Source organism: Paenibacillus aquistagni, from assembly GCF_900177815.1.
In the GTDB taxonomy this organism is placed as follows: domain Bacteria; phylum Bacillota; class Bacilli; order Paenibacillales; family Paenibacillaceae; genus Paenibacillus_B; species Paenibacillus_B aquistagni.
In genome coordinates, this window is sequence record NZ_FXAZ01000006.1 from 57,136 (window position 1) to 172,478 (window position 115,343).

General features: G+C 47.7%; 104 protein-coding genes, 1 CRISPR repeat array and 1 riboswitch (2 of these 106 only partly in view). Of the genes, 72 read left to right on the forward strand and 32 right to left on the reverse strand.

Annotated features, from left to right (window positions below; translation table 11 throughout):
• A protein-coding gene (locus tag B9Y93_RS18760) for a hypothetical protein (protein WP_085496971.1) crosses the window boundary here: on the forward strand, positions 1–382 show its end. The gene continues 905 nt to the left of window position 1, outside the view; only the last 382 of its 1,287 coding nucleotides appear in the window; its start codon lies beyond the left edge, outside the window; its stop codon occupies positions 380–382.
• A gap of 223 nt (positions 383–605) precedes the next feature.
• On the opposite strand, the gene B9Y93_RS18765 is transcribed toward B9Y93_RS18760, so the two are convergent.
• On the reverse strand, positions 606–1,946 hold the full coding sequence (locus B9Y93_RS18765) for a DNA cytosine methyltransferase (RefSeq protein WP_085496972.1): 1,341 nt from the start codon (positions 1,944–1,946) through the stop codon (positions 606–608).
• A 215-nt stretch (positions 1,947–2,161) separates the two neighbouring features.
• On the opposite strand from B9Y93_RS18765, the gene B9Y93_RS18770 reads away from it, so the two are divergent.
• The 5 genes from B9Y93_RS18770 to B9Y93_RS18790 all read left to right on the forward strand — a co-directional run bounded on the left by B9Y93_RS18770 (position 2,162) and on the right by B9Y93_RS18790 (position 8,542).
• Positions 2,162–3,352 (forward strand): MvaI/BcnI family restriction endonuclease, encoded by a 1,191-nt coding sequence (locus B9Y93_RS18770; RefSeq protein WP_085496974.1) that lies wholly within the window; start codon positions 2,162–2,164, stop codon positions 3,350–3,352.
• Positions 3,353–4,025: 673 nt separating this feature from the next.
• Complete coding sequence (locus B9Y93_RS18775) at positions 4,026–4,802, forward strand: hypothetical protein (protein WP_085496976.1); 777 nt, start codon at positions 4,026–4,028, stop codon at positions 4,800–4,802.
• 501 nt (positions 4,803–5,303) lie between these two features.
• Positions 5,304–6,257: a nucleoside hydrolase gene (locus tag B9Y93_RS18780; protein WP_085496978.1), complete on the forward strand. Its 954-nt coding sequence runs from the start codon at positions 5,304–5,306 to the stop codon at positions 6,255–6,257.
• The gene (locus B9Y93_RS18785) at positions 6,257–7,213 is read left to right on the forward strand and encodes a nucleoside hydrolase (protein ID WP_085496980.1); all 957 of its coding nucleotides are present in this window, start codon (positions 6,257–6,259) and stop codon (positions 7,211–7,213) included. The genes B9Y93_RS18780 and B9Y93_RS18785 overlap by 1 nt, the downstream gene beginning before the upstream one ends.
• Before the next feature lie 114 nt (positions 7,214–7,327).
• Positions 7,328–8,542 carry a NupC/NupG family nucleoside CNT transporter gene (locus tag B9Y93_RS18790; protein ID WP_085496982.1) on the forward strand — a complete coding sequence of 405 codons (1,215 nt, stop codon included), beginning with the start codon at positions 7,328–7,330 and terminating at the stop codon, positions 8,540–8,542.
• Between the two features lie 221 nt (positions 8,543–8,763).
• Here the strand turns inward: B9Y93_RS18790 and B9Y93_RS18795 are convergent, their stop codons facing one another.
• From B9Y93_RS18795 to B9Y93_RS18810, 4 genes are all read right to left on the reverse strand, one after another.
• Complete coding sequence (locus B9Y93_RS18795; RefSeq protein ID WP_085496984.1) at positions 8,764–9,342, reverse strand: hypothetical protein; 579 nt, start codon at positions 9,340–9,342, stop codon at positions 8,764–8,766.
• 265 nt (positions 9,343–9,607) lie between these two features.
• Positions 9,608–10,165: a delta-aminolevulinic acid dehydratase gene (locus tag B9Y93_RS18800; protein ID WP_085496986.1), complete on the reverse strand. Its 558-nt coding sequence runs from the start codon at positions 10,163–10,165 to the stop codon at positions 9,608–9,610.
• A gap of 409 nt (positions 10,166–10,574) precedes the next feature.
• Positions 10,575–11,363 (reverse strand): response regulator transcription factor, encoded by a 789-nt coding sequence (locus B9Y93_RS18805; RefSeq protein WP_085496988.1) that lies wholly within the window; start codon positions 11,361–11,363, stop codon positions 10,575–10,577.
• Between the two features lie 5 nt (positions 11,364–11,368).
• The gene (locus B9Y93_RS18810; RefSeq protein ID WP_085496990.1) at positions 11,369–13,063 is read right to left on the reverse strand and encodes a sensor histidine kinase; all 1,695 of its coding nucleotides are present in this window, start codon (positions 13,061–13,063) and stop codon (positions 11,369–11,371) included.
• A gap of 110 nt (positions 13,064–13,173) precedes the next feature.
• Between B9Y93_RS18810 and B9Y93_RS24670 the strand changes: the two genes are divergently transcribed.
• Complete coding sequence (locus B9Y93_RS24670) at positions 13,174–13,344, forward strand: hypothetical protein (protein ID WP_176228978.1); 171 nt, start codon at positions 13,174–13,176, stop codon at positions 13,342–13,344.
• On the opposite strand, the gene B9Y93_RS18815 is transcribed toward B9Y93_RS24670, so the two are convergent.
• A complete protein-coding gene (locus tag B9Y93_RS18815; protein ID WP_085496993.1) occupies positions 13,339–14,994 on the reverse strand; it encodes an ABC transporter permease in 1,656 nt (551 codons plus the stop codon). The two genes, B9Y93_RS24670 and B9Y93_RS18815, sit on opposite strands and share 6 nt — an antisense overlap.
• Positions 14,991–16,097 carry an ABC transporter ATP-binding protein gene (locus tag B9Y93_RS18820; RefSeq protein ID WP_085496996.1) on the reverse strand — a complete coding sequence of 369 codons (1,107 nt, stop codon included), beginning with the start codon at positions 16,095–16,097 and terminating at the stop codon, positions 14,991–14,993. The genes B9Y93_RS18815 and B9Y93_RS18820 overlap by 4 nt, the downstream gene beginning before the upstream one ends.
• A gap of 112 nt (positions 16,098–16,209) precedes the next feature.
• On the opposite strand from B9Y93_RS18820, the gene B9Y93_RS24675 reads away from it, so the two are divergent.
• Positions 16,210–16,386, forward strand: coding sequence for a hypothetical protein (locus tag B9Y93_RS24675; protein ID WP_176228979.1), 177 nt, complete (start codon positions 16,210–16,212; stop codon positions 16,384–16,386).
• Between the two features lie 10 nt (positions 16,387–16,396).
• On the opposite strand, the gene B9Y93_RS18825 is transcribed toward B9Y93_RS24675, so the two are convergent.
• Positions 16,397–17,413, reverse strand: coding sequence for an ABC transporter substrate-binding protein (locus tag B9Y93_RS18825; RefSeq protein ID WP_085496997.1), 1,017 nt, complete (start codon positions 17,411–17,413; stop codon positions 16,397–16,399).
• A gap of 618 nt (positions 17,414–18,031) precedes the next feature.
• Here B9Y93_RS18825 and B9Y93_RS18830 point away from each other — a divergent pair.
• Positions 18,032–19,258 carry an RtcB family protein gene (locus B9Y93_RS18830; RefSeq protein WP_085497000.1) on the forward strand — a complete coding sequence of 409 codons (1,227 nt, stop codon included), beginning with the start codon at positions 18,032–18,034 and terminating at the stop codon, positions 19,256–19,258.
• 166 nt (positions 19,259–19,424) lie between these two features.
• Here B9Y93_RS18830 and B9Y93_RS18835 read toward each other — a convergent pair whose 3' ends face one another.
• The 6 genes from B9Y93_RS18835 to B9Y93_RS18860 form a co-directional block, all read right to left on the reverse strand.
• Entirely contained in the window at positions 19,425–21,725 is a 2,301-nt protein-coding gene (locus B9Y93_RS18835; protein WP_085497002.1) for an alpha/beta hydrolase, read from the reverse strand.
• Between the two features lie 337 nt (positions 21,726–22,062).
• The gene (locus tag B9Y93_RS18840; RefSeq protein ID WP_085497005.1) at positions 22,063–22,647 is read right to left on the reverse strand and encodes a GNAT family N-acetyltransferase; all 585 of its coding nucleotides are present in this window, start codon (positions 22,645–22,647) and stop codon (positions 22,063–22,065) included.
• A 125-nt stretch (positions 22,648–22,772) separates the two neighbouring features.
• A complete protein-coding gene (locus tag B9Y93_RS18845) occupies positions 22,773–23,546 on the reverse strand; it encodes a class I SAM-dependent methyltransferase (protein WP_085497008.1) in 774 nt (257 codons plus the stop codon).
• 91 nt (positions 23,547–23,637) lie between these two features.
• Positions 23,638–24,549: an NAD(P)/FAD-dependent oxidoreductase gene (locus tag B9Y93_RS18850; protein WP_244903480.1), complete on the reverse strand. Its 912-nt coding sequence runs from the start codon at positions 24,547–24,549 to the stop codon at positions 23,638–23,640.
• Positions 24,550–24,651: 102 nt separating this feature from the next.
• On the reverse strand, positions 24,652–25,035 hold the full coding sequence (locus B9Y93_RS18855) for an Rrf2 family transcriptional regulator (RefSeq protein WP_085497013.1): 384 nt from the start codon (positions 25,033–25,035) through the stop codon (positions 24,652–24,654).
• Positions 25,036–25,398: 363 nt separating this feature from the next.
• Positions 25,399–26,928 carry a flavocytochrome c gene (locus tag B9Y93_RS18860; protein WP_085497015.1) on the reverse strand — a complete coding sequence of 510 codons (1,530 nt, stop codon included), beginning with the start codon at positions 26,926–26,928 and terminating at the stop codon, positions 25,399–25,401.
• Between the two features lie 525 nt (positions 26,929–27,453).
• Between B9Y93_RS18860 and B9Y93_RS18865 the strand changes: the two genes are divergently transcribed.
• Positions 27,454–27,927, forward strand: a complete 474-nt coding sequence (locus B9Y93_RS18865) for a hypothetical protein (protein WP_085497017.1) — start codon at positions 27,454–27,456, stop codon at positions 27,925–27,927.
• A 349-nt stretch (positions 27,928–28,276) separates the two neighbouring features.
• Here B9Y93_RS18865 and B9Y93_RS24380 read toward each other — a convergent pair whose 3' ends face one another.
• Entirely contained in the window at positions 28,277–28,834 is a 558-nt protein-coding gene (locus tag B9Y93_RS24380) for a hypothetical protein (protein ID WP_139829191.1), read from the reverse strand.
• A gap of 316 nt (positions 28,835–29,150) precedes the next feature.
• Here B9Y93_RS24380 and B9Y93_RS18870 point away from each other — a divergent pair, with 316 nt between their 5' ends.
• The 7 genes from B9Y93_RS18870 (at position 29,151) to B9Y93_RS18900 (ending at position 36,594) form a co-directional block, all read left to right on the forward strand.
• Positions 29,151–29,732, forward strand: coding sequence for a TetR/AcrR family transcriptional regulator (locus B9Y93_RS18870; protein ID WP_085497019.1), 582 nt, complete (start codon positions 29,151–29,153; stop codon positions 29,730–29,732).
• A gap of 38 nt (positions 29,733–29,770) precedes the next feature.
• Positions 29,771–31,081, forward strand: coding sequence for a cytosine permease (locus B9Y93_RS18875; RefSeq protein WP_085497021.1), 1,311 nt, complete (start codon positions 29,771–29,773; stop codon positions 31,079–31,081).
• A gap of 4 nt (positions 31,082–31,085) precedes the next feature.
• Positions 31,086–32,198, forward strand: coding sequence for an S-methyl thiohydantoin desulfurase family protein (locus B9Y93_RS18880; protein WP_085497023.1), 1,113 nt, complete (start codon positions 31,086–31,088; stop codon positions 32,196–32,198).
• Positions 32,198–33,784: an ROK family protein gene (locus B9Y93_RS18885; protein ID WP_244903481.1), complete on the forward strand. Its 1,587-nt coding sequence runs from the start codon at positions 32,198–32,200 to the stop codon at positions 33,782–33,784. The genes B9Y93_RS18880 and B9Y93_RS18885 overlap by 1 nt, the downstream gene beginning before the upstream one ends.
• Before the next feature lie 288 nt (positions 33,785–34,072).
• Positions 34,073–34,660, forward strand: coding sequence for a hypothetical protein (locus tag B9Y93_RS18890; RefSeq protein WP_139829192.1), 588 nt, complete (start codon positions 34,073–34,075; stop codon positions 34,658–34,660).
• A gap of 96 nt (positions 34,661–34,756) precedes the next feature.
• Positions 34,757–35,860: a DNA alkylation repair protein gene (locus B9Y93_RS18895; protein WP_085497027.1), complete on the forward strand. Its 1,104-nt coding sequence runs from the start codon at positions 34,757–34,759 to the stop codon at positions 35,858–35,860.
• A gap of 341 nt (positions 35,861–36,201) precedes the next feature.
• Positions 36,202–36,594 (forward strand): iron chaperone, encoded by a 393-nt coding sequence (locus B9Y93_RS18900; protein ID WP_085497029.1) that lies wholly within the window; start codon positions 36,202–36,204, stop codon positions 36,592–36,594.
• Positions 36,595–36,718: 124 nt separating this feature from the next.
• On the opposite strand, the gene B9Y93_RS18905 is transcribed toward B9Y93_RS18900, so the two are convergent.
• Positions 36,719–36,946, reverse strand: a complete 228-nt coding sequence (locus B9Y93_RS18905; RefSeq protein WP_085497031.1) for a hypothetical protein — start codon at positions 36,944–36,946, stop codon at positions 36,719–36,721.
• 393 nt (positions 36,947–37,339) lie between these two features.
• On the opposite strand from B9Y93_RS18905, the gene B9Y93_RS18910 reads away from it, so the two are divergent.
• The 12 genes from B9Y93_RS18910 to B9Y93_RS18965 all read left to right on the forward strand — a co-directional run bounded on the left by B9Y93_RS18910 (position 37,340) and on the right by B9Y93_RS18965 (position 51,327).
• The gene (locus B9Y93_RS18910) at positions 37,340–37,852 is read left to right on the forward strand and encodes a ferritin (protein WP_085497034.1); all 513 of its coding nucleotides are present in this window, start codon (positions 37,340–37,342) and stop codon (positions 37,850–37,852) included.
• A 194-nt stretch (positions 37,853–38,046) separates the two neighbouring features.
• On the forward strand, positions 38,047–38,577 hold the full coding sequence (locus B9Y93_RS18915) for a MauE/DoxX family redox-associated membrane protein (protein ID WP_085497036.1): 531 nt from the start codon (positions 38,047–38,049) through the stop codon (positions 38,575–38,577).
• A complete protein-coding gene (locus B9Y93_RS18920; RefSeq protein ID WP_085497038.1) occupies positions 38,577–39,149 on the forward strand; it encodes a thioredoxin domain-containing protein in 573 nt (190 codons plus the stop codon). The genes B9Y93_RS18915 and B9Y93_RS18920 overlap by 1 nt, the downstream gene beginning before the upstream one ends.
• Before the next feature lie 23 nt (positions 39,150–39,172).
• Positions 39,173–40,951 (forward strand): ABC transporter ATP-binding protein, encoded by a 1,779-nt coding sequence (locus B9Y93_RS18925; RefSeq protein WP_085497040.1) that lies wholly within the window; start codon positions 39,173–39,175, stop codon positions 40,949–40,951.
• A 367-nt stretch (positions 40,952–41,318) separates the two neighbouring features.
• Entirely contained in the window at positions 41,319–41,996 is a 678-nt protein-coding gene (locus B9Y93_RS18930) for a chitinase N-terminal domain-containing protein (RefSeq protein WP_085497042.1), read from the forward strand.
• Between the two features lie 375 nt (positions 41,997–42,371).
• Positions 42,372–43,733 carry an MATE family efflux transporter gene (locus tag B9Y93_RS18935; protein ID WP_244903482.1) on the forward strand — a complete coding sequence of 454 codons (1,362 nt, stop codon included), beginning with the start codon at positions 42,372–42,374 and terminating at the stop codon, positions 43,731–43,733.
• 279 nt (positions 43,734–44,012) lie between these two features.
• Positions 44,013–44,444: a hypothetical protein gene (locus tag B9Y93_RS18940; protein WP_139829193.1), complete on the forward strand. Its 432-nt coding sequence runs from the start codon at positions 44,013–44,015 to the stop codon at positions 44,442–44,444.
• 204 nt (positions 44,445–44,648) lie between these two features.
• A complete protein-coding gene (locus B9Y93_RS24280) occupies positions 44,649–46,742 on the forward strand; it encodes a hypothetical protein (RefSeq protein WP_097676286.1) in 2,094 nt (697 codons plus the stop codon).
• Positions 46,743–46,754: 12 nt separating this feature from the next.
• A complete protein-coding gene (locus B9Y93_RS18950; RefSeq protein ID WP_085497048.1) occupies positions 46,755–47,006 on the forward strand; it encodes a hypothetical protein in 252 nt (83 codons plus the stop codon).
• A gap of 227 nt (positions 47,007–47,233) precedes the next feature.
• A complete protein-coding gene (locus B9Y93_RS18955) occupies positions 47,234–48,511 on the forward strand; it encodes a hypothetical protein (protein ID WP_139829194.1) in 1,278 nt (425 codons plus the stop codon).
• 22 nt (positions 48,512–48,533) lie between these two features.
• The gene (locus tag B9Y93_RS18960; protein WP_085497052.1) at positions 48,534–49,121 is read left to right on the forward strand and encodes a pentapeptide repeat-containing protein; all 588 of its coding nucleotides are present in this window, start codon (positions 48,534–48,536) and stop codon (positions 49,119–49,121) included.
• Positions 49,122–49,425: 304 nt separating this feature from the next.
• Positions 49,426–51,327, forward strand: coding sequence for a 3'-5' exonuclease (locus tag B9Y93_RS18965; RefSeq protein WP_085497054.1), 1,902 nt, complete (start codon positions 49,426–49,428; stop codon positions 51,325–51,327).
• A 153-nt stretch (positions 51,328–51,480) separates the two neighbouring features.
• On the opposite strand, the gene B9Y93_RS18970 is transcribed toward B9Y93_RS18965, so the two are convergent.
• The 9 genes from B9Y93_RS18970 to B9Y93_RS19010 are packed head-to-tail and all read right to left on the reverse strand — an operon-like array spanning position 51,481 to position 59,890.
• On the reverse strand, positions 51,481–52,281 hold the full coding sequence (locus B9Y93_RS18970) for an ABC transporter permease (RefSeq protein ID WP_085497057.1): 801 nt from the start codon (positions 52,279–52,281) through the stop codon (positions 51,481–51,483).
• A gap of 5 nt (positions 52,282–52,286) precedes the next feature.
• Positions 52,287–53,084 (reverse strand): ABC transporter permease, encoded by a 798-nt coding sequence (locus B9Y93_RS18975; RefSeq protein ID WP_085497059.1) that lies wholly within the window; start codon positions 53,082–53,084, stop codon positions 52,287–52,289.
• The gene (locus B9Y93_RS18980; RefSeq protein ID WP_085497061.1) at positions 53,081–54,103 is read right to left on the reverse strand and encodes an ABC transporter ATP-binding protein; all 1,023 of its coding nucleotides are present in this window, start codon (positions 54,101–54,103) and stop codon (positions 53,081–53,083) included. Before B9Y93_RS18980 ends, B9Y93_RS18975 begins: the two co-directional genes overlap by 4 nt.
• The gene (locus B9Y93_RS18985) at positions 54,094–55,101 is read right to left on the reverse strand and encodes a hypothetical protein (protein WP_085497063.1); all 1,008 of its coding nucleotides are present in this window, start codon (positions 55,099–55,101) and stop codon (positions 54,094–54,096) included. Before B9Y93_RS18985 ends, B9Y93_RS18980 begins: the two co-directional genes overlap by 10 nt.
• An 8-nt stretch (positions 55,102–55,109) precedes the next feature.
• Positions 55,110–56,012 carry a glycosyltransferase gene (locus B9Y93_RS18990; protein WP_176228981.1) on the reverse strand — a complete coding sequence of 301 codons (903 nt, stop codon included), beginning with the start codon at positions 56,010–56,012 and terminating at the stop codon, positions 55,110–55,112.
• A gap of 13 nt (positions 56,013–56,025) precedes the next feature.
• On the reverse strand, positions 56,026–57,093 hold the full coding sequence (locus B9Y93_RS18995; RefSeq protein WP_085497066.1) for a glycosyltransferase family A protein: 1,068 nt from the start codon (positions 57,091–57,093) through the stop codon (positions 56,026–56,028).
• On the reverse strand, positions 57,090–57,278 hold the full coding sequence (locus B9Y93_RS19000; protein ID WP_085497069.1) for a hypothetical protein: 189 nt from the start codon (positions 57,276–57,278) through the stop codon (positions 57,090–57,092). The genes B9Y93_RS18995 and B9Y93_RS19000 overlap by 4 nt, the downstream gene beginning before the upstream one ends.
• 45 nt (positions 57,279–57,323) lie before the next feature.
• Complete coding sequence (locus B9Y93_RS19005; RefSeq protein WP_085497072.1) at positions 57,324–58,526, reverse strand: SPL family radical SAM protein; 1,203 nt, start codon at positions 58,524–58,526, stop codon at positions 57,324–57,326.
• 38 nt (positions 58,527–58,564) lie between these two features.
• Complete coding sequence (locus B9Y93_RS19010; RefSeq protein ID WP_085497074.1) at positions 58,565–59,890, reverse strand: radical SAM protein; 1,326 nt, start codon at positions 59,888–59,890, stop codon at positions 58,565–58,567.
• Between the two features lie 1,268 nt (positions 59,891–61,158).
• Between B9Y93_RS19010 and cmr1 the strand changes: the two genes are divergently transcribed.
• The 8 genes from cmr1 to B9Y93_RS19050 all read left to right on the forward strand — a co-directional run bounded on the left by cmr1 (position 61,159) and on the right by B9Y93_RS19050 (position 70,233).
• Positions 61,159–62,646, forward strand: a complete 1,488-nt coding sequence (cmr1, locus tag B9Y93_RS19015) for a type III-B CRISPR module RAMP protein Cmr1 (protein WP_085497076.1) — start codon at positions 61,159–61,161, stop codon at positions 62,644–62,646.
• Complete coding sequence (cas10, locus tag B9Y93_RS19020) at positions 62,634–64,496, forward strand: type III-B CRISPR-associated protein Cas10/Cmr2 (protein ID WP_085497078.1); 1,863 nt, start codon at positions 62,634–62,636, stop codon at positions 64,494–64,496. Before cmr1 ends, cas10 begins: the two co-directional genes overlap by 13 nt.
• Positions 64,493–65,788, forward strand: coding sequence for a type III-B CRISPR module-associated protein Cmr3 (gene cmr3, locus B9Y93_RS19025; protein ID WP_085497080.1), 1,296 nt, complete (start codon positions 64,493–64,495; stop codon positions 65,786–65,788). The genes cas10 and cmr3 overlap by 4 nt, the downstream gene beginning before the upstream one ends.
• A gap of 2 nt (positions 65,789–65,790) precedes the next feature.
• Positions 65,791–66,699, forward strand: coding sequence for a type III-B CRISPR module RAMP protein Cmr4 (gene cmr4 / locus B9Y93_RS19030; RefSeq protein ID WP_085497082.1), 909 nt, complete (start codon positions 65,791–65,793; stop codon positions 66,697–66,699).
• A complete protein-coding gene (gene cmr5 / locus B9Y93_RS19035; protein ID WP_085497084.1) occupies positions 66,699–67,076 on the forward strand; it encodes a type III-B CRISPR module-associated protein Cmr5 in 378 nt (125 codons plus the stop codon). The genes cmr4 and cmr5 overlap by 1 nt, the downstream gene beginning before the upstream one ends.
• Positions 67,077–67,080: 4 nt before the next feature.
• Positions 67,081–67,872 carry a type III-B CRISPR module RAMP protein Cmr6 gene (gene cmr6 / locus B9Y93_RS19040; RefSeq protein WP_244903500.1) on the forward strand — a complete coding sequence of 264 codons (792 nt, stop codon included), beginning with the start codon at positions 67,081–67,083 and terminating at the stop codon, positions 67,870–67,872.
• Between the two features lie 36 nt (positions 67,873–67,908).
• On the forward strand, positions 67,909–68,856 hold the full coding sequence (locus B9Y93_RS19045) for a DUF6602 domain-containing protein (protein ID WP_085497088.1): 948 nt from the start codon (positions 67,909–67,911) through the stop codon (positions 68,854–68,856).
• Between the two features lie 180 nt (positions 68,857–69,036).
• Positions 69,037–69,341: direct repeats of the CRISPR family, unit length 32 nt; unit sequence GTCGCACCTCATGTAGGTGCGTGGATTGAAAT.
• 154 nt (positions 69,342–69,495) lie between these two features.
• Positions 69,496–70,233 carry a Fic family protein gene (locus tag B9Y93_RS19050; protein ID WP_085497090.1) on the forward strand — a complete coding sequence of 246 codons (738 nt, stop codon included), beginning with the start codon at positions 69,496–69,498 and terminating at the stop codon, positions 70,231–70,233.
• A gap of 166 nt (positions 70,234–70,399) precedes the next feature.
• Here B9Y93_RS19050 and B9Y93_RS19055 read toward each other — a convergent pair whose 3' ends face one another.
• Together B9Y93_RS19055 and B9Y93_RS19060 are read right to left on the reverse strand one after the other, a co-directional pair.
• Complete coding sequence (locus B9Y93_RS19055; protein WP_085497092.1) at positions 70,400–71,218, reverse strand: WYL domain-containing protein; 819 nt, start codon at positions 71,216–71,218, stop codon at positions 70,400–70,402.
• Positions 71,205–72,515 carry a helix-turn-helix transcriptional regulator gene (locus tag B9Y93_RS19060; RefSeq protein WP_085497094.1) on the reverse strand — a complete coding sequence of 437 codons (1,311 nt, stop codon included), beginning with the start codon at positions 72,513–72,515 and terminating at the stop codon, positions 71,205–71,207. The genes B9Y93_RS19055 and B9Y93_RS19060 overlap by 14 nt, the downstream gene beginning before the upstream one ends.
• A gap of 251 nt (positions 72,516–72,766) precedes the next feature.
• Between B9Y93_RS19060 and B9Y93_RS19065 the strand changes: the two genes are divergently transcribed.
• The 3 genes from B9Y93_RS19065 to B9Y93_RS19075 all read left to right on the forward strand — a co-directional run bounded on the left by B9Y93_RS19065 (position 72,767) and on the right by B9Y93_RS19075 (position 76,108).
• Positions 72,767–73,549, forward strand: coding sequence for a nucleotidyltransferase domain-containing protein (locus tag B9Y93_RS19065; protein ID WP_085497097.1), 783 nt, complete (start codon positions 72,767–72,769; stop codon positions 73,547–73,549).
• Positions 73,550–73,707: 158 nt separating this feature from the next.
• Positions 73,708–74,505, forward strand: a complete 798-nt coding sequence (locus B9Y93_RS19070; protein WP_085497099.1) for a hypothetical protein — start codon at positions 73,708–73,710, stop codon at positions 74,503–74,505.
• Between the two features lie 94 nt (positions 74,506–74,599).
• Entirely contained in the window at positions 74,600–76,108 is a 1,509-nt protein-coding gene (locus B9Y93_RS19075; RefSeq protein ID WP_085497101.1) for a stalk domain-containing protein, read from the forward strand.
• Positions 76,109–76,126: 18 nt separating this feature from the next.
• Here B9Y93_RS19075 and B9Y93_RS19080 read toward each other — a convergent pair whose 3' ends face one another.
• On the reverse strand, positions 76,127–77,152 hold the full coding sequence (locus tag B9Y93_RS19080) for a PocR ligand-binding domain-containing protein (protein WP_085497104.1): 1,026 nt from the start codon (positions 77,150–77,152) through the stop codon (positions 76,127–76,129).
• 271 nt (positions 77,153–77,423) lie between these two features.
• On the opposite strand from B9Y93_RS19080, the gene B9Y93_RS19085 reads away from it, so the two are divergent.
• The 6 genes from B9Y93_RS19085 (at position 77,424) to B9Y93_RS19110 (ending at position 84,024) form a co-directional block, all read left to right on the forward strand.
• Complete coding sequence (locus tag B9Y93_RS19085; protein WP_085497107.1) at positions 77,424–78,560, forward strand: glycerol dehydrogenase; 1,137 nt, start codon at positions 77,424–77,426, stop codon at positions 78,558–78,560.
• Positions 78,561–78,617: 57 nt separating this feature from the next.
• Complete coding sequence (dhaK, locus tag B9Y93_RS19090) at positions 78,618–80,378, forward strand: dihydroxyacetone kinase subunit DhaK (RefSeq protein WP_085497417.1); 1,761 nt, start codon at positions 78,618–78,620, stop codon at positions 80,376–80,378.
• 160 nt (positions 80,379–80,538) lie between these two features.
• Positions 80,539–81,198: a type A chloramphenicol O-acetyltransferase gene (gene catA / locus B9Y93_RS19095; protein WP_085497110.1), complete on the forward strand. Its 660-nt coding sequence runs from the start codon at positions 80,539–80,541 to the stop codon at positions 81,196–81,198.
• 247 nt (positions 81,199–81,445) lie between these two features.
• On the forward strand, positions 81,446–82,252 hold the full coding sequence (gene pxpB, locus B9Y93_RS19100) for a 5-oxoprolinase subunit PxpB (protein WP_342351866.1): 807 nt from the start codon (positions 81,446–81,448) through the stop codon (positions 82,250–82,252).
• Positions 82,249–83,265, forward strand: a complete 1,017-nt coding sequence (locus B9Y93_RS19105; protein WP_085497112.1) for a 5-oxoprolinase subunit C family protein — start codon at positions 82,249–82,251, stop codon at positions 83,263–83,265. Before pxpB ends, B9Y93_RS19105 begins: the two co-directional genes overlap by 4 nt.
• Before the next feature lie 3 nt (positions 83,266–83,268).
• The gene (locus B9Y93_RS19110) at positions 83,269–84,024 is read left to right on the forward strand and encodes a LamB/YcsF family protein (RefSeq protein ID WP_085497114.1); all 756 of its coding nucleotides are present in this window, start codon (positions 83,269–83,271) and stop codon (positions 84,022–84,024) included.
• A gap of 414 nt (positions 84,025–84,438) precedes the next feature.
• Here B9Y93_RS19110 and B9Y93_RS19115 read toward each other — a convergent pair whose 3' ends face one another.
• Together B9Y93_RS19115 and B9Y93_RS19120 are read right to left on the reverse strand one after the other, a co-directional pair.
• Positions 84,439–85,344 carry a polysaccharide deacetylase family protein gene (locus B9Y93_RS19115; RefSeq protein ID WP_085497116.1) on the reverse strand — a complete coding sequence of 302 codons (906 nt, stop codon included), beginning with the start codon at positions 85,342–85,344 and terminating at the stop codon, positions 84,439–84,441.
• Positions 85,341–86,639: an MFS transporter gene (locus tag B9Y93_RS19120; protein ID WP_085497117.1), complete on the reverse strand. Its 1,299-nt coding sequence runs from the start codon at positions 86,637–86,639 to the stop codon at positions 85,341–85,343. Before B9Y93_RS19120 ends, B9Y93_RS19115 begins: the two co-directional genes overlap by 4 nt.
• A gap of 213 nt (positions 86,640–86,852) precedes the next feature.
• On the opposite strand from B9Y93_RS19120, the gene B9Y93_RS19125 reads away from it, so the two are divergent.
• From B9Y93_RS19125 to B9Y93_RS19145, 5 genes are all read left to right on the forward strand, one after another.
• Positions 86,853–87,314, forward strand: a complete 462-nt coding sequence (locus B9Y93_RS19125) for a hypothetical protein (protein ID WP_085497119.1) — start codon at positions 86,853–86,855, stop codon at positions 87,312–87,314.
• A gap of 117 nt (positions 87,315–87,431) precedes the next feature.
• Positions 87,432–87,755: a hypothetical protein gene (locus tag B9Y93_RS19130; protein ID WP_085497121.1), complete on the forward strand. Its 324-nt coding sequence runs from the start codon at positions 87,432–87,434 to the stop codon at positions 87,753–87,755.
• 456 nt (positions 87,756–88,211) lie between these two features.
• On the forward strand, positions 88,212–89,384 hold the full coding sequence (locus B9Y93_RS19135) for an exonuclease SbcCD subunit D (RefSeq protein WP_085497123.1): 1,173 nt from the start codon (positions 88,212–88,214) through the stop codon (positions 89,382–89,384).
• Positions 89,365–92,457 carry an AAA family ATPase gene (locus tag B9Y93_RS19140; protein WP_085497125.1) on the forward strand — a complete coding sequence of 1,031 codons (3,093 nt, stop codon included), beginning with the start codon at positions 89,365–89,367 and terminating at the stop codon, positions 92,455–92,457. Before B9Y93_RS19135 ends, B9Y93_RS19140 begins: the two co-directional genes overlap by 20 nt.
• A gap of 127 nt (positions 92,458–92,584) precedes the next feature.
• Positions 92,585–93,523, forward strand: coding sequence for an alpha/beta hydrolase (locus B9Y93_RS19145; RefSeq protein WP_085497127.1), 939 nt, complete (start codon positions 92,585–92,587; stop codon positions 93,521–93,523).
• Between the two features lie 193 nt (positions 93,524–93,716).
• Positions 93,717–93,868: riboswitch (adenosylcobalamin (AdoCbl) riboswitch) on the forward strand.
• A 28-nt stretch (positions 93,869–93,896) separates the two neighbouring features.
• On the opposite strand, the gene B9Y93_RS24385 is transcribed toward B9Y93_RS19145, so the two are convergent.
• On the reverse strand, positions 93,897–94,127 hold the full coding sequence (locus B9Y93_RS24385) for a hypothetical protein (protein WP_139829195.1): 231 nt from the start codon (positions 94,125–94,127) through the stop codon (positions 93,897–93,899).
• Positions 94,128–94,517: 390 nt separating this feature from the next.
• Between B9Y93_RS24385 and B9Y93_RS19150 the strand changes: the two genes are divergently transcribed.
• The 20 genes from B9Y93_RS19150 (at position 94,518) to B9Y93_RS19245 (ending at position 113,162) form a co-directional block, all read left to right on the forward strand.
• Entirely contained in the window at positions 94,518–95,660 is a 1,143-nt protein-coding gene (locus B9Y93_RS19150; protein WP_085497128.1) for a 1-propanol dehydrogenase PduQ, read from the forward strand.
• A gap of 193 nt (positions 95,661–95,853) precedes the next feature.
• On the forward strand, positions 95,854–96,210 hold the full coding sequence (locus B9Y93_RS19155) for a BMC domain-containing protein (protein ID WP_085497130.1): 357 nt from the start codon (positions 95,854–95,856) through the stop codon (positions 96,208–96,210).
• A 12-nt stretch (positions 96,211–96,222) separates the two neighbouring features.
• Positions 96,223–96,654 carry a EutP/PduV family microcompartment system protein gene (locus B9Y93_RS19160; RefSeq protein ID WP_085497131.1) on the forward strand — a complete coding sequence of 144 codons (432 nt, stop codon included), beginning with the start codon at positions 96,223–96,225 and terminating at the stop codon, positions 96,652–96,654.
• 89 nt (positions 96,655–96,743) lie between these two features.
• Positions 96,744–97,316 (forward strand): ANTAR domain-containing response regulator, encoded by a 573-nt coding sequence (locus B9Y93_RS19165; RefSeq protein ID WP_085497133.1) that lies wholly within the window; start codon positions 96,744–96,746, stop codon positions 97,314–97,316.
• Positions 97,309–98,727: a sensor histidine kinase gene (locus B9Y93_RS19170; RefSeq protein ID WP_085497135.1), complete on the forward strand. Its 1,419-nt coding sequence runs from the start codon at positions 97,309–97,311 to the stop codon at positions 98,725–98,727. Before B9Y93_RS19165 ends, B9Y93_RS19170 begins: the two co-directional genes overlap by 8 nt.
• Positions 98,728–98,867: 140 nt before the next feature.
• Entirely contained in the window at positions 98,868–100,298 is a 1,431-nt protein-coding gene (gene eutA / locus B9Y93_RS19175) for an ethanolamine ammonia-lyase reactivating factor EutA (protein ID WP_085497137.1), read from the forward strand.
• Positions 100,299–100,345: 47 nt separating this feature from the next.
• Positions 100,346–101,710: an ethanolamine ammonia-lyase subunit EutB gene (locus B9Y93_RS19180; protein WP_085497139.1), complete on the forward strand. Its 1,365-nt coding sequence runs from the start codon at positions 100,346–100,348 to the stop codon at positions 101,708–101,710.
• An 18-nt stretch (positions 101,711–101,728) separates the two neighbouring features.
• Positions 101,729–102,712, forward strand: a complete 984-nt coding sequence (gene eutC / locus B9Y93_RS19185; protein ID WP_085497141.1) for an ethanolamine ammonia-lyase subunit EutC — start codon at positions 101,729–101,731, stop codon at positions 102,710–102,712.
• Positions 102,713–102,731: 19 nt separating this feature from the next.
• A complete protein-coding gene (gene eutL, locus B9Y93_RS19190) occupies positions 102,732–103,385 on the forward strand; it encodes an ethanolamine utilization microcompartment protein EutL (protein ID WP_085497143.1) in 654 nt (217 codons plus the stop codon).
• A gap of 11 nt (positions 103,386–103,396) precedes the next feature.
• On the forward strand, positions 103,397–104,173 hold the full coding sequence (locus B9Y93_RS25090) for a BMC domain-containing protein (protein WP_085497146.1): 777 nt from the start codon (positions 103,397–103,399) through the stop codon (positions 104,171–104,173).
• Between the two features lie 49 nt (positions 104,174–104,222).
• Positions 104,223–105,692, forward strand: coding sequence for an acetaldehyde dehydrogenase (acetylating) (locus B9Y93_RS19200; protein WP_085497147.1), 1,470 nt, complete (start codon positions 104,223–104,225; stop codon positions 105,690–105,692).
• A 149-nt stretch (positions 105,693–105,841) separates the two neighbouring features.
• Positions 105,842–106,132 carry a propanediol utilization microcompartment protein PduA gene (gene pduA / locus B9Y93_RS19205; RefSeq protein ID WP_028596399.1) on the forward strand — a complete coding sequence of 97 codons (291 nt, stop codon included), beginning with the start codon at positions 105,842–105,844 and terminating at the stop codon, positions 106,130–106,132.
• 133 nt (positions 106,133–106,265) lie between these two features.
• The gene (locus B9Y93_RS19210; protein WP_085497149.1) at positions 106,266–107,084 is read left to right on the forward strand and encodes a cobalamin adenosyltransferase; all 819 of its coding nucleotides are present in this window, start codon (positions 106,266–106,268) and stop codon (positions 107,082–107,084) included.
• Between the two features lie 10 nt (positions 107,085–107,094).
• Positions 107,095–107,730 (forward strand): ethanolamine utilization phosphate acetyltransferase EutD, encoded by a 636-nt coding sequence (gene eutD / locus B9Y93_RS19215; RefSeq protein ID WP_085497421.1) that lies wholly within the window; start codon positions 107,095–107,097, stop codon positions 107,728–107,730.
• A gap of 18 nt (positions 107,731–107,748) precedes the next feature.
• Positions 107,749–108,552 (forward strand): hypothetical protein, encoded by an 804-nt coding sequence (locus B9Y93_RS19220; protein ID WP_085497151.1) that lies wholly within the window; start codon positions 107,749–107,751, stop codon positions 108,550–108,552.
• Positions 108,553–108,567: 15 nt separating this feature from the next.
• On the forward strand, positions 108,568–108,849 hold the full coding sequence (locus B9Y93_RS19225; RefSeq protein WP_085497153.1) for a EutN/CcmL family microcompartment protein: 282 nt from the start codon (positions 108,568–108,570) through the stop codon (positions 108,847–108,849).
• Positions 108,842–109,387, forward strand: coding sequence for a BMC domain-containing protein (locus B9Y93_RS19230; protein ID WP_085497156.1), 546 nt, complete (start codon positions 108,842–108,844; stop codon positions 109,385–109,387). The genes B9Y93_RS19225 and B9Y93_RS19230 overlap by 8 nt, the downstream gene beginning before the upstream one ends.
• A gap of 56 nt (positions 109,388–109,443) precedes the next feature.
• A complete protein-coding gene (eutH, locus tag B9Y93_RS19235) occupies positions 109,444–110,553 on the forward strand; it encodes an ethanolamine utilization protein EutH (RefSeq protein ID WP_085497159.1) in 1,110 nt (369 codons plus the stop codon).
• Positions 110,554–110,834: 281 nt separating this feature from the next.
• Positions 110,835–111,659: a PIG-L deacetylase family protein gene (locus B9Y93_RS19240; RefSeq protein WP_244903483.1), complete on the forward strand. Its 825-nt coding sequence runs from the start codon at positions 110,835–110,837 to the stop codon at positions 111,657–111,659.
• A gap of 135 nt (positions 111,660–111,794) precedes the next feature.
• Positions 111,795–113,162, forward strand: coding sequence for an ABC transporter substrate-binding protein (locus B9Y93_RS19245; RefSeq protein WP_176228983.1), 1,368 nt, complete (start codon positions 111,795–111,797; stop codon positions 113,160–113,162).
• A 56-nt stretch (positions 113,163–113,218) separates the two neighbouring features.
• Here the strand turns inward: B9Y93_RS19245 and B9Y93_RS19250 are convergent, their stop codons facing one another.
• Entirely contained in the window at positions 113,219–114,658 is a 1,440-nt protein-coding gene (locus tag B9Y93_RS19250) for a serine hydrolase (protein ID WP_085497164.1), read from the reverse strand.
• Between the two features lie 140 nt (positions 114,659–114,798).
• Between B9Y93_RS19250 and B9Y93_RS19255 the strand changes: the two genes are divergently transcribed.
• On the forward strand, positions 114,799–115,343 hold the 5' portion of the coding sequence (locus B9Y93_RS19255; protein WP_085497167.1) for an SMI1/KNR4 family protein. It continues 421 nt past the right edge of the window; 545 of the gene's 966 nt are visible here — the first part of the coding sequence; the start codon lies at positions 114,799–114,801; its stop codon lies off the right edge, out of view.

The window sequence follows — 115,343 nt, forward strand, 5'->3', positions numbered from 1 at the left end:
CGACTATTTCACGTTTAAGACACTCCTACCTGTAATCAACAATTTGTCCAGAGGTGGTATTAACAAAGATTCGTTAAGATTCTCTGATAAAATGGATAACCTAATAAAAAATAACTCAATTAATAATGTTGTTATTTTTGGCATGAATATTGAGAATGATCAGCACGTTTTAAGAAATTTAATGTTAGGTTTCTATAATGCTCGTCAACAAGCCCCTCATATTATCTATTGTTATTTCACTAATGAAGAGAAGGAGAGTTTCAAACAACAATTCGATGCTGTGATTACTTTTAGTAAGGAAGTAAGTGAATATGCTTGCAATATTGACGTTAGTTTTATCAAAACACAAGATTTATTAAAAGAGTATTTTTATAAGAGTTAAGGCTATTTGGGTCTGAAGGTAGCTCAGTTAAATTGCTTGATGGATAGTATGGATAGAGGTCTGAAATGTACACTTCTTTGCTTATTTCAGACAAAGAAATTGCAGGATATTTGTACATTATATTAAACCTCTATAATGGGCACTTGCAGGATAGTTATCTAGAATATAACAGCAAGTAAAAATAAAAAGCACCCGAGTTCAGGTGCTTTTTATTTTTACTTGCCTACGAATGGTTTAATTGTATAGCTTTCATTATTTCAAGAGCAATTGCTTTAGCTAATAGTGGTGGGACAGCATTTCCAACTTGGGTATATTGAGGAACCTCAACTTTCCTTCTTGGACCACCAGTGGTTCGTTTCCCTAGAAAGATAAAGCTATCATCAAATGACTGAATTCTAGCCATCTCCCTGACAGTTGGAATTCGATCTTCAAAAGGAGATAAAAAGTCATCTGGTAAAGTGACCATTGTTGGTGCAACACTATATCTATTAAGTCTGAATCGGTTACTCTTTTTTGTTAATAATGTCTCTAATAATTCGTTATTAATATTTCCAGCTTCAAATATTGCTATAATCTCATCAACTGAATAATTAGGAAACTTATTAGCGCATTGTTTCAATAAGGTTGGGTACTGTATAAGATCTAAACCTTCATTTTTTATTCTTCTTATTAATGCTGCTGATGACTCCCCTTCACGATAAAGAGAAAATCTTTCTGTTATTAAAGAATTATGCCGAGCTAGGTCGTGATTATAAATTTCACCATCGTAATCAACTTGGTAGCCATTGAATGTCCGTGTACGTCCTGTTCGAGACTCTATTTGATATGTTGAAGATGACTCCAATGTATGACTATTTTTTTTAGTAACAATTAGATCACCGATAGCATCCAAAACAGTAATTTTATCTGCTTCATTGGGTGTAATAGGTGTGGGGTAGTCTGGTGGTGTTACTGTTCTTAGATAACCAATGAAAATCACTCTGCGTCTTCTCTGTGGCACCCCAAAATCTGATGCATCTAATACTTGAGGAATGAGAGTATCGTAACCGATTTCTGCTAACTCATTTTGTAGGATAAAAGGTACTAAACTATTATCAGGATATTTTCTGCCTGTTAATCCAATAAATCCATCAAGATGTGTATCATTAAAACCTTCAACATTTTCCATCACGACGTAATTAGGTCTTAAGTCATTTATAATCCTCAGGTATTCTTTAAAGAGTGTATTTCGTGGATCATCCTTTTTTCTCAAACCGGCGCGACTAAAGCCTTGGCAGGGTGGACCACCAAAAATAACATCTATTCTTGGAAATGGCCTATCTTTAAAGATTTCAAGATTCTGAATTGATTGAATAATTTCGTGTGAAGAAAGTTCGCGAATATCCGCTCTTTTAAAATAAGTATTCACACCTTGGATAAGACCAAGTTGATCATGTCTATTTCTGTATGTCTTTTCAACATCTTCATTAATATCACTCGAAAATAGAATATGAAATCCAGCTTGTAATATCCCCTCACTCATACCTCCAGCACCACAAAATAGATCAATAGCAAATGGTTTCATATAACACACCTCTTCGTTTAAATCCAATTTATCTTTATTATGCATGAAAGTAATAGGAAAGTCCAGGTTTTTACGAATGTATGTTCTATTATAAAGCAAAAATGTATTATTTACCAGAGATTAAGCAGTAAACAAAGGCAACTAAACAATATCGTAAATAGAAAGTATAGATGTTAAAATAGGAATTATACAACAGGGAAAATCAGGTGATAACAATGAATCCATACTTTCTACCTAAACATAATGAACAGATGATGATTCAATTGATTCAAAAGTACTGTAGGAATGAATTTGCCTTAATTAGAATGACAGAGACGATGCTTAAAAAGAGCACAATTGATGCTTCAGGTCCATTAAGAAATATATTAAGGGAAAGTCAAATTGTTGACTATAATAATGTTCTTCAAGGACCTGACAATAAAATTTTGAAGAATTCTCACGTTTTATTAAATTCAGACATTCTTACTATGAAGACTAGTTATTACAGACCAATGACTAAGAAGGGTGACCCTAGAATTTGGTTGTATGACTTTAAACGATACATAGATCCAGATACGCTTATATATTTTACTGTAGTTGAAGATACTCTAGTTGTTATTCCTCTTATTGCTACAGATTTACTTGATAATTTGTTATCACAATATTTTGTGAAGAATAATGATATTTTTATTTTAGAAGAATTAAAACAGAGGCTTTCAATTATATCTAACCAATGGATAAAAAGTGTTTCTCCATATAAACGTAGTCCTAAAGATGTTGGGGAAACTCTAGAAAGATGTCTCGGTATAAGTCCTAATAGTATTGCTGAAGCTGATTTTAAAGGAGCAATTGAGTTAAAATGTAAAAGGGCCGGTTTGCGGAATTTAGACACTCTATTTAGTATGGTTCCAAACTGGGAAATCAGTGTTTATAAAAGTTCTACAGATATTATGTTGAAATATGGATATCCTAGTAAAAAACACAGTGGCTTTTTTGATTTATATGTTACAGTTGGCAATGTACCAAATAACCAAGGACTTTTTCTGAGAGCAGATGATGATGATCAAATAATTTATCAGAAAAGTGAAATTGATGGAAGACTAGAAGAAGTCTGTTCGTGGGAATACTCTGCAGTTAAAGAAAAACTTCAAAAAAAGCATCCAAAAACAGCTTGGTTAGTTGCTGAAGAAAAAATAATAGGTGGGGAGATCCATTTCAATTATAATCAAATCCAACTAACTCAACGTCCAATATTTTCCCAGTTTACAACGCTAATAAACCAAGGGATTGTTACTTATGATTGGCGAGGAAGGGTTCGTAAAGACAGGACAGGTTATAAAGATAAAGGACATTGTTACAGAATTGCACCAAGAAATAGGAGTTTATTGTTTGGTGAAACTAGTGATCTATTGTTTGAGAATAACTAGAATAATTTGTAAGAATTCGAGCGCTACAATGTAGTGAATTATTTACAAGAAGAATTGATGAATAACTTTATTATTTTCTGTTTATTGAATTTTTAATGTGATACATATCTAGTAGCGTGATTTCAACTTTAAATCAAGAAACAACTTGCTTGAACCGAGGGGCTTAGGATTTCTTAAACGATATGTCCCCAGAACAAATTTTTCTAATATAACAAAGGCACTCAACCTGCAATTTTTCTCTTCGCTAGTCATTAAAAATTGATTTTAATCCGAACAGTTCAGGGGGGGGCATTTCAATATTTTATTCATCGACATTCTAGAGAATGAGCTTTCTGTTCGGGTAGAGGCGGATATGAAGCGTCTGTCATCGATTATGAAGTAGGCACAGAAGCGATTTGACGTGCTAAGTGAATTAGCTCTAAGTCAGATTGTGAAGTTGCACTTACGAGGATGTGAATGAACAGTTTCTACCCGAGCATGCATTCGATCAAGACAGCTTCTTCCGATTAGGCTACGACGATGGTTCTACTCCGGCTGGCCAGCTACGTATTTTCGTCATCGTTAACGAACAGCTTGAAAGGACTCCTAAGTTTATGTAACGAATGTATAGATGGAGCTAGTGAAGTGACGTAAACACTAACTGGGTTCATTATATAAAAAGGAGGATAATGACATGTCAATTCCGTCTGCTTCTAAACCCATTCTATGGTGGTGTGTCGTGGGGACTGTCATTCTCCTCTTTTGTTTGTTCATGTATCGCACAGGGGCTGCTATGTATCACAATCAACAACTCCGACAAGAGTTCCCAGCTGCCACCAATGCTAGTCCTTATCAGCAGGCTGTTCCGATGGATCAGATGGACTTCGCGGCCTACACGTCCTATTTCCCCGACATCTTTGCGTTGCCTGACTATGAATGGACGAATCGTATAGAGACGCCTATCTCGTTAAAATATTACGCTGAAATTCCAAGCAGCGGGGAAGCGGCTGCGCTGGAGATCGCCAAGGGAACGACGATCATCGCTATTCCTGAATGGACAACAGGCTCTCCCTTCTACGAGGTGGGGTACGGCTATACGAGCTATCCTAGCTATGAGCAGGGCTGGCGCTATGTTCGCCCGTTTATGCTGGCAGAGGATTCTGATCTGGCAAGCAATCAGAAGTATTATTATGTGGATATAAATAGCTTGGAGGCTGTATTGGACAAAGTTATCAAGGTCAATCCGCCTGTTCGTGCAGAGATACGACAGCAAGGGTGGAGCTTGAGCAAAGGAAAGTACTTCATCGCGAGATCGGTTGATCATGCGTTATATCGGCATGGAGCCTATCTTTCACCCGACCTATATGATAGAGTTATGGATCGCTGGAATGCCATATTGCTTGGTGCAATCGGGATTATGATTGCGGCTGTCCTGCTAAGCAGAGGGGTTTGGCTGCGAAGACATCGGTGATAGAACCATATAGCGATGAGGGACAGCTAACTCATGCTATCTGAACAGTAGCAGGATGAACGTTGTGTTCATCTCCCCGTCACGAAGACAAATAAATAGCATGAATTGAAGCGGCGATCGCCTCTCTGGACTTAACAGGGGAGCGGTCGCTTATTTTTTTCTCGAATCTTCCAAGGCTGTCGTAAGAATGACTCGAAACAGGCGTCTCCACGAGCTGTGAACGAGCAAATTCATAAAGAGGTGAATGAGCAGACATAGTAAAGGTAAAGCTCAGGATGACAGGTTTTTTCAGGAATTAGTAATAAATTCTAAATATTTAATAGCCTAAATATTTTTTCGATAAACTATATATTTTTTAACAAAAATTTAGTATGATTTTTAATGGATTCCGAATGATGGTGTTTTCTGAAACATTTTCGTTCGGTTTTACAACACTTTATATACAGATGCACAGCTTACATTTACAACAAATGAAGTGTTGATGTATGGAATGGAGACAAGATGAAGAAAAACATTTATTTTAACCACGATGGCGGCGTTGATGATCTGATTTCTTTGTTTTTGTTGCTGCAGATGGACAACGTCCAATTAACCGGTGTATCCGTCATTCCAGCGGATTGCTACTTGGAGCCGGCCGTGTTCGCGAGCCGCAAGATCATTGATCGCTTTGGCAAGGGTGGCCTTGATGTCGCAGAGTCCAACTCTCGCGGGAAGAATCCATTCCCGAAGGACTGGCGCATGCATGCCTTCTACGTGGATGCCCTGCCGGTGCTGAATGAGTCCGGAACGATTGTTACACCCGTTGCAGACAAGCCTGCACACCTTCATATTATTGATACGCTGCGTGCAACGGAAGGCAAGACGACGCTCCTGTTCACAGGTCCATTGACTGACCTTGCTCGCGCCTTGGATATCGATCCTGCGATCGAAGAGAAAGTAGAACGTCTTGTCTGGATGGGCGGCACCTTCCGCGAAGCGGGCAATGTGCATGAGCCTGAGCATGACGGCACGGCAGAATGGAACGTGTTCTGGGACCCAGACGCTGCTGCGCGTGTATGGGAGAGCGGCATTGAGATTGATCTCGTTGCGCTTGAGAGTACGAACCAAGTGCCGCTGACGCTGGATGTACGTGAACGCTGGGCGAAGGAGCGCAAGCATATCGGTGTTGATTTCCTCGGCCAATGCTATGCGATGGTGCCGCCGCTCGTTCATTTTTCAACGAACTCCACCTATTATCTATGGGATGTATTAACGACCGCGTTCGTTGGCAATAGTGAGCTTGTAAAGGTGCAAACGATCAACAGTGTCGTGATAACAGAAGGGGCGAGCCAAGGCCGTACGGTAGAGACGGAAGCGGGCCGTCCGGTGCATGTTGTCTATGATGTGAATCGCGATGCCTTCTTCGATTACATGACGGAATTGGCGAAGCGAGCGTCAGAGAAGAGGGAAGCCTAATGTCAGAGAAGAAACGCGTAATTATAGATACCGATACCGCCGGCGATGATACGATTGCCATTCTGACGGCGCTTCATTACTTCCAGGTCGAGGGAATTATGATGACGGGCGGCAATGTGCAGTTCAATCAGCAGGTGGAGAACGCGCTCTATACCGTTCAAGTCGCAGGCCATGGTGGCAAGGTTCCCGTGTACAAGGGATGCGAGGGGCCGATTATGGGACTTGGGCAGAAGGAGCACCGCACGGTTGAGGATGTTCACGGCAAGGATGGCATGGGGGATTCCTTTTTTGAAAAAGCGATTCAGTCTCCCGAAGCGGGCCATGCGGTCGACTTCCTGATCGAGAGGGTTCATCAGAATCCGGGTGAGATTCATCTGTTAGCGATAGCACCTTTGACGAATATTGCGATGGCTCTTAAAAAGGATCCGACGATTGCGTCGAAGATTCCGCATCTATATATTATGGGCGGCACGAACAATGCCTTGGGCAATATTACGCCGAGTGCGGAGTATAACTTCTACGTCGATCCAGAGGCGGCGAAGATCGTGCTTCATTCCGGCATTCCCATCACGATGGTAGGCTGGGAGATGTGCACGCAGTACTCGATCATGGATGATCAGGATCATGCTGAGATCGAAGCGCTTGGAACGAAGGGTGCGCAATTCTTCAAGGACGTGAACAAAGTCGTTATGCGCTTCAACAAGACGGTGCACCGCCTGAACGGCACCACGCATCCCGATACGCTGCTTGCTGCTGTAGCGGCAGATGAGAGCATCATGACGAAGTCGAACCTGTATCATGTGGACGTGGAGACAGTTGGTGAGCTGACGAGAGGCTACAGCCTCGTTGATATCAATAACCGCTTGGAGCGTACGCGCAATGTTCGCGTCTGCGAGGCGATCGATCGTGATGCCTTCAAAGAAATGCTGCTTGACGTCTTGCAAACGATTAACTAGAGATAGCAATAGCCGTATTCGCAAGAGGCTGTTCTGTTGCAGGCTTGGGCTCTACCCGCGGCCCTTTCGCTGCTTACATTCTTGGTCATGACACGATGAGGAAAGGATCTGTTTATGCAATACATTTGGGGAGTTCTAGGGATATTAGGGATTGTGCTGATTGCGTTTGCTTGTTCGACTAATCGGAAGGCCATCAATCCGAGAACGGTCATTGGCGCGTTTGCGATTCAATTCATTTTTGCACTAATCGTGTTGAAATGGGACTTCGGCAAGAAGATGCTGAATTACTTGGCAGCAGGGGTTCAAAGCGTTATCAACTCCACGAATGCAGGGGTTCAGTTCTTGTTCGGCGGTATACTTGGCGCGGAGAAGGCGGGCTTCACGTTCGCCCTGCAGGTATTGCCGATTATCATCTTCTTCTGTTCCTTGATTGCGGTACTGTACTATCTTGGCATTATGCAGTGGGCAACGAAGATTATCGGCGGCTTCTTGTCCAAGGTGCTGAAGACAAGCGAGACGGAATCGATGTCTGCGGCTGCAAATATCTTCTTGGGTCCGACGGAGGCACCGCTGGTCGTTAAGCCATATATTGAGAAGATGACTCGATCCGAGCTGTTCGCGGTGATGGTAGGCGGACTGGCGTGCGTCTCGGGTTCTGTGCTTGGCGGATACGCGATGCTTGGTGTTCCAATCGAGTATTTGCTGGCGGCAGCCTTCATGGGGGCGCCTGGCGGATTGCTCATGGCGAAGATGATCATGCCAGAGACCGATCATAAGCTTCGAGTGGAGCATGTGACGGTGGTCAAGGATACCGAGTCCAAGAATGTTATTGATGCTGCCGCTCGCGGTGCATCAGACGGTCTGAAGATTGCGGCTGGCGTAGGCGCGATGCTGCTTGCGTTCATCTCGCTCATTTTCCTCGTGAATATGATCATTGGCTGGATCGGCGGCTGGTTTGGCCTTGAGGCGTTGACGATGGAGCAAATTCTTGGCTACCTGTTCGCACCGATTGCTTTCTTGATCGGGGTGCCGTGGGAAGAAGCGCTGCAGGCGGGCTCCTTTATTGGTCAAAAATTCGTGCTCAACGAGTTCGTGGCCTACAGCTCGTTTGCGCCTGAGATTGCGAGCTTGTCGCCGAAGAGTGTGGTCGTGATCAGCTTCGCGCTGTGCGGCTTCGCCAATCTGGCAGCGATTGCGCTTCTGATCGGGGGATTGGGGGGCATTGCCCCGTCCAGAAGACAGGATCTTGCAGAGCTTGGCTTCCGAGCGATCGTTGCAGCGACGCTCGCGAACCTGCTGAGCGCGGCTATTGCAGGGATGCTGATCTAGATAACATATAGAGAGGCACGGCACTGCGTTTGCAGCGCGCTGCCTCTCTTCGAGCAAATAAATAAGCGAGAGTGGAAGGAGCTGCATGGCAGCTTGGCAGTGTTCCGCTCTCGCTTCTTTTTTAAGAAATATGAAATATGGCCTCGGAAGTTGTACGATGAATACATCATCGTTGGATGAAAAGCGCAAGGTAAGGGAACTTAAGGGAACTCCTTGCCGTATTATAATTCCTGTGAGAAATCCGCTTTAAGTTCTGTCATAATCCTTGACTTGCTTGAACTTCCTTTTGCGTCATCTGCATCCGTACCATCAAGATTGAACTTGCCCGCTTGCATGTTAATAACGCTGTACTGACCAGAAGTGTTTTTCTTCAAAAAGATCACATACTTGCTTCCTTTTTTCATTTCGGTATAACCTTCACTCGTCATTTTCTCTTTCCCTGAGTATGTCTGACGAATTCCAATCGGTTCAATAACTGCAAGATCAATCGCATCTTCTTTTGGGCCTTTCAATACTTCTTCAACTTGAAGCTCTGTAGAAGTGACAATATACATAAGCCCACCCAAAGAATCTTTTCCTATAAGAACCTCGCGGTCCTCAAAGTCCTGAATAGGGCTTCCGATCACAACGAGTTCGGCACCAGAGAATAGTGCTCGGGCCGATGAATACCCTTTATACGTTGCTGGAAAAGAAAATTCACGTACAGAATTATAAACAGCAAAATAATAGTAACTTGACGCAATCGCAAGGATAACCGTTAAAGCAAGAGTAATAACCACACTCTTCTTTTTTAGCAACATTCCATTCTCCTCCTATTGTTCTAATTTCCCCACTTGTATCTCAGTTCACCTTTATCATAGTCAGAACGGGACATTGCAGCTAACGGGGCAGGCTGTCGCTATTCGTACTTAAAAGGAAGTCCATCTCATTCATCCACTCTCATCATCCAGCCATTGCTCTATCTTAAGCATCCTGGCAGCATAACGTTTTGCGCATTAAAATTCCAGAAAATCATACCGCAAAGAAACCACCCGTTGACTACGCAGGTGGTTTCATTTGAAGTCATTATTTATGTGGCTCATACAGTTGGAACATAGACATTTCGTCATTCATCGATCTGGCGATCTGATAAGCTTCACGTATATCTTTCTCATTTTGAATCATTTCATAAAATACGCGCATAACAAACATCAATGCGTCATTGCCGTCAGGGTAATCATTCGGCGCGATGTACATTTGGCACCCTCCATCCAAAAACGCTTGTGTCAAGGCGGGCAGCCCTAATGAGCATCCGTTGCCGAAGACGATTTTCCCATTCAGCTTCGCAAATTGCTTGATTTCTTCCGGGCCAAAATATCCGCGCGGTTCATTATCCTCGTACACATCCTCATCCAGTTCGGGCATGATGAATCTTCCTTCATCTCCGTGAAAATTAAGGATAATCATATCCGTATCGGCGTAGAGATCTTCGCCTGAAAGAACGGAAATGAAGTCGCTTGGCCTCCCGACCCAATAGGTAAACACCCGCACTCCAAAATACTCAAGCGTCATGCGCAGGGCTTGCGACTCCATATCGGTATCCGGACCAACGACTAATGCAACATTCATAACAGGTTTACTCATATTCCTTGTCCCTCCCAATAGTGGTTAGTTAGATTCATAGCTGCAGGCCACTTATTAAGGAGGCGCTCGGGCACGAGCAGTAATAGCAACAATACGTTAACGGTTATGCGTCATCTTCATTATGTATATATCCTCCTGGAAACTATAATTTAAAAGAATATTAAAATATTGGAAATCAAAAGTCAAATGTCCCTGTTAAATGCTTTTTCGAATAGATGATTAGAGGTATGATCGGCGGATGTACAGTAGATAGCCGTGGCATGACATGCAGATGCTACAGCTAGTCAGAGCGCATACATTCCAGTCGCATAATAAAAAAGCCTCATTAAATGAGGCTTTCAGATTGTAGAGAAACCCACGTTTTTTTTAGCAAGAAATATAAGTTGTTCGATGGACAGAAGCATGTAAGCTAGAGGTTCTTATTGCCGAAATGCTCCTGATACTGGCTCGGGGTAATCTGAGCGTACTTTTTGAAGATGCTGATAAAATACTTGTAGTCGCTAAACCCCATATCCTGCGCGATGGCATATACCTTATTGTCGCCGGTCTTCAGCAGCTCGATTGACTTCTGAATGCGATAGCGATTCAGGAACTCATTGAACGTGTAGCTCGTCTCGGCCTTGAACTTCTGATTCAAGTAGTAGGCGCTCAGGTCCAGCTGCTCCACGAGGTCGTGGATGCTGATCTTTTTCGCATAGTTCTCCTGCACATAAGCAATCATCTGTGAGACGTACCGCGAGGTCTTCGTCTCCTTCTGCATGAACTTGCTGCTTAATATCTCCTCTGTCTCCTGCGGATGGTTGGATATGACCTCATATTTGCGCTGCAGATCGACCTTGGTCTTGGCCGATTCCAGGGCGGCGATCAGCTGATCGTCCTCAAGCGGCTTGACTAAGAATTCGGTGACACCAAGCTGCAGGGCCTGCTTCGCGAGATGGAACTCATTGTAGCCAGAGATAATAATGCTGCTGAACGTATGCTTCTGCAAGCCCTCGCGAATCATGGAGATGCCGTCTTTAATCGGCATATTGATATCCGTAATGATGATATCGGGCTTCAGCTCGCATATTTTCTCATAGCCGTCTTGCCCATTCAAGGCCTCTTCAATGACAATGCAGTCGTATTGCAGCCAATCGATGCTGTAGCGGATGCCTCTGCGAATCATTTCCTCGTCTTCAACCAACAGAACCTTGAACATCTTGCTCACTCCGTTTCGTAAGGTATGGTCAGTGTCACACAAGTGCCTTGGCCTTGCGTGCTGTTGATATGAATGCCGGCTTCCTCTCCATAGAGAAGCACCAAGCGGCGATGAACATTATAGAGCCCGATATGCGGCGTCGTATTGTGCGGGCTGTCCAACATGCGCCTTAGCTCCTGCAGCGACTGCTCATCCATGCCGGGGCCGTTGTCGCATACCTCAAGCAGCAGCTTGCCGTCCGCAAGCTGAATGCGAATATCGATCAGCATATGGCTTTGATGCTGATAGCCATACTTGATAGCGTTTTCAATGATTGGCTGCAGGACAAGCTTCGGAACGTATATCGGATAGGTTTCCTCCGCAATCGTCACGCGATACTCCAGCCGCTCGTTGAAGCGAATCTGCTGCAGCTTCAAATAATCCCTTACATAACTCATATCGTCCTTCAATTGCACGCTGCGATCATTGCCGATGCTGTAGCGCAGCAGTCTAGACAGCAGCATGACGATCTCCTGAGCCTGATTGGCGTCGATCTTAATAGCATAACGCAGCGTCTCTAACACGTTAAAAATAAAGTGCGGGTGAAACTGCGACTGCAGCTGCTTTACTTCTATGATGGTGCGAAGCTCGGACAGCTCTTTGTTTTTGTCCATTAATTCCTTCAAGCGATCCAGCATCACATTGTACTCATCGCCAAGAATCTCGAACTCATCATTGGTCTGAATGTCGACATAGCCGTTGAAGTTTCCTTCGCGCAGCTGAGCCAGCGCAAGAATTAATTTGTCTATCGATTCGGAATTGCGAGCTGACATCTTGTTGGATAAAAAATGAATGATAAGCCACAGCAGCAGGCTGACGGCAAGAATGAAGACCGACACCGTGTAATAGGTGTACTTCTCTGACTTATAGGAATTGAGCGTGATGACTTCGATCGGCGTGCCGGGTATGCGGCTTGCATACATGTAATACGCGCCGCCATTCAATAAGGCCTGTCCTTGGGCATTGAGCTCCGGGCTGAACTTGTTCAGCGAGCCCTTGGTCACATTGCTCGTGGTGGCGATGATCGAATGATGCTCATCCGTGATCATGGCAATCTCATTATTTTGCTTGAACAGCAGCTTCTGCATGTCGGACTCATAGAGCTGATAGACGAGATAGCCAATCGTTCGCTTATCCTTGATAATGGCCTTGCCAAAGGTATAGCTCGTATCGCGATCATGCGAGTAGCGGAAGCTGTTCATCTCGGCTAAGGTCTCATCTGGCCGCTGGCTGATCCGGTTGATGAGATTGCCGAAGGCAAAGCTGTTGTACAGCGCATCCGCCGACTCTGAGCTCGCGCGAAAGATGCCGTTCGTATCGACAAGGTGAAAGATGCTCTTCACCTGCTGGCGATTGTTGAAATCATAGAATTCGGAGTAGACTTTGTCGCTGCCAAGATGCGTGGTCAAGTAATTGAGCACAACAGGCGAGCGGGCCATGCGATTAATCTCCTCATCGTATTGGCGATAAACCTCTGACATCGAGGTGCTGATCGAATTGGCAGCCTCCATCGTCTTCTGCGTCAAGCTGATTCTTCCATTAATAATAGTGAAGATGAAGAACAGCACGATCACAATGGAAAAGGGAATGACGGCATAGAGTTGGAATAATCGGCGAGTGGACTCCTTGAAATTGCGAATATGCTTTTGTTTTTGTTCCATAGCTCCCCCCACATCTAGTAAGCCCTTTCAAAGCTTATTATAAAGCGTTGCCGGCATGTGCAGGGCATCCAAATGCAACCAAGCCGGCCCTCCAGAGCGGAGGAGCCGACTTGATCGAGATGAAGCCGTCCCGAATGCAGGATGAACAGGACGCTCAGGGTGCAGCGGGCGGTGTACGGGGTGCGAATTGGAATGCCAGTGCACAGGATACGCATGGTGCACGGGTGTCTTTTTTACTAAGCCCTATGCTCAACAGCTCAACAAGCATTGCTTGCTTATAGCGATACTTCCTTCTGTCCTGACAGCTTCAAGAAGGCAAGCAGGGAGACGACGGTGATCACGGTTAGAATCGTAGAGAGCGCAGCTGCCACGCCGTAGTTGCCGCGAATAACCTCGGTGTAGATGGCCACCGTTACTGTCTTCGTCTTGCCTGTATACAAGATGATGGAGGTGCTCAACTCGGTGATGATCGTAATCCAGCTTAGAATTGCGCCTGATACGACGCCAGCGAGCATCATGGGCAGCGTGATCTTGAAGAAGGTCTTCATCTGCGAAGCGCCCAGACTGATTGCGGCCTCTTCAATCCCGTCGTTAATCTGATGCAGAATGGCGGCACTGGAGCGAATTGTATACGGCAGACGTCGGATGACGAATGAGATAATCATGATCAAGGCGGTCCCGCTTAGAATGAGCGGCTTGTCGTTGAACGTAATCAATAACGCAATACCGAGGATCGAGCCTGGCACAATATAAGGGAACATCGTAAAAATATCCAGTGTGTTCGTCAGCGCATTCTTCCTGCGCACGGTGACATAGGCGATCAGAATGGCAAGGAAGATAATGATGACGAGAGACACGATAGCTAGAATGAACGTGTTCGTAATGACGCCGCCGATGCTCTCAAAAGCGCTCTGATAGCTTTGCAGCGAGAAGCCCTTGACGAAGATTCGGCCGTTGGACTTCAGGAATGACGTATAGATAACATACAGCTGCGGCAGCAGTGCAATAAAGGTATACAGATAGATGATGACATGCGCCGCAATGCTTCCCATGCCTTTTTTCTTCTTGGCTTCGATCGGGTGCAGGGCACTCATCGTGAAGGACTTGCGATTCGCGATAAACTTCTGCAGAAGGAAGACGGAAGTGGCAAACAGCACGACGATCACACTGATGGCAGCCGCAAAGCCATCATCTCCGCCAACCTCACTAATAAATTCATTGAAGATCAATACGGGTACAGTCTTGAACCCTTCGCCAATCAGCATCGGCGTACCGAAGTCGGCGAGGGCACGCATGAATACGAGCAGTCCCCCTGCAAGCAGGGTAGGCGTAATGAGCGGAAGCAGCACCTTGCGCATCTTGCCAAAGCCCTTATAACCCATGCTCTCTGCCGCTTCCATCAGGGATTGGTCCACATTCTTCAATGCCCCGGATACATACATGAAGATGAGCGGCACCATTTGCAGCGTTAAGACGACGAGTATACCGGTAAACCCATATATATCAGGCATTTGGAAACCAAATGTGTTGCTGACGAATTGAGTAATGACCCCATTTCTTCCTAACAGCAAAATCCAAGAATAAGCGCCGATGAATGGGGCAGACATGGATGAGATCAGGATCAGGATCCGGATCGTGGCATTTCCTCTAATCTTCACGGTAGCCATAATATAGGCCAGCGGTGTTGCAATAATCGTTGCCAGCGCCGTTACACAGACGGTCACCTTCATACTGTTGAATAACGCATTGGTATAATAGGGTTTGCTGAAAAATTTCACGAAATAAGCGAAGGAGAAATCTCCTGTCGTGCCGTTGTACACACTCTTGAACAGCATGGTGAATAGCGGCAAGGCTAGAAACAGCATGTAGAAAGCGAAAATAAGGAACGAAATGTTGGTCCAGACATCAAAGCGCTTGCGTGTCCTCATCATAGCTGAACGCCCCTTGTATAGTTCAATTCGCCTGCGGCATCATAGACGTTGATCTTGTCCGTCTTCACCTTCAGGTGCACGACTTGACCAGGCTCTAGAATATGGGTGGTCTTGGATTCCTGTGTAATCTCGATGCGCTGACCTGACTCCAAATCGACGAAGTAATGAGTGTTCTGTCCCAAAAAGACGCTGTGCACGATTGTTGCCTTCATGCCTGTGTGGTCATCGGTCATGATGAATTCTTCAGGCCGAACGGATACCTTGACGCTGAGCTTCTTGGCATCGGTTGAGCCGGGAAGCTGAATATTGGTCATCGCTTCCGAATAACCTGAGCCAAAATCCACGCTGTATCCGTCCTTGCCGCCAGTTAAGGCAGCTTCGATAATATTCGTGCGTCCAATAAAGGTGGCGACGAATACATTGGCTGGGCGCTGATAGATCTCCTGCGGCGTCCCCAGATGCTGAATGACGCCTGACTTCATGACGGCGATCCGATCGGAGACAGCCATGGCTTCCTCCTGATCATGCGTGACGTACACCGTTGTAATGCCGACTTCGCGCTGAATGTCCTTGATGGCGTTGCGCATATCGACTCTGAGCTTCGCATCCAGATTGGACAGAGGTTCGTCCATCAGGAGCACATCCGGACGAATGACGATGGCGCGGGCAAGCGCGACACGCTGCTGCTGGCCGCCGGACAGGTTCTTCGGCATGCGGTCCTTGTACTGCTCAATCTGCACGACTTTTAAAATGTCTTCTACTTTAGCGTTGATGTCGGCCTTTGAGAGCTTGCGATTCTCAAGTCCAAATGCGATATTGCCCTTAACGGTAAGATGAGGGAAGATGGCATAGCTCTGGAACACCATCCCGATGTTCCGCTTGCCGGGCTCCACTTGATTAATGACGCGTTCGTTGAAGCTGATCGTACCGCCTTCGATGCTGTTGAAGCCTGCAATCATGCGCAGCAGTGTCGTCTTGCCGCAGCCGGAAGGGCCAAGAAGGGTAAAAAATTCGCCCTGCTTGATCTCTAATGACAATTCGGGAATGACGGTAGTGTCACCGTATTTTTTCACTAGGTCTTGGATGTTGATTGTTACGCTCATGGTTGTCACCTAACCTTTATCATGGCTTTAATCGAAAAGAAAAGCTGTCTGGGAAGCCGCGCGGCAATCCCTTGCTTGTGTGCATGTGTAAACAAGCGGATATCCGTGAAGGATGCGGGTTCATGCTCTTGAATCCCATCAGGGCGCTTGCGAGCCGATTGTTCGTTCTATGAACCTAATCATCGATCATGCGCTGCTTGCGCAAAGCTGGCTGAGAGGGCATGGCTATGTGGAATTTGTGCTCAAACTTGCCTTAGCCTTCTGCCAGCTTCGCGAAGCTGCTGGTTAAGCGTGGTACGTTACTTGATGTTGGTGAAGATCGAGATATAGTGCTCGATGATCTCGGATTTGTGCTCGCTGACGTAATCTGTATCTTCATCGATCATGTTGATCTTCTCGTAAGGCGTCATGTAGTCGCCGAGCTTGGTATCTTGGCGGAGCGGGCGATTCGTCAGCTGTGTGCCGAACGCATCTTGTGCTTCCTTAGACAGAATGAAGTCGATGAACTTCTTCGCATTGTCCATGCGCGGCGCATCCTTCACGATGGCAGAGGCTGCATCCAGGAATACTGCGCCTTCCTTCGGATACACGATTTCGACAGGAGCGCCGTTGCGCACATACGTGTTGGCGGGATCTTCATAGGTCAAGCCCACGATATATTCACCGTCTGCGACGCTCTTGTGCACCGCGCCGGAACCGCTTGCAATTTTGCCGTCAAGGTTCTCGATCAGCTTGCCGACATAATCCCAGCCCTTCGGATTCTCGTAGTCGCCGCCCATAGCCTTCAGCATATTGGTCAGCTGCGCGAAGGCGGAGCTTGAGCTTGCAGGATCAGCGGAAGCAATCTTGCCTTTTAGCTCCGGATTCAGAAGATCCGCATAGCCTTCGATCTTGATATCCCCGATCAGGTTCTTGTTCACGAGCAGCACGCTGCCGTCTGAGATGTAAGGCGTGGCGAAGCCGGTCGTGTTGCGGTGGCCTTCAATCAGATTCGCATCCTCAGGCGATACATATGGCTCGAACAGGACGGCATTCTCGCGATAGCCTGCCATGGAGCCGCCGAACATGACGTCAGCGTAAGGGTTCTGCTTCTCTGATTGCAGGCGTTTAATAATCTCGCCTGTACCGGCTGTAACGAGCTCTACCGTGATTCCCGTTTTCTTTTCGAACATTGGAATGATGGCCTTGATGATCTCTTCACTGTTTGGGCTGTAGACGACCAGTTTATTGGCTGAGCCTGATTCATTGCTGCCGCAACCGCTCAACAGGCCTGTAACGAGCATGCAAGCGATCAGAAGGATGGAGATCTTTTTCATATCATGGTTCCCCCTTGGAATATGATTGTTTATGATTCTTGGTGTTGCAAGCTTATTGTAGCAAGTATGATACCGCTTACAAATCCTATAATCCGCAAACATTGTCTAATATACGCAAGTGATTTTTGGAGGCCAGCGGGTATGGAAGTAGCGGATAGACAGGACGCTGATGCTGTAAGCTTAACAAATCGGGCATGGGCTGATTAAGGTCTGGGATGAGTGATAGGGTGATAGGGTCTGGGATCAGGGGCGATGAGATGCAGTGACTGAGATGGAGTGGGGGAGTTGGAGTAATGGAATAGAAATGCTGAGATCGGAGTGATGGGATAAGATGACGGGAAAGGGTGAGCGATGCTAGCCGTTCTCGTTCGCCATACTTCTGCCCTGTTCTTATGGCGGCCAATGCGTCATGATAGAAGCATGGCATCCATGAATAGTTGAATGAAGCAAAGAGAACGGCTGCTATGCACGCCTCAAGTGCAGGCGGAATGTGCGGGGGCAGCGTGGCTTAGGTGCTTATTCGGTTAAGAATCTAACGATAGAACGGTACCGCAGTCTGTATCGAGGATTGCATTCATTCAAGAGCATGGGATTGAGGATAAAAGGAGTGGAATATTCATGGCTTATCAGCTTATAAATGGCGTGCGTGTATGGGGAACACCTGACGAGGGAGCCTTGGCTCAAGCGAACACGTGCGCGGAAACAGGCCGTGTGGTTCAGGCTTTATTGATGGCGGACCACCACAAAGGCTACAGTCAGCCGATTGGCGGCGTGGTGGCGTATGAAGGGCAAATCTCGCCTTCTGGCGTGGGTTATGATATTGCATGCGGCAACAAGGCGGTGCGCACGCCGCTGATGGCTGAGGAGATCAAGCCGCGGCTGTCGAAGATAATGGATGAGATCGCGCGCCGAATCTCCTTTGGAATAGGGCGTGTCAACCAAGAACGAGTGGATCACGCGCTCTTCGATGATCCCGATTGGGCGGTCTATCAGGCAGTAGGCCTGCAGGAGCATGACAAGCTGAAGGCCTTGGCCCGTGATCAGCTGGGGACGGTAGGGAGCGGCAATCACTTTGTCGACCTGTTCGAGGAAGTGGGAACAGGCCGCCTGTGGATCGCGAACCACTTTGGCAGCAGAGGCTTTGGCCATAAGACGGCGAGCGGCTTCTTGAACCTCGCTGCAGGCAGACCGTTTCTAGGCAATGCGCCAGGCGAGCATATGGATCAGCCGCCCGTGCTGCTCGATCTCAGCAGCGAGGTCGGCGATATGTATTACCGCGCCATGCAGCTGGCAGGGCGATACGCCTATGCAGGTCGGGATTATGTGATCGATCAGGTCTTGGCGCTTCTCGGGACACAGGCGGAGCTTGAGGTGCACAACCACCATAACTATGCGTGGAAGGAACAGCACGAAGGCAAGGAAGTCATGGTGGTTCGCAAAGGAGCGACGCCGTCTGCGCCGGGGCAGACAGGCTTTATCGGCGGCAGCATGGGCGATATTTCTGTGATCGTAAGAGGCAAGGACTCGGCAGAGAACAAGGAGGCCTTCTACAGCACGGTTCACGGCGCTGGCCGCATCATGAGCCGTACCCAAGCAGCCGGCAAGATGAATTGGAAGACCAAGACGCGAAGAGGCGGACAAATTACGCCGGAGCAAATGATGGCGGCGGTGCGCTCCTATGGCGTGGAGCTGCGCGGAGCGGGAACGGACGAAAGTCCGTTTGTATACCGGAAGCTGCAGGAGGTGCTGGATGCGCATGCGGACACGATAGACGTGCTTCATGTGCTGAAGCCAATCGGCGTATGCATGGCTGGCGCAGACGAGTTCGATCCGTATAAGGATTGATGGTTGATCGCCATTCACAGCAGAAGCGTAATAGAACAACTGCAAACAGTATGATGATATTGAAGAGCAGCTTAATCATGGCATAAGCACAAAACGCATCCCCTTCTCACTCTAGGAGAACCATCTCCAGCTTGAAGTGAGGCGGGATGCGCTTTTTGTGTTTCTTTTACCTATTCGTATCGTTCATGTCATGACGAATGCCGATGTCTCGCAGCAGGACCGTTCCTTGCGCTGTCTTGTCGAAGACAAAGCGAATCTGCCGCAGCTCGCTAGGGCTGAAGCGTGGGTTGGCTCTGGTCAGCTTGTTCATGGGAATCGTGAAGTTTTGGAAAATCGGCTCTTTCGTCGGCACGATGGACGACAGCGGCCATTTGACGATATGGCCCTCCAGCATTGGCAATAGTGCAGCCTGGCTGCTTAGCGGCAGGGAAGCGATATTGCCCTTGTTATCGACAGCTTGAATTGTCAGATCGATCAAGGCATCCATATCTAGTGAGCTCTCTTTATTGTCGTCTCGATCAGCCATGGCAAATACAAGTGCGCTGTGATCTGCAATATTCAGCTCATGCTTATCGGGCAGCACAATGGTATAAGCAGGAGGGGAGGAGGCTGCTTTGCGATTCCAGCCCAGCCGGACAGCGCTATACAGGTTAGTCGCATATTTCATTTTGACCTTCTCTTCCTTCCATACTTGCAACTGCTCTCCGATCAGCTTGCCGCCTTCCAGTGTGGTCGTGCCTAGATCAATATCCTCATCGAAGCTGCTGATGCCCATTGTGTGTGCATCCCAATAATTGCTGATATACATCGTGTCAGGCAGCCACTCTCGTGCATGCCCAAGGCTTTGGAATACGCTGCGATATTCGTCGCGGCCTTTAAGGGTGGATTCCAAGAAGGAGGAGATGATGACCTTCGTGGCTTGCAGCTGCTCCTCCTGCGATAACAGCTGGGCGGTATTGTACAGCTTGTTGCCGAAGCCGACACTGTCTACGCTGCCCCATTCTGTATTGAATTGGCCGTGGTTAGCCCCGTATATATAGACCGAGGCCTTATAATCATCGCTTGGCTCTGTAAAGCCAATTCGGCTGTACTGGCTCGCACCATCGAATGAGCTTACATCCATATCATGCGCCCCATGGATCGCTAGATAGCTAATGTCATTCAGCGGCGTTGATTGGCCAGCCGGCTTATATTGTCCATCGGTGCCGGCAATGGAGATGATCGCCTGAATGCCGAAGTTGTAATCAAAGGCAATATTGCCGTTATCCGGTGAGGCTGTAAGCTCGTTGTAGGCGGCTGCGATGGCGACGGCTTCGCCTCCGCGTGAATGGCCGATCAACGCAATGTTATTCATATCGACCTTGCCGTAGAACGGATTGTCTTTTGCTGTCGCCCACTCCTGCCAGGCCTTCAAATGCTCCAGCATGAGCCAGCCGCGGGCCGAGTTGTCATTTTGCAGCACGCTCAGGATAAAGAGGTCGTCATATGGCGAGGTATTCAGGAAGTTCTCATCAATGGACACGAAGATGTATCCTCTGCTCGCCAGCAGCTCGCCCAAATAAGCATAGCCGGGATCGGAATAATCCGTAGCGAGATGATTGCCATGGACGGTAACCACCAATGGGAATGGACCATCGCCCTCTGGGTACCAGACCGTTCCATTCAGTGCCATTGCATCGGGCCCGAAGCCGAAGGTTCTGGTTCGAAGGGAGGACCAGTTGCTGATAAATGCGGAGCCGTCCACCTGCTTGGTGATTAGCGAGTCTGGCGCATTGAATGCCTTGCGATAGCTGTCTTGGCTGCCATAGGTGAGCGTACGGACCTTGTATTCACCCTGCTCTGCTGGATTGCTCAGCTTGGCAGCATGCTGTTCCGCTGCTATCTGATCAGCAGGTATTATCGCCTGCAGCCGGTAGGGCTTCGGCAATTGTTCATTGCCTTCGCTAAAGAGCCAGAAGCCGCCAATAACAAGATAGATTAGCGCCGCTCCGAAGCTTATGGAGGCGAAGATGACAGACCTCTTGTTGGCCCCGCGATAGCTGCCGACAAAGAATCGATACACGACCATGCCGACGATGGAAAACGCCACGATGATGGACAATGATACGGCGAACATTAACGGAGGAGGTCCGACAAAGCAGATGATGAGCAGGCATAGTGATGCAAGCACCAGCCAGATGTAGCGGGTGGGCATCTTTTTCGCCCAATGAATAAGAGCAGCACTCATTCCCGTCAGCAGCACAATCGAGATCAGGGAGACGACGGTTCCGAGCAGATAGTCGCCGAAGCCCCTTGAACCAAGCAGTGCATATCCTTGGACAAAATAAAAGCACAGCACAGCAGCCCCAAGCATCAGAGAGGCACCCTTCCAGCCAGGCGTCAGTGGTGCGAGCCGTTTCAAAGGATGGAAGAGGCGCGACAATCGGAAGCGGGCGCGTTTTTTTTCTTGCAAGATTGGATTTGTCATGTATATCCCTCTTTCTGTATGGTCATCAAACCTCAAGCACCGTTTGGCAAGTTGAGTGTAAGGATTCTTTTGTTTCTCGATGTCTCCATACTTAAATTAACCTTACATGGAAGGATATTCAACGCAATATTTTATATTTTACGCTCGATCTGAAAAAGAAATGAAGCATTGGTATGAATACGATTCATAAGAGGGTGATGATCGGACGAGGTTCGTGCTGATTCTACCGAAGGAAGGAGGCGTCATTTAACGAGGTGGCCTCCGAAGAGTGAAAGGATAAAGAGGGGCAATGAAGCTCGCCCCTATCGTTCAATATGAATAATCATAAAGGCTACAATCAGAATTCTACGCCGCGCACCTTTGAGAAGACCATGGTGTTTCTCAGCCCTCCTTGGCAGTCTGCATTGTCCTTGCGCAGGACGCCCTCTAAGGTAAACCCGCAGCGTGTTGCAACTTGGGCGCTGCGCACATTGCGCTCATCGCAGCGAATCTCGAGGCGATTGGCCTGCAGCTCACGGATGGCGAAGTCCGTAATGGCATGTACGGCTTCCGTTACATAGCCTTGTTTTGCGCAGGAGGTGCGCACCCAGTAGCCGATCTCGAAACGGCGCGCCTCCCAGTCCAAGCGGTGCAGGCCGCTGCTGCCGACGATGCGGCCCGTATTTTTGTCGATGAGCAACAAGCGGAGATCCTTGCGCTCTAGGAATTCCAGCCGGGATTGCCGAATGCCCGATTCTGATTCCTCGATGGAAGGTAGGCTTTGTGCCCATGGCATCCATGGGCGCAGCTCCTCGATGCTTTCATGAACGGCTTCGTTTAGCGCAGTCCCATCTTCCCATAAAGGAGCGCGTATGAGCAGTCGCTCGCTTTCGAATTGTTCGGGGAAATCAAGCATAATCGGGTTGATTGATTGTATACGCATGTCCTCATCTCCAAGAAAATATTTCCGTCTACCATATCACACTGCCGATCCTCTTATCAAGGACAGAAATGCGGCTGTAATCAGCATGTATTGCTGAACGAATTAGGCCTAATGAACTTGCGTTCTCAGCAAGAAGCCTTGATTGCTGCAACCCGCAAGCGGCTGGTATCGATCATCCATTGACCCTCGCTGTATAGGCGAGGCTTCAGCTTTTCCTCGATGGATACATACATCGCTTCCTTCTCAGCCGTCGATACGTCATAGAAGAAGTAGCGCTCGAAGGAGGTAAGCCATTGCCGAATGCCGACACCTCCCTTAAGCGGAGAGTGCTTGTCGAAGTGCTCGGCGAATCGAACGCGGAAGCCGATCTGCTCAAGGAGACTTGTGTATTCTCCGATCGTAGGAAGATACCATGGCAGTCTTCCAGACCAATCATAGCCGCGAACTTCAAGCTCTTCTTGAATCGCGGTGGTGATGATTGCGACGTTGCCGCAGCCGGCGAATTCGGCTGCGAAGCGGCCGCCCTCTCGCAGCGCGAGCCAGATGGAGCGGGCGACGGATTCAGCATCCGTGATCCAATGCAGGGCTGCGCGGGAAAATACGGCATCATAGGCAATAGGGGAGCGATATTGGCATGCATTTTCGACGTGAAAATCAAGCCCGGGGTGTTGCTGCTTCGCTCGGGTTATCCATTCGCCAGACAGATCGATGCCTGTAGGGATGGCGCCGGCACCCGCGATTGCGGCAGTCAGGTCGCCATTGCCGCAGCCGACGTCTAGAATTCTTTCGCCAGATTGTGGATCTAGAAGAGCCAGGACCTCGGCAGCAAGCGAAGGGCTCGATCCTTTTGCAGAATGATTGGTATCTTGGTTCAAGGAATGAGAAGGAAATGGATTCATGGCATATACTCCTTTAATGTTTCGGATTAAATTGGATAGCTTGTAACTGAAAAATAATGAATGTAGAAAGAAGATTGCATTCACATAAGCCTTAACGCGCAGCCCATAGCTCCTCGCTCAGATCAGCTACGACAGCCATCGCGGCTTTGCTGCCAGAAGCTGCGGCATATATCAGCTGAGAAGGCATGACATAGGCTGAATCTCCTGCGGCATATACACCTGCTGCAGTTGTTCTGCCGGAGGCATCGATGACGATTCCTCCTTGATCTGTCGTTTGGCAGCCGAGTGCTTGCTTAAATCTGGCATTGGGGCTTAGCAAAGGGTCAACGAACCCTCCACTTCGTGCAAGCTGTGTTCCATCCGCAAAATGGACGTGCTCCAGCCGGCCGTTCTGTCCCGATAACGCTGTGATAAGCGTGTCTATGACGGGTATGCCTTTCATTGCAAGCTGCTGCCGATCTTCAGCAGCAAGGGGGGCGCTGCCATGGGTGCACAGCACGATATCCTGACTCCAATTAAGCAGGAGCTTCACCTTGTGGAACACTTGAGGGTGGTCGGATATGACGACAAGCTGCTGCCCTCTAAGCTCCCAGCCGTCGCAGAAGGGGCAGTTAAATAAACTGCTTCCATAGAAGTCGCGGATTCCTGTAATGGCAGGCAATGTCTCCTTCAGGCCTGCCGACAGGATGATTCTACGGGCTTTGACAAGCTGACCCTTGGCATCATGCAGAGTGAAGCTATCTTTATTTCTCTGAATGCTGGTTACCTCAGTATTCCAATGCTGGACAGAAGGATAGCTTAGCACCTCTTCATAGGCGATTCGGCGAAATTCGGCTGGCTTGATCCCATCTCTGGTAATAAAGCCGTGAGAAGCGTGAGTGACTCCGTTTCTTGGCTGACTGTTATCAAATAGTGCTACACTTCGTCTCGCTCTGCCCAACACCAAGGCGGCATTAAGTCCCGCCGGCCCACCGCCCACGATGGCGCAATCATATGTCTTCAATAGAAACCCCTCCATTGTCATTAATATAGATATTAAAGATATATTATATCCTTAATTAATCAAAGGAATAGCAACACCTGTGCAAGCACAAGGCATTGCTGTTTATTTGGCAAGATCGATAAGCTTCGTATTCTTCAAATGCTGCTCCATCGCTTCCTCAGCGGACAGCATCACCTGATGAATCACGCAGCGTTCATCTCCGCTGCCGCAGCATTCAAACAGGGAGGTCGTGCCTTCCAACGCATGGATGATATCCAAAAAGGAAATATCCTCTTTCTTGCCCTTGACTCGGTAGCCTCCATTGGCACCCGAAGCGGACTCAACCAGGCCGGCTTTGACGAGCTTCGTCAGTATTTTCGACAGATAGGTAGGGGATACGCCCTGCTTCTCAGCAAGCTGCTGTACCCCAACTGGTCGATCCGGCGCAATGGCAATGAGATAAAGCATCGTGTGGAGGGCATAGTTCGTTGCTTTTGAATACTTCATCGTTATTCCTCCAATTACGGACTTCGTGTGTCTATGATAACGATAATGTTGATGGTGTGTCAAGTTGAAACACATAAAGAATGGAGAAGTGCATGTCGGACGGGTCATGAAATAGACTCTGTTCTATTTTTAAAAATGCTTAGATGAAGAATAATGGCATTGAAAGGCGTCCGCTTTCTCATCAATAGAAAACGCCTGAGCTCAAATGAGCCCAGGCGCTTGTCTAGCGAATACCATTTCATACCCTATAACATATATAAGTGCTTCGTTCTGAGTATCTACATGCCGTAGTGGAGATCCAGCCTGTGAACAACCTGTGTTCATACGCTGCTGTTCATCTTGAAATGGCCTTGAATGGTTTTCTTATTGTCCTTTTACAAAATTAGCCGCTTTAATGCCTGCTTGATGGCCGAAAATGATGATGTCTGCAACGGAGTTGCCGCCGATACGGTTTTGACCGTGCAAGCCGCCTGTAACCTCGCCTGCTGCAAACAAGCCAGGAATGGCTTGGCCGTCTTTGTTCAACACTTCAGTGTTCGTGTTGATCTTCACACCGCCCATTGTATAGTGAATCCCTGGAGCGATCTTGATCGCGTAGAATGGTCCTGCGGACAAGTCGTGCTCCATGCCTGTTGTTCTGCCGAATTGAGCATCCTTTTTGTCAGCAACAGCTTTATTGTAAGTGTCCAACGTTGCTTGAAGCTGATCTGCAGGAACGTTGATTTCTTTAGCTAGAGCTTCAATGGAATCGCCTTGAACGACAAAGCCCATTTCCTCATACTTTTGAATCGCTTTAGCGCGGGATTTCACGCCGGAGTCAAAGACAAGATAAGCTGCTTTTTCAGGAAGCTTATTAATCGCTGCTGTTACATTATCGCGAGTATCCAATTCATTTACAAAGCGTGTGCCTTCATTGTTAACGAGGATCGCACCTTCACCGCGAACCGCTTCACCGATGAGGTAGGATTTCTCTTGTTGTACAGTAGGGTGAACCTGGATTTGATCCATATCAACGGTTACGCCGCCAAGCTTCTCAATCATGGAAATACCGTCGCCTGTGCTGCCTTCTTGGTTCGTTGTGACAAGACCTTCAAGATCAGGGCGCACTTTAGAGATCATATCCATGTTTGCGCCATAGCCGCCTGTTGTGATGATGACAGCATCCGCGGAAATCGTTTTTTCATCTTTATCATTGATCAGGACTTTAACGCCGTTGACCTTGCCGTCCTTCTCCGTAATTTCAGTTACATTTGCATTAACGAACAAAGGAATTTCTTTGCTCAGTACATTTTTCACGAGGCCATTAACGAGATATTGACCTACTGCGGAGCCGTCTTCTGGACGGTGAGTACGCTTCTCGCTCATGCCGCCTGTAATCGTAAGGTTGTTCAAGCGAATGCCGATGGAATCAAGCCATTCGATCGAGTTAGCAGAGTTGTCTACGAAGAAGCGAAGCAGCTCTTTATCGTTAGTGTCATGGCCGCCCTTCAAGGATTCTTCATAGAAGGCGTCGTTGCTGTCTGTAATGCCTTGCGCCTTCTGGAACTTGGTCTCCGAAGCATTCATGCCGGAAGAGGACTTCATTGTGTTCCCGCCGGCCATCGGCATTTTTTCCAGAACGACTGGGTTCATGCCTTTTTCTTTGGCTTCAAGCGCAGCTGTCATTCCAGCACCGCCTGCACCGACAATGATAATATCATATTTATCTTGCAGCTGATCAATAGGGGTGTACTCCACTTTGGAAGCTCCTGATACAGCTTCAGTTTCCTTGTTTTCTGCTGGTTTTTGATCGCCTTGGCTTTCTGGCTTGCTGTCTGTTCCGCCGCCGCATCCTGCGATGACGAGCATGAACGTAAGCACGAGCACAAGCATGGCTGACATTTTCTTTTTCATGATAGACCCTCCACTTTTCTGTAAACTTTCATAGATGAACATAAATAGAGTCGCCAAATACGAGAGCAAAGGCATGAGCGAGCAGAAAAGGAACAAGAAACGAAGTACTCCTTTATCTGCGTGCAGCACTTGTGATTGCTTCTCCAGCTGTGACGGTTATTTGGTTCTCTTTAATTTTAATCTATTTGCCCCATATGTATTGTGATATTATTCACAATATAAGAATTTTTCTCTTAGAATACGCTGGTAATATCAGGGGGTGATGGCGATGACAGGTTTATTTATGTTTTGTACAATTATTAGTAATAATAACTTGATTTTTAGATAAAGATCGTTTAAAACAGTTCTGAGAATCATTGCAGTTAGGACGATAAGTAGTAGATATTGTCAAGAATATGGAGTCGTGATCATTTTTTTATGGGTAAGGGATGTTAATAATTGTGAAATATGGGGGGCAAGTTTGAAGTAATCACTGGGGAATGTTATAATTGGGAAAAATTATAAGAATAGGAGGCTTGTGGTGGGATGAGTGATCGTATGAAATATAGAGGTTTGAAGATTATATTTGCAGTCACGCTTGTTTTAATGACTATTATCATAATTAATAATGTGGATGAGGCTTCGGCACAGACTAAATCTTTTGAGAGATCGGAAGAGAGAGTTAAATCCATCCAAGCAGCTTCCGAAAGATATTTCACATCCATTATGCATTCGAATCACTCTGATGGTACGCCATTAGTTGGATTTAATATAACAAACATTGAAGAAGTAAGCAGAAATGAAGCAAAAATTAAAGTTGTCCTAACTTATGGAGATGGTCTGGGTGATACTCCAGAAACGGAGTATCGCTTGAGATTATCTAGCGGCCAGTATGAAGTACAACAGCAGATTAATGTTTTTAAGCTTGATGCTCGAACAAATAGCTTCTCTAATGATGTCATATCAACACCAGGAAATCCAAGTGCCAATTCGTACTCTGTACAAACACAAAAGAATTAATTTTATATGAATTATGTTTTAACTTGAGATGAAAAAACATTTCTATAATTTATGACACGGCCATTACTCTGGTAAAGTGAGAGATGGTCGTTTTGTTTTTCTATGGACGACTGTCGGACTTAGAAAGGATAATCTAATTGATATTTCACTTTGAAGATATGAGGTCTGAATATATTATTGCATATATGCTGGAATGTAAGACAAGTGATTATATTTTACCTGACCCATTAAAAGTAAAACACCTTCAAGATAACTAGCGACTAGTTATCTTGAAGGTGTTTTGATTATTACAGCAAACTTTTCAATCCTAACACTTGACTTAATTAGCTTGTACCGTGTTGTGTTCTATTTATTCATATACATTTCCTGAAACGAATCCTGTTGCATTACTGTAAGATCTAATTGCTACAATACGATTTGATCCAGTAGGAACGTTTGAAAGATATGAATTAAACCAAGTCCCGTTTTTAGGAACATCCCCAGTGATCAGATCACCAAAACGAAGGTCTATTACTGATCCGCCGGATAGTTTTTGAGCAACACCATACTCGATTGCTAAATCATGTGGTCCTGAATTTTTTTCTTGATAACCATTAAAAGTTAAATTTGTTTTAGTGTTTTCCCACGTTTTACCTGATAAATACAATGTTGTATACCCTCCACCGGATACATTCGAAGTGTTATATTCTGCATAGTATGACCCTTGTATAACTGCTCTAGGTGATATTTGTGATGATTTTGAGTCGTCTAATATATAATTTCCATATGTAACTTGACCAAAATTAGGCGAATCAGGATTGCCATCAAAGCCCATAAATTGTTTGATGACATTATACTTTCCATCTTGAAGTACAACTGAATATGGGGCTGGTTCAAGTTCAAGAGTATCTTTATAAGTTAATTTCACTAAGAACTTAGAGTAGTTATCTTCTTTAGCTATCGTTGATACAATTTTATAATTAATTAAAGGAGTGCCTTCAGCTCCATTAGAGCTTTTGTCTATTATTTCTTCAAAATAATTTTGTAGAACCTTTTCTGGACATCATGGACTCTATTGACCTTATCACGAGCAACGTTGTGATAAGGTTTTTTTATTCCCTATGAAAAAGATTATATATCACTCTATTTTAATCTTTTTCCTAAAATTCTATTGAATTATTATGCACGAAGTTGTATATTACAATTTAATTAACGTTAATTAAGTACGGAGAGTGAGAATATTCATGACCAGAAACAAGTTGAAGGAAGCGGCAATGCGGCTGTTTGGCGAGAAGGGATACGAGGGCACGGCGCTCTCGGAGATCGCGAAGGAGGTCGGCGTCAAGACTCCAGCAATCTACGCCTTTTTTGAGAATAAAGAGGATTTGTTCATGACCGTCTTCCGCGAGGCAATGGGATCTTACAACAGCTACATTCAGGCGTTGTCAGGAGAGCATAAGGAGCTAAGCGCGAAGGACAGCCTGTATCAAATTCTGACGAGACAGTATGCGTTCTATCAACAGAGCAGGGAAGCCAGTCTTATTGTGCTAAGATACGTTATCTTTCCGCCGGCTTTCTTAAAGGAAACGATAGAAGAAGCCTTTCTTGAATCAGACAAGCTGCTGACGAATGTGATCGAGCAGCTGATCAAGAAGGGAATAGAAGAGGGAGATATTCGTGAACAGCCGATACCGCTGCTTGCCGATGCCTTTCTCAACTTGATGGATGGACTGAGCATGCAATATTTCTATTACACCTCCAAAGAGGTTTATGAGCGCAAGCTGAACCATGCATTTACGATGTACTGGAGCAGCGCCAGCTCATAAGGACAATCATGACGAATTAGCAGCAGGGGGATGGGAGCATGACGGAAGCAGGTCAGGTGAAGAGCAGTGAGTTGAATACACAGGATTATGAAAGAGAGCCCGTTCCGCAGCATATGCGCAAAAGATGGCTGTCCATGGCGCTCGTCTGGATTGCGATTGGGATCGATCTGTCGGCTATGTTTCTTGGAGCGGAGCTAGGCAATGGCATGAATCTGGCCGATTCGCTGACGGCGACGATGATCGGGTCTTTCATTCTAGGGATTATCGGGGCGTTGTGTGCGTATGTGGGGGCGAAAACAGGATTGTCTACCTCGATGATCAGCCGTTTCTTGTTCGGTAATGTTGGCGCACGCATCGTGTCTGTTGTGCTTGGAATCTTCTCGCTTGGTTGGTTCGGGGTACAGGTGGGCTTCTTTGCCTCGAATATGCAGACCGCGTTTTTGAATTTGTGGGGGATGGATTTGTCCTTGGGACTGCTCTCCTTTATCGGCGGCATGCTGATGATGTCGACGGCGATCTGGGGCTATCGTTCCATTGAACGATTAAGTGCCTGGTCAGTGCCGCTGCTCGTTATCTTTATTGCCATTGCTATCTTTACAGCCTTTCATGCCAACGGGACGGCTGCGATCTGGGAGCCGATCAGCGGTTCGCCGATCCCAATGGGCACCGCGATCTCGCTTGTCATCGGGATCTTTATCGTTGGCACGGTGCTGTCTCCTGACATTGCGCGCTGGGCACGTACGCCTATGCATGCGATCACGGCCGCTTTCATTGGCTTTTTTGTCGGAAACAGCTTTATGACGGTCATCGCGATCTTCTTGTCTCGTGTGATGGACTCCGATGATCTGACGAATATTTTCCTTGCGCTAGGTCTTGGACTGCCCGCTATTATTGTGCTGACGCTTGCGCAGTGGACCACGAATACTAGCAATCTGTACTCGGCATCGCTCGGCTTCTCTGTCGTATTCCAGCGTGTTCCGAAGAAGCTGATTACCGTTGTGGCAGGTGTGCTTGCAACAGTGCTGGCTGTAGCCGGGATCTATGATAAGTTTTTGACTTTCTTGAATATCATCACGATGTTCGTCTCTCCCATTGGGGGGATCTATACAGCGGAGTTTCTGCTTGTGGATCGCAAAAAGTTTACCTTCGAGGGGCTTGATCGCAATAAAAATTGGGTCGTTCGCTCACTGGTGGCATGGGTTGCGGCAACATGCTTCGCGTATATGACCACTCCGGCTCCAGATGGATTCGGATGGTTCCAATTGACGAGTGTTCCAGCGCTAGACGCCTTTATTTTTGCCTTTATCGTACAGTGGATCGTCGGCAAGATCATGACGAAGAAAGGATAACAACATGACTAACTTCAAGCTAACTGAACTAAATGAGCAAGCGGTTCAATATATTGCAGTGGGTGCAGCCGTACTTGGCACAGGCGGAGGCGGCGACCCGCATATCGGCAAATTGATGGCGCTGCAGGCCATTCGTAAATACGGTCCTGTCCGTGTTGTAAGCCCAGAGGAATTAGAGGACGATGCGCTTGTTGTTCCGCTATCCATGATTGGCGCACCTACGGTCATGAATGAGAAGATTCCATCGGTGGAGCAGATGACCAAGCCCTTGGAGCTGATTGAGAAGGAACTCGGACGCAAGGTCAGTGCGATTATGCCAATCGAAGTCGGAGGCGGCAACTCGCTCGTTCCGGTTATCGCGGCGGCTGAGCGCGGCATTCCGCTGCTGGATGCGGATGCGATGGGACGTGCATTCCCTGAGTCTCAAATGGTAACCTTCTACCTGGACGGTATTGATTGCAGTCCGATTACGATGGCCGATGAGCGCGGCAATGGCGTGCTCATGCATGCGATTGACGGCGTATGGGAAGAGCGGATGGCTCGCGCGATTACAATCCAGATGGGCGGTTCCGCCTCCATCTGCGATTATCCGGTAACTGGCGCGCAGGTGAAGGCGAGCGCCATCCCGCATACGCTGACGCTCGCGTATGAGATCGGCAAGATCCTATACGAGTCCAAGGATCAAAAGCAGAATCCGATCGAAGAGATGCTGAAGCATCTAAACGGTTATGCTCTGTTCCATGGCAAAGCGGTAGATATCCGTCGCCGCACCGAAGGCGGCTTTACACGCGGCGAAGCAGTATTTGAAGGGACGGATGAGCAAAAGGGACGCACGATGCGCTTGTTTTTCCAAAATGAATTCCTGCTTGCGACAGAGGACGGCGAATCGCTAGCGGTAACGCCTGACCTGATCTCGCTGCTTGACCAAGATACCGGCATGCCGATCACGACGGAGAATCTGAAATACGGAGCACGGGTAACGGCTGTAGGCTTCCCCTGTGATCCGAAATGGCGTACGCCGAAGGGACTTGAGACCGTCGGACCGCAGTATTTTGGCTATGATGCGCCTTATGTGCCGATTGAGCAGCTGACTGCAGAGAAAGGGGGAGCACAGTAATGTCTCTTACGAATACAAAAATGATGAGCAGCGAGGAAATCTATCGCATTGGAATTGATGTCGGCGGGACCAATACGGATGCTGCCCTGCTCGATTCGAAGCTGCACACTATTCATACGGTAAAAGTGCACACGACGCGCGATGTCAATGAAGGCATTGTAGAGTCGATCCGTCGGCTGATTGAGGAAAGTGGGGTCAATCCCGCGCAGGTGCGCTATGCCATGCTTGGGACGACACATTGTACGAATGCGATTGTGGAGCGCAAGCATCTTGGCAAGGTCGGCTTGATTCGCATTGGTGCGCCGGCAACGACATCGGTGCCGCCGCTAGCGGACTGGGATGAGACGCTGAAGGCGGCTGTTGGGCAGCATGCTTATATTGTGCATGGCGGCTATGAATATGACGGCCGCACGATCGTTGCGTTGAATGAAGCAGAAATTATAGGCTGCTTGGAAGTGATGAAAGGCGAAGTCAGCGCTGTCGCGATCTGTGGCGTGTTCTCGCCTGTGAATACCTCGCAGGAGAAGCGGATTGAAGAGCTTGCCAAGCAGGTGCTTGGCGAGGATATGCCGATCACGCTCTCTCATGAGATCGGAAGCATTGGCCTCCTTGAGCGTGAGAATGCAGCGCTGTTGAATGGAGCGCTGCTGAATGTCATCGCAGGCGTGGTGAAGGGCTTCGAGGAGGCGCTTCACGGATTCGGCATTGATGCAGGCGTCTATATCTGCCAGAATGACGGGACGCTGATGCGCAGCGAATATGCGCTTCGCTACCCGATTCTGACCATCGCCTGCGGACCGACGAACTCGATTCGCGGTGCCGCGCACCTGTCGGGCTTGAACAATGCCCTCGTGGTCGACATTGGTGGCACGACAACGGACATCGGCGTCCTCTCGCAGGGCTTCCCGCGCCAGTCCTCCGCCGCGGTGGAGATCGGCGGCGTGCGCACCAACTTCCGCATGCCGGACATCTTGTCCATCGGCATCGGCGGCGGCACGATCGTGCGCGTGGATGCTGCGGAGGACCGTGTCACCGTCGGTCCAGACAGCGTCGGCTATGAGCTCTTGAAGCGCGGCCGCATCTTCGGCGGCGATACGCTCACGGCAACGGATGTAGCGGTGAAGCTTGGCCGCTACACGTGGGAAGGCGCGAAGACAGAGGAGCTGGATGAGGCGATCTGTCAGCGGGCTGATGCGATCATGACGCAGGATATCGAAGATGCGATTGATCGCATGAAGACGAGCGCTGAACCGGTCGACGTCATTCTCGTTGGCGGCGGCAGCATCCTTGTCAGAGACAAGCTGGAGGGCGTCGCGCAGATCGTGAGACCCGCTCATTATGATGCGGCCAATGCGATCGGGGCAGCGCTTGGCGAAGTCAGCGGCGAGACAGAGCGCATCTACTCGCTTGATGAGATGACATATGATCAGGCGATGGAGGATGCGAAGCGCAACGCGATTGAACAGGCCGTTCTGGCCGGCGCAGTCCGCGAGACGGTGCAGATCGTGCTGTCGGAGGATATTCCGATTGCTTATCTGCCGGGCAATGCACTGCTGGTGAAGGTGAAGGCAGCAGGACGATTGTAGAATAAGAATAGCAAGGTCTGCATGAAGGGAATCACGCTCTTCGTGTAGACCTTATTTGTGTTTGGATGGGTAATTAAGTGACGATACGATTCTGGTCTCCGTAGTAGAGTCTACTTCATAAGCAACGCCACTCATAGGAATCTGTGAAACACGAAGAGAGGCTATTGCACCAAAAGGGGATCGCGAGCAGCTGTTTATATATTAATGATTTTGAAGATGAGGTATAATTTGTAATAGATTTGCACTGGTAGTGATAAAGACAGTGTGCGGCGGTTGGGTATAGCTGCTGTGAACTTGTCTAGAAAGGTTGATACGATGTCTTTATTTGACTATATTGCTTCTAGTAGAGAATTGCCGACTGGAGAGTTCGGCAGCAAGAGAAAAAGAGTAGAAGGCAGCGGTTCTAAAATTACGGTATTTCAGAATGAAGAGCATCCTTATATCCCCCTTGATATATTCTTGGGTCCGAAGCTGCAAATAAATGAGGAAGACATCGAAGTGTATAATTCCATGGCCGATATTGCCAGTATCGGTATTTCACATCTGCACGATGGGCTGCTGGCACAGATTAGGCATCATTTTACGCTTCCACATGTATACCAGTTGTATAGCAATTGGGGAGGACTTTCGTTTGATCCAGCATTTAAAAAATCATTTCCCAACGAATATCAAGCGAATGTGAAATGTTTCAAGGAGCTTATCAAGCTTATGCGTGATCATCGAGAGGCTGGAGATACATTTGAAATCTACTCCTGTTGGATTGGTGAGGAGCATGAGCCCAAAAAAGAAGCTCTATCGCAAATCATCGAGCTGGATACGGCAGATAGCCTGCAATCCTTTGAACTTAAGGATAAGCGATATATTCTGTTCCAATAAAAACGGTCAAGCTGCATTCAAGCCTGCCCTATGCAGCAGGTTATTCGACAGCGAGCTTCATAATGCGGCGATAGATAGGAAAGGACAACGATTACAATGGCGGACACCTTTGCGGGCAAGTATAGCCCGGAGTTTTTCAACCGATTTACGATACTCGTCAGCTCAAGCTGCGCATCCTTTAATTCCGATGAATTTCTACAATTCATTTATGATCAGGAGTGGGAGCAAAAAGCATTCAAACAGCGCATTCGGCATATCAGCCACGCTTTGCGTGCAACCTTGCCTTCGTCGTACCGTGAGGCTTTGTCGGTGCTGTTTGGCATTGCACCTCAGTGTACGGGTGTCGAATATTTATTCTTTCCTGATTTCGTAGAAGCCTACGGACAAGATGATTGGGAAGCCTCCATTCCGGCATTGGAGCGGTTCACACCTTATTCCAGCTCTGAATTCGCCGTTCGTCCCTTCATTGTGCAGGACCAAGCGCGAATGATGGATCAGATGCTTCGTTGGGCAGCGCATGAAGACCCTCATGTGAGACGATTAGCTAGTGAGGGATGTCGTCCACGCTTGCCTTGGGCGATGGCACTGGAAGCGTTCAAGGCTGATCCTGCTCCGATCTTCCCGATTCTGGAGGCGCTGAAGCAGGATGAATCCGTCTATGTACAGAAAAGCGTTGCAAACAATTTGAACGATATCGCCAAAGATCATCCAGCGCTCGTCAAACAGCTCGTTCGTGATTGGTACGGGGTGAACAAGCATACGGACTGGATTGTGAAGCATGGCAGCCGCACCCTGCTGCGAGCGGCGGATCCAGAGATGCTGTCTTTGTTTGGCTTTGAGACCTCGCCGGATGTGACGGTACAGGAATTGAAGCTCGACATGGCGTCGATTGAGATTGGAGAAACGCTCCCATTTTCATTTTCAATTCTAAGCCGTGCATCGGAAGCGCAGCAGCTGCGTATTGAGTATGCGATTGACTTTGTAAAAGCGAATGGCAAGACCTCGCGAAAACGATTTAAGATATCCGAGTATACGCTTGAACAAGGAAACAAAGCGTATGTGCGGAACCACTCATTTAAAGATTTAACCACGAGAAAGCATTATCCGGGCAAGCACCGCCTGGCTGTGATTATTAATGGAGTAGAGCTTGCCGCAGCAGACTTTGACGTGCACGCAGCCGCTCACACAACGAGATCATAGAGAGCTGAAGCTGGTCGTGTCAGCTCTAATTGTAAACAAGCCGTCAGTCAAGATAGCTCTTGACGTACGGCTTGTTTTAGCTGTCCTATTTAGCTGCGGAATGCCTCTGTATCTAGCAGGGTCAGAGCCTTAATCAAATGTAACGAGAAACAAGGGATATGAGCCTTCCCCTAAATACAAGCCCCACAACAACAAGGAAAAACGATTCACCATCCGCTGCATGACCTCCATTCCTATGGTTCTCTCATAGTAGATGTAAAGGAGCAGAGGAATGAAACGGCGAATCTATTAAGTGAAAGGCACAAACTTGTCCATAATCAAGGGGAAGGGAGTTGGGGAAGATGGAGAGCAAGAACACCTATGCAACGATTGACGCATATATTTCAGCAAGTTCACCTGAAATTCAAGAGACACTGCGTGCGCTTCGAACAGTCATTAGAGAGGCAGCGCCTGAGGCGAGAGAAAAGATCAGCTATCAAATGCCGACCTTTGAGCTTGATGGCAATCTCGTACATTTTGCCGCTTTTAAAAAACATATTGGCTTCTATCCTGCGCCTAGCGGTATCGCCGCTTTTCAAGAGGAGCTGAAGGGATATAAGCAGTCCAAAGGAGCGGTTCAATTTCCAAATGATCAGCCTTTGCCATATGATACGATTCGCAGAATTGTGCAGTATCGGGTTGAGGAAAATCGAGAAAAGGCCCAAGAAAAAATGAAAAAGAAAAAGCAGAAGTAAGGGTATGAATCCTGTTTCTGCTTTTACAAGAAGAGCCCCGTTATTTACTCATGGCTGTGAAAGAATCTATAAGCCGCAAACCTCTACGCTGCTTAGGCTCGCGGCACTTGTGCATTCGTATTCATCAATATAAGGGTCCCGATGCAGGGCATCCTGGAAAAGGATTAATATCTTGAATGGTGGCGAACGGATACTGCTTTGCTGCAAATTGGGTATGGTATAAATATTCCTGGATAACGACAACCCCGCCATTCATGCTGCACAGCACGCCACTGACGCCTTGACCATTCGCCAAAGATACGCCAACGGGCTGTCCCAACAGTCGAAGCGCCTTCTGATACCAGGGCGGCATAGGGCTTCACCTCCTTAGGCATTGTATGCAGATGTCGTGGGGAAGTGAATACGGGGAGATTGAACTTTCAAATATGAACGAATCTGAGCCAATATGTGAGTCCATGTTCAGCGCATCTCGTTTTGTATGACATTCATCATTGAACACACTTTACTTCTGTGCTTATTTCCAACATACTGAGAATAGACGGACGATAGTCTGTACAGGATAACAAGGATGAAGACGCTGCGGCGCTTGCCTTGTCGATAGGCTGCCAGGTTGTAAGCAATCTTTTTTCAGGTGAAGGAGATATGCTTTCAGGGCTTGGGAGGGAATGCCGTTCGACGTGTTGCGAGGACAAGCTGTATCATGTCGTTTTTATCCAGAGACTAGCTGCGAAGGGGAATGATCCATATGTTAAGCGAAAAGCTGCTTGCGAAGCTCAACGACCAAATGAACTATGAATTTTACTCTGCACAAGTATATTTAGCCATGGCGGCTTATTGTTCTTCCGAAAGCTTCGACGGGTTCGCGAACTTCTTTATCATGCAATCCGAGGAAGAAAAATATCATGGAATGAAGATCTTCCACTTTATTAATGCGTTAGGCAAGCGCGCCATTGTCACAGGCATGGAGGCGCCACAGAATGAATACAGCTCCCTGCTTGATGCTTTTGAGCATTCGTTCGAGCATGAGAAGACGGTGACGAAGCGAATTTATGAATTGTCGGACATTGCTTGGGACGAGCGCGAGCACGCGACGATCAACTTCCTCAAGTGGTTCATTGACGAGCAGGTTGAGGAGGAGGCGACCTTCGACAGCATCGTGCAGAAGCTGCGCCGCATCGATAATGACAGCAATGCCTTCTACATGCTTGATTCGGAGCTTGGGAAGCGCACCTTTACCCCGCCTGCTGGCGAGGCTTAATTACAGCGTACAATTAGAGAGCTGCCTGCACACCATGGTGCAAGGCAGCTTTTTTTATGCGTTGGTAATGATGAAAAAATCTAATATCTTATTTCAAATTTTAAATTATATATTGATATAATTTAGGATATATGTATAATAGTCCCTGTAAGCAATTGTAATTAATAGATTGAATTAGCATTAGGGGGAGGAACATGATTTGGAGTGACTTTATCGTACTATTTCTGAGTATTGTGTTTGGATATTCTGGAATCGTGAAGATCTTTTCGATAAGCAGCTTTAATGAGACGATCACCCAGCTTGGATTTTCACTGAGAAGCAGCAGGCCTATCGCCATAGCGATATGTATAGCTGAATGTTTAAGCGCTATTCTCTTGCTATTTGACGCTACGCAAGTTTATGGTCAGATTATCATGATTTTGCTTTCTCTAGGATTCCTCTGGTCAGTCTATCATGCCAATGTTGTGAAAAAGACGAAGATCCGCTGCAATTGCTTTGGGACAAGCAGTCACGAATATCTTGGGCTCATCACTGTTGTTAAGAATGTTATGTTTATCCTCCTCAATGCTTCAATGTTCTTGTCAGCAGCTTCCACCAGGCTTTTCTCAGGCAAGTTAGAAGAAACCATCTTGAACATCCTCATCATTTTCGGAATTCTCGTACTTTATCTACTCATCTCTAGTTACATCACCCTTCACAAAATGATAATTAGGAGGACAGAGTGATGAGTACACTCCATGTATCTATAGCTGTTCTTTATCTTTTATTCATTGTCGCCTCGTTATTTGTACTCAAACTTTTTCAGTATGTGAAGTCAGAAGGAGAACGCAAGCCAGCAAATCAAGAACGCACGGCGCCTCCTGATATTGGACTTGATATTGGTTCCATCCTACTGCTCGATTCGATGGAATCCTATGATCATGGAATGATACACTTTGATGATCATCGACCTCGATTACTTGCCTTTTCCATGGTAGGCTGCAAATCATGCGAAGATACCTATCAATCCTTGCAGCGTTTTGCGGAACTTCATCCGGATCTCCATATTTTACTCTTCTTGTTTGCTTTAGAGCAAGAAGAAGCGACTTCAACGATTCAAGAGAAGAAGCTTCATGACTTTCCTGTTGTATGGCTTCAAGAATCAATGCTGGATACATTCAAGGTTAAAAGCTTCCCGTTTGCTTATTTCATGTCCAATGAGAATGTCATCATCAACAAGCAAGTTGTTAACAACTATGAGCATTTGGAAGAGCTTGTAGATGTGATACCATCCTTGCCTATGAATCGAACAGCATAATTATGTATAGAAGGTAGATTCTGATGCGTTGGATAAAAATGTGGTTTACCCTCCTGAAGCAAGTGGTTCGTGTGTCACCCGTTATTTTTGCAGCGATTGCACTCATTCATATCTTGCTTGCAGTTCTGCCTGTGCTAGAGATCTATCTAATTAGCCAAGTTATTAATGCAGTGACAGAGGCATTGGAGCAGCAATTGGAAGTCCAGAGGGCATTGTTTCTAGTGGGGATTCAGTTAGCTCTGATCCTAATAAGAATGGTTTTAAATACCGTAAAAAAAATCCTGGAACAAAAACTGGATATAAAAGTTGTATACACATTTAATCTAAGCATTATAGAAAAATTAAACGCAATGTCTTATTTATTCTTTGAACAGCCCCACAATTATGATAACTTGCAACGAGCGCTTCGTAACCTTGAAGTATTCGGTGTCAACGTTGTGTTTCATATGCTCTCTATAGCTCAAAATAGTATTAAACTAGCGGGCTTAATGTACTTATTATATACCTTCCATTCGAGTCTTCCGATATTGCTGCTGTTATTGATTATTCCACTTCTTATTATTCAGAGGATAGAAGGAAAGTCCCAGTACAGTCTGTTTATGAATCAAACCGCCTCTTCGCGCAAAGCTTCTTATATTGGCAGTCTATTGCAATCGAAAGAAGCGGCAAAAGAAATGCGATTATTCAATTCCAAAGATTTCTTTATTGCAAGATGGAAACGCATTTACTTTAAAAATGCAAATGAAAGATTCCGCGTAGATATGAAAAATGCCACGAATCGCTTGTATACGGAATCATTTGTGTCTATCTTTTGTTTTGGAATCTTATCCATCTTTATTTGGGTAGGGGCACAAAGCAAAAAAGTAAAAATTGGTGACTATGTTGCCTTATTTCAAGCCATTCAGGAGACGCAGTTTTCCATCAAAGATATCTCACAAAGCTTAGGTCAGATCTATAGGGATAGCTTATTCATACAAGAATTAGTTAGCTTCATGGATGAACCAGCTACAGAGTATGTGGGCACGCAAGCCTTTCCAGATACATTGAGACAAGGAATTAAAGTACAGGATTTATGCTTTCAATATCCAACACAGCCTCATCAAGTGCTAAAAAAAATTAGCTTTACTATTAGGGCTGGGGAAACCATTGCCATCGTTGGCGAAAATGGCTCTGGTAAAAGTACCTTAGTCAAATGTCTATTAGGGCTGTATCCTCCAACCAGCGGTTCAATTGAGTATGATGGAATACCTCTCTCTTCCTTTAATAGAGAGAGCTTCCGCGAAAGAGTTACCGCTGTTTTTCAAGACTATATGAAGTATGAAATCACGGTGGATGAGAATATTAGGCTTCATGATGAGAATGGGGATCGATGGATACACGATCGGTTAAGGAAAGCCAAAGCTGTTGCAGGAATCGACTCTTTTGTCGAGCAGCTTCCACAGAAAGGGGAGACACAGCTTGGTACAAGATTTTCTGGCGGAGTTGAATTATCTCAAGGTCAATGGCAGAAGGTCGCTATCACGAGAGCGATGTATCGAGATTTTGAAGTTATCTTTTTGGACGAGCCTACAGCTGCCGTTGACCCTATTACTGAATCCAAGATATTTGAAGATCTCATGCAGTTAACAAAAGGGAAGACTGCTGTGTTTATCTCACACCGCTTGGGTAGTTGTCGTCATGCTGATCGAATCTTCGTGATGGAAAATGGAGAACTCACCGAGCAGGGATCGCATGAAGAGCTGACACATTCAGCAGGGAAATATGCGGACATGTTTGAAAGACAGGCCCAATGGTATAGATAGTATATTCTAAAAAGGAGGTGATATAAATGGAGGCAGTATGTAAACTTGACAAATCCACCTGTGACTATCAAACTCAATGCTCCAGAGACCGTTACTTACGAACATTGACTTACAAGTGCACTTATAGTGATGGTATGACTGGAACAATGACCAAGTACGAATGCTCATGTTAATCGGAGTTAGCGTAAAGGACCTAGCAGCAGCTGGGTTCTTTTCTTATAAATACGGATTTACTTCAAAGTTAAAACGTGCTAACTTATAGGTGGATTTCATTTCCTTTTTGGAAGGAGGAGAAGGGGAAAGGACACTGCGAATTAGAAGTCGTTCGTTACTCGTCGGATATTCATAGAAGAGAGTGGGAGGGCGAATGTTTCATATGAAAAGGCTCGTATCGATTGTTACGGTTGTCATATTGTTGGTGGGCGGCGCGGTGACAGCTTTTGCTGCACCCAACGCCAGCCAGCCAACAACCTTTGCTGCACAAGCGGTTTATATAGGAAAGGAAGCGGATGGCAAGCACCGTGTACATATTACATGGGATGATCTCGGTAGCAACGTAAGTCATTATTCGGTATTCCGCTATCCAACCCTGTTTCCTTGGGGCGGTGAAACGGTATGCTCGAATGTCACAGCGACAAGCTGCGAGAACCTAAGCGTTGAACGCGGCCAATTCCGCTATATTGTCACCGCCTATTTTAATGACGGCACTGAGCTTGCTAATAATGCTGGCCAAACGACCGTCAATATTGTTTACTACACAGGGGCGCCAGCTTCCCCTTCGATCTTTGCTAATCATACCTCGGCTAGCAGCTACTCCGTTGGCTTCAGCATTGCATCTGGCAACAATGCAGATATTTGGGAGCTCTACGAGAATGGCATGCTGGTCAATCATTTCCAAGGCTTCCTCATTGAGAATGGACAGGCTCCGCAGACGGAATCCAAATCCTTTTACAACAAACCAAGCGGCACTTATGTATATGTAGTCAAACTCAAGAACGTATACGGCACTTCCGAATCCCAGCCGCTAACCGTCGTGGTTCCTTAGTTCTTATTATAATCGAAGCAAGTATAAAGCTGGCTCTGGGAAGGTTGGAGCCGGCTTTATTTATGTTTGTTCGGAAGCTTAGCGTGTGAACGGGAGACGATCCATGAATGTACGGAAAACGATTGGATATCAAGGGAAGCCGTGTTACGGAGCAATAGGCCGAATGGGCGATAAATGAATGTAAAAAGGCTGCAAAAGCAACCCGCCTGCGGGAATACCACGCAATATGCGAGATTAAGGCAAGGCACCTCACATTCTTCTCCTTTAAAGCGTGATATAATAATGCATCGTTATGCAAGGCCTAGATCGCCTTGGTCTATTCCATGAAGAAGAGTTGATACGATGAGTACAATGGTGCCCAGGATAAAAACAAGAATGACCTTTCTGCTGAATAAATACTTCACAGGAGAAACGCTTGATTATAAGCAAATTATCGCGATCATTATTCCGATATTTGTGGATCAAGCTTTTATTATTTTGATGAGCCTTTTGAATACGGCGATGATTAGTTCCTCAGGGGTAGCGGCAGTCAGTGCGGTCAGCATGGTAGATTCGCTGAATATCTTTCTCATCAACGTGTTTGTGGCGGTAGCGACAGGGGGAACGGTTATTGTCGCGCAGTATAAGGGGAGCGGCAATGCCGAGATGGTGTCAAAGTCAGCGGCTCAGGCGATTTCCGCGGTCGCGCTGCTGTCAATCTTTATTAGCGTGATTGTCATTATTTTTCATAACCCTACACTGGAGCTGTTGTTTGGCCGGGCAGATGCTGATGTTCTAGAGAATGCACGGATCTTCTTGATTGGCAGCTGTATCTCGTACCCGTTCATCGCGATCTTCCAAGCTGTTACCGGAGCGCTGCGGGGAGTGGCGGAGACGAAGGCCTGCTTAGGCTTGTCGCTCATTATGAACTTGACTTATCTGTTCTTGAACATTTTGTTTATTACCGTGCTGGATATGGGCGTTGTAGGACTGATTATCTCCATGCTCACGGCTCGTGTGCTGGGGATGGCGATCTCGTTGATCTATTTGCTAAAGTTCAACCAGACGCTCAAGTTCCGTTTGAAGAATGCACTGAAGCTGAACTTGTCTATCCTCAAAAAAATCATGACGATTGGGCTTCCCTTCGCAGCAGAGCAGATGTTCTTTAACGGCGGGAAGCTGTTGACCCAGACGTTTATCGTGCAGCTAGGCACCCTTGCCATCACAGTCAATGCTATCGGCGGCTCCATTGCGCTGGTGTTCCAGATCGGAGCGAATGCGCTTAGCATTGCGATTGTTACTGTGGTAGGCCAATGCATCGGACGGCGCAATACCCAGGATGCGAGGAAGTTTATCAAGTCGTTCCTGTGGCTGTCTTCCATCCTATTTGTCTTTGCGGCACTGCTTCTGCTGCCCTTGTTCCCGTGGATCGTGAGATTGTTCACGCCTCCGCCTGAGATCATTCCGACCATCTTCAAGCTGATGGTGCTGATTGCAGTTACGCAGCCGCTATTATGGTCGATTAGCTTTATTATGCCTTCAGCTCTTCGCGCAGCGGGAGATTCAAACTTCACGTCGATCACATCGCTGCTCTCCATGTGGCTTTTCCGCGTCATCTTGGGTTATGTGCTTGGGATTCCGCTTGGGTTTGGCATTATGGGGGTATGGATCGCGATGGTGATCGAGTGGGGCATCCGCGGCTCTGTCTTCCTCTGGCGCTTCCGCGGGGAGAAGTGGTATAGTCGGAAGCTGATCTGAGGCATGTCTCTGAGGATTGAGAACTAGGCTAGCCAGCTGTTTACGAAGCACTATATATGAGCTAGGTTTGGACTGTTGACCCTCGGTGAGGGAGGCAGTCCTTTTTGTTTCCAATAGTGAAAATGAGAACTTCTTAATCTAGTATTATTGTGATAAACTCACTATATATCCAATATATTACTGTCGGCGATGTTGAAGAAAGGTGGGAGATGCGCTTGAATGTGCAGAGGAGTGTAAGGGATTTTATAAAAATATAGTCAATGAATAGGAGGATTGATTTTGATGAAAAATCGGCCCGCAAGTGTAAAGATCGTTTACTGGATGCAATGGATAGGACTATCATTCTATGGTGTGCTTATCCTATTGTTTGGTTCTTTTTTTATTTCTGGAGGCTCTGTCTGGGAAAGCTTTAAGGATGGATTGCTGGGAAATGCCCTAGGCATCCGTGCACAGGAGTTCAATGCGGAACATTTCGGCATGCTGGTTGGCAGAATGTTCATCCCGATATGCTTGCTGCTCATCAGCTTATGGAGTATAAAGAAGTACATGTTCAAGACATTGTTGGCTGCCATAATCATTCATATCTTATTCTCGATTGCTCAGCCTCTGAAACTTCTTCTATTGGTCGTTACCCTCATCTTAGTGCTGCTAAAGAGCAGTAGAAATGATTTACAGGAAATCTATTCGTATCGTCATGAGACTTCAACCTAGTCATCATAAGGTTTTTATCTACATAATAAAGCATTTTTTATATAGTTGATTTGTTTTATATGAAGGGATATTAAGACTCATTCGTTTCATTCCAATTATCCCTTCGCCATTACTTATAATAGGGAAAGAAAACCTCGTGGTACAGACAGCAATGTGTATTCCCAATGCCGGAAGCGGCTGTGGCGTTATACTCGGAGGTGTCCCGTGAACGTTCAAGCAGATCCAAATAAAATCGAAGAACTCTCGCAGCAATTCAAGCGTTGGAGAAGAGAGCTGGAATCAAGCTATGTTCAGATGGTCCATGTGGCGAATCGTACCGCTGGCTCTGCTCGGTCCTCATTTTCTGAGGATGGTGGGGTGCGGAGTGCAGCTTATCAGGTCGAACGATTAGCGCAAGAGATTCAGCACGAGGCTAGGGAACTGGTTGGGAGATTAGAAGAGCAATCCCGGCTGCTGTATCAGGCGGCTGGCGAGTACAGGCAGCTGGAGCGCGAAGCCGAGCGGAGGATTCAATCGGCAGAGTCTGCTCGGTTGCCTAAAGAGTTAAAGCGCTTTATCTCTCGTGGGGTGTTGGCTGGCAGTGGGGCTCTAGGTCCAATGAGCGTTCAGATGCTGCCAGCTATGAAGCAATTGTATCGCATTATGGATCAGACCTCCTTTGTCAGGAAGCTGATGGATATGCTGCTGTCCAAACAGGTGGCAGTTGTCCAAGCCGACCCTATGGTTGCCGAATGGCTTCGTGCCTTATCGGAAGGTACACCGGAAGAGAAGGAAGCGGCTCGCTTAAAGCTCTCTACGATTGCGATGTCCTTGACTGCGATCAAGGAAGCCCAGCGGGAATACAGCGTATATCACTATTTTGGACGTTCGGGCTATATGGACGAAGCGCATGTGCGAGCGAATGAAGCAAGGGAGAAGCTGCGAGCACTAGGAGTGGATGATACCTACTACAATGAGCAAGTCAAGCTAGCGGGAACGAACCTGCTGGATTCGCTGGAAGCCTGCCGCTTCAATCCGCTGAAGGACGACGGCTCACCGATGCCAGAGCAAGCAGAGCTGCTTGAATATATTGAAGAAGTAATAGCCAAGGGGCAGGTTGATCCTCTGGATGCCTTGCAGTATCAACTGTTGGAGGAGAAGCTAAGAAAGATCGCGAGTGGAGAGCTTCCGCCAACTCATTTGCCAGATGGAACGCTTATTGATGAGAACAATAAATGGAACGAGACCACCTTTGCTTATTTTGAAACATATATCAAGCATGAAGGAATGGAGGCGCCGCTTACCCACTATGACAGCTGGGTAAAAGAGACGTATGGAAGAACGAAATGGGAGGGCTTCGTCAAGACATCCGGAGAAGTAACGATGGGCTTTACAAAAGGCCTGCTTACCGGCATCATTGAAGGCATTGTCGATACCGCAGGCTTGGCATACCAACTGGTCGTAGACCCTCAGCAGGTGGGGCAGGATATGCTGTATGCGGCAGAATACCTCATACAGAACCGGGAATTGGTGGTTGAGGCAGCCAAGCAGATGTATGCAAACTTCGAAAGTGCGTCGCCTGAGGAGAAGGCAGAAATGATTGGCAAGGTGTCCTCCATTCTCGTGCCGGGAATGGGCGTGACGAAGGCTGGCAAAGCGGCGAAGGTGCCGGAAGCGTTAAGCAGCATGACCCAAGCGGTAAAGACAAGCAAGGCCATGAATGTACTTGCTAATCCCATAAAGAAGTTCAAGGCATTCGATTGGAAATCGTACACGATTCGATTCCAGGATTGGGTTCAAAGCCTGAAGCCAGGCCGTTTTGCGGTAACGCCAGAAGGGATGCTCATCAGGATGCCAGATGAAAGCTCTTCTGTGGTCAGGCGAATTGATGTTGGGGATAGTAAGAAGATTGGGGGGACGGGTAATATTCAAACTGGAGGTCGTAATAACCTCTCAGTAGATGAATATTTCCGTCTAGAGGCTGAAGCGTCGAAAATGTATGATAGTATAAGAGTTTCAACTTCAGATGTTCAGGCGATTTCAAAGAACACAGGAATTGCAGAAAGTCGGATTCAACGCATCAAAGACCATGTATTTAATAATGAACATATCAAGTCAAGTGGAAATGGCAGGTTTGACCCTGATTATGAAATTGCCCAAGCATGGACTAGATTACAGCAAGGAACTTACAACAAGAAAGACATTGATTTATTAAATCATGAATTGTTTGAGTCAAGGTTTGAGGGTATATTTAAGACAAACTATGAAACTGCGCACGACGCCGCTGTCAGGTCAGGTCGTCCGTGGGAAATAGATTAGAGGTGATTATAAATGGGAGCTTTTGTTTTACTCTTGAAAGACTACGAGGATGAATCAGTTGTGATATATAGATTCGGCCCAAAAGAAGAGATAATGGGAAAGATTGAATTAAACAAAGAAACTAGAATGTTCTCCGAATTAGAACCGATTAACAACCCTAATCATTCAAATCAATTTTACTTCGATAGGGCGGCTCAAAGAATGGCAAGATGTCTAGTTAAGGAAGGCGGTTTATTTCCTGAGAAAATGACATTTGAATCCTAAGAAGTTAAACCTTGATTGGTTTTTTGCCTCTCAAGGTTTTTTTCTACGGTGGGCTATCCGGTGCCGAATGAACCCATCATTAAACCAATAACACATACAATCCATGTAATACCCGTATTAAGATTTCGTCATTTTGGATGTACGTACGTAAAGGCTTGAATTTTATACCGTAAATAACGCTATTCCGTTATATTGAACAGGTCTATTATGATCAGATACTACCATGATTGGCCTGCTTTTTGCTAGATTCGCAACTGCTGGAGGAGAAGCTAAGGAAGATCGAGAGTGGAGAGCTTCCTCCAACTCATTTGCCAGATGGGACGCTGATTGATGAGAACAATAAGTGGAACGAGACCACCTTTGCTTATTTTGAAACATATATCAAGCATGAAGGAATGGAAGCGCCGCTTACCCACTATGACAGCTGGGTAAAAGAGACGTATGGCAGAACGAAATGGGAAGGCTTCGTCAAGACATCCGGAGAAGTAACGATGGGCTTTACAAAAGGCCTGCTTACCGGCATCATTGAAGGCATCGTCGATACCGCAGGCTTTGCATACCAACTCGTCGTAGACCCCCAGCAGGTGGGGGAGGACATGCTGTATGCAGCAGAGTACCTCATACAGAACCCGGACATGGTGATTGAGGCAGCCAAGCAGATGTATGCGAACTTCGAAAGTGCATCGCCTGAGGAGAAGGCAGAAATGATCGGCAAGGTGTCCTCTATTCTCGTGCCGGGAATGGGCGTGACCAAGGCTGGCAAAGCGGCGAAGGTACCGGAAGCGTTAAGCAGCATGACCCAAGCGGTAAAGACAAGCAAGGTCATGAATGTGCTGGCCAATCCCGTAAAGAAGTTCAAGGCATTCGATTGGAAATCATACACGATTCGATTCCAAGATTGGGTTCAAAGCTTGAAGCCAGGCCGTTTTGCGGTAACGCCAGAAGGGATGCTCATCAGGATGCCAGATGAAAAATCTTCTGTGGTCAGGCGAATCGATGCTGGGGATGGTAAGAAGATTGAGGGGATGTCTAAAGCTAACTTAGACAAAATTAGAGAAACTGCTCCGGATTACTATAAAGAATTAATAGATAAGCATGGCGATAAGGGAAGATACTACGCTAGATCTCCAGAAGAGTATGAGAGTTTGGCGAAAGATCCAGCAAAAAACTTTAAAATAAACGAGAAATCAAAAATTGAGAGACTAGCAGGCTTAGAGTTAGAGGCGAGAGGGGACCTACCTGGTCCTGTAGTTAGAGATACCAATCCAGCAGGTGCAGAATTTATTGATGCAACAGGTGTCAAGTGGGACGTTAAAGGATGGTATTCAAAATTTGCACCAAAGGGTTATACTCTGGAAAAGGCAATTGCTGATATAGAAGAATCTCTTTCGAAAGGTGAAAATGTTATCATCGACTCATCAAAAATGTTCCCAGAACACATAACTGAAGTACGCAAAGCAGTAAAAGAATTAGGTTTAAGTGAAAAATTACTGTGGTGGCCATAAAATATCTGAAAGGAAGTATTCCATGGATGATAGTAAGTTTTTAAAACATCACAAATGGGCAGAATCGGACGGTAAAATTGGTAAAAAATTAGAAATTGTGAAAGAAGAATTAAAACAACTAAATCTGGCAGGAATGAATCTGAGCTGCTCAGAGATTGTAGAGTCAAATATGAACAATTCGTTTTTGACGAATAATGATATGAGTGACTGCTATTTTTTAAGTACATCATTCGAAGGAACGAATTTCTCGGAATGCATATTGAGTAAAACAGTGTTTGATTACGCATCCCTAAAACATTCAAATATAAGAAATTGTGTAGGTATAAAAGCGTCTTTTAATGATACAGACCTTAGCTTTACTAATATATATGGATCTGACTTGAGGCGAGCATCATTTCGGCGAGCAAATTTAAGCTATGTAAAGTTTACTAAGGTAGATTTAACGAACGCTCTACTTGATGGGGCACTTCTCTATGGAACTCGTTTTGAAGAAATAAACGGAATTGATGAAGTGTCTGCCAAACATGTTTTTGTTGGAACTGAAGAGAACCCAATAAGATTGGAGTGTGATGATATTAAAAAGTGGTTAATGGAGCAGATGAGAGGATAATGAAATGAAAATTTATTAGACTCCTTGCGCAAGAAACGAGATATTCAATTTCTTATGATGAAGATCTGGCTTGTGAATATTTTTTTGATAAAGTAGCAACATACGCAATATAAAGTCACTCAACACTTTCAAAAGCTCATTCCAACTTGAACCATGAGTAGGAATGAGCTTATTTGCATGTCCTATGTAGAATGCTATAAATCAGAGCCTTTCAGCAACCAATATGATGTGAATCTCTTCCATTATCTCTAGCAAGTTATATAATAGAGAGAGAATAGGTATCAAGTACTAGGAGATACAGATAATGGCTTATATGGTTCCAGAGACAATGCCAAGGAAGGCAACTGCGGGAGAGAGACTTCTATTTGAGAGTCTGCGAGACTACTTACCGAGTGATTATGTGGTATATTACGAACCTGAGATACGAGGGCGCAGGCCTGATTTCGTCATTATTGGTCCTGATCTGGGTCTTGTCATCTTAGAAGTGAAGGATTACACGAAGGGGACGCTTTATCAGCTGAATCATGACGAGTGGACGCTCAGGAATACAGCAGGGCAGCTAGTAAAGACGAAGAATCCTCTGAAGCAGGCGAGAGATAATGCGAGGCTCATTACCGATTTTTTAAAGAAGGACAGCAATCTTGTGCAGCCGGGAAGCATGTATTTGAAGTTCCCATACGGCTTTGGGACGGTATTTACCCGGCTCAAGCAGGAGGACTTTATTCAGCATAATCTGTACGCGGTCATTGATCCGCAATTTGTTCTGTGCAGGGATGAGATTGATCCTGAACATGACCATTTCTCATCTGAGGTCCTTCTCGATAAGATATATGAGATGTTTACGGTATGGAATAGAAGAGAGCCTATTCTAAGCCATGAAGATATACAAGCCATTCGATTCCATCTCTTTCCGGAGGTTCGTATTAGTGCAGAGTTCAAGCCTCCCGTGCAGCATCAGGATCAGCTGCTGCTGTCACTGCATAATATCAAGACAATGGACCTGCATCAAGAAAATATGGCAAAGCAGCTCGGTGACAAGCATCGGCTCATTCGAGGGGTGGCAGGGAGCGGCAAGACCTTGGTGCTTGCGAGTCGAGCGAAGTTGCTGGCCAAGGAACATCCAGATTGGAGAATTCTCGTGCTATGCTATGGCATTCCATTATCTCGGAGCCTTAAGCTCATGATTGATCGCATGCTAAGAGAACCCGATGATCTATTGGATATGATGAATGCTTCGAATACAGGTATTGATGCTTCCCATATTGAGGTGTATAACTTTCATGAATGGCTTCGCTTTCAACTTCGAATGAAGGATACAGATATATCGAGCCTGCTGGAGAAGATCGAACGGCAAGAGGCTATCGTACCAACCTATGATGCAATATTGATCGATGAGGGACAGGATTTTGAAGGCGAGTGGCTGAGGCTGTTAGGGCAGTGTCTGAATCCAGATACGCAGTCTCTGTTGATGGTTGAAGATCGTGCCCAGTCTATTTTCAGAAGAAAAACAAGTCTTGTCCACAATATTGGCCTTGACTTTCGCGGAAGATCGAAAATACTTCATATTAATTACCGCAATACGGCGCAAATTGTCCAGTTCGCATGGGACTTTTATCAGGAGCACTCACAGTTAAAGTCTAAAATAAAGGACGCAACAATTGATGGCGTTGAGATCATCCCGCCGCAAGCGACCAAGCGCAAGGGTCCTGATCCTGTTATTCGAAGATGCAATCATCTTCAGGAGGAATTGGCGTGGGTGTGCGCATCCATAAAAGAGCTTCATGAAGAGAAGCATGTTGCCTATCAGGATATGGCGATCCTTTATCGAGTGAAGAATAATTACCGGGAATCGTATATCGATGATATTCGAGCAGCTCTTCATCAGCATGGGTTTCCATTCAGATGGGTTACGGAGAATGCGGAGACGAAACGCAGTTTTAATCGCGAAGAAGAGACGATCAAGATCAGTACCATTGATAGCGCCAAAGGCTTGGATTTTCAAGCTGTGTTTATCGTAAATATCGAGAACATGCCGTTTGCTCTGGAGCAAGTTGAAGAAAGAGAGGTATCTCTCTTCTATATTGCCATGACACGAGCATTGGAATGGCTCTATCTGACATACAGCGGAGAATCAACGTTCACGCAATATCTCGATGACGTTCTTGAATCTCGTTCGAAGAAGGATGATCGTAAACAATTCGGATAGGGATTGATTATGCGAAGCAGGATTACGACAATACAAGCGCAAGAATCTTCTGTTCAGCGTGCACAGCAAAAAAGCTGCTCCCTTGATTGAACGGCCCATTATTCAGGTCAACGTTCAGTTAGCGGAAGCAGCTTTTTCCCTTTTGGGGACTAATCAGGATCCCGTGCCAGAATAGCTGTTGATGCCTTTATTCCATACGGCATTTGCAATGATGAAGAGAACGATGCCGATGAGCGGCGAGAAGAACACGATCATCTCGTTATCCTGCAGCGGATTCAAGAACAGCTGGGATGGATAGAAGGCGATACAGCCGATTGGGATGATGAATGTAAAGATGAATTTGAAAAAATCATTAAAGATCGATACCGGATACTTGGCGAAGTCACGGAATCGATTCACCAGTGAAATGACGTTCCATGGGTCCATGATCCAGAATCCGGTGGAGGCTGCAAGAATCATGAGTGAGATCATAATCAGCGAAGCCCCGATAAGCGATACGATCAAGAGCACAATGTTCAGCAGCGTCCACTGCACATCGAGCTGATTGGAGGCGTAGATAAGGCCGCCAATCCCTATCGCAACCTGACTAAGCCCTTTGAGATCGAAAACCTCGGACATATAGTAGAACATCACGTTCATGGGCTTTAAGTAATATTTGATAAATGTACCGCTTAGCAGATGAGACCAAATGCTCCATATGTTATCGAAGAAGAGCTGCAGCGGGCTCAGCGCGAGCAGAGAGAAGCAGTAGATGAACAGCATTTCATTAAAGCTTAAGCCATGCAGGCTTGGAATGTTATGAAAGATAATCCATACCGGAAAGATACCCGCGATATTCGTAAAGATCATGCCGATCGTACTGATAAAAAAGTCGGTGCGATACTGCAGCTTAGCCTTTATATACTGTGTTACGATTGACAAGTAGATTCGCAAATAATAAAGTGGTGTTTTCATCGATATCAGCCTCCATTTACCGTGATCGTTCTGGTGGCCACAGCATGGAGCAAGCGGCTGACCAGCAGCAGGATAACGACCCACATCCCCTGCATTGCCAGTGCATTCGCATAGTCCATCAAGGAGAGCCCCGGTGTTGTGACAATGGTCAATGGAATGTTGTAGATCGCCTGGAACGGCAGATAAGCGCAGATTGTCTGCAGGTATTCAGGAAAGAAGCTGATCGGCACCATGGCCCCGGACAAGAACAGCACAATGACATCCTTCGTCGTACATATTCCCCATATGGATTCCGTATAGAAGGAGCACAGGCCAATCATATAATCGATAAAGAACGAGATAAGCATAGCCATCAGCAGCGATATGACAAAAAAAGCTAGATTCAAGCCAACCTCAATTTTTGTATCAAAAACAAAGATAATGACCAAGAGCGTGGGGATCGAGATCGTGATGAAATTGCTGATAACCGCTCCAAACGCCTCGAACAGCTTATTGAACTGATAATCAAGCGGCTTGATGAAGCTCGTAATGATGTCCCCATTCAGAATATGGGCGGACATAAACCATTCCGTATAGACCTGAAACATCGTGAATAGCGACGAGGCCAGCGCCAAATAGGCAAATGCCTGATTAAATGTCATGCCGTTCAGCATCGAGTTCCCTTCATATACCGCCATCCATAAATAATAAATAACCGTAATATAGGCTAAATTCCCGAGAAAGGTGAAGATGAACGTCGAGCGTCTCGCTACACGCGTCATAAAGCTGCTCTTGGCGATGACTAGATATCTGCCCATGTTCATGCCAACCCGCCTTCGTAAATGTTTTTGACAATCTTATCGATGCTGATCTCCTCGATCTTAATATCATGCACCGGATAATGATGCCCGATATAATTCAAGACGTCCATGAGATGAACCTCATCCTGATTGATCGTAAAGTGAATCCAGCCTTCCTCGGATTGCTCCATCGTAATCGCGCTGGCTTGGCTGAAGTGTCCGTTCACACTTGTTGCAAGCTGATCCAAGGCTAGGTATTCGGCTGGCGGCAGCTGAATCTTCAAGGTGCGGTGTGCGCCAAACATGCTCGATACCTTTTGAATACTGCCATCGTAGACGGTGGTGCCTTTATCAATAATGACGATGCGCTTGCACAGCGCTTCGATATCGCTAAGATCGTGAGTCGTGAGGATGATCGTTGTCTGCTTGTGCTCATTTAATGTCTTGATAACCTCTCGAATTCGGCTCTTAATGGAAATATCAAGGCCAATCGTAGGCTCATCAAGAAAGATAACCTTCGGATTATGCAGGAAGGACGCTACGATATCGCACAGCATGCGTTGACCGAGCGATAGATAGCGTACTGGCGTAGAGTAAAGCGCCTTCAGGTCAATCAGTTCCTCAAAAATGTTCATGTTCTCGTTGTAGGAGGATTGATCCACTCGATAGATTTGCCGAAGAATCTTGAAGGACTCAATGACAGGGAGGTCCCACCACAGCTGGGTCCGCTGTCCAAAGACAACCCCAATCTCCTGCATATTTTGAGCACGGTTCTTGGTCGGAATGCGGCCATTCACGGTAAGCAGGCCAGAGGTAGGCTTAAGCACGCCCGTCATCATCTTGATGGTTGTGGATTTGCCGGCTCCATTTGGACCGACGAACCCAACAATCTCACCCGCATTCACCTCAAGCGACAGATCAGAGACTGCCTTTACGATCCGGTAATCTCTTGAAAATAGATCCTTTAGCGCCCCGCTCAATCCCTCTGAACGATTCAACACTTTATAATGCTTGGATAAGTTCTCTAGTCTGATCATTGCCATCCTGATTCCACCTTGTTCGTTGTTAATTTGTAGACGACCATCAAGAGCATGGCCAGCGCAGCAGACAAGCCTGCCAAGTAGATGACTGAGCTTACACTATTGGTCAGCTGATAGATCAGCATGCCTGCCAGCACGCCTACGACGTGGCCGATATTTTCAGAGAAGACGATATCTTGCTTGGACAGGGCCTGTGTCTTGCTGTTGATCTTGCCGATGCAGAATACCGTACCGCCCCCGAAGCCTGTTGCGATCCACAGAATGATGACGAGCAGACCATTGTCAATCTGCCAAGCCATCAGCAGCAGAACGATTGTAAGGAAGGAGTGACCAATGATGAAATATTTGAAGTAGTGCTCCTTTTTTAAAAAGTGAGAAATGCCTGTGTATGTAATCCATCCGAGCACAAAAAAGATGCCGACCCAGAAGGAGGATGCCCACGGTGTCGCCTGCCAGAGCAGAATGATGACGAAGTAGGAATAGCTGAAATAATGGATTTGATGAATAATCATCACCCAGCTTAGAAAGCGCACCCGCGGCCTCATAATCCGGAAGGACTCAAAGGTCCATTTTACAAAAAGGCCGATGAGGGCAAGAATAATGGCGACTCCTGCACTGAAGGCAACGCCTGCGAATGGCGCGAGGAGAAAGCCAAGGATGCGGAAGGTCCGCTTCACCGTCGTGCTGACATTCTCCTTCTGAATGGATCGCAGGGATTGAATGGCCATCGCCATGAATATATAGCCTGTAAAGATAAGACCGAAGCTGTTCGTTGTGTTCAAGACGTAGAAGAAGATGCACGCTGCCGCAACAGCGCTCAGAATAGTCAAGGCCCGATTCAAGCGAATCGGGTTCGGAATGAGATTGCCAAGCTGGTAGGCAAGACCAATGCTGACAATCTGAAATATGGTGAACTGCTGCTCGATGGCATACAGGATGCCGCCAAGTTCAACAGCCCCTGAGATTAGGCTTAAAAATAAGAAAATAATAGGATTGATCATCGTTTACCTTATCCTTGTCCAATGAGATGGTCTTGGCGAAGCGCGAGCAGCTTCTGATTAAGCTCATTGTAATAGCAGGTATACCAGAGCTTGGTCGCTTCCGTGTTGTACTTGCTGTGCATGTAATCCCGCTTGCGCTCGAAGTCGCGCTCACGCTCCTCAGGGTCAACCTGCCAGGTTGAATCCTTCTTATGCGGATAATGGATGCTGTCAGCCTGTCTGCTCAGCACAAAGCGCACATGATGCTTCTCCAGCGCGAGACCAAGATCGGTATCTTCGCCGCCCCATGTCGTATAGTACTCATCGAATAAGCCGACTCGGAACAGCACCTCTGTCTTAACAGAGATATTGCCGCTCCAGAAGATGACCCATGGCGCCGGCCATTTGCTAAGATCATCGCCGAGCTCCCGATAGAGCGGCTCGCGATTGTCCAGAATGCCTTGCTCTTGCAGCAGTCGAATCGATTCATCAGGATTGTTGTAATCGACAAGGCGATACAGCTCCTCGTTATGCACGTTGTCATCATCGAAGCCGTAAATATAGCCGATAACGGTGCACGCCTCTTCGCTCTGCTCGTGCACGTTCAGATGGGCTTCGATCGCTCGGCTGCTGAGCAGAATGCCATTGTCAAGAAAGATGCAGACGGGGGATTCCGCGCTGCGAATGCCGAGATTGCGTGCTGCTCCAGCCCGGTAGCCCTGGTCTTCCTGCCTGACGTACTTCAGCTTCAGCTTGCTCTGATATCGCAGCACGACCTCTTTGGTATCATCGCTAGAGCCGTCATCGGCAACAATCACTTCAATCTCATTAAGATCGATCGATTGCCTTAGTATGGACTCCAGGGTGTAGGACAGAATCTCGCTTCGGTTGTAGGTAGGAATGATGATGCTTGCCCGTAATGGATTCGTCATTAGGTTAGACCTCCTAAGAGATATGGACTTCGTGATTGGATGATCCGGCCGCAGGAGGGAGGGGAGCATTCTTGGTAGATTCGGCCACAGCCCACTCAGGGATGGAGCGGGATTCAATAATCTTGAGCGACTTGGTGAGCACCTTGGCTTGAAGCCGTCTTAGCAGGAAGCGAAGCAGATAGTGCTTCAGGCCTTTGGGCTTGCTGTCGGGGCGTCTCATGGCTTTGCCAATGGAGAATTCCCAAGCGAAATAACGTTCAAAGAACGGGATGTGTTCCTCGAAGTAAAGATAGGAATAATACACCCCAACGAAGATGCGTACCTGCTGCTTCAGCCACTCCTGATAGGAGGTGGCCACCTGAAAGTAGAACTCGGAGCCTTGAGGCTTAATAATGGAGCTGACGCCAGTCTTCTCATACAGTTCCTTGCCGATCAGCGCATAGTAGTTGCCGATGAAACCATCATCCGCTATGCCGGTGTCGTCATCTGGATAGTAAGGAAAGTCTCTCGTGAAGGCCCCCAGACTGCCGCCTAAGCAGAATCGAGGCTTGTCTGTATGCGGCTGGAACGGAAGCAGGAACACCTGTTGAAGGACCCAGCTGTTCAAGGCGGAGAAGAGATTGCCCTGCTCGCTTAGAAGCTCTCGCCATGGTCTAGCTGTGCCGATGAAGTTGGAGCCGACGAGCACCGGAATGCCAAGCTTGGCCTCCTGTTCAATCAGCGTCGTCAGATTGATGAGCAGCGAACCTTCTTTTAGATCGATATCATCATCGAAAAAGTGAAGCAGGTCGCTTGCTTCTTCCTTCGCATAGCGGACAATATGATTCAAGGCGAGATTCTTCCCGCCTTCTTGCAGCTCCAGCAGCACAACCTTCAAGCCGGGCTGCTCCGAGATGAATCTTCTAATCTCTCGAGCCGTTGCCCCGCCATCCAGTGTGCCATTCAGGCACACGACCATCGTCGTTTGGAAGGTGCTTGGAAGGCGGCTGATCTCCTTCGCAATGCTGCTTAAGGAATGATAGATGTACCGAGAGGAATGGATCGTCGGAATGCCGACGACTAGCTGCCACTGCACACTCATGCGTCTATCGCACCTTGCACGGCTTCTGGATCAGCCAGACTAAGAACGTTAGTGCTGCATTCCTCACGGAAGATTTTGCTGATCATATGGTTCAGCCATTGTCCTGCATCCAGATTGGACTCCGCAATTTGTTGGTTCAACAGCTTGATTTGCTCTTCGGATAATCGTGGAAGCGGCATCGTCATGCTCTATCCCTACTTTCTCACCATTAATAAGAGAGCGCTTTAGCTTCAAGCGCTTATCCAGCGATACATAAGCTGACCGTCGAGCTCGATTCGTTCAATATCATTTAATTCGGTAAACAGCAGATCCTGCTTCCAGAAGGAAGCCAGCGAATCGAGATAGGCTGGCTTTAGGATTGGATAATGCTGCGTGAGCTCTTGTGCGAGCCCGTCAAAATCAAGGAGCTCGCCGTTGCGATCCTTGACTGCCTTCCAAAAATGGTAGCCAGTCGGATAATTGAAGCCTTTCTCGCATTCCGCCCAATCGTTCAGCCACAAGTGGTACAAGCCGCCCTCGCAGGAGAAGCCTGTCCCGATCTCCTTGGCGATATCCCGCGCCATGCCGTACAGCTCTTCACGGTATTCATATGAAGGAACAGCTGCCCGGAGAAGCTCCTTGGTTCCGTACTTGAAGTACAGATCATGGAAGGAAGGAACAAGCTCTGGCTGGAAGGCCTCAAGGCGTGATCGGAACAGCGACCAAGTCAGCGGATTCAGCTTCATCACACCAAAGAAGATATTGCTGGTGCCTGTGTCGGCAATCTCTTGAAACAGCTCGCGAATGTTCTTCTCGGTGGCAGACAAGAACGGCACGACAGGATTCACAAAGACAAAAGTAGGGATGCCTGCCGCATTCAATTGCCTTAGTGCTTCAAGCCGCTTGGCGGTTGAAGGGGACTTCGGCTCAAGGAATGCCTTGTACGGCTTCTCCTCAGAGGTCGACATCGTAATGCTGATGCCGACCGCGGCTTTTTGCTGCTCAGCCAATGCCTTGAGGAGATCAATATCTCTCGTGACGAGATCAGACTTGGTCAGGATGGTCACAGGAATCTCATGGGCGACAAAGCGCTCCAGTACTTGGCGCGTAAGCTTGTACTTGCTCTCAATCGGCTGATAGCAGTCGGTGATGGTGCCAAGATCAACGTACTCTGGAACGTAGTCCTTTTTGCGCTTCATGGTTCGAATTTGCTTATCGAGTGCTTCTATCGCGTTTTCTTTAACAAATATTTTGGTGCCGAATTCTTGCGGTGTAGCCCCCTCGTTGAATTTGTGAATGTAGGGGGCATAGCAGTAAGGGCAATCAAAGACGCAGCCGCTGTACAAATTAGCGGTAAGCCTTATGGAATAAGTACGCATTGTAAAGAGCGTTTCTTTCATTCGATTGAGAAGCGTTTTGCATTCTTTTTCGATATAGTTTACGGGTGTTGTCATGATGGGAGCTCCTTACGACATAGTAGTTAGATGGTTATTTAGCGCACGACAGCTGGCTCGGGAACTTGAATGCTGGCAAATTGCGCTTGAATCATGCTGAGTTCAGCATGGTCAGCAGCCGAGATATAGGTAGAGCTGTCGATGTAAAGCGGGCAAGCTGGATCCACGCTGTCCATCGCCTCAAGCAGCTGCTCCTTCGTGACCTCTTTGCTCTTAAGCTGGAAGTTGCTTCGAATATGATTGGCCGCTGCCGCAATTCGGTTGCCGCCCGAGCAGGCTGCATCGCAGCCTTTGCAGCGAATATCCTTTCGGCAATAGCTGTCAATGATATCTTGTATGCCGCCATGCTCTTTCAGAATAGACTCAAAGGTCACATCGTCATCGAGCAGAGAGGACTTGGCCAGCTTGTCCCAAGGGTCCACGGTGCACCACGGGTCGAAGAAGATTCTGCCGACAGGATCGATGCCAAGCGAGGCTTTGCGATCAGGGTTGCCGAGATTGCTCTCCGAATACGTGTTGACGCCAAGCAGAAGTGATGTATAGATCGATTCTATGGAGTGATGGAGATGGACGTTCATGCCGAGTTCTTGATTGGTCTCTACGATTTGGACAAGCAGCTTGAAGTAGTCGCTTGGAGAAGGGAGCAGTTGATCCTTGTCCCAGAACCTTCCAACCTGCATAGCTCGGTGCACGCTGTAGTTCTGGATGCCTTCTTGATTCAAATAGCGCATAAGAGCGGGGATTTCTGCGAGATTGTTTTTGGTAGGGACTGTTGTAATATCGAGCTTGGACTTCAGTGTAGGGACTTGAAGCATCTCACGAATCAGATTCATGGAACGTTCAAAGGAGTTGCCGCCTTCGACGGTTCTGCGCCACTTGTTATGGTACTGCTCCATGCCGTCAATCGAGATGCCAATATACGAGACGTAAGGATCGATGTCCAGCATATCTTCGATTGCTGCTCGTGTTCCGTTGGTGTTCATCCCCACCGAATCTCGACCAAACATGTCACAAGCGATTCGCAGAATCTCTTTCCAGTCTGGACGGAGGGTCAGCTCACCGCCGCCGAAGTCGATAAAGAAGTCGAGACCTGGCTTCGTGTCTAAATACTGCTTGATCTTCTCTAGCACGGATACAATATTGGGTAGATCGGAACCGTGCTGATCAATCGTTATCTCCCTCCCTTTCTTGTACGCAACAGCGCTTACGCAGCATCCAGGACAAGCCTGATTGCACATGTACGTTAGATCGTAAACGATGGATAGACCTGTCTTCGATTCGCGCTCATGCAACCTTCTCTTAAGATGCTGCTTCAGCAGTTCTCTTTGTCGATCAGACACTTCACTTAAATAATGGAATGACATACTTCCCTCCTAAGAATAATGAATTCTCAGCTTCGACCTTACTAAAGCTTCAATCTTGAAGTGTAAGTAGAATTATGAGTGAAGAGTCTAATGATTGGGCTTGCGATGTACATGCTGGATGTTGGGTCATGCGAGTTGTGAATGGAGTTAACACTGAGGAGAACCTAGTAGAATGTAAAAGGTGGAATGTAGTGTGCTATTCTACTAAGCATTGGTTGGCTGTGAATCGTGCTAGAGACACAAAGTTTAAACGATTAAATCCAATGGTGTGTAAAAAGGGCGTTGTCAGATAAGCCAATCGCCCACAACAAGATATAAAAATTGGTAAAACCATCATAATAGAGAAATGTTGCAAATGTCAATTTTATTTTTTGTAAGTCTGAGGGGAATGTGGTCGGCTTAGTTCATGGTTGATGCTTCTAACGATCGTGTTCTTTATCCCATCAAGTCCTTGATTAAGGTTTCAAGCTTGAATTTTAGTGAGCGAAGCAGTCCTTTTAGACTTGTGCCAGCACCCAATGTGATAGAATCATAGATATGACAAATTAGGTGTAATATACTAATAATGATGGTGTAAAAGTCTTAGCCTTCCTAGCTGAGGAGGGTGTGAGACTGAATTAGATTGGTGCGAACCCCAAGTGCACATGAAATCCCTGGGGGATTCGCACTTCGCTCTACGCAAGGGCTGCGGGCATTTTTGAGCACACATGACATCGTCAATTTGCATGAAAAAGTGTGATTCGCACTATTGGGGCTCTGAGCCCTTGTGCAGCGCGGCCTCCCAGCGCCGCTGTCGCACCTCACGTAGGTGCGTGGATTGAAATCAAGCTACTAGGTTCGTGTTTATTTCTTTCATACGTCGCACCTCACGTAGGTGCGTGGATTGAAATTCTACTGGTCGGCGCTCCGTAATCGCACGCTTGTCGCACCTCACGTAGGTGCGTGGATTGAAATAATACAATGAATCCATTGAGGTCAAAATCTACAGGTCGCACCTCACGTAGGTGCGTGGATTGAAATCATCTAGTTGATTGTTAAACGCGCCATAATTCAGCCCGTCGCACCTCACAGGTGCGTGGATTGAAATATTTCTCTTGTGCTGATTGTCTCATAGAGTGGCCGTCGCACCTCACGTAGGTGCGTGGATTGAAATATCATAAACCAAGACATCAAAGCTGGAAGCATAACGTCGCACCTCACGTAGGTGTGGCATTGATTCGGTAACACAGACAAATTAGATGTAAATTATGATGAATTGAGGTGTTAAGGTGATAGATCAAGATGGCAAGAGGCAAGAGTTAAAACAATTGCATGACATCGTAGATAAGGTGTCTCAGCACCGAAGCACGTTACAAGAACGCTATTTCATAAAGGTGGTAACACCTATGTTTGGGGGAAGCAGTGAGCCTGGTGATGTCGATCCACGTTTCCCGATTCGAAGTGCTTCAATTCGTGGACATTTACGTTTTTGGTGGCGAGCGACAAGAGGAGCCCGATACGAGACGGCTGAAGAGCTAAGGAAAGTTGAATCAAATATATTTGGCGACACACAACATCCTAGTAAAGTGAAAATATGGGTTGATCAACCCATACATAAGCCGCAAAAAATAGAATTCAAGAAACGAGGAGAAGCAGGATATAACGAAGAGCTATCCAATCTCCGCTATGTTTTATTTCCCTTTGAAAACAAGCTGTCTTCATTGAAAAAGTGCACCAACAAACAATGGAACTCTCAACAGGGTCAGAAAGAAAATGACGATATGTACTATCCCTCGCATTCGTTTGAACTTTATATCGAATATTTATTGGGAGTAGGGAAGAGTGAAGAGGACCAGCAATTAGAACTGGAAAAATACAAGAAGGAAATTCACGCTGCACTGTGGGCATGGATCAACTTTGGGGGCATTGGTGCAAGAACACGCAGAGGATGTGGAAGCCTGTATTGTTCACGTTTTTCTATGAAAGAAGACGAGCGATTTTACAACCAGCGCGATGTTGAAAAATGGTATAAGGAACACCTGCAAACCTATGGGATTCAATTGCTGTCTGGCAACAAAAGTCGTGAATGGCCGACGTTATCCAACGAAATCCATCTACAGTTTCATAAACAAGAAATATGGGATGCGTGGTCGAAAACGATAAGAGTCTATCAATTATTTCGTTCTCGCAGACCCTCAACGAAGGAGACTGGAACCAAACGCCCTGGCAGAAGTTATTGGCCTGAAGCAGATTCCATTCGCAAGTTGACAAACATGCATTCAAACAAGCATAAGGAGCTGCTGACGATATCCCGTTCAGATGACCAAGAATATGCGTTTCCAAGAGCTGTTTTTGGATTGCCCATCATTACGAAATTCACAGGAGAAAATGGTGCAGGGAACAGGGAACCTTATACCACTCAGTTGACTCCTGGGGGGAAGGAGAAAGCAAGGCTTGCTTCTCCGCTCATTACGAAAGCAATTGCAGTAAGTGAACATGATGGTCATGGAGCTTTAATCGTATTAAAACAACCCAAAATTGAAGGTCTTGAGTTGTCTCTTGCAGGTGACGAAGCCAAAAATAAGCATAACCAAACTCATACATCTTTAATAGAAGCAAAACTGAGGTCGACGGTAATCAACAAGCATCATATCTATGAACCTTCCGTCACATATAAGAATCCGGTTAATAATCCAATGGCGAAGCCAGAAGGGATGTATTATTCAGCGCTTGAAGCTTTTTTGAATATTAAGGAGGTCAAAGATTGGAAGAGATAAAACCATCACAAAAATTGATTATGTTATGCGCTATCGGGCCTGTTCAAGAATTTATTGCGCAAGCTCGAAGAACACGTGACTTGTGGTTTGGCTCCTATTTGCTGTCAGAATTGAGCAAAGAGGCGGCATTTCAGATTGCGCGTTCTGGAGGAGAGCTTATTTTCCCGTACCTGCGAAATGAAGATACAAGCATAAGTGTCGAAGATGATCAGGCTGTGAAGAAATTGCGAGTGGCCAACAAAATACTTGCGATTGTAGAAACGGCAGATCCTAAGAGAATAGCGTGGGAAGTGCGTCAATCTGTAACGAAAAAGTGGTTGGAGTATGCGCGCGATGCGAAAGAACAATTGGGCGCATGCATTAATCAGGGAATGTGGGATCGACAAGTGAAAGACTTGATCGAGTTTCAAGCGGTGTGGGTTCCTCTTTACAGTGAAGACCAATACCAAGTGGCGCGGGAGAGAGCGGAACAATTGCTCGCTGCACGAAAGACTTTGCGAGACTTCAAGCAGCATGAGATCGGAAAATTACGGTTTGGTGAAAAAAAGTCCAGCTTGGACAGCGGACGAGAATCGGTGTTATTTCCTGAGAAAGCCTCTATCTATATGCCATACGGTATAAAGGAAAAGGAAAAGTTGGATGCTGTAGCACTTGTTAAAAGGCTCTCCTTCTCTATAACAAATCGAGAAGATAAATTCCCATCTGTATGCGAAATCGCTTTCAAACATTTTAAAGCAACATTAAAAGAAATTCAGGATAAAGACGAAGAGAATCTCGCCCATAAATGTGTAAAGGAATATTACGCTGCGCTGCATGCATTGAGCAGAAGGTTAGAGGATAGGGTGAGGTTTGAGGACAAGGATATTGATTCTTATGACTACCGATTATTTTATGAGAGTCATATTGAGGGTTATATTGTCGATCATATCGCTGAGCAGATGAGATCCTCATTATCTGAGGTAGAAAAGCAAGAGACGATATCCTATATTAAGCATCATTTGGGGATGTTGGAAGATAAGTTGAATCGGGATCACATTAACTTGAATCCATATTACGCCTTTTTGGTGGCGGACGGAGATCGAATGGGTGATCTACTTGATACGCTCACGAGCTATCAGGAGCATCAGAGGGTTAGTGAGCAGCTGTCTCATTTTTCTGTGAGAGCAGAGGCTATTGTTAAAGAGCACAGTGGAGAACTAATCTACAGTGGTGGCGATGATGTCATGGCCTATGTGTCTTTAAATGAATTCTTTAAACTATCTGAGTCATTGAGTAGGGAATTCCAACATGTTATGAAGCAGGTAGTGCCTAAAGGCTGTACTAAGCCAACCCTTTCTGTTGGAGTGGCTATTGTTCATATGCTCGAACCATTGGAAGATGTGCGAAATCTAGCTAAGCAGGCAGAGCGTATGGCGAAAGTAAAGAAAGATGAGCTGGCAATTATTTATCAGAAACGCAGCGGTGGAGACCAAATGAGAGTCAGCCTTCCGTTTTCTATCCATCCATGCGAGAGGGTAAAGGAATTAAGAGATTATTACAGATGGCATTGGATTTCTTCTCAATTTGCTTTTGGGTTACGAGATTTGCATGATCAATATCAGCAAATGTTCGGAACTACTGGATGGAACCTATCTAGCGATGAACAGCGAGTATTAATTTGGCAAGAAATTGTACGATTAGCCTTGAAAAAGGCTCCTTCAAATGAGATCAAACCGGATATAGAACAAAAAGTGCTGCCTTATTTGAAAAAAATATATGAGACACAGGGCGAGGCAATGAAGCAGTTGAAGATGCTGGCTGAGCTGGTGATCCTAGCAGTCACTTTGGAGAAGGCAGGTAATAACCAATGAACGGTATAAAAGTACGGCCTATAGATCCCTTGATGATTAGAGATGGCAGGCCATTTGAAGCAGTTCCTGGTGCAAGAGCACATACGATGACCGATATAATGCCTAGCGTTTTAGCCGGTTCCATACGAACTTTGCTCGGCAAGCTTAATGCTGGCTCAGGATCAATGAAGGACACCTTCAATCACCCTCATAATAGGAATATTCATCGAATTAAAGTTCGAGGGCCACTTTATGAATACAAGGGAATGATTTATTATCCGATCCCTCAGGATGTGAGCTTTTATAAAGAAAAAGACAGCGGAGATTTGTGTGTCAGTATACGCAGGCCTATCATGATGAATGAAGGGGAAGGGTACTATGGTACTGGAAGAAACGGGCTGCACGAGCAGATGTGGCCGGCGTTAAGTGCATATAAACACAAGATGGAGAAGCATGTTCCAGCTTATATGTCATCCGAGTGGATGACAAAGTGGCTGCGTGATGAATTATCGGAGGCGGATTGGCGTCTTGAGCTAAAGCGTTGGAACGATAGATATAGCCCTTCTCGAATCGCGGAACGTTGTTGTGACAGGGACAATCACGCTAAAACGGATAATGAACCAACCGACACTTTCTTGGCAGCCTTTCCTATAGAGGAGAGAGTACATACCGCGATTGAAGCGTGTACTCGAACGGCCAAAGACAAACATTTATTTTCAACTGAATCTCTTAACTTGCCGGATGAGATGAACTTGCTTGCTGAGGTAGATATACGGTCCGCAGAGATAGCATGGCCAGCAGAATTATCCGAGATTCATTCTCTTGGCGGCAAGCGAGGATTAGCGCATTTTTGTGAAATAGTCACCGCAGAACATTGGTCCTGTCCAGATGTGATGCTGAATGCAATATCCAGTGCTCAAGACAACCCTTTTATTCGTATGGTGCTTGCCACTCCTTCTTACTTCTCGAAGGGATGGCTGCCAGAAGGGTTCAATGAACAATTAATTTATGAAAATGCATGGAACACAGGTGTGGATCTACAACTTCGCTGGGCATGTGTACCTCGATGGCAGGCAGTGTCAGGGTTTCACAATGCTAGAGGAGAAAAGGCGGTACGTCGAATGGTGCCAGCAGGCAGTGTCTACTTTTTTCAAGTCATAAAGGGTAATGCAAGGGATTTGGTTGAACAAAAATGGCTGTGTTCAGTATCTGATTCGAATCGCAGAAAAGAGGCTTTTGACAAGGAAGATGGGTTTGGCTTGGCGTTGTGGGGACTCTGGACACCTATGAATTTGAATGTGAAAGGAAGTTAGATATGAAGAATAAAAAAATGTATTACATCCATTGTTTGTCGCCCTTACATGTTGGAACGGGTCAAGGAGTTGGGGTCGTCGATATGCCAATCATAAGAGAACGCATCACGGAGTGGCCATTTGTTCCTGGCAGCAGCATAAAAGGGGTTCATCGGGAATATTTTGCTTCGAAGCAGTCAGAGCAATGGCTTGAGGCTGCATTTGGCACTTCACCCAATGAAGCGGGGAACGCTGGCTCTTTGGTGTTGTCTGACAGCAAACTGCTTGCTTTTCCAGTCGCGAGTGGATATGGGACATTTGCCTATGTTACCTGTCCTTTGGCAATAAAACGCATGATTCGGGATGCGGCCGCAGTAGGATTTCCGATTCCAGATGTTAACCTGCATCAGTGGGAACAAGTATTAAAGAATCGGAATGAAGCAGACGATGAGAGTGCCTTCATTACCAGCTCTAGTGTGCTTGCCTGCAAGGAATATATTTATTTGGATGAGTTCAAGTGTAAAAAAGAACAAGATGCATCTGCGGCTCTGGATACATGGGTAGATTGGTTGTCCGGGCAATTATTCTCGGATGAGATGTCACAACGTATATTTACTGAACGCTTTGTGCTCGTATCCGATGATGCTTTTCAATACTTTGTCACGATGTGCTGCGAGATAATGACTCGCATTCGTATTTCTTCAGATGCAAAAATAGTAGAAAGCGGAGCTTTGTGGACTGAGGAGTATCTTCCGGTAGAATCCATTTTATACGGAACGATATGGTGCGATAAGATCCATAGTTCTTCAGAGGCGATCACGGCTCAGAGCTTAATGAAAGCTTTGAGTGGAGAGTCAAGTCTGCAGATTGGCGGCAATATAAGTGTCGGCAAAGGGCGTGTACGTTGCCGCTACATAGAGGAGGACTGTTGATGAAATCTATAGATCATCATTATGCTAAAGTCGCTTATCAATGTGTGATGCAGCAATCAGAAGCGACTGGAAGTGAAGCGGAGTCCTACGGCAGGTTGTGTCACAAGTTCCCGTCAATGGTGATGTTGAATGGATTGCGGCTTACCGCAACATATTTTTACAGCAACCATAAAGAGGATCCGGCTTACCTGAGATATTTAGAAGATATGGGTCAAGCGCTCAATTTTGCAGAGTGGAATAACATTCCAGACGCAGAATACCGTCATTTGTCTCGCAATGCCCTACAAGCTTCTATCTGGTTTAAAAGATATGCTGAAGCTATTCTCCATGTCAATGCGGAACAGATCAGTCTCTATAAAGAGGGGGCACAGAAATAAGGTGATGTCAGAACGAGGTGCAGCTGGAATGAATGCTTTCTTGGAATTGACGAAATTAATCAGCATCGATAAGCAGAGTTCGGAATTTGACGAATTGATCGGAGGCAAAGGTGAATATAAAAAAGAATTTTATACTAAATTAATTGGTAACTATCTTAGAAGATGGGAAATTGTTCCGGAATGGTACGACCAGCGGCTAGCACAATATTATGCTTTTCTACCAGAAGATCGTTGTACCGAGTTTGTGATTAGGAGTCAGTCACCGCTTGTAATGGGACAAGGACAATCGTCGATATTGGAAACCCATCTGACTTTGCATCGAATATACGGTGTTCCGTATATTCCAGGAACGGCTTTAAAGGGGCTGACTGCTCACTACTGTCATCAGTATTTGGGCGAAGAGGAAGCGGGATTTCGCTCAGATGGAGCGTATTATGAGATATTGTTTGGATCCACAGAGAGAGCGGCTCTTATCCAATATCACGATGCTTTTCCTACCAAAGATACCGTGAGTCAGGCTCTTGTACTGGATGTGATGACGCCTCATCATCACAAATATAACGATACCGCTGCTTCAGTATCTGCGCCGCGTGATGATGATTCACCGGTTCCGATTCCATTTCTATCGGTAAGAGCGGATTTTCGTATTCTGCTGTCATGTGAATCGTCAAGCAAAGAAAACTTCGCTTGGTTGGAGCTAGCGAGAAAGCTCGTTAAGAATGCCATCGAGCATGAAGGAGTTGGCGGTAAGACAAATGCAGGATATGGTCGGTTTAATGAATCTATTCGTGGTTAATGAACTTTGGCTTCTAGGAGAAAAGGATGTGTCTGGATGGAAGAAAAGATTAATCATCGCGAGATTATTAAGAAGATCGCAGAGAATTATTCTCAATTGGAAAGTTCCATTGTTAGTCAGTTGCGTCTAAGTTGTGATCACCATTATGTAACGATAGGGAGCTTCAGGGAAGAGATATGGCAATCTCTATTTGAACAGATTATCCCGAAGAAATTTTCCATTGAGCGCTCTGTATTTATTATTGATTCGAACGAGAAAGTGTCCAAAGAAGTAGATCTGGTTATCTTCGATGAGCAGTATACTCCGTATATCTTTAACTTTGGTAAAATCAAATATATTCCTATTGAAGCCGTAGCGGTGGTTGTGCAATGTAAGAGTGATCACTTGGGCAATCAGAATATCACCGCATGGAAGGATAGTATAACGAAGTTGAGGACATCTCTTCATTCGATTGCACGAATGCATGGCAAGGTTGCACACGGGGAAATTATTGATACAGTGAAATATACGCAAACGTCGACGAGGCCGATATACATACTTTGCCATCTAAATGAGTCGGCGACGGACAGGAATGCGGTCATGCAGCACTTTGATATTGTGATCTGTCCTGAGAATGGTCGTTTGAAAATGACGACTCAATCAGACAAACTTAGCAATTGGTATAAGAAATTAAATCATGCAGAAGAGCAGTATAAGGACAATGTGATGGAGATGGAAGGAAGCTTTAGCGATATTACGTTAGATCAATATAAAGTGGGTTGCTGGGATAAAACGACTAATGCTAACGAAGAAGAGAGTAAGGTCAGCGATAATAAAGTAGTAGTGGGGGAAAGAACCATACTCTCTTTGATCTTTCAGTTGAATCAACTACTGATGTTGATTAATAATCCGTTGCTATTCCCACATCAAGCATATGTTAAAATGTTTAATAGGTGTCTAAATGAAGCAGAGGTAGAATCTATTCCACAATCTACTATAATATGAAAGATGAGGCGTGGTGCGAACCCCAAGTGCACATGAAATCCCTGGGGGATTCGCACTTCGCTCTACACAAGGGCTGCGGGCATTTTTGAGCACAAATGACATTGTCAATTTGCATGAAAAAGTGTGATTCGCACTATTGGGGCTGTGAGCCCTTGTGCAGCGCGGCCTCCCAGCGCCGCTGTCGCACCTCATGTAGGTGCGTGGATTGAAATAATAAAGGTAAGCTCAATACCACGCTGACTCATCGTGTCGCACCTCATGTAGGTGCGTGGATTGAAATAAGATAGCACCCCTCGAAGATGAGTTGCATGGATTCGGTCGCACCTCATGTAGGTGCGTGGATTGAAATCCGTAATCATAATGCTCGATCCGATCAACCATTATGCGGTCGCACCTCATGTAGGTGCGTGGATTGAAATTCAATCGTTGCGGCGATCTCAAGGTGAAACGGCGGTCGCACCTCACGTAGGTGCGTGGCGTGGATTGAAATATCTATTACACAGAATCCTTTGTAATTTTGGTAGATGTCGCACCTCAATGTAGATGTGCAGATTGAAATGATAAGACCTCGTCTAATTGTGAGACAAACCAGGTATAATAAGAACTATAGTGGCAGGCTGAATAAAGAAGGTGAACAGTATGAGGCTGGAGCAGATTGATCAATTAAAGACAGAATTGGATTCATATCGACCGCTTCCGCCCTCCGCGGTCCGAAATCTTGAGCAATTTTACCGAGTAGAGTGGACCTACAACTCAAATGCCATAGAGGGAAATACCTTAACTCTACTAGAGACTAAGATTGTTCTTGAGCATGGATTAACGATAGGTGGGAAGAAGCTGCGGGAACATTTTGAGATTATTAATCATGCTGAAGCAATCGATTATCTACAGGATCTCGTTCAGCAAGGTCAAGAACTGACACCGTATATCATAAAATCCTTACACCAATTGGTTCTTAAAAATATTGCGGATGATGCAGGAAGCTATCGGATGGTCAATGTAAGAATTTCAGGGTCACAGCATGTACCTCCGCACTATACTTTAGTACCTGAACAGATGGAACAGCTTATGGAATGGTATCAGGAACAAAAGGAGAGCATGCACCTGGTAAGGCTTGCTGCGGCGTTTCATTTCAAATTTGTTTATATCCATCCTTTCTCAGACGGCAATGGCCGTACGGCAAGACTGCTAATGAACTTCATTCTTATGATGAACGGTTATCCGCCGGCAATTGTAAAAGCGGAAGACTCAGCAAGATTGAGATATTATGAGACGTTGGAGGAAGCAAGCATTAAGGGCCATTTACAGCCGTTTGAACAATTGATTATGGACTGTACAGCAGAAAGCTTGCAGGCTTATATATCTGCAGTAAAGTAACAGGGTTGGCCATGCAATGAACAGATGAAACAACGCTAGGCGAGCCGATGCTTCACAAATCGAGGCGGATAAATATTCAGGGTGTAAAAATATGATTTCTGTAACACGAAACGAGCCCTAGAAGGAATTCTAGAGGCTCTTCGACTTTCTCATTCTATTATTTTCTTCACTCAAGATTGATCTCTTCCGAATATCGCTCCAACGCCTTCTTCGAAGTCTCAAGCATGCGTTTTTTCAAATAGGCGCCTTCCGTAATCTGAACGCGCTTGCCTAGAAAACGGATCTTGGACAGCAGATATTCTACTTCATCTCCAGCCACATGAATCGTAACCTCATAGATATCCATTTCCTCGTCATACGAGACCTCCTTCTCGAAGCAGGAGAAGGCATATAGAATGCGGGACAGCTCCCGATTATATTGACGGACAACCTTCACTCGCACCGTCGTTTTGCGCACAGCCTGAAGAATGGCTACATGGTGCTTGATGCGATCTACTTCCTTAATGGATAGGGGCAGCGGAAGCTCGGACACAGCCGTGATGCTGCTAAGCTTGGTGCTCATCTTGCATCTGTGCTTGATATGAAACCATAGCAGATACCATTCGCGCTTGACCATAGAGTATTCAAGCTTGTACGGATAGCCTTCGTGCTCTTCATGAACCCGCCCATTTCTCGTAGAATAGCTGACGAGCATTCCTTTTTCCTCGATGATGCAGCGGTGCAAGGGGCGAAGGAGAGGGTGATACACCTGATTCTCCCTGCTCTTGGCTTTTTCCATAACATATTTATGTATATCCATGCCGGATTCATCCTGTAAGACAAGCTGCAATTTTTGTAGCGTCTCCTCAGTAAAAGCATGCTTTGCTGCAGGCTGGCCAAGCATGGTTTTTAACCACGCTCGCTCCTGTGAGGTGATCGTGAGCGTACCGGATTCCTCCAGTCTAGAGAGAATTTGATAGTTAAAGATCTTCTCAAATAGATTCATAATAGTCTTGAATCTCCTTCCACTCCTCAATCATGTCACGTCTCAGATGACTTGGGGCTAGTACCTCGCAGCTTGAGCCAAAGCTTCTAAGCCATGGCTTGATCTCCATGATGCCATTGACCGTAATTTCATAAATAAAGGATTGCTCATCTTCCTCCACAATTTCTCCCCATTGTCCCTGTAGCAGCACGCGCTGCTTGATGAAATCAGGCTCTGGCGGCTCTGGACTGAAGAACCGTGCACGTACTGTAACAGGAGTGCCCGTATCGATCAGCCAGCTTGTTTGAAGCTTCTCTTCCAGAGCGGCAGTTTTAAGTTGAAAGTCTGTTTCGGGAATTGATTCCGCCTCTTCCAGATGCGTCATGCCCTCCATCCGAAACTTGCGGATGCCCTCTCGATCACTGCTCAGCATATACCATCTGCCATATTGATGGTCATACACAATCTTGAGCGGCAGGGATTTATGCCACTTGCCCTCATCCTCTCGCTCGAAGCGAGGATTCGTAGACTGAGCCGTATAGGTCTTCTCGGCTTTGGGCGTAAAGTAGCGAAAGCGGACACGGCGGCGATGGCGGATTGCCTCCAAAAGTGTATACAGATGGGCTTCATCTAAAATACGTGAATGGTAGTGGTACTTGTATAAAAAGGCTTCTGTGCTGCTTGCTTCATCAAATAGGCGCAACAGATGCTTTTTTAGGCTGTCCCGCAGCAAATATCCCTGCACAGAAGGAACTTGGGTATTGGACATGACATCTACGAAGTCATACAAATCAATAAGCTCCTCGTCAGACAGCGAGCGAAGCAGCTCATCCTGCAATTGATACTGATAAGGCCGGCTTGCGTTCTTTTTATGAATCACACCGACTGACTCCAGATATTTAAGGTCCGATCGAATTGTCTTCTCATCAGGAAGAGGCATATCCTCTGGCATCTTGCTGCTGCAGGCATCGATCAGCTCCATTACGGTCAGCGCCTGGCCATTCAGCGCTTCGAGAATATGAGTGATCCGGACGGACTCCGATTCCTTCAATGACTTGGTGCGGAATAAAAACAGCAGAAGCGGATCGGCTGACTCGTAATAGTTGTATCGAACAGCAAGCGGAAGCTCTTGGTCTTTAGTATTGACGGAGGGCGAGGCAGAAGCAGCGGCAATCTCCTTCAATCTTCGTGTTGTCTTGTCGAAGGTATGGACCGAGATGCCAAGCCGCTCTGCAAATTGAACTCGGTTATAAGCTCCGCTCGTCAGCATGAGCATACGAAGAAATTGGATCTCTTTATCAAAGCTTTCCTTTGCCACGTTCAACCACCCTCCAGCTAAGTTGTTCCTTCTATTGTATCAGCCCATGAAGGGGAATAGGGAGCATAATTAGCCTTATTCAATCAATCTGCCTCTTTGTATGTTTATTTTGAAATTCGGTGGAAGAGTTATTTTTATTCTTACTCGTAATACTTTCGCCATGTTCGAATCACACGATCTGAGGCAATATGGAGACAGCACCTGAACTTGGAAGCAGCGATGATAACCAAACGATAAAGGAGGAATAGCCTATGATGGATATGAGGCAGCGTATCGTAAGGGAGCTATCAAGGATTGAGCAGGAGGAGCAGGTTCGCATTCTATATGCTTGTGAGTCTGGCAGCCGGGCATGGGGCTTTCCTTCTCAGAATAGCGATTATGATGTTCGATTTATATACGTTCGCAAGAAAGAAGACTACCTGTCTTTATTTGAAAAACGAGATGTCATTGAGCGGCCGATCAGCGACATGCTCGACATTAGCGGCTGGGATTTAAAGAAAGCCCTTCGCTTATACCGCAAGTCCAATCCGCCTCTGCTGGAGTGGCTGCAATCACCGATTGTTTATAAGGAGAAGCCTGGCGCGATTGATGAGCTGCGCAAGCAATCTGCCCATTCCTTTTCCCAGAGGGCTTGTATGTATCACTACCTGCATATGGCGAGAGGCAATTACCGGGAGTACCTGCAGGGGGATAAGGTGAGGATTAAAAAGTACTTTTATGTCCTTCGTCCGATTCTGGCCTGCCAATGGATCGAGGAAGCACAAACCACCCCGCCAATCGAATTCTCGGCATTGGTCGAGCGGTTGGTCGCGACAGACACGGAATTGTACAGGGACATCAACGGCCTGCTCGCTAGAAAGAAGGCAGGAGAAGAGCTAGATATTGAGCCTAGCCGCCCGGTTATCAACCACTTTATCGAAGAGAAGCTGGCTTATTATGAGGCTTTGGCTTCGAGAATACCAGCATCCACGGACAATCATGATGCCTTGTTGGATAGATGGTTTTTGGCAACGATCAACGGCAATACAGGATAGAGCATAAAGTTTCAGTTGCCGCTATCTATATATATTTATAGAGTCGGTGCGTCATCCAAGTGAGGATAAGCATCGACTTTATTCGTTGTTTAAGAGATACTATTGGGATATAAGGAATTTATTGTTATATAATTGGATAATAGAGGGGGATAGATAATGTGTGGTCAGAAATATCTAAAATAATCGGTGCTAATCCTGTGATGACCATCGTCATAACGATTATCGGGACATTTTCGATATGGATGTATAAAGAATTTAAAGAAATGATGACCCAAAAGAAAAAGGCGCGATTGGCTTCGATAGACGAGAAGATTAAAATAAACAACCAGTTATATGCCAGTGCAGCAGCGCTGACTCATGATTCAGACAATCGAGAGCTAAGGATTGCTTTTATGAATAAGATCGGGGAGTACAGCTCTCTTTTAAGTGAAGATGTGCAGTATGTTGCTAGAGATTATTGCAAGTATGGAGATGCACAATATTTAGGGTCTTTGATGGCTTTAGTAGAAGTGGACCTACACCGCTTCAATAAGGAAAGGAGACGGATAACAGAGGAAGAGGATTCTACGGATGTAATCAATTATGTCTTCAAGCTAGTTGATCCATTAAAGCCTCTTTTTGCAGCTTGGCTGTTTATAAGCTTTATGTTGCTTAGTATAACAAGTTATTATCTCCAACCTCTCTTTTATCATAAAGTCTTAGTGATTGTTACTTCAGCAACGGTTTTACTTAGCGCGATTCAAGCCTATGTGCTTATTTCATTAGCTATGGCTAAGCAGCTTGTACGACATCGGGCACAGAAGTGGCTTATTTTTATTTCCATTATGGGTGCGCCCATTCTGTCATTACTTCACTCTGCGCTAACCTTCCTTTCATTAGCTATCCAGATCACAGCTATAATCCTATTACTTCGATTGAATAATAAGAAGAAAAAAGGAATTATCACACTTGAGTAGGCAAGAGAAGAATAGAGGATGCATTGAAACTTCTTACATATTAGAAGCGTCTATATAAGATATACCAACATTTAACTTATAGGAGTGCGATCATATGAATATGCGAAAATGGTTCGTTGGCTTGAGCGTCGCAGCTATGGCGATATCAGCAGTATTGCCTGCCTATGCGGCAGAGTCGAAAACGGATTCGAATATAACTAGCTTCGAAGCGACATCCTTAGTGAAAAAAGACGGGACATTTTGGAACTGGGGAGACACCAAGCCTGTACCGACTCAGGTCGTGGCATTAACGGATGTGGAACGGATCATCAGCGACAACTTTATTCAAAAAAAGGACGGTACGGTCTGGTTTTATCAGCCTGTCTACAGTTGGAGTCCGAATAAAGAGAAGCTGTTCCAGCTTGAGGGTGTCCATGATTTGGTTCAAATCGTGGATGGAAGCTTGTCGCATGTAGCTGTGGACAAGGCAGGGCATCTGTACATCATCCAGACCAAGAATGCGGAGGAAGCGAGTGTTAAGCCGAGTGCTTTGCTGGATCAGGTGGCTGCTGTCAGTTATTACGATCAAACCATTCCCAGACTGGAGCCTCCATTCGAAGATTATAAGGTTGAAGGAAAGTGGCTGTTCCTCCGAGAGGATGGCACGGTCTGGCAGAATGAGGGCGGACAGCTGGACAAGGTGAAGCAGGTTCCTGGTCTGCCTAAGGTAACCATGCTAGTCAACGAGCTTGTGTTGGCAGCGGACGGAACGGTGTGGAGATTCCCTACACAGGTGGCTGCCGGACAATCGGCTGCTCCTGTCCAGTGGAAAGGCGTATCGAACATCCAACAGATCTACTACAATGGCGTGACCACGCTTGCGATTGATGCGAATGCCAAGCTGTGGTTTCTAGGTGGAACGGTAACAGGCATGTCGGATGGTACGCAGTATCATGAAGGGAACCCTGTACAGCTAAAGAGCATGGATAAAGTAAAGGATGCCTTTGTCGTGGAACGCAGCTTGATCGTTTGGACAACAGATAACAAGGTATACTTCACTTCTATTGAAAATAAACAGATGCCAGCACATCCGAAATTCGAGCTGCTTGCTTCAGATGTAGTGCAGATCGCTCCTTCCTATCGCCATTTCTTCATGGAAAAGAAGGACGGCTCCCTCTGGGGATGGGGTGTGAATAAGAATGCCGAGCTTGGCTACGGCGATTATGAATTCATGCACACGAAGCCGGTTCCGCTGCACAAGCCAATTACGGTGAGTTTGAATGGAGAGACGCCGCAACTATCCAGCGGAGCGATGCTTCGCAATGGGCAGGCATTCGTGCCTTTGCGCTCGATCTTCAGCAAGCTCGGCGCTGAGATCAGTTGGGATGCCAACACGAAGACGGCCACTGTGGTGCAGAAGAAGGATGGCAAGGACCGCTTGACGATCACAATTGACATGAAGACAGGTGCAACGAAGCTGGATGGCAAGCCAGTGGAGCTTCAGAGTGCACCGTTTAACATAGCGGGCACGGCTTATTTGCCGCTTCGCTTTATCAGCGAGACGCTGGGTGCGAAGGTCGATTGGCAGCAGGCCAATAACCTTATTTCGATTACGATGAAATAAGGTGTCGTTGTTATCCCCTTACTTCTCTTGATACACCTCACGATACACCGCTGGCGTAATTCGCTCAAATCGCTTAAACGTCTTGATGAAATAGCTAGGTTCGCTGAAGCCGAGCTCATTGCTGATTGCGGCAATCGGCATATCCGTCGTCTCTAAGAGCTGCTTGGCCCATTCCATCTTCAAGCGAGGGAGGAAGATGGAGAAGTTCTCTCCGGTTTCTTTTTTGAACATGCGGCTGAAGTAGCTCGGACTGACATGGCAGATGCTGGCCATCTCCTCAAGCTTGTGATTTTCATTTTTATGCGCATCAATATAGTCAAATGCTGGCTGAAGCATCGAATGCTTGGCGATTCTTCTTTGGCTGGTCATGTGATGCAGCTTGCTGTCAATCAGCGTGTTTTCAAGCTCCTTCTTCAACGTCTCCATCTGGCGGAAGGACTGGTCGATAAGCGACAACGAGCCGGCAAGGGGCTTGTCTACAGCAAGCGCCTGCTTGTACATATCGATGGTGGCATTTTTGTGAATTGCTTCCTCCACGATATAATTGCACAAATGATAGAGCATTTCCGAGATGGTCGTGATCTCCTCATAGGACAGTTCAGGAATAGCGGCATAATCATCTGTCAGATCCTGAACAGTCTGATCCGCAGCAGCATGAGGAGGGCGGGTTACGATCTGCTCAAGCTCGAGCAGCGGCTCTTTAAGCTTGACCTGTCCAGCCATAATGGCCCCAATATATTGATTCGAAACGATGATTGGAATCGCAATATCAATAATATTAAAGTGACATAAGTACAGATAAGGCTTATTCAGCCTCACTGCCTCAAGGCCGCCCCGAGCATCACATTTCTGGCAGTATTGCGATAAGACATCGTCTTTGCGCACGGCCTGGCAGAAGCTTTGGCACTTGCTGTGCTTGGTGACGGGAACACCCTTATAGTCGGTGGTGATGATTGCCATATTGGTGACGAGAGACAGAGAATCCTGCAGCTTCTGCCACTTTTCCAGATCGATAATCGTATCCAACTTCAAGTGCGCGCTCATGTATTATCCCCCTAATGATCGTTGCCGCCCCAGCTGTGTCAGGCCTAGATTCCAAGATGTTCAAGCTGTCCCTCAATGCTGCATGGCTTCGATATAACCTTTGGTTAATTATATCATAATCTGATAATCGAAGGACAAGATAGTACTATTCGAACGAGTAATGACAACATATTACGATCCGAAAGCGCTTTATCTAGCGCTCAACGTTCCATGACCTTTGTGCAAGGGCTTTCTATAATGGAGATATAACGACACAGAGGAGGACAATGAAATGAGAAGAGCATTTATTAGTCCATCGAAATACGTACAAGGTGAAAATGAGCTTTTGAACCTCGGATACTTTATTAAGACATTTGGCGATTCCGCCCTGTTGATTGCACATAAAGACGACGCAGCACGCGTAAAAGACAAGCTTGAACATACGATGAAGCAGTTCAATGTCACAATCGTTGAGAGCGGTTTCAATGGGGAGTGTTCTCGCATTGAAGTCGCAAGGCTGCAAGAGCTTGCGAAGCAGCATAACTGTGCCTGTACGATTGGCCTTGGCGGCGGCAAAGCTATTGATACGGCAAAATGCGTGGCGCAAGGCAATGCCTTGATCATTGTGCCGACCATTGCGGCAACGGATGCGCCAACCAGCCATTCTGCGGTATTGTATACGCCTGAAGGCGAATTCGACGACTATGCGTACTTCAAGCAAAGCCCTAGCGTCGTCATGATCGATACGACCGTCATCGCGAATGCGCCTACGCGCTTCTTGGTTGCAGGCATGGGCGATGCATTGTCGACCTACTTTGAAGCTCGCGCGACAGCCGCTTCCTACTCCAATGTCAACGCGGGAATTCCTTGCGGCAGACATGCAGGCGTTGGCGAACCGGCAAAAGGAACGAAGGCTGCGCTAGGCCTTGCCAAGCTATGCTATGAAACGCTGTTGGAAGACGGATTGAAGGCAAAGCTTGCTTGCGATGCGAATCTTGTGACGCCTGCGCTTGAGAATATTATCGAAACGAATATTCTACTTTCGGGATTAGGCTTCGAAAGCGCGGGTCTTGCAGCCGCTCATGCCATCCATGATGGTTTGACGGTGCTTGAAGGCACCCATCATTATTATCATGGGGAAAAAGTTGCGTTTACGACGATCGTGCAGCTCGTGCTAGAGAATGCAAGCAAGGAAGAAATGAACGAAGTGCTGGGCTTCTGCTTGTCTGTAGGACTGCCTGTATGCCTTGCAGATCTCGGCGTTACAGAGGTGACGAGAGAAGAGCTCTTCCAGGTTGCTGCTAAAGCCTGCATTCCAGAAGAATCGATTCATTCCATGCCGTTCCCGGTTAAAGAAGAAGACGTGGTGGCAGCGATTATCGTCGCCGACCAGATCGGGCGGCAATTCAAAGAGCAGCACTCCGCATAGGTTGAGAAGTACATGGCATTTCGCATCATTGATCTCTGTAATGAAAGGATGAGCACGATGAAAAAAATCATGAACAAGCCGGAAACCTTAGTAAGAGAAATGTGCAGAGGGCTTGTCCTGGCGCATCCAGAGCTTGAATTCAACAGCAAGTATAAGATCATGAAGAAAAAAGATATCAATCCGAACAAAGTAACTTTGATCAGCGGCGGCGGCAGCGGACATGAGCCTGCCCATGCGGGATTTGTTGGCAAGGGGATGCTTGATGCTGCGGTATGCGGAGATGTATTCGCATCCCCATCCCAGATTCAGGTGTATCAAGGCCTCAAGGCTTCGGCTAGTCAAAAAGGTACGCTGATGATCATTAAAAATTACAGCGGCGACATCATGAACTTCAAAAATGCGGCACATCTAGCCAGCGAAGATGGCCTGCTTGTTGACTATGTCAAAGTCGATGACGATATTGCAGTGGAGGACAGCCTGTATACGGTAGGCAGACGAGGCGTAGCAGGCACGGTGCTTATTCACAAGATCGCAGGCGCGGCGGCAGAGGAAGGCTTAGCGCTGGCAGAAGTAAAGGCTGTGGCGCAGAAGGCCATCGACAACACGAGAAGCATCGGCTTCGCCCTGACCTCCTGTACGGTTCCAGCCAAAGGCACGCCTACGTTTGAGCTTGGCGAAGATGAGCTTGAATACGGGGTCGGCATCCATGGCGAGCCAGGCATTCGCAGGGAGAAGATGGCTTCCGCTGATGAATTAGCGCACAAGATGGTGAGCGATCTCCTTCGCGACATGAATCTGCTGGTAGGCTCGACACAGGAGATTGCGCTGCTGATTAACGGCTTCGGCGGATCGCCTCTGCAGGAATTGTACCTGCTCGCGAATGCGGTAGTCGCAGCGCTTAAAGACAAGCCGGTGTCGATCGTCAAAGTATTCGTCGGCAACTACATGACGAGCATTGATATGGACGGCGCTTCCGTTACGATCATGAAGCTCGACGAGGAATTAAAGCATTACTTGTCAGCAAGCTGCGATACGCCCGCGCTTCAGGTGTCAGGTCCATTTCTGCCGCTTCCTGTGGAAGAAGGGATCGCAGAGGAAGCCGTAAGTCATAAAGTATCCTATCAGACGGAAACTGATCCTAAGCATGCGGTGATTTCCAATAACACCTTTACCCTCGATAATCTGATCTATCTTGTGGACAAGATGAGCGAGGTTATTATCGAAAATGAGGTGCCGTTCTGCGAGCTGGATTCACATGCTGGCGACGGGGACTTCGGTATGAGCGTGGCGAAAGGCTTTAGGCAATTGAAGCGCGAATGGGCAGAGATTACGGAGCATCATACATCCTCCATTGGGGACTTCCTGAATGCCTGCTCTCTAGTCATCATGGAGCATTGCGGCGGCGCTTCCGGCCCGATCTGGGGCTCTGCGTTCCGCGCGGCAAGCAAAGCCGCAGGCGATAAGATGATCGTAAGCGTCAGCGAATTCGCAAGCATGATGCAAGCCGTGGTCAAAGGCATCCAGGATACAGGCGAGCGCTCCTTCGGCAGAGGCGCTGTCGTTGGCGATAAGACGCTTGTCGATGCGCTGGCGCCATTTGCGGATCGCTGGGTGCAAAGTGCGACGGAAGGCGACGACATCAAGACGGCGGCTGCGAAGGCAGCGGAAGCAGCGGTGCAAGGCGCGAAGTACACCGAGACGATCGTGGCTAGAATGGGGCGCGCCGGCACGGTAGGCGAGCGCAGTCTTGGCTACCCGGATGCAGGTGCCTATGCCTTGGGTGTCATCTTTACGACGCTTGCCAAAGCGATGAAATAATTGCACATCTCCCTTTCCTATTCGTGTAATATAAAGCTGTAGCTCGGAGCATCTTCATGCTGCCGATAAAAATAGGAAGAAGGGAATGGCATAGGTATGGTTAAAGCAGTGGATCAAGCCTCCTAAAATGAGAAACTTTTATTTTGGGAGGTTGTAAGCAATGCGTTTTAATCCGATTGTTATCGATCAATGGAGTCGAAAACCTTATTTTGAGCATTACTTAAATCATGTCAGATGCACGTACAGCATGACTGCAAACCTTGATATCACGCTGCTTCTGGCAGAACTTAAGCATAAGGGAATCAAGCTGTATCCCGCATTCATCCACATGATCACTTCAGTGGTCAATCAACATGTGGAATTTCGTACATGCTTTGATGCTGAAGGAAGGCTGGGCTATTGGGACACCATGTCTCCGAGCTATACGATCTTTCATGATGAGGATAAGACTTTTTCTAGCATTTGGAGCTTGTACAGTGAACCATTTGAGAGGTTCTACAATCACTATCTGGACGATATGAAGCAGTATGGAAAGGTGAAGGGATTTGTCGCTAAACCTGACGAGCCGCCCAATACGTTCCCTATCTCTAGCATTCCATGGGTTAGCTTCACGGGCTTTAACCTGAATGTCCATAACGAGGGGACGTATTTACTGCCGATCTTTACGATCGGAAAGTATGTTCAGCAGGCCGACACCACTTTGCTGCCTTTGTCGGTACAATTCCATCATGCCGTTTGTGACGGATACCATGCTGGATTGCTGTATCATGAACTGCAATTGCGTGCAGATCATTGCAAGGAGTGGCTTGCAAGGGATTGATCATGGGCTCAATAGCCAATGCCTTTCACGTAGCTTTTTCTTATATCAACACTCTCTGACGTCGTCGTTGGGGAGTGTTTTTTATTCGGATATGTCATCCCCTTTCCATTCACCCATACATGAAAATGCAGTATGCTAAGATAGAATAGAATCAACGCTCAAAAATAATCAACATTCAACATACAATCGAGTAGTATGTATCTCGCTGTTACCAGGATTAATATGAGCCAGATCAGAGGTGTGTAGTGTGCGTGAAGCAAACGAAAAGAAGAAAGGAAGAGTAGCCGAGAATGTGGAAATGTCTGTTTCCATACAGCCTTTGGGTGATCGTGCGCTTGTTATCGATTGGGGTGGCGGCATTGCGGTGGACACGCACCAGCGCATCCGCGCTTTTTGCACATGGTTGAACAAAAGGCAGCGGCCTGAAGTCATCGAGATTATCCCCGCGTACACCACCGTTACGGTCATTTATGATCCAATGAAGATCATAGGGATGCAGGGCAGTTATCGATTAAGTTATCAATTAGATCAGGATATCGCTCATGCGCGCCTATCTCCCTATCAACATATGAAGAAGTGGATGGAAGAGCTCCTAATCAGCATGGAGCACATGGATGTCGGAGAATCGAGAGTTGTTGATATTCCTGTTTGCTATGGCGGCGAGTATGGACCTGATCTAGAGCTCGTTGCAGCGCATGCAGGCCTTTCAGTTGAAGAGGTCATCGACCTGCATCGCAACCAGGACTATCTTGTTCATATGGTAGGCTTTGCTCCGGGCTTCCCTTATCTAGGCGGCTTGTCTGAGCGGCTTGAGGTTCCAAGAAGGAGTACGCCAAGAGCAAGCATTGCGCCAGGATCTGTTGGGATCGGCGGCAAGCAGACGGGAGTCTATCCCATCTCCACACCTGGAGGGTGGAATCTAATCGGAAGAACACCGAGAAGGCTGTTTCGTCCCGAGTCTTTAACGCCCAGCTTGCTCCAGATGGGAGATATCGTTCGGTTTCGGCCTATAACGGTGGAACAATATGCAGAGTGGACAGAGGAGGAGCTATGAGCCTAACAATAATGAAGCCGGGACTGCTCACGACTGTGCAGGATCTTGGCAGAGATGGTTACCAGCAGCAGGGAGTCATTGTCAGCGGGGCGATGGATCGCTATGCGCTTCGAATGGCGAATCTGTTGACGGGCAACACTCAAGGAATGGCGGCCTTGGAAGTCACAATGTGGGGACCTGCGATTCAGTTCGAGCAAGCTTCTCTCGTTGCTATCTGCGGCGCTCCGTTTGAACCAAGAATAAACGGCAGGATCGTACCCTTGTGGAGACCTGTATGGGTGCGTGCTGGCGAGATTCTGGAATTCGGCGCTTGCTCTTCAGGGGCGCGTGCCTATTTGGCTGTGGCAGGGGGTGTGGATGTGCCGTTGGTGCTTGGAAGCCGCAGCACTTACTTGCGAGCGCAAATTGGAGGACATGAAGGCAGAGCCTTATTGGCGGGAGATGTTCTTCCAATCGGAGAACCTTCGAGTCTAGCGGCTTCTTATATGGCGAATATCGAGCCTGAGCTTACTGCAAGCCCTTTTACGGCAGCATCATGGTTTATCGGAGAGCTCAATCGTCCTGCTTATCATGAGGAGCCCCTTGTGCGATTTGTTCGGGGAAGAGAGTATCATCAATTTACAGAAGCGAGCAAAGAGGCATTCTCAAGCCATCGATTTCGGGTATCGTCCCAATCGGATCGAATGGGATACCGTTTGGAGGGGCCAGAAATCCAGATGGACAATCGAGTAGAGCTGCTGTCCAGTGCGGTTGTATTTGGAACGGTTCAGGTACCGCCACAAGGCAGTCCGATCATCCTGATGGCGGATCGTCAGACCGTCGGCGGTTACCCGCGGATTGCTCAAGTCGCCAGTGTGGACCTCCCAATCCTGGCACAGGTAAGACCAGGGGATTGGATACGGTTTGACGAAATCACACTGGAAGAAGCAGAGCAAATGTATACATTAGCGGAACAGTTAATGAGAAGACTGGAGTGTGCGATTGGATTGTATTTGAAGCAAGGAGGCTTGTAGACATTGATATCGGTGGACTTGAACTGCGATATGGGCGAAAGCTATGGAGTGTATGCTCTAGGGAATGACGATGCGATTCTTGATCTTGTCACGTCGGTAAATATTGCGTGCGGATATCATGCAGGCGATCCAAGAACGATGAGAAGAACGGTAGCAGGTGCGCTTGCGAAAAGGGTAGCCATTGGTGCGCATCCGGGTCTTCCTGATCTAGCAGGCTTCGGCAGACGCAATATGAGTATTACGCCTGATGAAGCTTACGAAATGACGGTATACCAGATCGGCGCGCTGGAAGCCTTTGTACGGGCAGAAGGGGGGCGCATGCACCACGTAAAGCCTCACGGGGCCTTGTACAATATGGCTGCTCAGCAGGACAAGCTGGCTGAAGCCATCGCTGAAGCGGTGTACAAGGTGAATCCTGAGCTTGTGCTCTATGGCTTATCGGGCAGCAAGCTGATTGCAGCTGGAGAGCGGGCAGGGCTTCGCACGGCGAGCGAAGTGTTTGCCGATCGCACCTATTGCCGGGACGGCAGCCTGACGCCAAGACAGGAGCCGGATGCCCTCATTCATGATCCCGCCACTGCGGCAGCGCAGATCATCCAGATGGTCAAGTCAGGTACGGTTATCTCCCGTGAGCAGATAGAGGTCAAGCTGAAGGCGGAGACGATATGCATCCATGGGGATGGCGAGCATGCGCTAGCATTCGCTCGTCAGATACGAGAGCTGCTGCAGACTGAAGGAATTCAACTCGCAGCCGGTTAACATATTGCTGCCTTGGAACAAACGAAGCCTGCAAATGAGCAGGGCTGCCTAAAAGGATTTTGAATCGATGAAGAATGATAGCCGCCCCTAAGGTATGTTTAACTTTGGGCGAGTTCAATACATAGATCACTTCATAATAACGATAGTTGTTTAAAATACGAAAAGACCGCTGTCCCTCGCACAATAAGATACGCCCGAGGAATAGCGGTCTTCCTTTTTAATGGATCGAAATGAATGTCAAGGCATGAAGATGTGAGAGCGATGCTTCATAATCAAGCGTCCGCATAAGGGGCATTCCAGATAGGCTGGCCTGTTGTGAATTATACAGCTTCATTCAGCTTGATATCGTTATAGGCATGAGCTAAGCGATGGAGCATCTGTATGCATGGCTTCTGCGCTGCCGTCTTGTTACCGTTACCGCAGCAACCGCCAAGCTGCCCGAAGGCGGGGACGCTTCAAATGCTTTTCGACATAACGATAGCTGGTTAATTCAACGCCAGCGTCCCGCATTGTGTAGGCAAGGTCCTCATCCATCAGCAGGCGATGCTCCCATACGCGCTTCTCCCAGCTTGGGATATGGGCCTGCATCCACGCGTCATCAGTACCAGGATGGAAATAGGTCTCGCTGATCCCTTCAGGCAGGCGATACAGCCTTGAGAGAATCCATGCTTTGAATGAATCATAGGTTTCTTGTTCCTGCACGTGATAGGGATGGGACAGCAGATAATCCGGAATAGGCACACCGAGGGTATCCGCCAAGGCAGAGGCTTTTCTCACGGGCTGCTCTAGATTCGGAATGGTGCTTAGCAGCGGATCGGTATGATCAATGTAGCGAAACAAGCGCGCAGGCAGCTTCCAGCGCCGCGCCTTCCACAGCATATGCGGGATATGACTGCGGCCTGCAGCGATGCCATACAGACTGCCCATATGGTTATCCACATGGCTTAGCCGCATCCCATGCTTCAGGGCACGCTCGTACTGGGCCTCCATTTCCTTTACCACCGCTTGAGTCGCAGCCTTCCGTTCGAATTGCTCCACATTCTCATGCAGATATCCCTGCTCATCGTGAAGGGAAGGATGCTCTGTTATGCTTTTCCAGCGCAGATGAAGCGCTTCGCTGTTAAAGGTCAGATGCAGCCCGACATTCGGCTGCCTGCGCTTGGCGCACCACTGAGCGGCCTCCTCGAATCCTGGAGCTGGCACCATGATCGTGGCAGAGGAGACCTTATTCTCCTCAAGCAGCTGCATAATGGCTTGATTGGCCGCCTTGCTTTGGCCAAAGTCGTCGCAGTTAATAATAAGTCCTTTTCTAATCGTCATGGAAGACGCTCACCTCCATCGGGCTTTTGAAAATGGAATCGATCCGCATAGGACAGCAGAAAAGAAATCAACAACAAGCAGAAGGGAACGACACTCATGAGTATTCGGAACGTCCATTCTGGATAAGGGCCGGGCTCGTCGCCGCTGACATAGCCAAACAGCATGCCGACGACAAAGAAGGCTAGGGCGGAGATCAGGCCACTGGAGCGGGTAATGAATCCGCCAACCGCCGTGTAGATGCCCTCTCTTCGCTGTCCTGTGAGCATCGCATCCTCGTCAATAATGCTCCCGTTAAGAACAGGAGGCGTGACAAGGAAGCCGGCAAGCCCGAAGCCAACGCAGATGCCAGCTATAATGCCGCTGATGAGGTCATGCCCGAACCAGAGCGGAACCACCGACAGTCCATAGACGGCAAGCGACAGCCGCCAAGCGCTCACCCCCTGCAGCCGGCGAATGATCGGATACCATACGAACACTAACGGAATGACCGATACGAATACGGATGCGAGCAGGATCGATACCGCTTCCTCTGATAGGTGCAGCACATATTTGGCATAGAACGGGATGATGGAGCTGATGAGCCCATTTACCGTTTGGGCAAAGGAGTTGGATAGGTTGAAGATCCAGAATTTTTTGTTTTTGAGCGTGACTCGAAAAGCTTCGCCCAGCTTAAGCGATTCTCCTTCATGCTGATGCTCTTGTTCTCGAACGGCGAGCGTGGAGAGGAGCATGCACAGGCCGAACAGCAGGGCGAAGATAATCGCCATCCATGTGAAGCCGTACCAGCTGACAAGCAGTGGCGCAAGCACGGAAGCAAGCAGCAGAGCGGCCATTTGATAGGACTGCTGAATCGCGGATGCCTTTGCACGAATGCGATTGCCCCGATACAGCTCGGGGAATAAAGCGCCGTAATTCACCCACAGCACGGTTGCCACAGCCTCAAAGGCAAGCAGTGACAGGAGGAACCAGGTAAACAACCCCTGCTGAGACATTGCAGAGGGAGGGGAAAATACAAGGACCAGAGCAATCATAAACAGCGGGATCGCGCCAAATATCCAAGGCCTCCGTCTGCCATATCGTGACTTGGTGGAGTCCGACCAATACCCAAACAGCGGATTGTTGACCGCGTCCCAGATCAAGAACAGCGTGCGGGCAAGCGTAGCAAGACCAATGCCGAGCCCCAGCTTTTCCACATAATAATAGCTGTAGAATGTGCTGAATGCTTGACTCGGCACCATCATGGCAAACATTCCAAGCGAATAGCTGTAAGGCGAGTTGATCCAGCTCCGCTTCATGACGGATTCCTCCCTGATAAGCTCAAATGGGCTGTGCGTGAACGAGATTGAAGCCAGAATGCTTGCCTGAAAGTAAAGCAGGCAGCAGGCTGATTACTCTACTTTATTAGTTTGAATATGAAATCATGTGAGTTCGCTCTTGATTTACGAATGAACAAAGAGGAGGCAACAAAACAGATCGATTGAACGTCTTACATGCAAAGGAGGGGTTCGATGAAACGAGTCGGATTCTTGTTAGGAATCGTGTTGGTGGTGTTGATGCTGAGCGCATGCGGTTCAGTTGACAAGCTTATGGGCCCGCCTCAGCCGAAGATTGTGGCGAATGGGAAGGCCGTTACGTTCTATCAGAGCTCTTATTGCTGGGGAAGCACCTGCGCCGACTATGCAGGGCCCGAAATCATGCTGAAGGATAAAGAAGCGGAGCAAGTAGCCGCGAACGCTACGATTACGGTTGATTTTAAAGGCAAGGAGCCTACTGAATTAAGTCTATCTATCTTTCGAGAAGGAATCCCTTCAGAAGTGGAGATTGTAGACAACTCCTTTAAGGCGCCTGAAGCTGAAGGAATCTACTACTATGGCCTCTCGGCAGCATGGCTGCGGAATAAAGAGACACGGATTACAGAAGGAAGCTCCAGCTATGTGTTCGCGCTTGAAGTAAAGGGCACTGAGCAGTAACAAAGAAGTTAATCTGAATAACTAGATGTGACAAAACATAATTTGGACAATGTTGAAGTTGACGCTTGGGCCAAAGCAGCGAAGTTAGCATGGGAAACTGGAGGAGGTGATTCATTAATGAAGAATCGAAAAGGTATCATTACAGCCCTCGTAATTCTTGCAGCATTTGCCTTAATAGGTACACCTTTATTAAATGAGTCTCCAGAAACATATTTAATTTCTGTGGTCATTAGCGTTTTAATGGTCTTGTTAGCCTTATACTTGAGAAAAAGGATAAAAAACAAATTACTTTATGGACATATAGCAGCGGCACTGCTACTTATCTTCTTGTGGTATATGAATCATTTTACAAACACGAATGTATCCTATTTAGCTGTGGTAATACTCGTATTATTTATCTGGATGTTTTACTTCTTAAGCAAAAAAAATGATGATCGGTGAATGATGTACAATGATTATCAATTTAACCCCATACAGAGTAAGGTTTGTTCTGAATGATTAGCTGGGAAAGTTGAGTGTATATTCAAAATAGTCCACCTTCTTTCTTATACATAGCTGGCTTTGACCCATCGTCGAGGTCGGCTTTTTTATGCTTATCAGCGCTATTCTATTAACTCCAACTCTCTCCATAGAGAGACGAATCTCATTTTTGATATAATAGACAGAACAGACTTGATAAGCAGGGTAAGCAATAGCTAGCACTAGCACATTCGTTTGGTGCTCTATGCGTGAATGCTAGTGTTGTCAAAAAGATTAAATAGATCAAAGAGAAGTAGTTCTATGGAAAAATGATCGGTGTTCACGATTGTTCGAACCGTTAAATTTAGAGCTTCAACGTATGTATCAAAGATCGGGATCAAGCCGCGTAGAAGATAACAAAGAAAGGGGCGGGCTTCAATGAAAATCTTCCATACAGCCGACTGGCACCTCGGCAAACTGGTTCAGGGCGTGTATTTGACGGAGGATCAGGAATATGTGCTAGAGCAATTCATGCAAGACATCGAGCAGGAGCGTCCGGATGTCGTTGTCTTGGCTGGGGACCTGTACGACCGCGCAGTCCCGCCGACGGAGGCCGTTCAACTGCTGGACCGGATTCTCGTTCGCATGGTCATGGAAATAGGAGTTCCGGTTGTAGCGGTGGCAGGCAACCATGACAGCCCAAGCCGATTGGACTTTGGGAGCAGCTTGATGCGAGCAGCAGGACTGCATATTGCCGGGGAAATGAACTCGCCTTGCGATACGGTCGTGCTAAGCGATGAGCACGGAGAGGTGCATTTTCACCTCGTACCGTACGCCGAACCTGGCAAGGTGCGCCATGTGCTGCAGGACGAGGAGATCCGTACGCATGATGATGCGATGCGCAAGATTACGGAGCAGATACGAAGCACGATGGATCCACAGGCTAGGCATGTGCTCGTAGGACATGCCTTCGTAACGCCAACGGGAGAACCGGAGCAGAATACGAGCGATTCTGAGCGCCCGCTGTCCATCGGGGGAGCGGAGCATGTAAGCGCTAGGCACTTCGCTGGCTTCCATTATACGGCGCTCGGTCATCTTCATCAGTCGCATCATGTTGCGGATGAGACGATTCGTTATGCAGGTTCGCCGCTTAAGTACTCCATTTCGGAAGAGAATCATCGAAAAGGCTATCTGGTTGTGGAACTCGATGCTGAAGGGAAGGCAACTGTCCAGAAAAGGGAGCTCAAGCCGCGTCGAGATATGCGAAGAGTAGAGGGGTATATGGCAGATATTGAACGGCAGGAGATTAATGAAGACTACGTCTTTGTGCGATTGCTGGATGAAGCTGCGGTGCTGTCGCCGATGGAGCGCATCCGTACGGTGTATCCGAACGCGATGCATGTGGAGCGGAAGCTGTCAGTCATAGAGAACTACGGAGAAGCGGGCACGTCGGAGAGCCGAGCGAAGATGGATGACCTCTCGCTGTTCCGTGCTTTTTATAAAGAAGTTCGAGGGAAAGAGCTGTCGGAGGATACGGAAGAGCTGTTCGTGAGGGTGCTGCACGATGTTCACGCAAAGGAGGGAGAGCGACTTGAGACCGCTAAAGCTTAAGATGACAGCCTTCGGGCCTTATAAGGACGAGGAGACGATTGATTTTACGGAGCTTAAAGACAATCGACTCTTTGTTGTGTCTGGGCAGACGGGAGCGGGCAAGACGTCGATCTTTGACGCAATCAGCTTTGCCCTGTACGGAGAAGCAAGCGGCGAGGATCGCAATGACAGCAAGCTGCTGCGAAGCCATTTTGCGGATGACCAGGTGCATACGTCCGTTGATTTTGAATTTCAGCTAAAAGGGCGCATATACCGCGTATTCCGGCAGATTGCTCATGTGAAGGCAGGCAACAAGGTCGCGACAGGCGAGCGCTATGAGCTCTACGAGCAGGTGGATGGCAGCGAGGTGCCGCTTACCGATCGCTTCATTGTGACTCAGGTTAATGATAAGATTCGCGAATTAATCGGGCTAACGAAAGAGCAGTTCAGCCAGATTGTCATGCTGCCTCAAGGCGAATTCCGCAAGCTCTTGACCTCGGAGACAGAGAACAAGGAGGAAATTCTGCGTCGTCTGTTCAAGACAGGGCTGTATAAGGTTGTAGCCGATGTCTTGAATGAGCAGCGCAAGGAGAAGCAGCAGGTTTGCTCCAAGCTGTTTGACATTCGGGGCTATCAGCTGCAGCAGGTGCAAGAAGAACTTGGCACGCGCGAGGGCTCTGTGCTGCAGCAGGTATTCGCGCAGGAGCAATACAATGCCTATCAGGTTATGGAGGCATTGGCCAAGGAGCTTGCATATACCGACCAGCTGCTGCATCGGCAGCAGGAGCTGCGTGAACAGGAGCTTGCCAAGCTGCAGCAGATTACGACGGCTTATCACGAGGCACGGAGCTTGAACGAGCAGTTTGATCAGCTGGAGCAGCACAAGGCCGAAGCGGCGAGGCTGCTTGCCGAGCGTCCGGTGCTGGAGGAGCAGGCGGGGCTGCTTGCTCAAGCCGAGAAGGCAGTCACGATTCAGGTCCACGAGGAGCATGCGGAGAAGCAGGCGCAGGAGCTCAAGAGAAAGCGCGAGCAGTGGAAGGCTGCAGGGCGTGAGCATGAGCTCGCGAGTACGGCCCTGCAAGCGGCGGATCAGCAGTACAAGCAGGAGGAGGCCTTGCAGGAGCGCCGCGATCAGGCGCTCAAGGATCATGATCGCCTCCAAGGCTATGTGCCGCTAGTGAAGGAGCTTGCCGCCAAAGAGCAGCAGGTGGAGAAGCTGCAGCGTGAGGCAGCAGCTCAGCTCAAGAGTCAAGAGGCGGCGTCCGCCAAGCTTCAAGCGCTTGAAGAGAAGCGTGCGCAGCTTGCTGCACATGTTCGCGAGCTGGAAGCCCGTGTCGCTGTGCTGCCCGAGAAGACGGAGCGGCTCGGCTTGCTTCGCCAGCAGGCGCAGAGCATGAAGCAGTATTTGCGGCTGCAGGAGGCGCGCGCGACCCTCGCCGAGCAGGAGGAGAAGCTCCAAGCGGCATATCGGCAGCTGGAGCAAGAGCTTGTCCGCCTCGAGGAGCAATGGATCGAGGGGCAAGCTGGCCTGCTTGCAAGCCATCTTCATGACGGGCAGGCTTGTCCGGTATGCGGCAGCAGCGAGCATCCGAGGAAGGCGGAGCTGCAGGATGAGCTTCCGACGAAGGAGGCGCTTGATCAGCTGCGCAAGCAGAAGTCGGCAGCGGAGAAGGCCCATCTTGAGCTCGCGGCGGAGCTGCGCTCGAATGCAGCACAGCAGCAGGAGCGAGAAGCCGAGCTGCTCGATTATGGCTTCGAGCTGGAGCGCTGTGCGGAGCGCTTCGTCGAGCTTGTTGCCGAAGGCAAGGAGCTGAACGAAGACGAAGCGAAGCTGAAGCAGGAGGCGGCAAGCTTAGCGCCGCTGAAGGAAGAGCTTGTTCGGCTTGAGCGCGAGTGCGAGGTGCTGCGCAAGCAGAAGGAGCTGGCGAATGCAGCGCTGCTGGAGACGAACGAAGCCTTTGCCGCGGCTAAGGCTCGTTATGAGCAAGCTGTGTCGACGGTGCCTATGGAGCTTCGCGGTCTTGAGCGGCTGGAGCAGGAGCTGCGGGCATCTGAGCAGCTGAAGGCTAAGCTTGAGGCGGATTGGAAGCAAGCGCAGGAGAATTATCGCAAGGCGAATGAACGGATGATTGAGGCGTCAGCCAGCCTGCGCAGCAGCGAGACGCAGGCGACAGAAGCCGAGCAGCAGCTTGCAGAGGTGCAGGAACGCTACCAAGTGGCACTGCGCGAGGGCGGCTTCGGCACGGAGGAAGCGTATCGAAGCGCGAAGCTGTCTACAACAGAGCGTGAGCAGCTGAAGGCGCGCCTTGAGCAATACCGCACTGCCTGTGCTGCGGTCGAGAAGCGAGTGGAGGAATTGACACAGAGGCTTCACGGCAAGGAAAGGCAAGAGCTAAGCCAGCTGTTCCTGCAATTAGAAGAGCAGGAGCGTATCGTAGAGAAGCAGCGGGAAGCGAGCCTTGAGGCGGAAGGAAGATACAAGAAGGGCCTTAAGCTTCAGGCTGAGCTTGAGCGAATCGAACAGGATTGGCAGCAAGCGGAGCGTGAATATGCACAGGTGAAGGATCTCTACGATGTTGTGCGGGGCGAGAACGAGAAGAAGATTTCCTTTGAGCGCTTCCTGCAAATCGAGTTCCTAGAGCAGATCATTCATGCCGCGAATGAGCGCCTGCATAAGATGTCCGGCGGCCAATTCTATCTCGTGCGAAGCGATCGCATGGAGAAGCGGGGGCGCCAGAGTGGACTCGGATTTGATGTCTACGACAATTATACGGGGCAGTTCCGTGATGTAAAGACCTTGTCCGGCGGGGAGAAATTCAATGCCTCTTTATGCCTCGCACTCGGAATGGCGGATGTCATTCAAGCCTATGAGGGCGGCATCTCCTTAGAAACGATGTTTATCGATGAAGGCTTTGGCTCCTTGGATGAGGAATCGCTCAACAAGGCCATCGACACGCTGATTGATCTTCAGCAGACAGGACGCATGATCGGCGTTATTTCCCACGTACAAGAGCTGAAGGCCGCCATACCTGCGGTGCTTGAGGTGAAAAAGACGAAGGAAGGCTGCAGCTATACGCGCTTCCATGTGAGTTAGCGAGTAAAGAGCTTGTACTAGGATCGATGATATAGCTATACACGATTTCATGTAAGTTAACGAGTATAGAATCGGAATTGTAAATGACATCCAGACATTATGCGGAATCTTCAGGGAGTGAGTGAACATGGCACTGTTGCACAAATTAGAGCCGGGTATCCGCAATCTCGTTGAGGCATTTATCGAGAGCGGGCGACCATCAGCTAGAGAGCAGAGCATCGAAGAACGCAGGCAGGGTTATTTGAACACCATTGACTTAGCGGGGGACGCTGTTCCCGTAAGAGAGATTGCTGAACATACGATTGACGGCATACGCCTTCGCTTATACAAGCCATCGGAGCAGGTGAAACTCCCTGTTATGGTTTATTATCACGGGGGCTGCTTTGTCAGCGGCGACTTTGACACTCACGATCGTCAGCTGCGTCAATTGGCGAACTTGGGCAATGCGTTAGTGATTGCGGTTGAATATCGACTGGCACCCGAGCATATCTATCCGGCTGCTCATGACGATGCTTTCAAGGCGGCCGGCCTTGTTCGTGAGCACGCCTTGTCTTGGGGAGGGGATCCAGACGATATCACGATTGCAGGAGACAGCGCAGGCGGACATCTTGCCTTGGTTACTTGTTTGCGGCTGAAAGCGCAAGGCGATTGGCTGCCGAAGCGCCAGGTGCTTATTTATCCTATGCTTGATGCATCAGGTGCAAGCGGCAGTTATGAGACCAACGGCGATGATTATGTCATTACGCGGGATACTCTTTTAAGCGGCTTTGAGGTCTACCTAGCTGGCCTTCCAACGAATCATCCTGAAGCAAGTCCATTACATCGTGATGACTTTGAAGGACTGCCGGAGACCCAAATCATTACAGCAGAGTTCGATCCGTTAGTCGACGAAGGAGAGGCCTTGTATCACCGTTTGCTGGAGGCAGGGGTTCACGCGCAGTGCAGAAGATATCTCGGCGTCAATCACGGCTTCTTCCAGCTTGGCGCCATCAGCGGAGCAGGCAGAACGGCGATTCAAGATGTCGCTTCCATCATAGCCAGAACAAGCCGTCACACAATGTTCTAAAACAGAACAGCATCCGCCATTAGAAGGCTTGGAACAGCGTCCCGTGGTGGATCAAGTAACGCTAACTTGCTTATTCCACCGTGTATTTGTGAAAGTGAATGCTGCCTCTGTTTTCTTGTCAAAATAGAGAATCATATTGCGCTAGGCTTCATTTATGCTATAATGATGTCGAATGGGCGACCATTCAAGCTATACACAACAGAAAAAGTTATAGGTAATGGAAGTTTGGTGCAAATCCAACACGGTCCCGCCACTGTGATAGATCGTTCACTCGATCTTAAGTCAGGTCTTTTGCCTAGTAACTTTGCTGGATCAGCTGCTTCGAGGCGAAAGTGGCTGGTTGTTAAGTCTAGTGGATTGCAATTGCGCCTCGCTAGGCTTTTTTTATTGCCAGAATGGCAGCCGACGAGGATGTCGGCATGGCCAGGTGCTCGCCGCCGAACCGATACGACGACGTATCATGCAAGCAAGTGGGGAAGCTCTTCAATGCTGAGGATAAGGTGCACAACGAGGTGCACATCCCTTCTTTTATCCCAATGGAACGGATATTTTCCGTCCAGCTCGATACCAATCCTTCATTTGGTATCTGCAACCACTTGAACATGTAATCGCTCATCTTGGTCTTGGCATAGCTGCAGGAGCTTTTTGCAAGAGGCGGTTGACGCGCATCGGGAAAGCGGTGTACAGTAGAGTGGACAATTTCATTCAATCACGTGCACAATGGCGTGCGCAATCGATAGGAAGCAAAGAGGCTTTTTAAGGGAATCGTTGAAGACGGTTCCTTTGGAAGGCCTCTTTTTGTTTTTATTTGAAGCTTCTATAGGTTGGACAAAAGCAAGGGGCAGGCAAGGGGCAGATTGATTCTGGAGCAGCGTTCGCGTTTGCCTTTGTGAATGTGTGAACAACGGCGATGGCAAGAACATTTCACTTGGCTGCCCTCAACCGGACAATCCTTTGTTCAACTTATCTATATTATCCTTTGGAGGTGTCTTATATGGACAAGCTATCCATCAAAACTGATCTCTATATAGGTCAGGGTGCTATGGATCGTCTCACAGAATGGAAGAACAAAAGGATCTTTATCGTGACGGATCCATTCATCGTGAAGTCAGGCATGATCAACATGGTGTTCGATCGCCTGCATGAAAGCAATGAACAGTACATTTTCAGCAACATCGTGCCAGATCCTCCTGTTGAGATTGTAACTGAGGGAGTGGAAGCGCTTGGCGCATTCAAGGCGGACATGATCCTTGCGATCGGCGGGGGCTCTGCTATTGATGCGGCGAAGGCAATGAAGCTGTTTGCTGGCAAATTGCTGGATCAAACGGATCTTCCGTTTATTGCTATTCCAACGACTAGTGGAACAGGTTCTGAAGTAACATCCTTTTCCGTCATTAGCGACAAGCAGAAAAATATCAAATACCCTCTCGTATCGGATGAACTGCTGCCGCAAGAAGCCATCTTGGACCCTGAGCTTGTGAAAAGCGTGCCGGACTTCATCACGGCAGATACCGGGATGGACGTGTTGACGCATGCTATCGAGGCGTATGTCTCGACGAAGGCCAATGACATTTCCGATGCACTGGCTGAAAAAGCAATCAAGATGGTGTTCGCGTATTTGCCAAGAGCCTATAAGAACGGCAGCGATCTTGAAGCACGGGAGAAAATGCACAATGCCTCCTGCCTTGCAGGATTGGCATTCAATATGACATCGCTTGGGCTTAACCATGGGATTGCGCACGTCGCGGGGGCGAAGTTCAAGATCGCGCATGGCCGTATGAATGCGCTTCTCCTGCCTCACGTTATTGCCTATAATGCGGACTACAAGCCTGGTTACGGCAAGGATGACGTCAATGCGACTGCAGCAAGATATGCTGAGATTGCCAAGAGCCTTGGACTTTCTGCACCGAATGCAAAGAGCGGGGTTCGCAGCCTCATTCAAGCGATCAAGCAGCTTCAGAAGGAGCTCCATATGCCGAAGACGCTCAAGGAGTGCGGTGTAGAGCTTGCTTTGCTGGAGGACATGAGAGCAGCGATTGCCGAAGGCGCGCTGCAAGACGGCTGTACCGCAACGAATCCACGTGTTCCTACGGAGGCGGATGTCGCTCAAATTTTGAACAAAATGTATCAATCTTGAGGTCGAAACCGATTTTCCATGTTATGCTGTTGACAACGTTTGCAGGTTAAAATATAGTTAAGGTAACACAACGGCGTGTTGCATACGAATAAAGCGATGAGGCTTCTTAAATTTTCCACGCGAATTTTTAAGGGGTCTTTATGTTTTTTTATGGCTATTTATCGTGTTTTTCACATGAGAGTGGGATGATAACTTGGAACAACAAACCGAAAAACAACGTGTCATACAGGAGTATGTACCTGGTAAACAGGTCACGCTGGCTCACATTATTGCAAATCCAAATCCGGATATTTACAAGAAGCTTGGCTTGGGAAGCGATGCGCAGGATGCCATCGGAGTCATGACCATTACGCCAAGCGAAGCCTCCATCATTGCAGCGGATATCGCGACCAAGGCGGCAGGCGTGCAGATCGGCTTCGTCGATCGGTTCAGCGGCTCGCTTGTGGTCACAGGGGATGTATCCTCCGTGGAATCCGCGATTAGTGAAGTGCTGCTTGGTTTGCAAAATATTCTTGGCTTTTCGGCTGCTGCGAAGATTACACGGACGTAGGAGAGAAAAGCGATGAAGAAGATTATATTAGCCGGGAGCACCGGATCAGGCAAGACGACGCTTTGTCAGAAGCTGCACGGTCAAGAGATTGCTTACAAGAAGACGCAAGCGATTGAGAGCTTCGAGCATTCTATTGATACGCCAGGCGAGTGCATCGAGAATCGTTATTTGTATAAGATGCTGCTTGTATCCAGTGTGGATGCTGACGTCATTGGCTTAGTGCAGGATTGCACAAAGGAAGACAGCTACTTCCCGCCGGCTTTCGCTACGATGTTTGCCAAGCCCGTTATTGGGATTGTGACCAAGATCGAGCTGGCTGATGGACAAGCAGCCATTGAGCGTGCAAGCGAACAGCTTCAGGCGGCAGGGGCAGAGCGAATATTTGAAGTCTCGACGATAGAAGATGTAGGAGTGGAGGCACTCCAGGCTTATTTGGAGGCTTAGGGTAATTGTCGGATCGGCGGTTTTCGATCAAGTCAATCGCTTCCCAAACGATACAAGCAAATAACGGCGAACAATGAGGTGCATGACGCATGAATGGAAAAATTGTAATAGTCGACGATGAACCTATTACAAGAATGGATATTCGTGAGATGCTGGAGGAAGCGAACTACAATGTAGTAGGCGAAGCTTCCGATGGTTTTGAAGCCATCGAATGTTGTAAAAAGCATCTGCCTGACCTTGTCATCATGGATGTGCAAATGCCGATCCTTGATGGTTTAAAAGCAGGTAAACGAATCATTTCAGAACAGCTCGCAGGAGGCATTATTTTATTAACGGCCTTCAGCGACAAACAAACGGTTGAAAAAGCAACCTCTGTCGGTGCGCTTGGTTATTTGGTGAAGCCGCTTGACGAAAAGTCGTTCATTCCCATGGTGGAAGTGACCATCGCCAAAGGCAAGGAAATCCGCAAGCTTGAACAGAATCTATCGAAGATGACGCAGAAGATGGAAGAGCGTAAAGCTGTGGAGAAGGCAAAAGGGATTCTGATGAAGGAAAATGGCTATACCGAAGAGGAGGCCTATCAGACCCTGCGCAAATTAAGCATGGATCGTCGATGCCCCATGATTGAAATCGCGACGACGATCGTGATCTCCTATGATTAATTATAAAAAGCAGATCGAGGAGCTGTGCCTCCTGCACACGGGATTAAGTGAGCAGGATATAGCGAGAATCCTTGAACTGGCCGAGTCGTTTCAGCAGTCTGAGGTTCAAGATGATGTGTTTATCGACGTACTGTCGAGCGTATCGGATGAAGCAATTGTTGTCTACCATCGTCGTCCGAGAGGGCAGCAATCTCTGTATCAGGGCTCTGTCACAGGCGAGCGGGCACTGCGAGAGAATGAGCCCGGTGTCTTAAGAACGCTTGAGACGGGGATCATGACGCAGGGGCTTATCGCCAATACGCAGGAGAATCATCTTGTTCGACAGACCGTGTATCCAATCAAAAATGAAACGGGCGTTATCGCTGTCGTCATCTATGAGAAGAATGTGAGCGACAATATTCAAGCCCACTTCAACGTGATGGGGACAGAGTGCGAGGACAATGAAATGTCTTCGATGCTGACCGCGATGCTTCGGTTCAAGGATTCGATCATTAATCAGCTTGAGGATGCCGTGCTGGTCTTTGATAGATATGGCTTTTTGAAGCTTAAGAATAAGCAAGCCGATGTCTATTATAAGAAGCTTGGTTATCTTGAGGATATTGAAGGGCTGCATTATGATAACTTGTCGCTTGATCAGACGACCTTCTCAGATGTGATCAAGCAGCACACGCTTCCTTGCTATCCGTCCACAACGGACGTGAAGGCAGCTGATCGATATTATCAAGTGAAGCGGTTGTTTATGGAAGAAGAAGATTTGTCGGTAGGCGTCATCTTGCATGATGTCTCCGAGATTAAGCAGAAGGAAGCGGAGATCGTTTCCAAATCAGTAGCGATCAGAGAAATCCATCATCGAGTGAAGAACAATCTGCAGACCGTTGCTTCGCTCCTGCGCATTCAAGCGCGGAAGTGCGAAAGCCCTGAGGCTAAGAAAAGCCTGAACGACAGCGTGAGCAGAGTGCTCGCCATTGCGGCCACCCATGAGCTGCTTTCTACAGAGATCGACGCTCAGGTAGATCTTATGGATGTCATTCGATTGATCGCCGCAAATATTGGCCGCTGCTTTGTTCATGACTCGGTGCATGTGGACATAGACGCCACAGAGAGCATTTGTCTCGACAGCGACCGCACGGTGGCCATTGCCCTGATCGTAAGCGAGCTTATTCACAACAGCTATGAGCATGCCTTTGGCGATCATACCAAAGGCAAGATCACCGTCACCGCGACACTGAAGGATGGTCTCGTCACGGTAGTGGTCAAGGATAATGGCAAGGGCTTCTCTGTTGAGGAAGCTTCGCAGAAGAGCTTAGGATTGTCCATTGTTCGCAGTTATGTGAAGGACAAGCTGATGGGCAAGCTCAGCTTTGTATCGAATCAAGACGGAACGACCGTTACGTTTACGTTCAAAAAATAAATATTCCGGCTACAAGGAAGTAGTCCCGTAAGCAATGAGGCTTAAAGTGAACCATTTCGGGTGATCCCGAAGGGTTGTAACTTTAAGCCTTTTTGCGTCTAAACGGGACCTTGAACTCCAACGGATAGGGGATGAGACAAGTGAATGAGCAGCTGCTGAGCGTTGGCATTGATATGGGGACTTCGACAACACAATTAGTGCTGTCACGGCTCTACATTCAGAATATGGCCTCTTCCTTCTCTGTGCCGCGTCTTGTGATCACAGATAAGGAGGTCGTGTACCGAAGCGATATCTGTTTTACTCCTGTGCTGCCCGACAATCGAATCGACATGCAGAAGATTCAGCAGTTTGTAGAAGAGCAGTATGTGAAGGCAGGCATCTCGAAGGATGACATTCAGACCGGAGCGGTCATTATTACAGGCGAGACGGCACGTAAAGACAATGCCAACGAGGCGGTGCTGTCGTTAAGCGGGTTTGCTGGAGACTTCGTTGTTGCGACAGCAGGCCCGGATCTAGAGAGCATCATCGCTGCTAAGGGCGCAGGGGCGCATACGTACTCCAAGGACCATTCCACCTCGATTGTCAATATCGACATCGGCGGCGGAACAAGCAATCTGGCGCTGTTCCAAAGCGGCGAGCTCGTGGATACAGGCTGCTTGGATATTGGAGGGCGATTGATCAAGGTAGACCAGCAAACCCATGAGATTACCTATATCGCACCGAAGATCAGACAGCTGGCGGAGCAAAGAGGAATAATGCTCGCGCTAGGGCAGCAGGTTACGCCAGAATCGCTTAAGCCCATTATCGAAGAGATGGTCAAGCTGCTTGAAGAAAGCGTAGGGCTTAGAGCGCCTGGTGACTTCTATGACACGATCATTACGAATAAGGGCTTGAAGCTGGAGAAGTCGATACCGTGCATTTCCTTCTCTGGCGGCGTGGCGGACTACATTTACCATGAAGCTGCGGGGGATGTGTTCCAGTACGGCGATATCGGCATCTTGCTGGGCCGAGCGATTGCGGAGTCGCCGCTTGTAAAAGAGCTAACCGTCGCGCGCGCCGCGGAGACGATACGAGCAACCGTGGTAGGAGCAGGCTCTCATACGACAGAGATCAGCGGCAGTACGATCACGTATACGGAAGAGAGCTTCCCGATCAAGAATATCCCGATTCTTAAGCTTGCATCAGTCGATGAGGCAGGCGACAGCGACAGGCTCGCAGCTGCGATCAGCGATAAGCTCAGCTGGTTCAAGCTGAATAATGATCTGCAGCGGGTTGCGATTGCGATCGAAGGCAAGAACAGTCCAAGCTTTGCTGAAGTGCAGAAATATGCCCGAGGGCTCTACAAAGGCATGTCGGAGCTGCTTGAGCGGGAATATCCCCTCATCGTCATTGTCCATCATGACATGGCGAAGGTGCTTGGACAGACGCTGTATGCTCTGCTTGATTACAAAAAGGATGTTGTATGCATCGACAGTGTTCAAGTGGACAACGGCGATTATATCGATATTGGCAAGCCGATCGCCGAAGGCAAGGTGCTGCCAGTCGTCATCAAAACGCTTGTATTTCACTAATTCCTATAGATATGAGATCAGCCTAGAGGTTGGAAGGAGGAGCTTTTGTGATTCTAAAAACGAAATTGTTTGGCCGAGTCTACCAGTTTAATTCCCTTATGGAAGTCATGGCAAAAGCAAACGAAGAAAAATCAGGGGATATGCTCGCTGGACTCGCATCAACTTCATCCGAGGAGCGTGTAGCAGCGAAGGTGGTATTGTCGCAAATTACGCTTGCGGATCTGCGCAACAACCCAGCCGTTCCTTACGAGCAAGATGAGGTTACCCGCATTATTCAGGATCAGGTGAATGAGCGCATTTACAGCGAGATCAAGAATTGGACGGTGGAGGAGCTTCGGGAGTGGATCTTGAACGAGAACACGACGGAAGCCGACATCAAGCGTGTATCCCGCGCCTTAACAGCTGAGATGATTGCAGCGGTGGCGAAGATTATGTCCAATCTTGACTTGATGTATGGAGCGAAGAAGATCCGTATCACGGCGACTGCGAATACGACAATCGGCCGATCTGGAACATTGTCTGCGCGGCTTCAGCCGAACCACCCAACCGATGATCCGGATGGCATCATGGCCTCTCTTATGGAAGGCTTGACCTTCGGGATCGGGGACGCGGTGCTTGGCCTTAACCCAGTAGATGACTCGGTAGAGAGTGTAACGCGTGTCTTGAAGCGCTTCGAGGAATTCCGTCAGAAGTGGGATATTCCAACGCAAACCTGCGTACTCGCTCACGTTACAACACAGATGGAAGCAGTGAAGCGCGGAGCGCCAACAGGCCTCATCTTCCAATCCATCGCCGGCTCTGAGAAGGGGAATGCGGCCTTTGGCTTCAATGCCGCTACGATTGAGGAAGCACAGCAGCTCGTTCTGCAGCATGGACAGGTTGCGGGTCCGAACGTGATGTATTTTGAGACAGGCCAAGGCTCGGAGCTTTCTTCCGAAGCGCATCACGGCATTGACCAAGTGACGATGGAAGCGCGCTGCTATGGCTTTGCTAAGAAATACAATCCGTTCCTAGTCAATACGGTTGTTGGCTTCATTGGCCCTGAATATCTCTACGATGCGAAGCAGGTTATCCGTGCAGGCCTCGAAGACCACTTTATGGGTAAGCTGACGGGTATTTCAATGGGTTGTGACGCTTGTTATACGAACCACATGAAGGCGGATCAGAACGACCTTGAGAACTTGGCGGTTCTGCTCTCTGCTGCAGGCTGCAACTTCTTTATGGGTATTCCGCACGGCGATGACGTCATGCTGAACTACCAAACAACAGGCTATCACGAGACAGCGACACTGCGTGAGCTGCTCGGCTTGCGTCCAATCCGTGAGTTTGAACAGTGGATGGAGAAGATGGGCTTTATCGAGAATGGCAAGCTGACTAAAAAAGCAGGGGACGCATCGGTGTTTCTCAAGTAAGGGAAGGAGGAAGCTCGCATGAATGAAAAAGACCTAAAATCGATGATTGAATCGATTCTAAACGAGATGGTAGGTGCGCCAGCATCAGCAGGAGCAACGGCTGGAGCTCCATCCACAAGCACAGCAGTAGCAGGTGAGAAGCCTGCAGACGGAGCCTTTATTGCTCACGCTCAGAATACTGCCATTCCTGAGGCTGCCGCACAGGAAGGAACAGCCTCAGAAGCCTCCGTTGATGAAGGCGGGTGCTTGGACGATATTACGGAGATCGATCTTCGCAAGCTGCTGCTCGTGCCAGAGCCAGCGGATCGTGAAGGTTACATGAAAATGAAGGAAAAGACCCCGGCCCGCCTCGGCGTATGGCGTGCTGGTCCTCGATACAAGACGATTACGTCGCTTCGATTCCGTGCTGACCATGCGGCAGCGCAGGATGCGGTGTTCTCATACGTATCAGAGGATTTCGTCAAGGAAATGAATCTTGTACCGATCGAGACGATGTGCCGGGACAAGGATGAATATATTACACGCCCAGACTTGGGCCGCCAATTCTCTCAAGACACGATTGCCTTTATTAAGCAGCATACCGTGAATCAGGCCAAGGTCCAAATCATGGTCGGAGACGGACTCAGCTCCGCTGCGATCGAGGCGAATCTTCGCGATATTATCCCTGCGATTGCGCAAGGTCTTAAAATGTACGGCATTGAGGTTGGCGAGATTCTGTTCGTTAAGCACTGCCGCGTACCGTCGATGGATGTAATCGGGGATGTAACAGGCTCAGATGTCATCTGCCTGTTGGTCGGTGAGCGTCCAGGACTTGTAACAGCGGAGTCGATGAGTGCTTATATCGCTTATAAGCCAACGGTAGGCATGCAGGAAGCGAAGCGTACGGTTATCTCCAATATTCATTCTGGAGGTACACCAGCCGTCGAAGCTGGCGCTCATATCGCAGAATTGATCAAGACTATGATCGATCGCAAGGCATCTGGTATTGACTTGAAACTATAAGGATCACAAGGAGGCACGTATGAGAAACGAATCGATTCATGCACAAGTGCTCGGCATGAAGCTCATTTCCAACGTAAGCCTGGATATGGCTCAGAAGCTCGAGCTTAAGCCGCACCATAAAAGCTTGGGGATCATTACGGCAGACATTGATGATGTAACCTACGTTGCGCTTGATGAGGCAACGAAGTCCGCTGTGGTAGACGTTGTCTACGCCAAAAGCATGTATGCAGGCTCAGCCAATGCATCCACGAAGCTCGCAGGCGAGGTAATCGGCATTCTAGCTGGACCTACGCCTGAGGAAGTGCGCAGCGGCCTGAATGCAGTAGCCGATTATATCGCCAATGATGCTCACTTCGTGAGCGCCAATGAAGACAACAGCATTACCTACTTCGCCCATTGCGTCTCCCGCACTGGCACCTATTTGTCTGAGCTGGCGAACATTCAAGAAGGCGAAGCCCTTGCCTATCTGATTGCGCCGCCGCTTGAAGCGATGTATGCACTCGATGCAGCCCTGAAGGCAGCGGATGTGACGATCGCAGCCTTCTTCGGCCCGCCATCCGAGACAAACTTCGGCGGTGCGCTGCTAACGGGCAGCCAATCGGCCTGCAAAGCAGCTTGTGACGCTTTCGCAGATGCTGTCCAATTCGTCGCGGACAACCCGACGAGTTATTAAGGTAGCCGCTTATGAGACATCAAGCATTAGGATTAGTGGAAGTGCGAGGCTATCTCGGCGCGGTTGCCGCTGCAGATGCTGCCTTGAAGGCAGCTGCCGTTACCTGCCTCGGTGTCGAGGTGATCAAGGGCGGACTCGTGACCGTTAAGCTTGGCGGCGACGTTGGCGCAGTACAAGCCGCTGTAGACGCAGGAGCCGAGCTGGCTGTTCAACTGGACGTGCTTATTACTCGCCATGTCATTGCAAGGCTGCATGAGGAGACTGCGGCCATGGTTGCGGGCAAGGAAGAAGAACGACCAGCACTGGAGCAGGTGAAAAAGGCTGAGATGCCTGCTGCAGCGCCTAAGCCAGAGCTGAAGGCGGATATGAAGCAAGAAGCAGAGCTTGAAGCTGTGGTGGGGACGAAGGCCGACGATCAGAGCGAAAGCAAGATTGAAAGCAAGATCGAAAGCAAGGTCGATGATAAGGCTCCGGGCAAGGCTGACAGCAAAGCTGCCGTCAAGGCGGATGCCGCTCCCGTGTCCTCGGATAAGCCGACTGCTTCTTCGGAAGCAGGCAGCCTTGAAGCTTCGGAAGCAACGAAGCCGGCACATGCGGCAGATGCAGCGAAGTCCACAGCGGATGTGATGCAGCGAGTGGCCAGAGAGGCTGTAAAGGTGGTTGAGGAAGCGCGGAAGGCAGACGGGATTGAGTCGCCTGCGAAGGATGAAGACAGCAAGCCTCGTGTAAAGCCGCCGAAAGCTCCTTCTACTGCAAAGAAGCGCAGCAAAGGCACTAAGAAAGCTTAACTTAATAAAAGTTATATAGACAATAACGAAGTAGAGAGAAGGAATATTGATGGAAACATTGGATAAAGACCTAAGATCCATTCAAGAAGTCCGCGATTTGATTAAAAAGGCGAAGGAAGCACAAGCGAAGCTCGCTGCTATGACACAAGCGCAAATTGACGCTATTGTCAAAGCAGTCGCAGATGCGGGCTATGCAAATCGCGAGAAGCTGGCGAAGATGGCCAATGAGGAAACAGGCTTTGGCCGCTGGCAGGACAAGATCATCAAGAATGCCTTTGCCTCGAAGCAGGTATATGATTCGATCAAGGACATGAAGACTGTTGGCATCCTGAAGGATGATCAAGCTCACAAAGTGATGGAGGTAGCCGTTCCAGTCGGTGTCATTGCTGGCTTGATTCCTTCCACCAACCCAACATCCACGGTTATCTACAAAGCGCTGATTGCGCTTAAGGCTGGGAACAGCATTGTGTTCTCCCCGCATCCTAATGCGCTGAAGTGTATTTTGGAGACGGTGAAGGTTATCAGTGAAGCTGCGGTTCAAGCGGGATGCCCAGAGGGCGCCATTGGTGTTATGTCGGTACCGACGATCCAAGGTACGGATCAATTGATGAAGCACAAGGATGTTGCTCTTATTCTAGCAACAGGCGGAACGGCGATGGTCAAAGCCGCTTATTCCTCCGGTACGCCGGCAATCGGCGTAGGCCCGGGCAATGGCCCAGCCTTCATCGAGAAGAGTGCGAACATTCCGCTTGCGGTTAAGCGCATCATGGATTCCAAGACGTTTGATAACGGCACGATTTGTGCCTCTGAGCAATCCGTTGTTGTAGAAGCATGCAGCAAGGAAGCCGTTGTCGCTGAATTCAAGAAGCAAGGCGCGTACTTCTTAACAAAAGAGCAATCCGCTCAGCTTGGCAAATTCATCATGCGTGCAAATGGCACGATGAATCCGCAAATCGTGGGCCGCAGCGTGGACCATATCGCGAAGCTTGCGAACCTCGATATTCCTACTGGCACTCGCGTGCTGATTGCCGAAGAGACGCAAGTAGGACCGAAGGTTCCCTATTCCCGCGAGAAGCTGGCTCCCATTCTTGCTTTCTATACCGAAGACAACTGGGAAGCAGCATGCGAGCGCTGCATCGAGATCTTACATGGCGAGGGTGCTGGGCATACAATGGTCATTCACTCCGAGAATGAAGAGATCGTTCGCCAATTCGCGCTCAAGAAGCCTGTATCCCGCTTGCTTGTGAATACGCCGGGTACGCTTGGCGGTATTGGCGCAACAACCGCGATCGCACCAGCTCTTACGCTTGGCTGCGGCGCAGTGGGCGGAAGCTCTACTTCTGACAACATCAGTCCTCTCAATCTGATGAACATTCGCAGAGTGGCCTATGGCTTGAGAGAAATGGAAGATTTGGCGGAGCCAGCAGCATCTGCAGCACCGCAATGCGCAAACATCAACATTGGGGATAAAGAGGAATTGATCAGCATGATCGTGGCTCGCATCCTTGAAAAAATGTAAGAGAGCTGTAACGCAAGAAGGCGATTTTTACACTCATATCAAACGGCTTATCGATATAAATTGGACGATTCGTTCAGCTTATATAGCAATTCTTTTTTCACTAGTGGGTATTATCCAAAATTCACATATAACTTAGGAGGAATTATATCATGGCAAACGCAAACGCATTGGGAATGGTAGAAACTAAAGGTTTGGTAGGCGCAATCGAAGCAGCTGACGCAATGGTGAAAGCAGCAAACGTGACATTGATCGGTAAAGAGCAAATTGGTGCAGGCCTTGTAACAGTTATGGTTCGCGGCGACGTTGGTGCAGTTAAAGCAGCAACTGATGCAGGCGCTGCAGCAGCAGAGCGTGTAGGCGAATTGTTGTCTGTGCATGTGATTCCAAGACCACACACGGAAGTGGACGCGATCTTGCCTAAAACAAAGATCACTGAATAATCGCGGTTCCCGAATAAGCCTAACGATCAGTATGGGGGCGGGGTGAGGGCTTGTGTCCCACCCTTTCCTTCTGACTGTCGCCAATGCCCCATCGAAAGCGGACGCAATGACCGTTGCAAAAGGATGTGAGAACATGGCTTTGATTACGGAAAGTGAACTGCGCAAGCACTATCGCAATCAGAATCTGAAAGAGGTTTCGGTTTATGAAGTGGCGGAAGGCACGATATTGACGCCATCGGCAAAGAGCTTTTTGACCGATCATCAGATTGAGCTTCGCTATGTGCAAGCGGCAGGTTCAGAAGCTTCAACGACAAAGAGCAGGGCATCTGAGCTTAAGCCGAAGGAAGTGAAGCTTCAAATCACGAGAAATCTGGACGTCGAGAAGCCGTCCAAAGGGATTAAAAGATTTCATACGCTCAATGGCGGTTTTTTGGAAACGAAGCCTGAGCACATGACGCATTTGTATGGCAATACGCTAGTATTTAAGGATCATCCTCGGATTATCTTCCGGGGCAAGCTGGATTCGCTGGAATCCAAACTCATGGAAGCACAGATGAGCTGCTTCAAGCTGAACATGACCAAGCTTGTCGAAGACTTGGAAGAAATCTTGCAATTTGTACGGCAAATTGTACGCAGCGAAGTACTTAATGAAAGCATCGAAGATTTTCACTTATTAGGGCTGACGCCGAAGGAACTGCGGGCGCAGTCTCATTTTCCTAAGAAATACTTTGGTTTGGAACATTTTCAACCCAGCTATGATATGGGCGAGGCGGTTGTTGTTATAAATGCGTTGCGCACGTTGACGAGGGAAGCGGAGCTGTTGGCTTATCAAGCCTTTAAAAAGGAGTATGGGGATGCAGACCGAGGAGATATCATTCTGGCATTGAATCGTTTGTCCTCCTTATTCTGGATTATCATGTTCCGCATCCGCGCTGGACAGTACAACTCATGAGGTGAGCATGGTGGATAATCAATTGGTTGAAAGCATTGTGAATGAAGTAGTAAAGCGTGTGCAGGACGAAGCTTTGATTGAGATTGAGGCATCCGGCAAGCATGTGCATTTGAATCGCGAAGCGATCGATGCCTTGTTTGGCGAAGGCTATCAATTGACGAAAGCGAAGGAGCTGTCCCAGCCCGGACAGTATGCGTGCAAGGAGCGCGTAACGCTGATTGGACCGAAGGGAGCCCTGCACAATGTAGTCGTTCTCGGTCCAGAGCGCAAAGAGTCTCAAGTTGAAGTATCGCAAACCGATGCTGTGGTGCTCGGTATCGCTGTGCCTGTTCGGGAGAGCGGCAAGCTGGAAGGCACGCCAGGCATCGTGATTGCTTCTGGAAGCCATATGCTTCGCTTGGATCGCGGCTTAATCGCAGCTCAGCGCCATATTCACGTGAAGGCTGAGGATGCAGCAAAGCATAAGGTGGAGAACGGCGAGATCGTGCAAGTGAAAGTGTTCGGCAAGCGCCCCCTCATTTTTGATGATGTGCTTGTTCGTGTAAGCCCTAACTTCGAGACTTACATGCATATTGACTATGACGAAGCGAATGCTTGCGGCTTTACGAAAGGCACGAAAGGAAAGATTGTCAAGAAGAGCAACTAGGTTTAGGAGTGTGAAAACATGAACACAGAAGCTCTAGACCGGGCTGCCATCGTCGAGGCCGTCACGCAAGAAGTGATGAAAAGGCTCGAAGCTGCTTCAGCTCATGAGGCTTCTACACGCGCAGCAGCTGCAAAGCAGGCTGTAATTCTGGCAACTGAGCCTGCACCGGATGTAGAACGTGCGCTGGCTCCTTCTTATCAGGTCCAGTATTACGAGGAAGCGTTAAGAGACTGCGATGTGCTCATTATTCCAAAAGTGTGCATTCAGCTCTTAGCTAATCTTGCGAATGCAATTAGTGCTGGAGCGCGTGAGCGGTTTGTCATGACGATGCTGCTCAAGGGAAAAGCGGTAATCGTGCTGGAGGAAGGACTGCAATACCGAAAGTACAAAGCCTCAGCGCCTGTGCTTTTGTATAAGCAGTATGATGGCTATGTAGACAAGCTGAAGAGCTTTGGCATTCGGGTGATGAAGGAATCTGAGCTCCAGATGAATGGGCCTGAGCATCCGGCAGCCTCTGAGTCGTCTGCTTATGGGAAGCCGAGCGAACAAGCTATGGCGCCCGTTGAAGGGGACGCTTCAGACGCCTTGCCTCTCATTCATTCGGAACATGCGGCATGCTCCAGTGACAGCTGCTCCTTGTCTGCTGCTAACGAAGGCGGCCGCAAGCCTGAAGTATGGACGCGCAAAGTGCTGACTGAAGCAGAGCTGAAGAAGCTGGTGCTTCAGCGCAAGACAGAAATTGTGATTGATCGCAATTGCATCATTACGCCGCTTGCTCAGGATTATTTGCGCATGCAGCGGATGCAAGTGCACAGAAGATAACGGCGAGGTGAGACGATGATCGTAGGACAAGTGATGGGCAGCCTATGGGCTACCCGCAAGGACAACAAGCTGAACGGCCTGACCTTCCTCGTTGTGAAGCCGATCTCATATGGCCATGACGAAGCATCGACTCCGCGTGATTATTTCGTAGCCGCGGATAATGCGGGAGCAGGTATTGGGGACACGGTGCTTGTCACTCGAGGCAGTGCAGCCCGCACCTCCATTGCGAATCCAGATGTCCCTGTTGACGCGGTCATTGTCGGCATCGTGGATTCGATTGAGGTGTCCCATGAATAGTGCGATTGGCGTTGTTGAGCTGCGCAGTATTAGCAAAGGATATGAGACAGCGGATCACATGCTGAAGACCTCTCCCGTTTTTGTGCATCATATGAAGCCGATATGCCCTGGCAAGTTCCTCATTATTATGAGTGGCGACACGGCTGATGTAGAAGAAGCGATGAACGCGGCGAAGACAGCCGCAGGCGAGTTTCGCATCAGTGATTTTACTTTGCACGGCGTTCATCCTGATCTTGTGGATGGGCTGAAGAAGCGCTACTCCCCGCAACCTGTGGACGCTATTGGCATCGTAGAGACTTCTACGGTATCATCTGGCATGTATGCGCTTAATGAGGCTTTGAAGCAGTGCAATATTTATGTGAAAAGAATGAATCTCGGTATGGCCATTGGAGGCAAGTTCCTTGCTGCCTTTACAGGAAGGGTAAGCGATGTCGAGCAGGGCATGAAGATGTTCGTCTCCTCCATGGATGAAAAGCGAATTGTCCATCATACCGTGCTTCGTTCTCCTGCCGAGGAAATGAAACAGCACTTTAAATAGGTCATTCGTTTATACCATTATTGACAACAGGGTCACAGCAGAATGGAGGAGCATTCGTGGAAATCAACGAAATTATTATTTACGGCATGGTCATCTTCATGGTCCTTGGCGCCATCGACAAGTGTATCGGGTATCGCTTCGGTCTCGGTCATCAATTCGATGAGGGGATTATGGCGATGGGCTCGCTGACACTAGCCATGGTGGGGATTATCTCCTTGTCGCCAGTATTGGCTAAGCTGCTAAGCCCAATCGTCGTCCCGCTCTACAGCGCGCTCGGAGCCGATCCTGCGATGTTCGCGACGACACTTCTTGCGAACGATATGGGCGGCTATTCGCTTGCTATGGAGCTTGCGAAGACACCTGAGGCAGGGATGTTTGCAGGAACGATTCTTGGCGCCATGCTTGGGCCAACGATTGTATTTATCATTCCGGTAGCACTTGGCATCATCAAGAAGGAAGATCAAAAGTACTTGGCTACAGGCGTCTTGGCAGGGATTGTTACCATTCCAATTGGCTGCTTGATCGGCGGCTTGGTAGCAGGTTATTCTCTATCTATGATTTTGTCTAACCTTGTGCCGATTCTACTATTTGCGGTATTGATCGTGCTCGGCTTGTGGAGATTCCCACAAGGCATGATCAAGGGCTTCACGATCTTTGGCAAGTTTATCGTCATTGTCGCGACCTTGGGACTTGCAGCAGGTATTATTCAGCAATTAACGGATATTACGATCATTCCTGGCCTTGCGCCAATTCATGAAGGCATTGAGATTGTTGGCGATATTTCTATCGTGCTCGCTGGAGCATTTGCCATGGTATTCGTTATCACCAAGGTGTTCAACAAGCCGCTTATGAAGCTTGGCAAAATGCTTGGCATGAATGAGGTTGCCGCAGCAGGTATGGTGGCTACCCTGGCTAACGTTATTCCCATGTTCGGCATGATGAAAGACATGGATGCTAGAGGCAAAGTAATCAACGTTGCTTTTGCTGTATCCGCAGCCTTTGTCTTCGGCGACCATCTCGGGTTTACAGCTGGAGTTGCAAAGGATATGATCTTCCCGATGATTGTCGGCAAGCTTGTCGGCGGAATTACCGCTATCTTTGTCGCGATCTATCTGGCGAAGAAGATGGCTCCAGAGCCAAACGAAGTGCAGACAGAGTCTGCTTAAGCTTGGTTGACTGTACATGTGATCATGTAGAGCAGCTGAAGCAACAGGATATGAACATTTATCTCTTACGCAACAATTGGTGAAACTCTCTAATTCTCTTATTACGGTTCTAATATATCGTCTGTTATGCTGCTTGCGGGTATTCCCGGAGCAGCTTTTTTTATAGCTTAATTTCTGTAGATTAATATGGTAAAAAATATCAGTTATGGTATAGTATATTTGACGTTGACTTGTCCTAGCAATAGATAAGCCATAAGTTTAACGATGATGGAGGTTACTTCATGATGAACCAGAATCTATCGATGCTCGTCATCGGAGCGCATCCGGATGAGCCAGACATTTATGCCGGAGGCTTAGCGGCTTATATGGCTGAACGTGGCGCCCGAGTACAATTTCTTTCCTTGACGGATGGACGCTGCGGGCATTACCGCGAGCAGGGGGAAGCCCTTATCGCACGTAGACGCGAGGAGGCTGAGATTGCGAGAAGATCATTAGGAATTGAGTCTTATATGGTACTGGATCACCCGGATGGAGAGCTGCTTCCGAGCATTGAGCTTCGCAAGCAGATTATTCGGCATATTCGCGAGCTTCAGGCCAATATCGTCGTTACATTTCATCCTGAAGGCTGTGCCCATGCAGATAATCGCTACACGGGGATGGCTGTGCGAGATGCCGCTTCATTTGTGGCGCGAACGCCCAATGCCGTTCCCGATGTCCCTGCACTTGAAGAATCGCCCGTCTTTCTTCTCATGCCGGATTATTCTTTGAAGGCAAGCTATCGTCCGGACTTGGCCATTGATATCGAGTCTGTGTTGGAGAAGAAGCTGATGGCGTGGCATGCTCATGCCTCGCAATTCTATGAATTCGCACCTTGGCAGATGGGACTTCTTGATCAGGTACCATCAGATGACAAGGGAAAAAGGGACTTTCTGCTGAAGCACTGGGGGAGATACGTGCATGCTTCTGAGGAAATGATGCCTGCCCTTGCTGACCTATATTCTGCTGAGGCAGCGGCACACATTCGATATGCCGAATGCTTTGAAATTGCGAGCTATGGCCATCGGCCAAGCCATGAGGAATGGAAAGCTTGGCTGGGGTTAAGTTAGGACCTTTAAGAAAGCGTTTTAATTTTGTGAGGCTGGATTAAAGTCAGTAGATCATGGCGCTCTTGCATTCATTCATTTGTTCATCAAAGAACCTGCACATGTGTTCGAACCAAGAATCATATGAGGAGGAGAACAATGAGACGAAGTCCGTTATGGAACGTGATAGGCATAGTGGGATGTATAGCTATGCTGCTTCTAGTGATGAGTGGATGCTCGAAGGAAGAAGCAGAGAAGCCGGAGGTGCAGGAGCCCGTTGTCCAACATGAGGAGAAGCCCAAACTGCGCATTATGGCTCATTCAGAGGAGTTTTTCAATCAAATATACGGAAATTTCCTGTCTGTCAAATTCCCTGAGCTGGAGTATGAGGTTGTTGGCACAGAGAGCATGCGAATGGACCAATCTCCTGAGAAGGAGCCTGGGGACAAGCTGCTTGGCTTCATCGAGAAGGAGAATCCGGATCTCATTCTGATTGAGCCAGAATTCATGACGCGTCTGATTGATCAAGGAAAGCTCCTGCAGTTGGAGCCGTTAATGGAGAAAACGGAGTTTGATACGAACGGCATTGAGCCAGCCATGATGGATTATTTCCGCAAGCTGGGCAATGGGGCGGTATATGGATTGTCACCCAACTACTCGACATGGGTTGTTTATTACAACAAGACGATGTTCCAAGAGAACGGGATCGAAGAACCAAGAAACCAGATGTCGTGGGAAGAGCTGTATGATCTTGGTGCTCGCATCGCACAATTAGGCACGGAGGAGAAGCCGATGTATGGGCTGTCGGACAGCTTTTTCCCCCGGCTTCAGGATTCGATATTGCAGGTAGCCAGCACTTATGGGCTGCGCATTATTGATGCTAGACAAGAAAAGATCTTATTTGATTCAGAAGGATGGCATAAGGTATATCAAACGGTTGCTGATGCCATTCGCTCGAAGGCGCTGCATACGGTGAAGGAAGAAGTAACGATGAGACTGTCAGCAGACAATCCATTTACACTTCAAGAGGTTGGCATGCAGGTGGGAGGGCCTGTGACCTCTCAAGCCGTCAGAGGAGATGCTGCATTTGAGGTGGGGGTTGTAACCATGCCGGTAGATCCATCAAGACCGGATGTGTCTCCATTTATCAGCTTTAGCGGGCTGTACGGCATTAATGCGCAATCTGCTCAGCAGGATATGGCATGGAAGGCACTGTCGTACTTAATGAGCGAAGAGGTTGCGAAGCAGATGGCACGCACGAACAATTTGCCTGTTCGAAGCATGGGCTTGGAGAAGATTGCTGACTGGGATGCTGCTCCGTTTACGATGCTGAAGCCTGCCACCGATACGAAGGATATCTGGGCTTTGATTCCGAACGTCTACCCGAATCAAGGGGGAGATGTCTATGAAGAGATGGCTAGAGCGATGACGGATATCATCGAGCAGGATGTGCCTGTCAAGGATGCGCTCGCCAACATGCAGCAGGTGCTGCAGAAGAAGCTGGATCAGGCAAGAGCGGAGCAATAGAATTCATAACGCAACCCTTGAGCAGGTGAGGAGCTCAAGGGTTTCTTGTTGTGTGTTTATAGCTGTTTTATGAAAACGATCTCTTTCGCGCCTTGTTCATAATTGAGGGGCATGGAGAGAGACTCAATCTTTCCTGCTGAGCTTTCTTGAAAAGTCATACTCAGAGGAACCACCATCATTCCTATGTCAAGATCCAGCCTAAACGTGCTGCGGTCTTTGCAAGAAAGAACGGATTCAAAGGCATACAGCTTCATATGAAGTTTCTCATCTCGGAGCGTAATGAAGATGTCCCCATATCCAGGATGAGTATAAGTTCCTGCATATTCCAGCAACGCTCTGCTTGCTTGCTGATGGTTCGATTTACATATTTGCGCTTGCTGTTCTTCTTCTTGGGAGTTTGCACGCTCATAATCCTCCCAGAAGCGGCCGCTCCAATCAACCTCATCTAGCCCAAGAGCACGATCAAACAGATTGAAGGCAATCATTCTCGGCAGAGGTGTACTGTTTTTATTTGTGAGAACCACGATCCCAACATTATTATTAGGTAAAAAAGCAGTGAGGGCTGAATATCCGTCAATGCCTCCATCGTGCAGAATCATCTGATAACCGCGATACGGCTCAATCAGCCAACCAAGCCCATAACAGCTCACAAGAAACTCCTTTTGATTCACATAGGAATGACTGTTGATGAGTGGGGTCTGCATCTCAGCAATATATTTTTCTGATACAAGAGTCCGGTCTTTATAACGGCCTTTGTTCAGATTCATGAGAACCCAAGAGGCCATCTCTTTTGCATTGCTGTTTATGGAGCCCGCAGGACCGAATGCATCGATATTATGGTAGGGCGTTGAGACGATACAACCCTCTTTTTCAATATAGGGAACGGCATGATTTGCACTTTGCTTCAAATCATATATAGACATGCAAGATTCGGTCATATCGAGAGGATCCAAAATATAATTCTGAATGACCTGTTCCCATGAAGTGCCTTCCATAAGTCCTAATATATGTCCTGCCGTTGTTATTAGCAGATTATTATACTGGAACTTATACCGAATCGGCTGACTAGGCTCCAGATATCTCAATCGAGCAATAAGATCCTCTCTAGAAAGCTTTTCATTAAATAATAAGAGGTCATGTCTTGGAAGTCCTGACCGGTGACAGAGCATATCGCGGAGGGTAAGCTGCTCTGTAGCAACAGGGTCATGCATCTTGAACGCTGGAAAATAATTTATGACGGGTGTATCGAGATCAATCTTACCCTCTTCCATAAGTTGACCTGCCGCAAGTGCGGTAAAGGCTTTAGTGCAGGAGCCGATCGCAAATAAAGTATCAGGTGTCACTGCCAACTTCTTTTCGATATCGCGGTAGCCGAAGCCTTCTGCCATCATGACTTCATTGCCCTGCACGACTGCGATGGATAGGCCGGGCACCTGCCATTTTTCCATTTCGGTTTGAACATAAGATCGGAAGGCAGCGAGCTGTTCGTTATTCATTCGGTTGGAGCCTCCATGATTTGGAAGTGATTAATATATGAATACGCTATCATATAGGGTGAAGCATTACAAGACAACATTTACCTATTACAATAGAGTAGAACAGCGATTCTATATTGGTGTACATAGGAGTGAGTGCAATGAACCCAGCGTTCTATGCTGATATGAACCTAGATGCTTTTTGGGAGAATAGTCAATACGCCCATGAGGAATACGAGAGCGATCCACCAACGGATGAGCTCATCCAGTCGATGGAGGAGGAGCTTGGCTACAAGCTGCCGGCATCATACATCGCCTTAATGAAGCATCGCAATGGCGGCGTGCCGGTAAATGCTTGCTTTCCGACGGAGGAGCCGACCTCATGGTCAGAGGACCATATTGCCATCAGCGGAATTCTTGGCATCGGGAGGGAGAAGGCGAATTCCCTAGGCGGAGAGTTTGGCAGTCTCTTCATGATCGAGGATTGGGGTTATCCGAATATTGGCGTCGTGATCTGCGACTGTCCATCGGCTGGCCATGATGTTGTCATGCTGGATTATCGCAAGTGTGGTCCTGAAGGAGAGCCTGAGGTGATTCATGTCGATCAGGAAGCGGACTATGAGATTACGTTTCTTGCCAAAGACTTCGAAACGTTTGTCAGAGGTCTGATTCACGAGGATGCGTATGATACCTCTGAGGAGGACTT

Bases quoted from the DNA above. Each gene is read 5' to 3' on its own strand.
- B9Y93_RS18780 (WP_085496978.1), top strand. From the start codon at position 5,304: ATGAAGAAAAACATTTATTTTAACCACGATGGCGGCGTTGATGATCTG.
- B9Y93_RS18880 (WP_085497023.1), top strand. From the start codon at position 31,086: ATGACTAACTTCAAGCTAACTGAACTAAATGAGCAAGCGGTTCAATAT.
- B9Y93_RS18860 (WP_085497015.1), bottom strand. From the start codon at position 26,928: ATGAAAAAGAAAATGTCAGCCATGCTTGTGCTCGTGCTTACGTTCATG.
- B9Y93_RS19150 (WP_085497128.1), top strand. From the start codon at position 94,518: ATGGACAAGCTATCCATCAAAACTGATCTCTATATAGGTCAGGGTGCT.
- B9Y93_RS19000 (WP_085497069.1), bottom strand. From the start codon at position 57,278: ATGACGATGCCGCTTCCACGATTATCCGAAGAGCAAATCAAGCTGTTG.
- B9Y93_RS18990 (WP_176228981.1), bottom strand. From the start codon at position 56,012: ATGACGAATCCATTACGGGCAAGCATCATCATTCCTACCTACAACCGA.
- B9Y93_RS19075 (WP_085497101.1), top strand. From the start codon at position 74,600: ATGAATATGCGAAAATGGTTCGTTGGCTTGAGCGTCGCAGCTATGGCG.
- B9Y93_RS18820 (WP_085496996.1), bottom strand. From the start codon at position 16,097: ATGAGCGTAACAATCAACATCCAAGACCTAGTGAAAAAATACGGTGAC.
- B9Y93_RS19135 (WP_085497123.1), top strand. From the start codon at position 88,212: ATGAAAATCTTCCATACAGCCGACTGGCACCTCGGCAAACTGGTTCAG.
- B9Y93_RS19010 (WP_085497074.1), bottom strand. From the start codon at position 59,890: ATGTCATTCCATTATTTAAGTGAAGTGTCTGATCGACAAAGAGAACTG.
- B9Y93_RS18950 (WP_085497048.1), top strand. From the start codon at position 46,755: ATGGGAGCTTTTGTTTTACTCTTGAAAGACTACGAGGATGAATCAGTT.
- B9Y93_RS18815 (WP_085496993.1), bottom strand. From the start codon at position 14,994: ATGATGAGGACACGCAAGCGCTTTGATGTCTGGACCAACATTTCGTTC.
- B9Y93_RS18775 (WP_085496976.1), top strand. From the start codon at position 4,026: ATGTCAATTCCGTCTGCTTCTAAACCCATTCTATGGTGGTGTGTCGTG.
- B9Y93_RS18935 (WP_244903482.1), top strand. From the start codon at position 42,372: ATGACCTTTCTGCTGAATAAATACTTCACAGGAGAAACGCTTGATTAT.
- B9Y93_RS19230 (WP_085497156.1), top strand. From the start codon at position 108,842: ATGAATAGTGCGATTGGCGTTGTTGAGCTGCGCAGTATTAGCAAAGGA.
- B9Y93_RS18790 (WP_085496982.1), top strand. From the start codon at position 7,328: ATGCAATACATTTGGGGAGTTCTAGGGATATTAGGGATTGTGCTGATT.
- B9Y93_RS18915 (WP_085497036.1), top strand. From the start codon at position 38,047: ATGATTTGGAGTGACTTTATCGTACTATTTCTGAGTATTGTGTTTGGA.
- B9Y93_RS18795 (WP_085496984.1), bottom strand. From the start codon at position 9,342: ATGTTGCTAAAAAAGAAGAGTGTGGTTATTACTCTTGCTTTAACGGTT.
- B9Y93_RS18810 (WP_085496990.1), bottom strand. From the start codon at position 13,063: ATGGAACAAAAACAAAAGCATATTCGCAATTTCAAGGAGTCCACTCGC.
- B9Y93_RS19055 (WP_085497092.1), bottom strand. From the start codon at position 71,218: ATGAATCTATTTGAGAAGATCTTTAACTATCAAATTCTCTCTAGACTG.
- B9Y93_RS19160 (WP_085497131.1), top strand. From the start codon at position 96,223: ATGAAGAAGATTATATTAGCCGGGAGCACCGGATCAGGCAAGACGACG.
- dhaK (WP_085497417.1), top strand. From the start codon at position 78,618: ATGAAAAAAATCATGAACAAGCCGGAAACCTTAGTAAGAGAAATGTGC.
- B9Y93_RS19005 (WP_085497072.1), bottom strand. From the start codon at position 58,526: ATGACAACACCCGTAAACTATATCGAAAAAGAATGCAAAACGCTTCTC.
- B9Y93_RS18910 (WP_085497034.1), top strand. From the start codon at position 37,340: ATGTTAAGCGAAAAGCTGCTTGCGAAGCTCAACGACCAAATGAACTAT.
- B9Y93_RS18800 (WP_085496986.1), bottom strand. From the start codon at position 10,165: ATGAGTAAACCTGTTATGAATGTTGCATTAGTCGTTGGTCCGGATACC.
- cmr3 (WP_085497080.1), top strand. From the start codon at position 64,493: ATGAACGGTATAAAAGTACGGCCTATAGATCCCTTGATGATTAGAGAT.
- B9Y93_RS18920 (WP_085497038.1), top strand. From the start codon at position 38,577: ATGAGTACACTCCATGTATCTATAGCTGTTCTTTATCTTTTATTCATT.
- B9Y93_RS19240 (WP_244903483.1), top strand. From the start codon at position 110,835: ATGATGAACCAGAATCTATCGATGCTCGTCATCGGAGCGCATCCGGAT.
- B9Y93_RS19045 (WP_085497088.1), top strand. From the start codon at position 67,909: ATGGAAGAAAAGATTAATCATCGCGAGATTATTAAGAAGATCGCAGAG.
- B9Y93_RS18900 (WP_085497029.1), top strand. From the start codon at position 36,202: ATGGAGAGCAAGAACACCTATGCAACGATTGACGCATATATTTCAGCA.
- cmr4 (WP_085497082.1), top strand. From the start codon at position 65,791: ATGAAGAATAAAAAAATGTATTACATCCATTGTTTGTCGCCCTTACAT.
- B9Y93_RS18770 (WP_085496974.1), top strand. From the start codon at position 2,162: ATGAATCCATACTTTCTACCTAAACATAATGAACAGATGATGATTCAA.
- B9Y93_RS19245 (WP_176228983.1), top strand. From the start codon at position 111,795: ATGAGACGAAGTCCGTTATGGAACGTGATAGGCATAGTGGGATGTATA.
- B9Y93_RS18925 (WP_085497040.1), top strand. From the start codon at position 39,173: ATGCGTTGGATAAAAATGTGGTTTACCCTCCTGAAGCAAGTGGTTCGT.
- B9Y93_RS24385 (WP_139829195.1), bottom strand. From the start codon at position 94,127: ATGTTCAAGTGGTTGCAGATACCAAATGAAGGATTGGTATCGAGCTGG.
- cmr6 (WP_244903500.1), top strand. From the start codon at position 67,081: ATGTCAGAACGAGGTGCAGCTGGAATGAATGCTTTCTTGGAATTGACG.
- B9Y93_RS19200 (WP_085497147.1), top strand. From the start codon at position 104,223: ATGGAAACATTGGATAAAGACCTAAGATCCATTCAAGAAGTCCGCGAT.
- B9Y93_RS19130 (WP_085497121.1), top strand. From the start codon at position 87,432: ATGAAGAATCGAAAAGGTATCATTACAGCCCTCGTAATTCTTGCAGCA.
- B9Y93_RS19080 (WP_085497104.1), bottom strand. From the start codon at position 77,152: ATGAGCGCGCACTTGAAGTTGGATACGATTATCGATCTGGAAAAGTGG.
- B9Y93_RS19225 (WP_085497153.1), top strand. From the start codon at position 108,568: ATGATCGTAGGACAAGTGATGGGCAGCCTATGGGCTACCCGCAAGGAC.
- B9Y93_RS19165 (WP_085497133.1), top strand. From the start codon at position 96,744: ATGAATGGAAAAATTGTAATAGTCGACGATGAACCTATTACAAGAATG.
- B9Y93_RS18965 (WP_085497054.1), top strand. From the start codon at position 49,426: ATGGCTTATATGGTTCCAGAGACAATGCCAAGGAAGGCAACTGCGGGA.
- B9Y93_RS18975 (WP_085497059.1), bottom strand. From the start codon at position 53,084: ATGAACATGGGCAGATATCTAGTCATCGCCAAGAGCAGCTTTATGACG.
- B9Y93_RS18930 (WP_085497042.1), top strand. From the start codon at position 41,319: ATGTTTCATATGAAAAGGCTCGTATCGATTGTTACGGTTGTCATATTG.
- B9Y93_RS18830 (WP_085497000.1), top strand. From the start codon at position 18,032: ATGGCTTATCAGCTTATAAATGGCGTGCGTGTATGGGGAACACCTGAC.
- B9Y93_RS18840 (WP_085497005.1), bottom strand. From the start codon at position 22,647: ATGCGTATACAATCAATCAACCCGATTATGCTTGATTTCCCCGAACAA.
- B9Y93_RS18835 (WP_085497002.1), bottom strand. From the start codon at position 21,725: ATGACAAATCCAATCTTGCAAGAAAAAAAACGCGCCCGCTTCCGATTG.
- B9Y93_RS18980 (WP_085497061.1), bottom strand. From the start codon at position 54,103: ATGGCAATGATCAGACTAGAGAACTTATCCAAGCATTATAAAGTGTTG.
- catA (WP_085497110.1), top strand. From the start codon at position 80,539: ATGCGTTTTAATCCGATTGTTATCGATCAATGGAGTCGAAAACCTTAT.
- eutL (WP_085497143.1), top strand. From the start codon at position 102,732: ATGAGAAACGAATCGATTCATGCACAAGTGCTCGGCATGAAGCTCATT.
- B9Y93_RS19065 (WP_085497097.1), top strand. From the start codon at position 72,767: ATGATGGATATGAGGCAGCGTATCGTAAGGGAGCTATCAAGGATTGAG.
- pduA (WP_028596399.1), top strand. From the start codon at position 105,842: ATGGCAAACGCAAACGCATTGGGAATGGTAGAAACTAAAGGTTTGGTA.
- B9Y93_RS18960 (WP_085497052.1), top strand. From the start codon at position 48,534: ATGGATGATAGTAAGTTTTTAAAACATCACAAATGGGCAGAATCGGAC.
- B9Y93_RS18995 (WP_085497066.1), bottom strand. From the start codon at position 57,093: ATGAGTGTGCAGTGGCAGCTAGTCGTCGGCATTCCGACGATCCATTCC.
- B9Y93_RS18875 (WP_085497021.1), top strand. From the start codon at position 29,771: ATGACGGAAGCAGGTCAGGTGAAGAGCAGTGAGTTGAATACACAGGAT.
- B9Y93_RS18845 (WP_085497008.1), bottom strand. From the start codon at position 23,546: ATGAATCCATTTCCTTCTCATTCCTTGAACCAAGATACCAATCATTCT.
- B9Y93_RS18870 (WP_085497019.1), top strand. From the start codon at position 29,151: ATGACCAGAAACAAGTTGAAGGAAGCGGCAATGCGGCTGTTTGGCGAG.
- B9Y93_RS18905 (WP_085497031.1), bottom strand. From the start codon at position 36,946: ATGCCGCCCTGGTATCAGAAGGCGCTTCGACTGTTGGGACAGCCCGTT.
- B9Y93_RS25090 (WP_085497146.1), top strand. From the start codon at position 103,397: ATGAGACATCAAGCATTAGGATTAGTGGAAGTGCGAGGCTATCTCGGC.
- B9Y93_RS18895 (WP_085497027.1), top strand. From the start codon at position 34,757: ATGGCGGACACCTTTGCGGGCAAGTATAGCCCGGAGTTTTTCAACCGA.
- B9Y93_RS18805 (WP_085496988.1), bottom strand. From the start codon at position 11,363: ATGTTCAAGGTTCTGTTGGTTGAAGACGAGGAAATGATTCGCAGAGGC.
- B9Y93_RS19170 (WP_085497135.1), top strand. From the start codon at position 97,309: ATGATTAATTATAAAAAGCAGATCGAGGAGCTGTGCCTCCTGCACACG.
- B9Y93_RS18855 (WP_085497013.1), bottom strand. From the start codon at position 25,035: ATGAAGTATTCAAAAGCAACGAACTATGCCCTCCACACGATGCTTTAT.
- B9Y93_RS19250 (WP_085497164.1), bottom strand. From the start codon at position 114,658: ATGAATAACGAACAGCTCGCTGCCTTCCGATCTTATGTTCAAACCGAA.
- B9Y93_RS19220 (WP_085497151.1), top strand. From the start codon at position 107,749: ATGAACACAGAAGCTCTAGACCGGGCTGCCATCGTCGAGGCCGTCACG.
- B9Y93_RS18865 (WP_085497017.1), top strand. From the start codon at position 27,454: ATGAGTGATCGTATGAAATATAGAGGTTTGAAGATTATATTTGCAGTC.
- B9Y93_RS18825 (WP_085496997.1), bottom strand. From the start codon at position 17,413: ATGAAAAAGATCTCCATCCTTCTGATCGCTTGCATGCTCGTTACAGGC.
- B9Y93_RS19120 (WP_085497117.1), bottom strand. From the start codon at position 86,639: ATGAAGCGGAGCTGGATCAACTCGCCTTACAGCTATTCGCTTGGAATG.
- B9Y93_RS18765 (WP_085496972.1), bottom strand. From the start codon at position 1,946: ATGAAACCATTTGCTATTGATCTATTTTGTGGTGCTGGAGGTATGAGT.
- B9Y93_RS19145 (WP_085497127.1), top strand. From the start codon at position 92,585: ATGGCACTGTTGCACAAATTAGAGCCGGGTATCCGCAATCTCGTTGAG.
- B9Y93_RS19210 (WP_085497149.1), top strand. From the start codon at position 106,266: ATGGCTTTGATTACGGAAAGTGAACTGCGCAAGCACTATCGCAATCAG.
- B9Y93_RS18885 (WP_244903481.1), top strand. From the start codon at position 32,198: ATGTCTCTTACGAATACAAAAATGATGAGCAGCGAGGAAATCTATCGC.
- B9Y93_RS18970 (WP_085497057.1), bottom strand. From the start codon at position 52,281: ATGAAAACACCACTTTATTATTTGCGAATCTACTTGTCAATCGTAACA.
- B9Y93_RS18985 (WP_085497063.1), bottom strand. From the start codon at position 55,101: ATGATCAATCCTATTATTTTCTTATTTTTAAGCCTAATCTCAGGGGCT.
- B9Y93_RS19105 (WP_085497112.1), top strand. From the start codon at position 82,249: ATGAGCCTAACAATAATGAAGCCGGGACTGCTCACGACTGTGCAGGAT.
- B9Y93_RS19125 (WP_085497119.1), top strand. From the start codon at position 86,853: ATGAAACGAGTCGGATTCTTGTTAGGAATCGTGTTGGTGGTGTTGATG.
- B9Y93_RS19115 (WP_085497116.1), bottom strand. From the start codon at position 85,344: ATGACGATTAGAAAAGGACTTATTATTAACTGCGACGACTTTGGCCAA.
- eutC (WP_085497141.1), top strand. From the start codon at position 101,729: ATGAATGAAAAAGACCTAAAATCGATGATTGAATCGATTCTAAACGAG.
- B9Y93_RS18785 (WP_085496980.1), top strand. From the start codon at position 6,257: ATGTCAGAGAAGAAACGCGTAATTATAGATACCGATACCGCCGGCGAT.
- B9Y93_RS19050 (WP_085497090.1), top strand. From the start codon at position 69,496: ATGAGGCTGGAGCAGATTGATCAATTAAAGACAGAATTGGATTCATAT.
- B9Y93_RS19085 (WP_085497107.1), top strand. From the start codon at position 77,424: ATGAGAAGAGCATTTATTAGTCCATCGAAATACGTACAAGGTGAAAAT.
- cmr5 (WP_085497084.1), top strand. From the start codon at position 66,699: ATGAAATCTATAGATCATCATTATGCTAAAGTCGCTTATCAATGTGTG.
- B9Y93_RS24675 (WP_176228979.1), top strand. From the start codon at position 16,210: ATGCGGGTTCATGCTCTTGAATCCCATCAGGGCGCTTGCGAGCCGATT.